This is a genomic window from Streptomyces spororaveus (genome assembly GCF_016755875.1).
GTDB lineage: Bacteria > Actinomycetota > Actinomycetes > Streptomycetales > Streptomycetaceae > Streptomyces > Streptomyces spororaveus.
On sequence record NZ_BNED01000005.1, the window covers coordinates 7415056 to 7529158 of the forward strand.

Consider the following 114103-nt stretch of genomic DNA (forward strand, 5'->3'; position numbering starts at 1 on the left):
GAGCGGGGCCTGCTCGCGCCCCAGTGGCCCGAGGAGTACGGCGGCCGGGGCATCAGCCAGGTCGCGGCCGCCGTGCTGGTCGAGGAACTGGCCATGCACGACGTCCCCGACCTGCTGCACACCCTCACCGTGCAGATCGTCGGATCCACCCTGCTCAATGTCGCGAGCCCGGCCATGAAGGCCCGCCACCTGCCGGGCTTCGCCGCCGGCACCGCCTTCGGCTGCGTGCTGTTCAGCGAGCCCCAGGCCGGCTCCGACCTCAACATCCTCTCCACCCGGGCCGTTTCCGACGGCAAGGGCGGCTACAAGCTGTACGGCACCAAGGTCCACTCGCTCTTCGCCCGGCTCGCCGACTACGGGCTGTGCCTGGCGCGCGGCGAGGACGACGCCTTCAGCCTGTTCCTCGTCCCCCTGGCCCAGCCGGGCGTCACCATCCGGCAGATCCCGGGCATGGGCGACGACGCCTTCCACGAGGTCACCCTCGACGGTGTGGCCGTGACCGCCGACGACGTGGTCGGCGAGACCGGCCAGGGCTGGGCGATCGTCGTCAAGACCCTCGCCTTCGAGCGCACCGGACTCGACTACTACGTCAAGGCGCTGCGCTGGTACCGGGCCGCGGTGGAGCGGCTGGAGGTCCACACCGACCGGCTGGAGGCCGGCCAGCACGACCAGATCGGCCTGGCCAAGCTCAACGCGCGGCTGCTCGCGGCCGGCACGCTGGTCCGCCGCGTCCTCACCCGCCTCGACCGGGGCGAACTCAACGAGGACGAGGCCGCCGCCGCCAAGTGGTACACCACCGAGCTCGCCGCCGAGGTGGCCTGGTGGGCCGCCGAGCTCGACGGCGACACCAGCATGACCCTCGACGACCCCGAGGTCGACGGGGTGGCACACCCACTCGATGCGGCGATGCGCGAAGCCCCGGGGATGCGGATATCGGGCGGCACCGCCGAAATGATGCTGGAGACGCTGGCCCGGCTGCGTCTCGACTCAGGGGCGGAGGTACGGCCGTGACGACACAGGCGGTCAACGGGAACGACACGGGCGGCCGGGGCCCGGCGGTGGCGGCCGAGCGCTGGCGGGAGCGGGAGGACGAGGACTCCCTCTTCCGGCAGCTCCGGCTCACCGTGCGCCAGGGCCTGGAGGTCGACGGGGACACCCCCGCCGGCGCCTGGGAGGCCCTGACCCAGGTCGGCGCCTGGGAGTTCGCCCTGCCCATCGGCCACGAGGGCCTCGACCTCGGCCAGGCGGTCAACGCCATGGTGTGCGAGGAGGCGGGCAACGCGATGCAGCCCGTCCCGCTGACCGACACCCTCCTCGCCCTCGACCTGATCTCCGGCCTCGGCCCGCTTGCCCCCGAAGCCGCCCACGGCCTCCTCGACCAGGTACGCACCGGCGAACTGGAACTCGCCGTACCGGGCCGGCTGCCCGATCCGCGCGGCACCGTGGCGCCGGGCATCACCTGGAAGCCGGACGCGGACACCGGAGCCGTCGTCCTCACCGGGACCGGCGGACCGTTCGCCGCCGGCGTCGGCCCGGGCGCCCTGCTGGTCCTGGCCGTAGGCCCCGACGGCCCGTGCGTGGCACTTGTGGGCCTGCCCACCGAGGGCGTGCGGATCCGGCCGCTGCGCGACCACGGCGGGGGAGCCGTCGCCGGTGCCGTCTTCGACGAGGTACGGCTGCCCGCCGAAGCGGTGCTGCTGCGCGGCCTCGCCGCCGAGCAGGCCCTCGCCCGCGTGGGGCTGCGCGCCGCCGTCCACCAGGCCTCGCTGCTGGCCGGGATCACGGCGGCCGCCCTGACCGCGGTCGTCTCCCGGATCCGCGGCCGGCAGCAGTTCGGCCAGGCCCTGGTCAAGCACCAAGGTCCCCGGCTGCGCGTGGCAGGCCTGCTGGCCCGACTCGACGCGGTGCGCTGGGCCGTCGGGGACGCGGCCCGGGACCTCGACGAGGACCGGCTCACCCCGGGGGAGGCCGCCGGACTGATCGCCCTCACGGCGGAGACCACCCTCGACGTGACACGGGACGCGGTCCACCTGCACGGTGCCTCGGGCCTGGTCCGGGACGCCCTGGTGGCGGGCTGCTACCGGCGCGCGGCCTGGGAGGCCATGCGCTGCGGGCGTCCCGCCCACCTCTGGGACATCGCGGCCCACTCGCCCTGACCGGCGCGCACGAGGGAAGGGGCCCCCGCACCGCGGGAGCCCCTTCCCCGTACCGCGACGACCGTCAGACCAGGTCGCGGCGCATCACCCAGCGGTGCCGCTTGTCGCTCTTGGCCTCGGTCCGGTGGACCCGGCGGAAGCCGGCCCGCTCGAACATGTCCATCGTCCCGACATAGGCGAGCGTCGGATTCACCCGGCCGCCCTCCGGGTCCACCGGATACCCCTCGACGGCGGGCGCGCCGTGGGCGCGCGCGTGCTCGACGGCCCCCTCCAGCAGACCCGAGGCGACCCCCTTGCCGCGGAAGTCCTTGCGTACGACGAAGCAGGTCACCGACCACACGGGCAGATCGTCCACCGGTGTGATCGTCTTCGAGGAGGTCAGCCGGTCGAGCTGCCGGCGCGGGGCCACGTTGCACCAGCCCGCCACCTCGCCGTCCAGGAACCCGAGGACCCCGGGCGGCGGATCGGCCTTCTCCATGAGGCCGCGCAGGTGCTCGCCCCGCTCGTCCGCCGTGAGCCGCCCGTAGTCGCCGGTGGACAGCCGCCACGCCATGCACCAGCACGTGTGCGCGCTCTTCTTCGGCTGGAGCACCTGGCGGATGTCGTCCCACAGATCCGCCGTGGCGGGCCGTACTTCTAAACTCATGCTGCTACTTCGCTCTCTTCCGCTTCTTCTTACGGGCGTCCCGAGGCCGCGGTGTCCCGCGCCCCGCCGACGACATCGGTCATCACGGCGGTCAGCACCCCGAGGGCCCGCCGACACGCCTGTCGTCCTGCGTCCAGATGAGTGACCAGCCGGACCGTCTCCGCGCCCGGCGCGGTCACCAGTACTCCTTCCTTGGCGGCCCGTGCGACGACCTCGTCGGCGCCGGGAACCTCGATGAGGACGATGTTGGTCTCCGGCGGGCGCACGGTGAACCCCGCGTCCCGCAGCCCCGCCGCCAGCAGCGCGGCGTTGGCGTGGTCCTCGGCGATCCGCTCCACGTGGTGGTCCAGGGCGTACAGTCCCGCCGCCGCCAGGATGCCCGACTGGCGCATCCCGCCGCCCAGACCGTGCCGCAACTTCCCGGCCCGCGGCAGACTTTCGGCCGGCAGCAGGAGCACCGACCCGACGGGCGCGCCGAGTCCCTTCGACAGGCACACGGACATCGAGTCGGCCGTCCGCCCGTACGCGCGCGCCGAAGTGCCGGTCGCGGCCATCGCGTTCCAGATCCTGGCCCCGTCCATGTGGACCGACAGACCCAGGCCGGACGTCAGTTCGCGTACGGCGCGCAGCGTGTCCAGCGGGTGGACCGTACCGCCGGCCCGGGTGTGGGTCTGCTCCACCTCCACCGCACGGGTGCCCAGCGTGTACGGGTTCCCCCGCCGGACCACCCCGGCCAGCAGGGCCGCGGTGACCACCCCCCGCTCCGCCGCCACCGTGCGCGTCTGGATCCCGCCGTAGCGGGCCGGGGAGGCCTCCTCGTGCGCCAGGATGTGCGCCTCCGCGTCGCACACCAGCTCCTCGCCGGGACCGACGAGGAGCTGGAGGGCGATCTGGTTGGCCATCACCCCGGACGGGGTGAACAGGGCCCCGGAGAAGCCGAAGAGCCCGGCGAGCCGGTCCTCCAGCGCGCGGACGGTCGGGTCCTCCCCGAACAGGTCGTCGCCGACCTCGGCCCCGGCCATCGCGGCCCGCATCCCGGGACCCGGCCGGGTCACCGTGTCGCTGCGCAGATCGACGGTCTCGAAACTCCCGATGCTCATGACGGTACGTCAACTCCTCGCTCGCGGGGCCGTGGGGTGAGTTCGCGGGCCGCCACCCAGTCCAGCAGCGGGCGCACCAGCCGCCAGGTCTCCCGTACCAGCTCTCCGGCGCGTGCCGTGTGCAGCCCGGCGTCCGGGCCGAAGCGGCGCCCTGCGTCGATCTTGCGGTGGCGCAGCAGCCCCAGCCGCGGATGGTCCGCCGGGACCCCCCGCGGCCGGGACCTGAGCCGGTCGCCGCCCAGGACGAACCCCTGGCCCTCCAGCCGGCCCGCGATCGCGGCCAGTTCCGCGCCGCCGTCCTCCTCCTCGACGGCGGCGCGGTACCGGGCGACCTCGGCCCCGGCACAGGGGTACCAGCGGCCGGAGGCGTACAGGCCGTGCCGGTCCAGGTGCACCCAGAAGCCCAGGCAGGGCAGCAGATCCAGGTAGGCGCCCTGGTAGGTCTTGTACGGGGACTTGTCGTGGGACATCCGGGTGTCCCGGACCGGGCCGAGCACCGTCACCGCGCCCGGTCCGGTCGACTCCCCGAAGGCCGACTCCTTGAACCACGCGCTCAGTTCAGCGGCCAGCTCGTCCATCGGCGCACGTACGTCACGCTCGTACCGCTCGCGGTGGCGCAGCCGCCACGCGTCCTTGCCGTTGTCGTCCGCGAGGTCCTCGTACAGGCGCAGTGCCGAGGGCGGGAAGCCGCTGAAGGTCACGGCAGATACCCCGGCAGAGGATGGGCGGCGCACAGCTCGGACACCCGGGTTCGCACCCGGTCGCGCAGCGCGTCCGGCAGAACACCGCCCCGCTCGCGCAGCGCCGTGAGGACGTCCGCGACCAGGTCGGCGCACTCGGCGGCCACCGCGTGGTCCATCCCGCGCGCGGCCAGCGTGTTGGTGCCGAGCCGCAGCCCGCCGGTCACCCGGACCGGGGTGGTGTCACCGGGGACCCGGTTGCGGTTGACGACGATCCCGCAGGACTCCAGGGCCTGCTCGGCGACGTCCCCCGTGACGCCGGTGCCCCGCAGGTCCAGCAGCACCATATGGGTGTCCGTACCCCCGGTGACCAGCCGGAACCCACGGTCCGAGAGGCGTCCGGCGATCGCCTGCGCTCCGTCGGCGAGCCGCTTGGCGAGCTCCGCGAAGTCGGGGCTCGCCACGAAGTCCAAGGCGCGCGCCTTGGCCGCCACCGACGCCAGGTCGGGCGTCCCCTGGGTGAAGGGGAAGACGGCGCGGCGCAGGGTGGCGGCCATGGTGCCGCGCTCCGGTCCGGCCTTGCGGGCCTCCCGGCCGAGCAGGATCAGCCCGCCGCGCGGGCCGTACAGCTGCTTGTAGGTGCTGGTGGTGGTCACATGGGCGTGGTCGACCGGGCTCTGGTGGAGGCCGGCCGCGACCAGTCCCGCGATGTGCGAGATGTCGGCCAGGAGATAGGCGTTGGCCTCGTCCGCGATCTCCCGGAAGCGGGCGAAGTCGATGCTGCGCGGGTACGCGCTCGCCCCGCAGACGATCAGCTTCGGCCGGTGCTCCAGGGCCAGTTCACGGATCTGCTCGTAGTCGAGCAGCCCGTCCGGGGTCACCCGGTAGCCGTGGGCGCGGTAGTGGCGGCCGGTCACCGAGGCGGGGGAGCCGTGGGTGAGGTGGCCGCCGCAGTCCAGGTCCAGCCCGAGCAGGGAGTCACCCGGGTTCAGCAGCGCCGTGATCACGGCGAGGTTGGCGGAGGAGCCGGAGTGCGGCTGCACGATCGCGTCCTCGGCCCCGAACGCCGCGCACGCCCGGTCGATCGCGAGCCGCTCGATCTCGTCGGCGACCCCGCAGCCGGCGTGGTAGCGGTTCCCGGGGAACCCCTCGGCGGTCAGGTTGCCGAGCGCGCTGCCCCCGCAGGCCAGGACGGAGGGGTCGGCGACGCTGGACGCCGCGACCATCATCAGGGTGTCGCGCTGGCGCGCCGACTCCCGGGCCAGCAGCGTGTACAGCTCGCCGTCGCGCTCTCTGAGCCGTGTCGCGGCGTGCCCGGCGAAATCGACCAGGTCGGGAGCGGGCCCGGGGCCGGGTGCCGCGGGCAGCTCCGGCCCGGTGACGGGCGCGGGCAGGGTGAGACTCATGACTGTCCCCTCTCGGAATGGTCCGTGATGACCGTGCTGGGCCGGCCTAGGCCGACGCGCCGGGCTCGTCCGCCTCCAGCTCGCCGAAGGCCTCCGCGGCGGCGACCGCCTCCGCCCCGTGCTGCCCGTCCGCGGCGATCTTCTCGGCGAGCTCGGAGACCACCGGGTTCTGGAACACGGTCTTCACCGGAACCGGCACTCCCAGCAGCTCCTTGAGGAGGCCGGCCAGCCGGGTACCGCTGAGCGAATCGCCGCCGAGGCTGAAGAAGTTGTCGCCGGGCGCCACCCCGTCCAGGCCGAGGATGTCGGCGACGGCCGCGCACAGCACGAGCTCCAGCGCGCTGCCCGGCCCGTCCCCGGCGTCCCGTACGGCCGCCTCGTCGGCGGACTGCTGCCGCCCGGCGGAGGAGGCCAGCAGCAGCCGGTCCACCTTGCCGTTGCGGGTCAGCGGCAGCTCCGGCAGCACGGTGAGCGCGGCCGGCACCATGGAGCCGGGGAGCTGTGCGGCGAGGCGTTCCAGCACCGGCCCGGCCGCGTCCTCGTCGGCCACGACGAAGGCGTGCAGCCGCCGCACCCCGTGGGCGCTGGCCGGGGCCACCACCACGGCCGCCTCGACCGCGGCGTCCTGGCGCAGCACGGCCTCGATCTCGCCGAGCTCGATCCGGTGGCCCTGGATCTTCACCTGGAAGTCGTCCCGGCCCAGGATCTCGATGCTGCCGTCCGGCAGGTACCGGCCCAGGTCCCCGGTGAGATAGGCGCGTTCGCCGCTCTCCGGCAGGTGCACGAAGCGGTTCGCGGTGCGCTCCGCGTCGTTCCAGTAGCCGAGCGCGAGCCCGACGTCGCTGGCCACGGCCATCTCGCCGACCACGCCGAGCGGACGCTCGTAGGCGGCCGCGTCGACGATGTAGTAGCGCTGGTTGGTGATCGGTTTGCCGTACGGGATGCTCGTCCAGGCCGGATCGACCTCGCCGATCGGCTGGAACAGCGACCAGCAGATCGTCTCGGTCGGACCGCCCGAACCCACCACCTGGATCCGGGGGCTCTGCGCCCGCAGCCGGTCCGGCAGCGTCAGCGGGATCCAGTCGCCCGAGAGCACGGACAGCCGCAGGGACTCCAGGGGTCGGCTGCCGCCGCGCCGCTCGCGGACCTCGGCCTCGCCGACGAGCAGTTCCATCAGGACGGGTACGGAGTTCCACAGGGTGACCCGCTCCGCCTGCACCAGATCGGCCCAGACATCGGGCTCGGCGTGCTCGAACGGCGGCGGCAGCACCACGGTCCCGCCCTGGGTCAGCACCCCGAACACGTCGTAGACCGAGGCGTCGAAGTGCAGCCCGGAGATGGCCAGCAGCCGGTCCCGCGCACCGACCTCGAAGCGCTCGGCGACATCACGGATCAGGTTGACCACACCGATGTGGTCGACCATCACGCCCTTGGGCTCACCCGTCGAGCCCGAGGTGAAGATCGTGTACGCGAGGTCCGCCGGGGTCTGCGCCGTGTCGGGACGGGTGTCCGTGCCCGACTCGAAGTCCTTGTCCACCCGGTAGCGGCGGGCCGTGGGGGGCCAGCTGATCCGGGATTCCAGCCAGGACTGGGTGAGGATCCGGTCGGCCTTGGCCTCGGCGAGCAGGCGGCGCAGCCGCTCCGGCGGCACGGACGGGTCCAGCGGCAGGTAGGCGGCGCCGGCGGCGAGGATCCCGTACACCGCGGCGTACTGCTCCCAGCCCTTCTCCATCACGACGGCGACCAGCTCGCCCGGGGCCACCCCGTGGTCCCGCAGCGTGTGCCCGATCCGCCAGGCGTACGAGGCCAGTTCGCCGTAGCTCAGCCGCCGTCCGGCGGCGTCCACCACGGCCTCGGCCTCGGGAGTGCGCTCCGCCTGCCGGGCGAACAGCTCGTGCAGGGTGGTGTACGGGATCTGCCCGGCGGTGTCGTTGACCCGGCGGCGCAGCGTCCGCTCGGCCGGCGGGATCAGGTCGAAGCGCGCGGTGTGCAGGCTGTCCGGGTCGTCGGTGAGCCGGGTCAAGAGGTCCACGTACACGCCGAAGGCGGCGTCGACGAAGCCGGGCGCGAACGCCCCGTCGACGAAGTCCCAGATGACCCGCAGCTCACCGGCCAGCTCGCGCAGCTGTACGTCGAGCGAGACCTGCGGGGTCTGCGAGATCGAGTACACCTCCCGGCCCAGGTCCGTGACGGGCCGGCGCACCGGATAGTCGAGCAGGCTGGTCACGACCACCGGCATGCCGGCCTGCGCGCCCACCCCGTGCAGCCGGGTCAGCTCGCGCAGCACCCGGACACCGTTGAAGGCACCGTGCTCCGCGTCGCGGGCGAGCTGGTCGCGCAGGGCGTGCGCCCGGTCCAGGAAGGTCGCGCCCGAACCGTCGGCGGCGAGCATCACGGCGTTGGTGAAGTCACCGAGCACGCCGGTGATGTCCGGGTGCACCGCCGGGCGCTGGAAGACCGGGTAGTTGATGGTGAAGTCGGACTCCTCCGCCCAGCACCGGACCACCTCGGCGAAGGCCGCGGTGAGCAGGACCGACGGCGTCAGACCCGCCTCGTGCGCGCGTGCCGAGAAGCGCTGCCAGTCCGCGGGGGAGAGGCGGTGCTCGCGCCGGTCGAAGCGCACCTCGCGCCCGGTGCCCGCGGAGCCGCCCGTGGGCAGCGAGGGGGCCGGCGGGAGGGTGGGCACCCGCTCCAGCCAGTAGTCGCGGGCGGTGCGGAAGGCCTCGGTGTGCGGCAGGGCGTCGGCGCGCCAGCGGGCGTACTCGGCGAAGCCGATACCGGGCTCCGGGAGTTCGGCGTCCGGGTCCTCGTACAGGTCGACCAGCTCGGGGAAGAGCACCTGGAAGGCGCTGGAGGCGTCCAGCACCTGCAGGTCGATCCCGAGGTGAACCCGGCTCAGGTTCCCCGGACCGCCCAGCCGGATGATCCGCAGGTCGAACAGCGGCCAGCTGCCCACCGGGAAGACCACGTGGCTCATCTCGTCGCGCAGCTCGGCGAGCCGTTCCCGGGAGGCCTCGGCGGACAGCTCGCTCAGGTCCACGACCGGTATGCCGAAGGGCAGCGGGTCGGCCGGCACCCACTGGGTGCCGTCCGTGCGGCCGATGGCGCGGAGCATGTCGTGACGGGCGACCACCTTGCGCCAGGCGGCGGCGAACCGCTCGGCGTCGAGGTCCGCGCGCTCCCATTCGAAGTATCCGTAGCAGCCGATTCCGCCGAGCTCGACTGCTTCACCTCGCCCGATCATCAGTGCCTGCTGCGTCTCTGTCATCGGGAAGGACGCGGCACTGTCCGCGCGAGCGGGCAGGAGCTCGGTCATGGTCCAACTCCATTCGGTGTCACGGGCCGTTGGCCGTGGGCTGGTGCGTGGCGGGGTCGTACGGGCCGGAGCGCCCTGCTGCGGGGCAGGCCGAGGCTAGGGGCGGTGAGTTAGCCGCCGGTTATGTTCCGTCCGGGCGGCGGGCTTGCGGTCGGGCGGGGCCGCCTCGCCCAGGGAGAGTGCGAAGAGCCGTACGAGCGGGTGGAACAGGTAGCAGGGCTGGCCCCACTCGTCCGCGCCACTGACCTCCAGCAGGGCCGCATCGGCGAGCGCCTCCAGCAGCCGCTCGGCCTCGGTCTCGGGCAGGCTCAGCGACATCGCCGCGTCCGCGGCCGGGAACGGCTGCGGCCCCAGAGCGGCCAGCGCCGGGAACACCGCCCGCACCTCGGGGTCCAGCGCCCGCCACGACGGCAGCAGCGAGCCGTGCACGTCCAGATCGCCCGAGTGCAGTTCCCGCAGCCGGGTCAGGGGATCCGCCAGCCTGCGGGCCAGCCGGTCCGGGGTGGAGTGCGGCCGGGCGGCGATCCGGGTCCCCGCGATCCGCAGGGCCAGCGGCAGACCGGCGCAGTGCTCGACGATCGCGGACGCCGCACCGGGTGCCGAGGCGACCCGGGCGGGGCCGGCCGCGGCCGAGAGCAGCTCCAGCGAGTCCCCGGGCGCGAGGGGAGCCAGGGCCACCGTGTGCGCCCCGGCCACGGTGGGCAGGGCCGTCCGCCCGGTGACCAGGACCGCGGGCTCCGGGGTGTTGGGCAGCAGCGGCCCCAGCTGGGCGGCCCCGGAGGCGTTGTCCAGCACGATCAGCAGCTGCCTGCCCCGGATCCGCTCCCGGTAGAGGCGGACCAGCTGGTCCTGGTCCTCGGTGGCCGGCACGTCGTCCATCGGGCCCAGCGCGCGCAGCAGCCCGCGCAGCACCCGGGTGGGGTGCCGGGGCGTACCGTCGGGCGCGCGCAGGTCGGCGTACAACTGCCCGTCGGGGAAGTGCCGCTGGCAGCGGTGGGCCGCGTGGACGGCCAGAGCGGTCTTGCCGAGCCCGGCCATACCGGTGACCAGGACCCGGCGGGGCCGCCCGGAGCCCTGCGCGTCGGGGGCCAGCGCCCGGCACAGCAGCTCCAGTTCGGGCTCCCGGCCGGTGAAGTCGACGGTGTCGGGGGGCAGCATGGCCGGGGCGCCGTCGGGCCGGCCGGCCGCGTCCCGCCGGGTGCCGCCGCCGAGGACGGCGGGAGCGGAGCGCGGCTGCCGGTCCAGCGTGCCCTCCAGCAGCGCCCGGTAGGTGGCCTGGAGCTCCTCGCCGGGATTCACGCCCAGCTCGTCGGCGAGCACCGCGCGGCCGTGATGGTAGAGGTGGATGGCGTCGGCCTGCCGGCCCGACCGACACAGGGCGGTCATCAGCTGGCACCGGATGCGTTCCCGCAGCGGGAACTCGGCGACCAGGCCGGTGAGCTCACCGGTGATCTGCTCGTGCCGGCCCAGCGCGAGGTCGGCCGCGATGCGGTGCTCCAGCGTGACCGCCCGGGCCTCGGTGAGCCGCGGCGCCTCGGCGTCGGCCAGGTACTCCGTGGCGTTGGCGAAGGGCATCCCGTTCCACTGGGCCAGGGCGCCGCGCAGCAGCTCACCGGCCTTGTCGAAGTCCTCGGCGATCAGCGCCTCGCGGCCCCCGAGTGCCAGCTTCTCGAATTCACTCAGGTCAAGAGTCGCATTACCGATGCTCATGGCATATCCGGGCGGCCGGCGATCGATCAGAACGTCCTCGCCGAGAATCTTGCGCAAGCGGGAAACATAGGTGTAAAGCTGTGCGCTGACGGTGGCCGGCGGAGCCCAGCCCCACAGCAGCCGGCACAGCCGTTCGTCGGAGATCACCTCTTCACGGGCCACGAGGAGCGCCGCGAGCACGGTGTGCAGCTTCGCCCCGGAGAACGCGACCCGGCGGCCGTCCCGCCGTACCTCGACTGGCCCGAGCACTCGGAATTCCATGTACCGCCCCATCCGTGATTCATGGAGAAGAATCTCTGAACGAAGCTAGTGGAGCGCGTTGTCTCCTCGATATCGTGGCGATTTCGAGGGCGGACCGGGTCACGAAATCGATGGAACACGGAAGGAAAAGGAGGCGTCCCTACTGTTCCATTCGTGCCGCAGCGAGCGGCAGTGATGCTCCACCGAGAGGGGATTCCCAGATGCGCAGCACGCGGACGGCGAAGACGGCGAACACCACGGCGGCGGCCTGCCTGGTCGTTCTCGCGGGGGTGTTCGCCGGCACGGGGGGAGCGGCGGCGGTCCTGGCGGACACGCGGACCACCACGCAGGCGGACGACGACATGCCCTGGGGCATCGTCAAGCCGCTGGACCCGCCGCGCGACGGCTCCGCCGGCAAGCACGGCGACATGCCCTGGGGCTGACCCGCCCCCGCCCGTTCCCGCCGGGTCACTCGCGGATGCCATGTCGACCAGGCCGTGCCGCAGTCCGCGGAAGATCTGGTTGCGCCGGTACGGCGGCGGGTCCTCGACGAGCGGGGGTCTCGGCCTGCTCCGGCACCCGCTACGCCTTATCGTCCTCCGGGTGCGTCAGCAGCAAGGTCAACTCCGCCGCGGTGAAGGAACGATGCGGCAGCTCACCGGCGCTCCCACCGCCCGCCGCACCCGACGCGTCCGCGGCACCCGACGCGTCCGCCGCACCCTGGACCGCCGCCAGCAGCCGGCCGGCCTGCGCCCGCCAGGGCTGCGCGCCGACCTCGCCGAAAGCGGCCCGCGCCCGCCGGAACCTCTCCGCCGCCGCCGCCGAGCGGCCGCCGATCGCCTCCACGCATCCGAGATCGGTCTCCACCCGGGCGTACAGGAAACGGTCCGCCAGCTCATCCGTGATCTCCAGGGCCTGCTGCAGCGTGCCCCCCGCCGCCGTCAGCAGGCCCTGGCTCCACTGCGTCTGCCCCAGCCCCCGCAGCGCGTGTGCCTCCCCGACCCGGTCGCCCTCGCCCCGGGTCAGCCGCAGGACCGCGCCGAAAGCCTCCGCGGCCTCGCCCAGATCTCCCGCGCGCAGCCGCACCTCGGCGAGCCGGTACACGCTCTGCGCCTCCGCCCGCACCGATCCGGTACGCCGGCTCAGCGCCACCGCCTCCTGGGCGAGGGGCAGCGCCCCGCCCACATTGCCCCGGTCCAGCTCGATCTGCGCCTGGAAGCCGAGCAGATGGGCCTCGTTCCCGATGTCACCCGAGGCGTGGAAACCGCCGAGGGCCGCCTCGCAGTACTCCAGGGCCCGCTCCCAGTCGCCCTGGAACCGCGCGCACATGGCCAGGTTCCGCTGGGCCAGCGCCGCCCCGCCCACGTCACCGGTGTGGCGCAGCAGCCGCAGCGCGGCCATGTTCCAGCCCTCGGCCTGCTCGTACCGCCGCTGGTAGATCGCCAGCGACCCCAGCAGCCGCAGCATCGTCGCCTCGCCGGGCTCGTCGCCGCCGCGCCGGGCCGAGGCCAGTGCCTGTTCGGCGCAGCGCTGCCAGTCCTCCAGATAGTTCTTCGTCTCGAAGTGCGGTACCGCGCTCTCGGTCAGCGTCCACGCGTACCGGGCCCGGCCCGTCTCCGCCGCGTGCGCCACCAGGTCCGTGACGGCCGTGCGCTCCGACTCGAACCAGTCCATAGGCGTGGCCAGCAGCTCGTCGGCCAGTTCCGGCAGGAAGCGGGGGGCCGCCTCCGGTGTCCGGCCCACCGGGAACTCCCGCCCGTCGATCCGCCGGTGTGCCTCCTCGGCCAGCCAGAGCCAGGCCGCGAAGGCCCGCTCCAGGGCGGCGTCCGTCTCCCCCTCCGGCTCGTCTGACTCCGCCCGCTCGCGGGCGAAGAGCCGCAGCAGGTCCTGGAACCGGTAGCGGGCCGCCCGCCCCGGCTCGGCGTCGGCCACCTCCAGCAGCTGCGCGTCGACCAGGTGGTCGATCAGCTCCTCCGCGTGCCACACGTCGGTGTCCAGTACGGCCGCCCCCGCCCAGGCCGCGAAGTCCGCCGTGCGCAGCAGCCCGAGCCTGCGGTACATCCGGGCGGCCTCGGGCGGCAGGTCCCGGTAGGTGAGCCGGAATCCGGCCCGCACCCCGCCCTCGCCCGGGCTCAGCACGTCGAGGCGCGAGCGGTGGTCGCGCAGCCGCGCCACCAGGCTCCGTACGCTCAGACCGGGTTTGGCCGCCAGCCGTGCGCCGGCGATCCGCAGCGCGAGCGGGAGGCAGTCGCACAGGGCGCCCAGCTGTTCCACCGCCACCGGGTCGCTGCCGAACCGGTCGGCCCCGGCCAGCTTGATCAGCAGCGCCGTCGCCTCGGTCGGCTCCAGCATCCGCAGGCGCAGGGTCAGCGCCGTGTAGTCCCCGGTGAGATCGCCCAGGCTCTCCCGGCTGGTGGCCAGCACCACGCTGCGTCCGCCACCCGGGAGCAGGGGTCTGAGCTGGTCGAAGGAGCGTACGTTGTCCAGGACGATCAGCGTCTTGCGGGTGCTGAGCAGGCTCCGGAACAGCGAGGCCCGCTCGTCGGGGTCGGCCGGTATCTGGGGCGCGCCGATCCCGAGGGCGCGCAGGAACCGGTCGAGCACGGCGGCGGGGGACACCGGCGCGTGCTCCTCGTCGTACCCGCGCAGGTCGGCGAAGAGCTGTCCGTCCGGGAACTGGTCGGCGACCTGGCTCGCCCAGTGCACCGCGAGCGCGGTCTTGCCCACCCCGCCCACGCCGACGATGGTCGCCAGCGCCGGGGTGTGAGGGTTGTACGGCTCCTTCAGGAGCCGGTCCAGGGAGGCCATCTCCCGCTGCCGGCCCGTGAACGCCATCACGTCCGCGGGCAGTTGCGCCGGGACGGTGCTCAAGGCCGCCGGCGCGGGCGCCGCATGGGCGGGGGGCCGGGTCAGTTCGGGGGAGTCGTGCAGGATCAGCTCGTGCAACTGGCGCAGTCCGGGACCCGGTTCGATCCCGAGCTGCTCGGTGAGTAACCGGCGGCCCTGCAGGAACACGTCGAGGGCCTCGGCCCGCTGCCCCGACCGGTACAGGGCCAGCATCAGGTGTTCGCGGCACTGCTCGCGCAGGGGGTGGCGGGCGACCAGCTCGGTGAGCTCACCGGTGAGCGCGCGGTGCCGGCCCAGCTGGAGCATCATCCCGGCGCGTTCCTCCATCAGCGCCAGCCGCATCTGCTCCAGCCTGGTGGTCTCCGCCTCCAGCCGGGAGCCGGACGGCTCGTCCGGCGCGGAGCCGCGCCAGATGCTGAGCGCCTCCTCGAACTGCGTGCACGCCTCCTCGGTCCGTCCGTGCCGGGCGGCGTCCCGCCCCTGCTCGGCCCGCTCCAGGAATTCCTGGACGTCGATCCGGTGCTCGCCCTTGGCCAGCAGGTAGCCCGGCGGAGAGGTGATCAGCAGATCGGTCACCCCGGCCTGTTTGAAGGTCTTGCGGAGGGTGGCCACGCAGATGGCGATCTGGTTGCGGGCCGTCGCCGGGGGAGATTCCGGCCAGACGGCGTCCACCAGGGTGTCCACCGACACGATCCGGTCGGCGTAGAGCACCAGCATGGACAGGACCGTGGCCTGGCGTCGGCCATGGATACGCAGCGGACCGTCATCGGTCTGGACGAGCAGCGGCCCCAGCACTCTGAAGACAAACCGATTCAAAAGGTCCCCCGGCCTTGAAACCCCGCGTCAGGCGCGAACGGTACCGCAAAGAGCGTTCCTCGGTGCAGTCAACTCTTTGGAAAAACACGGGCGGTTTCAGGCCAGCTTGTCCGTATAGCGGTGGACACGTGCGCGGGCTTCACGCAGAGTCGTCGGATCCGATCGACGACAACGCGCCGGACAGCCCCCGCAGCACCTCGGCCGTGCGGTGCACCTCTTCCTCGCCGCCGAGGCCCTCGCACAACTGCCGGGCGAGCTCCGCGAGACAGGAGTCGATCTCCCGCTTCGCGGCCGCGCCCTGCTCGGTGGCGGTGAGCAGCTTCGCCCGCCGGTGCGCCGGATTTTCCAGGTAGATCGCGAGCCCCTGCCGCACCAGCAGGTCCGCTATGCGCTGCACGCTCTGCCGGGTGGTCCCCACCCGGCGCGCCACGGCGGACACGGACAGTGATTCATCCGTCACCGTGCTGAGTATCTGCCAGCGCGCCGCACTGAGCCCCGAGGCGAGCGCGAGCCGGTCCAGGGCCGCGGTGAACCGTCCGTTCAGCCGGAACACCGCCACGGCGGCCCGGCTGAACGCCTCGGCCTCCCCGGACTCCGCCGTTCGCGTCAACGTCGGTCCCCTTCCGTACGTCCCGCGGGTCGCTGCACGATAACAGCGCGTGGTCACGGGGACGAGAGTCGGCCACGACGGCGCGACCCGGCCGGTGGGCGGCTCCCGTCGGGGGTGGTCCGATGGCAGTCCCATGGCCGACATGTCCGTGCCCCAGCTGTACCAATGGCCCAGTGCTGGAGGGCCGGGTTGAGCCAGTGGGCCCCCGGATGCTTATCTGTGGCGTATCCATGTACTTACGGCGCCGCGCAGCGCCGGACGGCAACGAGGCCGGTTCCGGAGCGCGGCGCCTTCGCCGTGCCCGTCCGCCGCCCACCACCCCCGGGCGGCGTCTGGCCGGCGCGCACCACTGCAAGGGGGGCGGCACACCGCCGTGAAGAGGATGTTCGTGGCTCCGGATCCGGGGCGTATGAGACTGCGGAACTCGGCCCGCGCGGTGATCGGCGTCGCCGCCGCCGTCGCGCTCGCCGAAGTGTGCGGTCTCTCCCAGACCGCCTCCATCACCGGGGGGCTGGCGGCCCTCCTCGCCCTCTTCACCGTTCTCGACGCGGACGTCCGCGCCCAGCGCCTCACCACCGCCCTGCTGCCCGTCGCCGGATTCCCCGTCCTGGCCCTCGCCACCGCCCTGCACGGGGTGCCGCTCGCCCGGGACGCCGCCTTCCTCGCCGTGGTGTTCGCCGGGGTGTACGCCCGCCGCTTCGGCCCGCGCGGACACGCCCTCGGGATCTTCGGCTTCATGATGTTCTTCGTCACCCAGTTCCTGCACGCCCGGCCCGGGCAGCTGCCCGAGCTCTTCGCCGCGGTCGGCCTGGCGCTCGTCGCCTCCGGAGCCGTGCGTTTCCTGCTGTGGCCCATCGAGCGGCGCACCCCGCCCCCCGCGGCCCCGCCCGGCCTGCCCGGAACGGGGCTCGCGCGGCCGACCACCCGGCAGGCCTTCCAGGCCACCGCCGCCTGCGCCTTCGCGCTCGGCATCGGCCAGGCGCTCTCCGACGACCGCTGGTACTGGGCCGTCGGCACCGCCTGGTGGATCTTCGTGAACACCGCCTCCCGGGGCGAGACCCTCGTACGGGGCTTCCGCCGCGTCCTCGGCACCGTCGTCGGCATCGCCGCCGGGCTGCTGATCGCCGTACCCCTGCACGGCGCGCCGGCGCCCACCGCCGCACTGGTCGCCGTATGCGTCTTCGGGATCTTCTACACGGCCGCGCCCTCGTACTCCTGGATGATGTTCTTCGTCACCGTCATGGCAGGTCTGCTCTACGGGCTCCTCGGCGTCCTGCACCCCGGACTGCTGCTCCTGCGCTTCCAGGAGACCGCGATCGGCGCACTCGGCGCCGCCCTTGCCGTCGTGATCATCCTCCCGGTCACCACCCACGCGGCCAACGACGCCTGGATCCAGCGCGCCCTGCACTGCGTACGCGCCTGCACCGCGGCCGCACTGGACCGCCTCGCGGGCGACCCGGACGCCGACCCCGCCCCGCACGCCGCCGAACTGGAGCTGCTCCTGGGCCGGGTACGGATGGCGCTCGCGCCCCTCGTGCACCCGCTGAGCCCGCTGCGCGCCCGTAAGGCCCGGGCCCGGCAGGTGCTCGCGCTGCTCGACGACTGCGCCCGGGACGTACGCGGGCTGGTCACGGTCGCCGCCGACCCCCAGGCCTCGCACGACGCCCGGCTGGCCGCCGCCTGCTGGCGCGTGGAGGCGGCCGTGGAGGCCCTGACCGCCCCCGGCGCCACCACGGAGCTCGCCACCGCACCGCACCCCCGGCCGGCCGCCGCGGAACCGGCCCTCGCCCACCTCCACGGCCTGGAGCACACCCTCGTGGCCCTCGCCACGCCGCTGCGCACCGACCCCCGGGCGCCGCTCGTCATCAGCGCCTGAGCAGACCCTCCGCGGACTCCGCCAGCCCCGCCGGCAGCCGGCCGGCGGTGTGCACCACCCCGAGGGCCTGGGTGGCCCGCGTCAGCGCCACGTACAGATCGCTCGGCCGGAACTCGGCCGGCTCCACCACGATCACCGTGTCGAACTCCAGCCCCTTGGCCTGGCGCGGGTCCAGCAGGACCACCTCCCGGGTCAGATCCGGCTCCGCGCCCTCCCGTACCCCCGGCAGTACGGCGGCCAGCGCCGCGTGCCGCGCCCGCGGCGCGATCACCGCGAGCCGCCCCTCGGCGGGCAGCTCCCGCGCCACGGCCTCCCGGGTCGCGGCCGCCAGGTCGCCGGTGGGGTGCGCCCACGGCAGCACGCCGGTGGCCCGGACCGAACGCGGCGGCTCGAAACCGGGATCGCGCGTCCGCAGCACGGCCGCCGCCACCTCCATGATCTCGGCCGGCGTGCGGTAGTTGACCCCCAGCCGGACCAGCTCCCAGCGCTCGCCCACGTACGGCGCGAGGATCCGCTCCCACGAGCCGCACCCCGCCTCGTCGGCCGTCTGCGCCGGATCGCCGACCAGCGTCATGGAGCGGGTCGGGCAGCGCCGCATCAGCAGCCGCCAGGCCATGGCGGACAGCTCCTGCGCCTCGTCCACGATGACGTGCCCGAAGGCCCACGTGCGGTCGGCCGCGGCCCGCTCGGCGGTGCTGCGGTGGTCGGCCTCCTCGTGGCGCTCGGCCATCCGCTCCGCGTCGATGATGTCGTGGGCCGCGAGGAACTCGTTCTCCTCGTCCTCGAACTCGTACGACTGCGAGCCCTCGGAGAGGTCCAGCACCCCCTGCGCGTAGGCGATGCGCCGCTGCCGGTCCCGCTCCTCGGCGGCCCGCCGGGCGCTGTCGTCCTCGCCGAGCAGCTCGGCCGCCTCGTCCAGGAGCGGCACGTCGGCCGGGGTCCACCGCGGCCGGGCCGAGGGCGCGCGCCGGATCAGCGCGGCCTCGTGCGCGGGCAGGTGCGTGGGCTCCGCGAGGAAGTCGGAGATCAGCCGCTGGGGGGTGAGGGAGGGCCACAGCGTGTCGATCGCCGCGTGCACGGCGGCGCTCGTCGCGATCTCCTTGCCGAGCTGGGCGACGTCGTCCGGGCCGAGCAGGTTCGGTCCGCCGTACGGATCGGCGCCCAGCCGGTCGGCGAGCTGCGCGGTGAGCGCGTCGATGATCGGGAAGGCGAAGGAGGGACGCGCCTGGTTGTGCGGCAGGCCGGTGGCCCGGGCGCGGTCCCGTGCCTCGTACGCCATGGTGCGGTCCAGCAGCAGGGTCCCGTACTCCTCGTGGTCGATCTCCAGCGCCGGCTCGGGGACGGTGTCGTACTCCTCGCCGGTGTCCGCCGGGAGGGTCTCCGGCAGACGCTGCCGGTCGGCCACCACCCGGGCCAGGACCTCCGCCATGGCGGCCCGCCCCTTGACCGCGGCGGCCCCGGGGCGGTCGGTCCCGGTGGCGTGCACACCGGGGAAGAGCTCACCCGGGGTGGCCAGCAGTACGCCCGTCTCGCCGAGGGCGGGGAGCACCCCGCCGATGTAGCCGAGGAAGGCCGGGCCCGGTCCGACGATCAGTACCCCGCGCTTGGCGAGCAGCTCCCGGTGCGCGTACAGCAGGTACGCGGCGCGGTGCAGCGCGACGGCGGTCTTGCCGGTGCCGGGACCGCCCTCGACGACCAGCACCCCGCGGTGCGTGGAGCGGATGATCCGGTCCTGCTCGGCCTGGATGGTGCGCACGATGTCGTGCATCCGGCCGGTCCGGGCGGCGTCGAGCGCGGCGAGCAGCACGGCGTCCGCGTCGGCGCCCTCGTGCCCGGTGCGCTCCGCGTCGGTCAGGTCGAGGATCTCGTCGTGCAGGGCGGTGACCACGCGCTCCCGGCTGCTGATGTGCCGGCGGCGGCGCAGACCCATCGGGGTGTGACCGGTGGCGAGGTAGAAGGGGCGGGCCACGTCCGCGCGCCAGTCCAGGACCAGCGGGGTGCGGTCGGTGTCGTCGGCCCGGATTCCGAGCCGGCCGATGTGGTGGTCCCGGCCGTCGGAGAACTCCAGACGGCCGAAACAGAGGCCGTTCTCGCCCGCATTCAGCGCGGAAAGCAGACCGGACTGCTCGGCGACCAGGACGTCCCGCTCCAGCCGGGCCTGAAACCCGGTGCCGACATCGCGCAGTGCCCCTTCGACCGCCCGTTCGGCCTGGTCACGCAATCCGTCGAGGCGTCGATAGAGGTCGGTGACGAATTGCTGCTCTTTCCGGAATTCCTCGGTTGACAATTGCACTCCTGCCGCGATACAGTGTCCTCGTAAGCTTCCTCACGGCTCCGTTCTAAGCGAAGTCGTGAACCATTGAATATACGCTCTTCCCTCCCTCGGCAGCCAATTCGGCCGGGGGATTTTTTGCGTACGGTGGATCCCATGACCACCGCACACGGCTCGGCCGACGGAATCGTCTACCGCCTCGCGCGCCCCGGGGACGCGGGTGCCATCGAGGCCCTGGACAGCTCCTTCACCACCGCCACGGTCTTCGAGGTGAGCGACCCGGGCTCCGGCGATGCCGCGGGCTTCGGCTTCCTGCTCCGCGAGGTCCCCGTGGACCCGCCCGTGCACAAGGTGTTCCCGCCGGAGGAGCACGACGAGCAGGTCTTCGGCGGCGGGAAGGACTCGGACGCCGACGCGCGGACCTTCGTGGCCCTCGACGGCGAGCTGCTGTGCGGGTTCGCCGCCGTCGGCTACACCGCCTGGAACCGGCGGCTGACCGTCGAGGACATCGAGGTCGCGCCCGGCCACCGGGGCCGCGGCATCGGCAGCGCACTGATGGACCGCGCGGATCGGTTCGCCCGCGAACGGGGCGCGGAGCACCTGTGGTTGGAGGTCAGCTCGGTCAACGCCCCGGCGGTGCACGCCTATCGGCGCATGGGGTTCACCTTCTGCGGCCTCGACACCGCGCTGTACGGCGGCACCCCCGCGGCCGGCGAGCAGGCGCTCTACATGAGCCGCCCCTGCCGCTGACCGGAATGCGGACAACTCCCGGAACGCGCCGGATCTTACGCCCCCGCGCGCCCTGCCGCAGCCCGATCCGTGAGGATCACCCCAAGGTGTGCTCCGTGGCTGACAACCACCCCACGCTGACCTGCGGCATGTACAACGGGTAATTGTTTACTGCACATTCATCCGACACGTACAGGGTGGATCTGGTCGGACAGGGGGTAACGGCCCGGAATGGAAATTCTTCAACAGCGCTCCACCACCGCTCAGGTGTGGGAAGCGGCCGAGGAGTTCATCCGACTCTTCCACCGGGAAACCGCGGACGCCGGCGATCCGCGCGCCCGCCTCGCCGCCGTGCGGGCCGAGCTCGCCGAGACCGGCACCTATGTGCACACCCCCGAGGAACTCGCCCACGGGGCCCGGGTGGCCTGGCGCAACAGCAACCGCTGCATAGGGCGGCTGTACTGGAACTCGCTGCGGGTCCGCGACCGCCGCGGGGTCACCGACGCCGACGACATCGCCGCCGAGTGCTTCGACCATCTGCGCGAGGCGACCAACCGGGGCCGGGTCAGGCCCACGATCACGGTCTTCGCGCCGGACACCCCGGACCGCCCCGGCCCGCTGATCTGGAGCGAGCAACTGGTCAGATACGCGGGTTACGGCGACCATCCTTCGATAACCGTCGGCGACGCCCGCAACGCCCCGCTCACCGAGGCCCTCCTCCGGCTCGGCTGGTCCGGCGGCCCCGGCACCCCCTTCGACCTCCTGCCGCTGGTGGTCCAGGGTGTGGACGACAAGCCCCGCTGGTTCGACACCCCCGCGGACGCCGTCCTGGAGGTGCCGATCGACCATCCCGACGGCGGCGGCTGGCCGGAATGGGGGCTGCGCTGGCACGCCGTACCCGCCATCTCCAACATGTGCCTGGAGGTCGGCGGCATCCACTACCCGGCCGCGCCGTTCAACGGCTGGTACATGGGTACCGAGATAGGCGCCCGCAACCTCGCCGACACCGACCGCTACAACCTCCTCCCGGCCGTCGCCCGCCGCCTCGGGCTCGACACCTCCAGCGACCGGTCCCTCTGGAAGGACCGCGCACTCGTCGAACTGAACCGGGCCGTCCTGCACTCCTTCGACCGCGCCGGGGTCACCATCGCCGACCACCACTCCGAGTCCCGGCGGTTCCTGTCCCACATGGAACGCGAGGAGCGCAAAGGGCGCGAGGTGGGTGCCGACTGGTCCTGGATCGTGCCGCCGATCTCCGGCTCCGCGACCCCGGTCTTCCATCGCACCTACGAGGACCGCAGCAGCAGTACCGCCTACGTCCACCACCCGGGCGCGCAGGAGCGGGCCCAAGGGCGGGATTTGGTCTAGACCTTCTGTTACCGTCGGCTCGGGACGGATCCGGCAGCGGTGAGAGGGGTCAGACGTGGGCGGTGCGGACATCAGGGACCGGAGCGGTGAACCCCGGGCCTACATCGGCTCGTTCACCTCGGCGGGCGGCCGCGGGATCACCACGGCGGCCGTGGATCCGAAGACCGGGGCGCTGACCCCGCTCGCCGTCACCGCCGCCGAGGACCCCTCATACCTCGCGCTCGCCCGGTCCACCGGTGTGCTCTACGCGGTGAACGAGACCGAGCCGGGCACGGTCACCGCCTTCCGGCGCACCGTGACGGGCCTCGCCCCCCTCGGCGCGGCCGTCCGCGTCGGAGGCTCCGGACCCACCCACCTCAGCGTGGCCGGGCGCAGGCTGCTCACCGCCAACTACACCTCCGGCAGCGTCGGCAGCCTCCCGCTCGCCCCCGACGGCCGCCCGGGCGGGCCCTCCCGTGTCCTGCCGCACCAGGGCTCCGGCCCCGACACCGGCCGTCAGGAAGGCCCGCACGCCCATCAGGTGCTGCCCGACCCGACCGGCCGCTGGGTGCTGAGCGTGGACCTCGGCACCGACTCGGTACGGGTCTGCGCGCTCGACCCGGCGACCGGGGCGCCGCGGGTGCACACCGAGACCCCGCTGCGCGCCGGGACCGGCCCCCGCCACCTCGTCTTCCACCCCGGGGGCGCGGTGGCGTACGTACTGCACGAGCTGGAGCCGCAGGTGACCGTCTGCCGCTGGAACGCGGCGTCCGGGCGACTGGAACCGGTCGGTGAGGTTCCAGTGGCCTCCAGGGGCACCTCAGGGGCCGTCAGGGCCTACCCCTCGGCGATCGTGGCATCGCCCGACGGCCGCTTCGTCTGGGCCGCCGTCCGCGGAGCCGACGTGATCGTCACCCTCTCCCTCGCCGACGGGCCCGCAAAGCCGCAGCTCACCGGCGCCGTGGACTGCGGGGGTGCCTGGCCGCGCGATCTCACCGTCGCCCCCTCGGGGAACCGGCTCTACGCCGCCAACGAGCGCTCGGGGGACGTCACCTGGTTCGACGTGGACCCGCTGGCCGGGCAGCCGCACCGGGCCGGCTCCCTGGCCGTGCCCGCGGCCACCTGCGTGGTCCTCGGCTGACGCGGCCGCGCGGGGCACGGGGAAGGGCCCCCGTCGGCCACGGGAGACCGTGGCCGGCGGGGGCCCTTCGCGTCGTGCCGGTGCGGACGGGTCAGTGTGCGGCGGCGTCCTGGGCGATCCCCAGCGCCGCGGCGTACTGCGCCACGGCCAGCTTGCCGAGCGCGCCGTAGGCGCCGAGCACCTCGGCGGTGGCGCAGTCGGCCTCCTTGCAGGCGGTGTCGAGCAGCCCGTCGGCGGCCTCCGGTCCGATCAGGTACGGGGCGAGCGCGAGCAGCGTGGAACCCTCGCGGCGCAGCTGCTCGGCGACCGACGCCACCGAGCCCTCCTGGTCGAGCGCGGCGGCCTTGACGGGCACGGCGAGCCGGGCGGCCAGCAGCATGCCGGTGATCCCGGCGGCCTGTACGGCCTCCTCGCCACCCGTGGTGGCCAGGACGATGCCGTCGGCGGCGGTGGTCACGGTGAAGAGCCGGGCGCGGTCGGCGCGGGCCAGGCCCGCCTCGGACAGCCGCACGTGCAGGCCCTCGGCCAGCAGCGGGTGCGGGCCGAGCACGTCGGCCAGTTCGGCGGCGGCCGAGGAGTCCATCAGCGCCTGGCGGATCCGGCGGAGCAGATCGCTGTCGGGGCCGGCCAGCAGCGGTACGACCACGGCGTCCGGGCCGGTCGGCGCGGGCACCTCGTGGCCGGCGGCGCGGGCGAACTCCGCGCGCGCGACGCGCTCGGTCGCGACGGCGGTCAGCACGCCGGACAGGGACGGGAACTCGGTGGCGTCGTCACCTTCGAGGAAGCCGATCCGGGCGTCGAGGCCCGGCAGCTCGGAGCGGCCGATGCTGATGATCTCTTCCGCGAGCCCTCGCGAGGCGGCCGAGGGGGCACCGGGCACGGCGAGCACCAGCGCGGGCGCGCCCTCGGGCGCCACCGCGGGCTCGGGCCGGCGGTGCCGTCCGGTCTGGCGGGGTCGCGGCATTCGTACGGGCAGGCCATTTGCGGGCCCAGTGGGGGAGCTCATGGCGCCGCATGCTACTGGCTTATCGGAACAAGGTGTTCGGGCAGGGCCTTCCCGCGAGGCATCTGTCCGTATTTATCCGGTGAATATCAGATACGTTCAACTGACGGACGGCAAGCGCCAGTCCACAGGCTGTGAACCCTGGCCCACCAGCAGTTCGTTCGTCCGGCTGAACGGCCGGGAGCCGAAGAACCCGTAGTCGGCGGACTTGGGGGAGGGGTGCGAGGACTCCACGACGGGCAGTTCGCCGAGCAGCGGCCGCAGGTTGCGGGCCGCCCGGCCCCACAGGATGGAGACCAGCGGTTTGCCGCGCGCGGCCAGGGCCCGGATGGCCTGGTCGGTGACGGCCTCCCAGCCCTTGCCCTGGTGCGCGTTGGAGCGCCGGGGCGCGGTCGTGAGCGACCTGTTGAGCAGCAGGACGCCCTGCCGGGTCCACGGGGTGAGGTCGCCGTTCGCCGGGCGGCCGGTGCCGATGTCCCGGTGCATCTCCAGGAAGATGTTGTCGAGGCTCGGCGGTACCGGCCGCACGTCGGGGGCGACCGAGAAGGACAGGCCCACCGCGTGCCCGGGTGTGGGATAGGGGTCCTGCCCGACGATCAGTACCTTGACCTCGTCGAAAGGCTGTTGGAAGGCGCGCAGCACATGGGCCCCGGCCGGTACGTAGGTCCGCCCCGCGGCGATCTCGGCGCGCAGGAAGTCGCCCATGGCGGCGATCTGCCCCGCCACCGGCTCCAGAGCACGGGCCCAGCCCGGCTCGACGATCTCGTTCAACGGTCGTGCTGCCACGGTGGATCACTCTACTGGCCGAACGTGGCCGCCCGCACACACAGGACGTCGGGCAGGTGCTCGGCGAGCAGGTGCCAGCTCTCGCCGTCGTCGTGGCTGGCGTACACCTCGCCGTTGCGGTTGCCGAAGTAGATGCCCGCCGGGTCCGCGTCGTCCGTGCACAGCGCGTCGCGGAGCACCGTGCCGTAGTGGTCCCCGGCCGGGAGCCCGCGGGTCAGCGGCTCCCAGGTGGCGCCCGCGTCCCGGGTGCGGAAGACCCGGCACCGGTGCTCGGCCGGGACCCGGTCGGAGTCGGCGTTGAGCGGGAAGACGTAGGCGGTGTCCGGCCGGTGGGGATGGGCCGCGACCGCGAAGCCGAAGTCGGAGGGCAGGCCGCCGCCGATGTCGGTCCACCGGCCGCCCGCGTCGTCGCTGCGGTAGACGCCCCAGTGGTTCTGGAGGTAGAGCCGGTCCGTGTCCCCGGCGTCCTGGGCGATCTTGTGCACGCACTGGCCGAACTCCGGGTTCGGATCCGGCAGGAACACCGCCGAGACCCCCTGGTTGGACGGCTCCCAGCTGGCCCCGCCGTCCCTGGTCCGGAACACTCCGGCGGTGGAGACGGCCACGGTCACCGCGTCCGGGTCGCGGGGGTCGGTGATCACCGTGTGCAGGCCCTCGCCGCCGCCGCCCGGCACCCACTTCCCGCGGCTCGGGTGCTCCCACAGCGGGCGGACCAGCTCGAAGGAGTCGCCCCGGTCGGTCGAGCGGAACAACGCGGCCGGTTCCGTCCCCGCGTACACCACGCCGGGGGCCTCGGGGCCGGCCGGCTGCAGCTGCCAGACCCGCTCCAGGGAGGCCCCGGTGTCCTGGGGGAACTTCACCGCGGGCGCGGCGGGTTCCCGCCAGGTCGCCCCGAGGTCGTCGGAGCTGAAGACGGACGGCCCCCAGTGCGCGCTGTCCCCGCCGGCCAGCAGCCGGGGCACCGGCCCCCGCCGGTCCACGGCGACCGCGTAGACGGCCTGCGCGTTGAAATGGGGTCCTTCGAAGACCCAGGGCTCCTCGCCCCGGCGTCGTCCGACGAAGAGTCCTTTGCGGGTCCCCACGAGCAGCACTGCGTCGGTCATGGCCGGTACCTCCGGGCCTCGTCGCCCTCGGCGGGCGTTCCTTGAGGAGTATGTTTTCGGCCAGTCTGCACCTGTCCGGTGACAGTGACCCGGTGGACGGCGCAGAGCTACGGATGAGCAGATCAATACCGATCATTTACCGGCCTGAAATGATTGCTGCTTGCATGTAGGTGTCCACAATGGATTGACTTCAGGTCACTGCCGCCGCACGCGAGAGGACGTATGTGGCCACCGAGCACCTGTCCCCGCTCGACCTCGCCTTCTGGCGGATCGAATCCGCCGACCACCCCATGCACCTCGGCGCCCTCGCCGTCTTCCGCGCCACCGGCCCCGGCGCCGCGGAGCGGGCCGCCCACCTGCTCACCGCGCGCTGCGCGGCCGTGCCCCGCCTGCGCCGCCGGATCCGCGACGTGCTGCTGCCCGTCGGTGCGGCCGCCTGGTCGCCGGACCCCGGCTTCGACCCGGCCCGGCACGTGTTCCTCGTCCGTACCGGCGAGGCCGTCCCGCACGCGGCCGCCGGACCGCTGATGGCCCGGCCGCTGGACCGGGCGCTGCCTCCGTGGGAGGCGCACGTACTGGCCGGACCCGATCCGGACTCCTTCGCGGTGCTCTTCAAGTTCCACCACGCCCTCGCCGACGGCCTGGGCGCGCTGGCCCTCGCGGCCACCCTGTTCGACGAAGGCACGGCCCCGCGGCCGCCCGTGCGCCCGGTCCCCGAGCAGCGGGGCGGCTCCGTGCTGCGCCGGCTCCCCGGGATCCTGGCGGCCCGGGTCCAGGACGTCGGCCAGGCCCTGGAGATCGGCGCCGCCGTGGCCCGGGCCGGACTGCCGCTCGGGGTGCCCACGGCCCTCACCGCGGACTCCACCGGCTCGGGCGCCCGGGCGGTCGCCGGCCTCGCGCTGGACCTGGACGAGGTCAACCTCGTCCGCAAGGGCGCCGGCGGCACCGTCAACGACGTGCTGATCGCCCTGGTCGCGGGCGCGCTGCGGCGCTGGCTGGCGGAGCGGGGCGATCCCGAGCCCTGGGGCGCGGGCCCGCGCGCGCTGGTCCCGGTCTCCCGCCGTCGCGGGGTCGCGGGCTCGGGAGGCGCCGGAAACCGGCTTTCCGGATATCTGCTCCGGCTGCCGCTCGCCGAAGCCGATCCGCTGCGCCGCCTGGACAGCGTGCGCGCCGCCATGGACCGCAACAAGGACGCCGGACCCGCCCGCGGTGCCGGGGCCGTGGCCCTGCTCGCCGACCACGTCCACCCGCTCGGCCACCGGCTCGGCGGCCCGCTCGTGGCCCAGGCCGCCCGGCTGCTCTTCGACATCCTCGTCACCAGCGTGCCGCTGCCGAGCTTCACCTTCACCCTCGGCGGCAGCCCGGTCCGCGAGGTCTATCCGCTCGCCCCGCTGGCCCGGGGGCAGTCGCTGGCCGTCGCGGTCTCCACGTACAAGGGGACGGTCCACTACGGGCTGGTCGCCGACGCGGCGGCCGTCCCGGATCTGGCGGCCCTGGCCGGGGCGCTGCGCGCGGAACTCGACGAGCTTGTACGAGAGGTCTCGTAGTACGAGGAAACTCGTAGTACGGTGTCTCTCGTACTTAGTCGATCCCCGGCATGCCCGGTCGTATCTGGAGAGCCTGATGAGTGCTGCACCCGCCGCCTTCGCCGCCCTGTTCGCGCCCTACACGCTCCGCTCCGTCACCATCCCGAACCGGGTGTGGATGGCCCCGATGTGCCAGTACAGCGCCGAGGCCTTCGGTCCGAACGCGGGCGTGGCCGGCGACTGGCACTTCGCGCACTACACCGCCCGCGCCACCGGCGGTACCGGACTGATCCTCCAGGAAGCCACCGCCGTCTCCCCGGAAGGCCGGATCTCCCCCTACGACCTCGGCATCTGGAACGACACCCAGGTCGAGGCACTGCGCCGGATCACCTCCTTCGTCAAGGCCCAGGGCGCCGTCCCCGGCATCCAGATCGCCCACGCGGGCCGCAAGGCCTCCACCGACCGCACCTGGAAGGGCGGGCGCCCGGTCGGGCCCGAGGCGCACGGCTGGCAGCCGGTCGCCCCGAGCCCCCTGCCGTTCTCCGAGGACCACCCGGTGCCGCACGAGCTGACGGTCGGGGAGATCCGGGAGATCACCCGCCAGTTCGCCGCCGCCGCCGAGCGCTCGCTCGCCGCGGGCTACGAGGTCGTGGAGATCCACGGAGCCCACGGCTACCTCATCGGCGAGTTCCTCTCCCCGCACAGCAACAGGCGCACCGACGAGTACGGCGGCTCCTTCGGGAACCGCGCCCGCTTCGCCCTCGAAGTCGTCGACGCCGTACGGGCGGTGTGGCCCGAGGAGCTCCCGCTGTTCTTCCGCATCTCCGCCACCGACTGGCTGGAGGAGGAGGGCTGGACCGGCGACGAGACGGTCCGCCTGGCCGGGCTGCTGCTGGAACACGGCGTGGACCTGCTCGACGTCTCGACCGGCGGCCTGGCCCCGCACGCGAAGATCCCCGTCGGCCCCGGCTTCCAGGTGCCCTTCGCGGCCCGGGTCAAGGCCGAGACCGCCCTGCCCGTGGCCGCCGTCGGCCTGATCACCGAACCGGAGCAGGCCGAGAAGATCCTCGCCAACGGGGAGGCCGACGCCGTCCTGCTGGGCCGGGAACTGCTGCGCGACCCGTACTGGGCCCGCCGCGCGGCCGCCGAGCTGGGCGCGGAGATCCGTACGCCCGAGCAGTACCACCGCTCCTGGTGACGCGGGTACGGCTCCGGGGTGCGGGCGCCGGAGCCGTACCACCGCTTTCCGGGACCCGCCCGCCTTCTTCGACGGCTCTCGTACGATGGGGCCCACAGCGTCCGGAGCGGACCGACCGAGTGAGTGGAGCAGGGACATGACGGAACGGGACGCCTCCCGCACCCTCACCCACCCCGAGGCGCGCGAGATCCGCCTGGAGGGCGTGCTGCACGCGCTCTCCGACCCGGTCCGGCTGTCCATCGTCCTGGACCTGGCCGCCTCGGCCGAGGACCTGGCCTGCTCGTACTTCGACCTGCCGGTCACCAAGTCCACGACCACCCACCACTTCCGCGTCCTGCGCGAGAGCGGCGTCGTGCGCCAGGCCTACCGCGGCACCACCAAGCTCAACGCCCTGCGCCGGGAAGAACTGGAGACCCTCTTCCCCGGCCTCCTCGACAGCGTCCTCGCGGCGGCCGCGGCCGAGGCGTCCCGGCTCGCGCCCTGAGCCGCGGCGCGTGAGAGGGTGCGGCATGCCCCATCTGCGGTTCTTCTTCGAAGCCGGCGTCCCGCACACCCCGCTGTGGCCGGGCCCCCGGACGCCCCGGACCTGGACAGTCCGTACGGCTCCCCCTGCGAGCTGGAGCGGCTGCCGATCAGTGCGCAGACCCGGACCGAACTGGCGGGACTGTGCGCGTGGTACCAGTCGTCGATCGACTGGGAGTACCCGCCGGACCCGTCACCGTGGCCGGCGGAAGAGTGGCGGCTGTTCCGCCGGCGGGCGGAGACCGCCTACACCGCCCTGTGCCGTGAGCTGGGCGACGGCTGGCAGGTCGAGATGACCCACAAGGTCTGGACCGGCTGAGGAGTCCGGAACGGGCGCGACACCTGCCATGGACATGGCCTGACGGCCGCCCCCGGGCCGGGGTCGTGAGGGGCGGGTCAGGCGACCTCACCGGCGGTCACGGGCGGCGTGGCCGTGTTCTCGGCGGTCACCGTCACGCCTTCGGCGATGTTCTCCTCCGTCAGTACCAGTGGGCCGAACACCGGGTTGATGGGCAGGTCGTAGCCGGGCGGGGCCTGGGTCTCCAGCCAGTAGTAGACGCCGGTCGGCAGGGTGCGGGTGCACGTGCCGTCGGCCGGGGTGGTGCAGGTGCCGCCGATGGAGGTGTCCGGGTCGCTGCCGGTGGTCTGGAGGCCCGGGATGCCGTTGGTCTCCTCCCAGAGCTGGAAGACGGCGCCGCCCAGGGGGTTTCCGGTCAGCCCGTCCTCCTTGATCACCGTGACGTCACCGAGGGGCACACCGGGGCCCTCGCAGTGGTCCGGGCACCGGTCGGCACTCCCGGCAGCCCGGATTGCGCCGCCCGGCTGGTTCCGGACGGCCGCGTCCGCCCCGGCCGCCGCCCCGGCGTACGAGGGGGTCGCAATCAGCGACGCCGTCGTCACCACCCCCAGGACCCAGGGCCGCCACCCGCTCCATGACCGGCGGAATCCGTTCGATGCCATGACACTCCATCCGCAAACTGCTCCGGGCCGTCGTTCCAGCGACATGATCGGCCCGCGTGCGCGGGGCCGGGACGGCGACACTCCCGCCCGAGGGCGTTCCGGCGGGAGGACCACCCGGAAGCACTTCCGCGGGAACCGGCCTACGCCCGGCCCGCGCGCGCCGCGCCCAGCAGGCCCTGCCAGTCCGGGATCTTGACGGAGCGTCGGCCCAGGGAGCGTCCCAGATCGGTTTCGGCCGCCTCGATGGCGAGCCACCCCGGCCACCGGACCGGGCGCAGACCCGCCGCCCGCAGGGCGTCCAGCGGGTCGCCCGGGAGGTCGCGCCGGGCCAGCGCCCCCGCGTCCTGGAGCAGGGAGGACACGGTCTCCTTCGCGCACGGCCGGTTCGTGCCGATCACCCCGGTCGGGCCGCGCTTGATCCAGCCCGCCACGTACTCGCCGACCGAGGCCCGGCCCGCGCGCAGCACCCGGCCCGCCGCGTGCGGGACCGTGCCCTTCGCGGGGTCGAAGGGCAGCCCGGTGAGCGGAACGCCCTTGTACCCCACCGAGCGCAGCACCAGCTGCGCCCCGATGTCCTCGTGCACGCCCGTCCCGGTCACCCCGCCCCGGCCGTCCGGGGCGGTGCGCTCGAAGCGCATCCCGGTGACCCGGCCGTCCGGCCCGCCCAGGATCTCCACCGGCCGCAGGTAGAACCGCAGGGCGATCCGGCGCGGCCCGGCGTCCGCGCCCGGTGCCGCTGCGGCCCAGCCGCGCAGCACCTCCAGGTTCCGCCGCGCCACCGCCGGCAGGGCGGCCGCCGCCGCGGGGTCCCCGTACACGGGGTCGAGTGCCAGTTCGGCGGGATCGGCCCAGGTGTCCACGCCCGGCAGCGTGCCCAGCTCGCGCAGTTCCTTGGTGGTGAACCGGCCCTGCGAGGGACCCCGCCGGGCCACCATCGACACCTGGCGCACCCCGCTCTCCGCGAGCGCGCCGAGGGCCGGCTGCGGCATGTCCGTCGGCTCCAGTTCGGCCGTGCCGCGGGCGAGGATCCGGGTCACGTCCACCGCGACGTTGCCGGCCCCGACCACCACCGCCGTGTCCACGCCGGGCAGGTCGAAGGCCTCGGCGGCGGCGTCCGGGTGCCCGCTGTACCAGGACACGAAGGCCGTGGCGGAGTGCACCCCGGTCAGCTCCTCGCCCGGGATCCCCAGCATCCGGTCCCGGGCGGCGCCCACGCAGTACACCACCGCGTGGTACAGCTCCAGCAGCCGGCCGGTGGGCAGTGCCTCGCCGCCGACCTCGACGTTGCCGAGGAAGCGGATCCGCTCGTCCTCCAGCACGGTGCGCAGGCTGCCCTGGAGCGACTTGATCTTCTCGTGGTCCGGGGCGACCCCGTACCGGACGAGTCCGTAGGGCGCGGGGAGCCGGTCCAGCACGTCCACCCGCACCCCGGGCACCTCGCGCTGCTGCACGAGCGCCTGGGCCGCGTAGACCCCGCTGGGGCCCGATCCGACGACGGCGACACGAAGCACGGCGGAGCTCCTCCCGCAGGTGGTCCCAGCATGACACCGGCCCCCCGCGGAGTCAGCCCATCGCGCGCATCCGGTGGATCTCGGCGCTCTGCGTGGCCACGACCTCGGTGGCCATCTCCTCGACCGCCACGTTGTTCCCGCCCGCCAGCGCCTCGCCGGCCATCGTCACGGCGCCCTCGTGATGGGCGGTCATCAGCTTCAGGAAGAGCCGGTCGAACGCGGCCCCCCGGGCCGCGGCCAGGTCCGCCAGCTGCTGTTCGGTCGCCATGCCCGGCATCGCGCCGTGGTCGTGGCCCTGCCCGTGCCCGCCGGAGCCCGCGGCTGGGGCCGGATGGAGGGCCAACCACTTCTCCATCGCGCCGATTTCGGGTTTCTGGGCCGCCGTGATCCGCTCCGCCAGCCGCTTGACCCCGTCCGCCGCGGCCCGCTCGGGGGCCAGTGCGCTCATCGTCAGCGCCTGCCGGTGGTGTTCGACCATGCGCGACACGTAGGCGTGGTCGGCGGCGTTCGGGCTGTCGTCCGGTTTCGCCTTCGCGGCCTCTTCGGGGGTGAGGTGACGGGCCTTCTCGCCCGGCCTGCCCGGCGCGACGACCGTGGTCCGTCCGTCGTCGGCCCGGTCCGGTCCGCCGTCCCCCTGGCAGCCGGAGAGCGTCAGCAGGAGGCCGGCGGCCGCCGCCAGCACGGCGGCGAACCGGACGGGCGGCGCCAGTAAGGCCCAGCGGATACCCCTGAGGTCTTTTGCCATGTCCATGAAGGGAAGATACTTCCGGGGTCCTGGTTCCGCTCCCTCGCGGGCGGAACCGATCGGGCTCTCAAGGGAGGGCACAGTGACCTCGCTACACACCAGGCGGGTGCGGAACAGGAAGCTCGGGGTGGCCGTCGCCGCGGCCGGGCTCCTCACCACGCTCCTGGCCGCCGGACCGGCGGCCGCCACCCCCGACCCGGGGGACTTATCACCCGGCAGTGCAAACCGGCAGGGCGCGAGCCCCGCCGAAGGCCGTGAACTCGCCCCGGGCGACATTCCCGGCCAGGACGAGATCGTGCACAGCGCCAACATCAAGCCGCTGGCCAACATCCCCAGCAGCGACCCCACGGGGATCAACACCGACCTGGCCTTCCAGGGCCGGTACGCCTACGCGGGCAGCTACAGCGGCTTCACCATCTACGACATCGCGAATCCGAAGGCACCGAAGACCGTCACCCAGGTGCTCTGCCCGGGCGGCCAGAACGACGTCTCCGTCCACGGCGACCTGCTCTTCCTCTCCACCGACTCCTCGCGCAGCGACGACTCCTGCAACAGCGTCTCGCAGCCCGCCACGGAGAAGTCCTCGTGGGAGGGCATCAAGATCTTCGACATCAAGGACAAGAAGAACCCCAAGTACATCAAGTCCGTGGAGACCGCCTGCGGTTCGCACACCCACACCCTGGTGCCGGGCGACCGCGACATCTACCTCTACGTCGCCTCGTACTCCCCGAACGAGGCCTTCCCCGACTGCAAGCCGCCGCACGACGGCATCTCGGTCGTGAAGGTCCCGAAGAAGGCGCCGACGAAGGCCGCGGTCGTCGCCTTCCCGGTCCTCTTCCCCGACGGCGGCAACCCGGGCGGGCCCACCAACCCCGGAGTCTCCAAGACCACCGGCTGCCACGACATCACCGTGCTGCCGTCCAAGAACCTGGCCGCCGGCGCCTGCATGGGTGACGGCATCCTCTTCGACATCAGCAGGCCCGAGCAGCCGCGGGTCATCGACCGCGTCCAGGACAACGTGAACTTCGCGTTCTGGCACTCGGCCACCTTCAACGAGCGTGCGAACAAGGTGGTGTTCACCGACGAACTCGGCGGCGGTGTCGGCGCCACCTGCAACGAGGCCACCGGTCCGAACCGGGGCGCCGACGGCATCTACGACATCACCGGCCGCGGCGACCAGCGCAAACTCGTCTTCCGCGGCTACTTCAAGATCCCCCGGCACCAGGCCGACACCGAGAACTGCGTGGCCCACAACGGCTCGCTGGTCCCGGTCGGCGGCGGTCGCGACATCATGGTGCAGGCCTGGTACCAGGGTGGCGTCTCCGTATGGGAGTTCACCGACTCCGCCCGGCCCAAGGAGATCGCGTACTTCGAGCGCGGACCGCTGACGACGGACCAGCTCGGACTCGGCGGGTCCTGGTCGGCGTACTACTACAACGGGCACATCTACTCGAACGACATCGCCAAGGGCCTCGACGTGCTGCGGCTCGACGACTGGCGCACCGAGAGCGCCAAGTGGGTGTGGATGGACCGGCTCAACGTGCAGAGCCAGCCCGAGTACCACTGACCTGTGCCCCTATGGCCGATGACCTGTGACCTGCTGAGCTCAGGGGTGCGAGGAGGGTGAGGGCGACGTTCCGCCGGGCGGCCCGCCGTCCGGCGGAACTCCGAGCTCCCAGTCCAGCCCGTAGCGCTGGAACAGCTCGGCCCGCAGCCGACGCGCCGGCATCGGGGCGCCGGGCAGCAGGATCGCCACGACCGCGCCCATCAACAGGGCCCGCAGCAGCGGGTAGTCCGCGTCCGGGTCCGCCGAGCCGTACCGGACGACGGTGTCCCGCAGCAGCTCCGCCAGCCGCTGCTGCTCGGGGCACTGCACGAAGCCCTCGGCCGTGAGGATGCCCGCCATGTGCGTGCGCATGAGCAGCGGTTCGTCCCGGGCGAGCCCCAGGACCGCGTCGACGGCACGCGCGAGCCGCTCGCGCCCGCACTCGCTGCGGGGCTCCCGCTCCAGCGCGGCGTACAGGGTGAGGTGCATCAGCCGGTGCACCGCGGACTGCAGCAACTGCCGTTTGCCCGGGAAGTAGTACGAGACCAGGCCGCGTGCCGCCCCCGCCCGGTCGGCGATGTCGCCGAGCGTCGTGGCCTCGTAGCCGTGTTCGGCCACGAGTTCGACCGTGGACTGCAGCAGCCGCTCCCGGGAACGTCTGCGCAATTCTTCATTGACCGATGCGCTGCGCGGGGACATGCTTACTCCTGCGTTGACTGGCTCCCGGCCAATATACTCAGCGCACGGGGTCGCCTGCTCTGGGTGACACGGGGGATCATCCAGGGCAGGCACGCCGTACCCTCACCGCTCCACCGGGTCGCAGCCGCGTTCGCGGACGGCCACGGACGTCGCGAGAGCCACCAGGGCCACGCCCAGGAGCCAGCCCGCCAGGACGTCCGACGGCCAGTGCACCCCGAGGTACACGCGGGTGAAGCCGACCCCGAGCACCGAGACCACCGCCACCACCCACGCGGCGACCGCCCAGGCGACCGGCCACCCGCCCGGGCCCGGCCGGGGGAGCAGCCACAGGAGCAGTCCGCACACCACCGTCGCCGTCATGGCGTGGCCGGACGGATAGGCCGCGTACTGCGCCGAGTCCACCGGGTCCGACCACACCGGACGCTCCCGCCCCACGAGCACTTTCAGCCCCTGCTGCAGCACCGACGCCGCCAGCGTCACCACCGCCACCCGCAGCGCGCGCCCCCGGTGGCCCCGCCACCACAGCAGCGCACAGGCGGCCACCGCCAGCGCCCGCATGGTCCAGGGGTCCCACACCCAGTCGCTGAGCACCCGCATCAGGTGCGTGACCCCGGGGTGGGTGACGGCGTGGGCGTGCAGATCCCCGCTGACCCGCTCGTCGTAGGCGATCAGGGGCCGCCATCGCGCGACCACCAGCGCCGTCAGGACCGCTCCGAGCAGGGCACAGCCGATGCCCGTCCACCGCAAGTGATCGTTCCGCATGCTGCGATCCTCGCACCACCCGCCGTCGGACAGCGGTGGGCAGCGCCGGGGGAGCGCACGCTACGCCAGGGCGCTCAGCCCCGGTACGAAGGCCACCACCAGCGGGATCGCCGGGACCAGCGTGGCCAGCGCCGTCAGCCGCAGCCGGCGGCCGGGGGAGAGCCGCGGCGCCGCCGACAGCAGCCTGCGCACGCGCTGCGGGACGTGCGCGTGCTCGGGCGAGGAGGTCCCGAACACCCCCCGGTCCTCGTTGAGTCCGACCAGCGCCAGCGCGATCGTCAGCCGCCCGTACCGCCGGGAGGCCGTGTCGTCGGCGGCCATCTCCACCAGCCGGTGCATCTCCGCCTCGAACGCCGCGAAGACCGGTACCTGCGGGAAGCCCCGGGCCAGCGCCCGCGAACAGTGCAGCAGCCAGTCGTGCCGGGCCGCCGCGTGCCCCTGCTCGTGCGCGAGCACGGCGTCCAGCTGGCTGCCCTTCAGCCGGCCCAGCGCCGCCGTCGTGACCACCAGCTGCGGCGCCGCTCCCGGCAGCCACCAGGCATCCGGCCGGGGACCCTCCAGTACGACCAGCCGCGCGCCCGTCGGGTCCTCCCCGGGCAGCAGCGGGGCCCGTACCAGCAGTTCGCTGCCCTGCGCGCGCCGCCGGGCGCGCGCCCGCAGCACCTCACCGGTCAGCATCGCCCCGGTCCACAGCCCGCCGCCCGCCAGCGCGAGCGCGGTGACGACGGCCCAGGGTCCGCCGGCCGCACCGAGGGCGTAGGCGTCGACCACCCCGTGCGGGGCGGAGGCGAACAGCCGGCCCCGGACCGCCAGCCAGGCGGCCGCCGCGCTCAGCAGCATCGACAGCCCGAAGCACAGGAGCACGGCGCCGACCACGCACTGCCACACCCACAGGGCGACGACCGGCTCACGCTCGGGCCATCGGGCCCGGGCCAGCAGACGGGGGGCGAGCACCGCGGTCAGGGCGCCGAGCAACAGGAGAACGGCGGGGACCATCATGGCCGCCAGCCTATGAGCGAGGGACTACCTGCGGGTACGCCCTCGGGCCATTGGTGACGCAGGACACGTCCGTCGGCGCCGTCACATCGTGAGCAGCATGGCCAACATCCCCATTCCCATGGCGAGTCGGCAGGCGCGGATGAGCTCGGCGGGTCCGTCGCGGCCGGCGGCCGGCCGCCGGGAGACGGTGCCGCCCGCGGTGATCAGCCGGGTTCCGCCGAGCATCACGTACCCCGCGTAGTAGAGGAGCAGGGCACCCGTCAGCAGGGGCGGCCCCGCCGCCGGGGAGTGCTCCTGCCCGTGCCCCGGCCCGGACCCGGCCATCAGGGCCATGTAGACCATCGTCAGCGAGCCCACCAGGTGGTGCGCATGGTGCGATCCGCCCCGCAGCAGCCACAGGGCGTGAAGGGCCGCGCCGCAGAAGACCACCCCCAGCACCGGCGCCCGCCACCCGTCGTCGCCCCCGCCGAGGGGCACGGCCATCAGCGCCATCCCGAAACCCATCACCGCCTCCCCGGCGGCGCCGCCCGAACCCCGCGCCCGCCGCAGGCAGTACGCGCCGCTCACCGCGCACAGCAGCACCAGCAGCCAGGAGGAGACGGGGGTGGCGAGCGAAGTGGCGGAACCGTGCACGGCGGAACCTCCCGGTTCGTCGGCGTCACGGTGAGAGATGCCCCTCTCACCGCACCCTCACGCGGCTCCGGGTTAGGCTCTGCGTGCCTTCCCGGCATGTCATATGCCGCCGCACTGAACGGAGCGCCCGATGACGACCGCCCAGCCCGAAGCCCTGAGTTTCCGAAGCGCCGTCGAGGCGGACGTGCCGGAACTGGTGGAGCTCGTCGAGTCCGCCTACCGCGGGGACGCGAGCAGGGCCGGCTGGACCACCGAGGCCGACTACCTGGACGGCCAGCGCACCGACCCGGACGGGGTCCGTGCCGTCATCGCCGCCCCCGACGGGGTCCTGCTCGTCGTCGAGCGCGCGGGTGAACTCGTCGCCTGCTGCCAGCTCGAACACCGCGACGACCACGTCTACTTCGGGATGTTCGCCGTCCGCCCCGGTCTCCAGGGCGCGGGCCTCGGCAAGGAGATCCTGGCCGAGGCCGAGCGCCGCGCCCGCGAGACCTGGGGCGCCAAGGAGATGCGGATGACGGTGGTGCACGTCCGGGAGGAGCTCATCGCCTACTACGAGCGCCGCGGCTACCGGCGCACCGGCGAGATGAGCCCGTTCCCCTACGGCGACGAGCGCTTCGGTGTCCCGCTCCGTGACGACCTGGCCTTCGAGCTGCTGGTCAAGTCGCTCTGAGCGATGGCGGGAGCGGTGGCCTGGGCACGGGCCGGGGCCGGGGGCGCTGCGGAGCCGCCGCCGCCCACGCCGTCAGGCGGTGAACCGGCCGGTGCTGCGGATCTCCGGGAAGTCCGTGGCCGCGCCGTCCAGTCCCAGCGCCCGCGCGAGCCGCAACAGGTCCAGGGTGTCGACCGCCCGGCCCGTCACGCGCAGGCCCGCCGCGTGCGCCGACTCCACCGTCTCCAGGCTGAGTCGCCGGATGTCCACGGCGATCGTCGCGGCGCCCGCGGCCAGCGCCCGGTCCACGACCGACCCGGCTTCGCCGCCGGGCGAGGCCGCGTACAGCACGGTCCGTACCCCCGGCACCAGGCGGGCCGTCTCGGCGAGCACCGCCTCGCGGGTGGAGGCCACCTCGACCCGGGAGGTCAGGTCGCGCCGCAGGATCAGCTCCGCGAGCACCGAGGCGGTGGCCGGGTCCCCGACGGACGCCTGGAGCGGCAACCGGACCGCGTCCAGCACCTCCTCCAGGACCGGCACGCGCTCGCCCTGACCGGCATCCAGCTCGCGCAGCTCGGCCAGGGTCAGATCGGCGACGGCCCCCGAGCCGTCGGTCGTCCGGTCCACCTCGGGGTCGTGCACGGCGACGAGCGCTCCGTCCTTGCTCAGACGCAGATCCAGAGCGATGACGTCCATGCCGCAACGTTCCGCTCGGAGGTACGACCGCAGGGTGTTCTCCGGTTCGACACCCATGACCCCGCGGTGACCGATGGTGAGGAAAGTCAAGGTTCTCTCGCTTCCGTCGACGGCGGCTCCCCGCGCGGCTCTGGTGTCCCGACCGGCCGCGCGTGATGAGGTCGCATGCTAGTGCGCCGCGAGTGCGAAGGGACCGGGCGTGCACGGCCCCGGAGGAGCGCCCCGGCCGCTTCCCGCCAGGGTTGTGCGCCCCTCCGGGTGCGCTGCCGCGCCTGCCGCGTCACCCGGGCGTGGGCGCGTCCCCGTCGGGTTGACGGCCCGGCTCCCGCCGGGCCCCGGCCAGCCCGTCCAGGTCGGTGAGCAGGGCCTCGGCGAGCTCCAGCTCCGCCAGGTGCTGCCGCTCGCTCCAGCGCAGCGCGAGGGCCGGGAAGGTCCAGTCCGGTACGCCGCTCGCGTGCTCCATGGCCTCCCGCACGGCGGCCAGCTCGCCCCGCGTGCGCTCCACGTGCTCACCGACCATCCCGCGCAGCTGCTCCGGCTCGGCCAGGTGGCCGAGCCAGATCCGCAGCAGCAGCCCGTGCTTGAGCACCGGGGGCCCGGCCTCGCCGGTGTCGGCGGCCCAGCCGGCCAGCGCCTCGCGCCCCGCGCCGGTGATGGCGTAACGCCGCTTGGCGCGCGCCTCCTCGGGGCCCGAGCGGACGGAGGCCGCGTAGCCCAGTTCCTCCAGACGGCGCAGCTCCGCGTAGATCTGGCTGATGGCGGGTGACCAGTAGAAGAAGCGCAGCGAGGAGTCCGCCCACTTCTTCAGCTCGTAGCCCGTCCGTTCGCCCGGGAAGGAGAGCAGGCCCAGAACGGCCCACGCGGTCGGCGGCAGCTCTTGCTTCTTCGACTCATGACTACTAGTCATATTTCGAATTGAAGTGAGACCGGGTACACGACGCAACCCTGGAGGCACAGTGAAATTCTCCGTGATCTTCGAAGCCCAACTTGCCGACCCGACCGTGGAGCGGGAGCACCAGGTGATCCGCGACTGCGTCGAGCAGGCCGTGCTGGCCGAACGGATGGGATTCGACCGGATCTGGGCGGTCGAGCACCACTCGCTCAAGTGGTACGCGCACATGTCCGCCCCGGAGGTCTTCCTGACCTGGGTCGCCGCCAAGACCAGCACCATACGCATCGGGCACGGCGTCGTGTGCATGCCCTTCAACTTCAACCACCCGGTACGGGTCGCCGAGCGGGCCGCCATGCTCGACCTGCTCTCCGGAGGGCGCCTCGACCTCGGGGCCGGGCGGGGCGGCACCGCGCAGGAGACCTCCCTGTGCGGGGTGGACCGGGACCGCACCACGGCCGAGGTGGAGGAGGCGCTGCGGATCATCGGCAGGGCCTGGCGGGAGGAGGAGCTGGAGTATCACGGCGAGCTGATCGACATCGACCCGCACCCGATCCTGCCGAGGCCGCGGCAGACCCCCCATCCGCCGCTGTTCCTGGCGTGCAGCCGGGGCGAGACCCTGGTGCGGGCGGCCGAGCTGGGGATCGGGGCGCTGGTGATGGGCTTCGCGGGCCCCGAGTCCATCGCCGGGATGCGCTCCGTCTACGACGCCGCGATCGCCGGCCGGGACGGCAGCGGGTTCGTGTCCACGGTGGTCAACGACCACTTCTCCGTGCTGTGCCCGACCATCGTGCTCGACGACCGCGAGGAGGCGCGCCGGATCGGCACCCGGGGGCAGCGCTTCTTCGCCCAGTCCATCGGCCACTGGTACGGCGGGGCCGGCATCCCGGACGAGGCCGTGGTGGCGGGCGCCGACGAGCCCGCCGAGATGCGCAGGGCCGCCGAGCAGGCGGTCGCCCGGCTGCACGAGCTGGACATCCCGGTCCGGCCGACCTCGACGGCCACCTTCAACGCCGACCACGCCTACGGGAGCGCCGACGACGCCATCGCGTACGTGGAACGGCTGCGGCGGGCGGGTGCCGACGAGGTCATGTGCCTGATCCAGATGGGCACGGTCGAGCAGGAGGCCTGCCTGGAGACCTTGCGGCAGTGGGGCGAAAAGGTCATTCCGCACTTCCGGGAGGTGTGATGTGCGCCTCTGCCGCCCGTCGGGCCCCACCGGCCCCTCCCCGGCCGACAGGGGGGCCGCCGGCCGGGGAGGCCTTGGCGCAATTGGGCGGAGTGCTCAATTCCGCAGTGATGGACGGGAAGACTTCCGGTGAAGTGGGGGGTGACGCAGGATAATTTCCCGAGTTCCCTCTTGAGGGGAAGAGCCTCGCACGCATACTCTGCCCATACGTGAGGTTCTCCTGTGGAGGAAGTGACATGACGGAAACTCTTGTGCCCGGTACCGGCGGCGCCGTGATAACCGCCGAAGCGCGGGTGGTCGACCACCCCGCGTGGCCCGAGCTCAAGGCCGCCGTGGAGGAGATCCGGCCCTGGCAGGCCAAGGACGGCTCCATCGACTTCGAGGTCGAGGGCGCGCACGGCCGTGCCACCGTCCTGGCCGCGGTGGACCGCGTGATCGCCGCCGTCGAGACGCTTTCGCCGCTGCTCCCGCACGGAGCCGCGTACCACCGGGCGCTCGTCGCCGACCTGCGCAAGTGGGCCGCCGACGACTTCAAGGTGCCGGACTTCCTCGACTCCCTGCTGGCCTTCCACCCGGCCGCCGAGCGCGCCGACGGGCTCCAGCACCTCGTCGTCTTCCCGATGTACACCCAGAACGGCAACCTGGACCGCAACCTGGAAGCCGTCGTGCTCAAGATGGTGTGGCCCGAGTGGCTCGCCGAGCTGGAGCGCACCCGGTACGACAACCCGCTCTTCCTCGGCATCACCTTCGAGGACTTCACGCCGGGCTACGACACCCACTCGGCCGTGCTCTTCCCGGAGACCATCGCCGTGCGCGAGGCCCCCGAGCGCTTCACGTGGGGCGGCATCTTCTGCGACCGTGAGGCCGCCCGCTACCGCAAGGTGACCGAGGCCGCCGTCGACATCCTGGGCATCGACCTGCCCGAGGACATCGCCCGCATGGTCGAGGACCAGGAGCGCTGCGAGAAGGCCTTCGTCCTGTGGGACATGGTGCACGACCGCACGCACAGCCACGGCGACCTGCCGTTCGACCCCTTCATGATCAAGCAGCGCCAGCCGTTCTGGATGTACGGCCTGGAGGAGCTGCGCTGCGACCTCACCGCCTTCAAGGAGGCCGTGAAGCTGGAGTCCGAGGGCAACGAGCACGGCCGCGACGTGCAGTACGCCGTACTCTTCGACCGGATGTTCCGCTTCCCGGTCTCCGGCGACCGCAACCGCAACTACGACGGCCTCGGTGGCCAGCTGCTCTTCGCCTACCTCCACAAGCACGACGTCGTGCGCTGGACGGACAACAAGCTGAAGATCGACTGGATGCGCGCCCCGCAGGTCACCAACCAGCTGTGCGCCGAGATCGAGGACCTGTACCGGGCCGGCATCGACCGCCCGAAGCTCGTGCACTGGTTCAAGGCGTACGAGCTGGTCTCGACCTACCTCGCCCCGCACCCGGGTTCCAAGTGGGCCAAGGGCCCCGACGCCCTGGACATGACGCAGCCGCCGCGCAAGCTCGTGGACGACGTGCTTCCGGACGAGTTTCCGCTCAGCATGTTCTTTGAGGCGCTCGCCAAGAAGCTCAAGGGCACGATCGCCGCGACCAAGGGCATCACGGCTCTGAACGCGGATCAGCCCGAGCGGGTCGCCGCGTGAGCTCTCGCCCACAGGAGGCTGCACAGATGAACGGCTCCGGGAACGGCAACGGAAAGCTGCACGGAGCGGTGGTGGCGGTGGCCGGGGCCGGCGGGCCCGCCGGCCGGGCCACCCTGCTCCGCCTCGCCGAGGCGGGTGCGGTGGTGATCGCGTCCGACGCCGATGCGGCGCGCCTCGCGGAGGCCGTGGACGCGGCACGCTACGCCCACGGTGGCGCCACCATCACCGGTGACACCGTGGACCTGCTCGACCTGGACGCCACCAAGGCCTGGGCCGAGCAGACCGAGAAGGAGTTCGGCCGGATCGACGGCCTGGTCCACCTCGTCGGCGGCTGGCGCGGCAGCAAGACCTTCACCGACGCGGACCTCGCGGACTGGACCTTCCTGGAGAAGCTCCTCATCCGCACGGTCCAGCACACCTCGCTGGCCTTCCACGACGGGCTGCTGCGCAGTGACCGCGGCCGCTACGTGCTGATCAGCCAGTCCGGGGCGCACAAGCCGGTCGCCAACAACGCCGCGTACAACGCGGGCAAGGCGGCGGCCGAGGCCTGGACCCTGGCCATGGCGGACTCCTTCCGCAAGGCGGGGGGTGACGAGGGCCCCGGCGCGGCAGCTGCGATCCTGGTCATCAAGGCACTGGTGCACGAGGCGATGCGCGCCGAGCGTCCCAATGCAAAGTTCGCGGGCTTCACCGACGTGACGGAGCTGGCCGAGGCCATCGCCGGCGTCTGGGAGCGGTCCGCCACCGAAGTGAACGGACAGCGTCTGTGGCTCACTCCGCAACCGTGAGAACCGAGGCAGGGAAGACCGACGCCCGGCGCCACCACGACCCGGCGGTGCGAGGTTTCGCGAGCGACAACTATGCGGGAGTGCATCCGGAGGTGCTGGCCGCCGTCGCGCTCGCCAACGGCGGCCACCAGGTCGCCTACGGCGAGGACGACTACACCGAACACCTGCAGAAGGTCATCCGCAGCCACTTCGGGCCGTACGCGGAAGCCTTCCCGGTCTTCAACGGCACCGGCGCGAACGTCACCGCCCTCCAGGCGATGACGGACCGCTGGGGCGCCGTGATCTGCGCCAAGAGCGCCCACATCAACGTGGACGAGGGCGGCGCGCCGGAGCGGATGGCCGGCCTCAAGCTGCTCGCCGTACCGACCCCGGACGGCAAGCTCACCCCCGAGCTGATCGACCAGGAGGCCTGGGGCTTCGAGGACGAGCACCGGGCGATGCCGCAGGTCGTGTCGATCACCCAGAACACCGAGCTGGGCACGGTCTACACCCCGGACGAGATCCGGGCGATCTGCGAGCACGCCCACGCGCTCGGCATGAAGGTCCACCTCGACGGTGCCCGGATAGCCAACGCCGCGGCCTCCCTCGACGTGCCGATGCGCGCCTTCACGAACGCGGTCGGCGTGGACGTGCTGTCGTACGGCGGCACCAAGAACGGCATGATGTTCGGCGAGGCCGTGGTGGTGCTCAACCCGGACGCGGTCCGGCAGATGAAGCACATCCGCAAGATGTCGATGCAGCTCGCGTCCAAGATGCGCTTCGTGTCGGTGCAGTTGGAGGCCCTGCTGGCCAAGGACCTGTGGCTGCGCAACGCCCGGCACGCCAACGCGATGGCGCAGCGGCTGGCCGCCGGTGTGCGTGAGACGGACGGCGTGGAGATCCTCTACCCGGTGCAGGCGAACGCGGTGTTCGCGCGGCTGCCGCACGAGGTCTCGCGGCGACTGCAGAAGCGTTACCGCTTCTACTTCTGGGACGAGGCCGCGGGCGACGTCCGCTGGATGTGCGGCTTCGACACCCAGGAAGAGGACGTGGACGGCTTCCTCCAGGCACTGAAGGAAGAGCTGGCGCGATAGCCCGGCCCGCACACCTCTAAATCTGCATAGCTATACCCTCGGCCGTAAATCTATTGATTCGCGGCCGGGGGTATACCTATGCTCCGGCCATGCAGCTCATTCAGCAGAGCCCCGACATTCACGCCTACTTGGCGTCCAGTGAGGCGATCGACCACTGGCATCCGGTGGTCCAGGCAACCGCCGACACCCTCTGGTCCGCCACCGGCACCGCATATTCATACGCCGAAGCCGCCTTCGAGTTCGTCCGCGACACCATCCCGCACTCGGGCGATTCCGGAGACCCGCGCGTCACCTGGCGCGCGTCCGACGTCCTCACCACGCGCAACGGCATCTGCTACGCCAAGTCCCACGCCCTGGTCGCCCTCCTGCGCGCCCAGGGCATCCCGGGGGCCCTGTGCTACCAGCGCCTGGCCGACGACGACGGCACGAACCCCGTCGTGCACGGCCTGATCGCCCTGCGGCTGCCCGGCAGCACGCGCTGGTCCCGCCTCGACCCGCGCGGAAACAAGCCCGGCGTGGACGCCCGGTTCGACCTCGACCGGGAACGGCTGGCCTTCCCGGTACGCCCGGAACTCGGAGAGATCGACTACCCCGAGCTCCACACCGCCCCGCACCCGGCCGCGCTCAAGGCCCTTCGGGAGTCCGCAGACCGGCCGCGGTTGTGGCGGAACCTGCCGACGGCTCTGTAGACCCGGAGCCGACGGGCCGTCCCGCCCGTCCGGGCCGTCCCGGACGTACGGGCTCCCGCGCCACCGTCAGGGCGTGCAGCAGCGCCGCCGCGAGCAGCAGTCCGGCGATCCCGGTCAGCAGCGCCGCCGCGGGAGCGTCGGCCGCGAACCCCACCAGGGCCGCCCCGGTCGACGCCGCCGTCACCTTCAGCCCCGCGCCCAGGGTGAACACCTGGGTCCGCACGCCGTCCGGCGCGTACCGCGCGCGGATCCGCAGCGTCGCCGTGAGCAGCGGCCCGTCGCACACCCCGGCGAGCGCGAACAGCACGGCCGTCACGGCCACCGACGGGGCGAACGCGGCCGCCGCGAGGGCCGCCCCGGTCCCCGCCAGCGCCCATCGCACCAGCCGGCCGGACTCCACCGACGTGATCCGGCCCAGCGTGAGGGAGCCGCCCAGCGCGCCCACCGCGAAGGCCGTCATCAGCACGCCCCCGCCGCCCGGGCTGCCGAGCTCCGTGGCCAGCAGCACGGAGACGGTGGTGAGCGAGCCGATGCCCACGAAGCCCAGGGTCGTGGCCGAGGTGACCGCCCGCAGCTCACGGACCCGCCACAGGGCCGTGAGCCCCGCGCCCAGCCCGGCCCGGGGCGAGCCCGGGGCCGGGCCCGCGCCCTGGTCCTCGTACGGGAGGGTGGACGCCAGCGCCGAGGCGAGGGCTCCGGACCCCGCCAGGACGGCCATGGCGGGCCCGGCCGAGCCCAGGGCCGCGACCAGGGCGACCGCCGCCGGTGCGGTGACCGCCGCCGCGTTGTAGGTCGCCGCGTCCCAGCCGTACGCCCGGTCCCGCCCGGGTCCGGCCGGGACCAGGCCGGTGATCAGGCTGGACAGTCCGCCGGTCACCATCGGCCCGCAGGAGCCGCCGAGCACCGCCACGGCCAGCACCAGCGGTACGGGGGCCCGGCCGAGCAGGACGGTCAGCGCGGCGACGGCCGTCGCGAACCCGGCCAGGGCGCCCGCGTGGAACAGGCGCGGCTGGCGGGTGCGGGCCGCCGCGGCGCCCGCGAGCGGCGCCGCCAGGACGTGTGGAGCCAGCCAGGCCGTCAGGACGAACGCCCCGTACGACGCGCTCCCGGTGCGCTCCAGGGCGAGCAGCACCACGGCCATGCCCATGCCCTCCGAGGCGATGCGCGCGGCCAGCGCCGCCGCCAGGTACCGCCCGAATCCGCCCATGGGGCCCTCCCCGGTATCCTGTAACGCGATAGACGCGCAAGACGTTACTTGATGCGCGTGTAGGGCGAAAGGACTTGGCGATGGGTGACGCGCGGGACGGCTTCCTGACGGCGCGGCGGCTGATCGACCTCGCCGAAGCGGTCCGCGCGACCCCTGAGATTCCGCGAGCCGAGCTCGCGGAGCTGCTGGCCGGGCACGGGGAGCGTCCGGACGACCTCACCGAGGAAACGTTCACCGAGACGAGTGCGGCCGAACTGCGCGCCGCGGCACGGCGGATGGCGGCGGTGCTCGGCGAGAGCGACGAGGGCCGCGCCGCCGAGGCCCTCAACGCGCTGTTCGCGGAGTACGGCAGCCGCCCCCGCCTCACCCGGCACGACGGCCACCCCTGGCACCTGCAGGTCGACCGGGGCGAAGAGGCGGGCTGGGGCGAGTGGTTCCTCGCCTCGGGAGCCCTCGCGCTCGCCCACCTGCTCACGGAGTACGGGCGGATCGCCTGGGGCGCCTGTGCCGCCACGGGCTGCGGACGGTTCTTCCTCACCACCGGGCCGGGGAGCACGCGCCGCTACTGCTCCGGCAGTTGTGCCACGCGGGCGCGGGTCGCGGCCCACCGCCGCCGCAGGCGGGAAGGGGAGGGGGTGGGGCGGGGCTGACACGGTCTCCCGAGCCGGCGGCAGCACGAGCCCTGCGGTCCGTCAAGCCACGAGATCGAGCGACGTGACGGGATGCGCGGGGCGAGGCGTACTGGAAGTGACCTTTCCGGCTTCCCTCACGAGGAGAACGGCCATGACCCAGCAGCTCCGAACCCGACGCCTCGCCCTGCTCGTCGCCTCGACCGCCATCGCCGCGGGAGGCGTGCTCGTGCCCACGACCGCCTTCGCCGCCGCCCCGACGGCGCCGCAGGGGCGGCAGTGCTTCCGGGCCCCGTGCGAACAGCCCGGCCAGGAGAGCGGTCGCCACGACAAATGGAACCAGCACGACAAGTGGAACCAGCACGACAAGTGGAACGGGCATGACAAGTGGAACCACCACGACAAGCGCGATCATCGCGACCGGTGGGAACGCCAGGACAACTGGAACCGCCACGACAAGTCGGAGTACCAGGACGACTGGAACCGCCACGACAAGTGGAACCAGCACGACAAGTGGAACGAGCACGACAGGCCGGGCGGTCACCGGCCGGGCGGCGAGCAGCAGTGGCAGTGCTTCGCCGCTCCGTGTGAACCCCCGAGCGGTGCCTGGAGCTGACGGCCCGGGCCATGACGCCGGCCTCCCGGACCCCGTCGGGGTCCGGGAGGCCGGCGTCATGGGAAGCGGAAGCAGCGGAGGGGGTCAGCCCGCCTCGCGGACCTCGGCGGCCGTCGGCGCGGTGCCGCCCAGGTGGGCCGGGAGCCACCACGAGTCGTCGGCACCCTTCGGCTTGTCCGGGTAGGCGCGCTGCGCGGCGTCCAGCAGCTCCTGCACGCGCTCGCGCAGCCGTCGGGTGATGGCGCCGGCGTACTGGTCGGCCGGGGCCTCCACGGGCTCGCCGACACGCATCGTCACCGGGATGTGGCTGCGCTTGAGGTTCTTCGGGCGGCCCTTGGTCCACAGCCGCTGGGTGCCCCACAACGCCACCGGGATCAGGGGCACACCGGCCTCCTGCGCCATGCGCGCGGCGCCCGACTTGAAGCTCTTGAGCGTGAAGGACTGGGAGATCGTCGCCTCGGGGAACACGCCGATGATCTCGCCGGCCCGCAGCGAGTCCAGGGCGTGCTGGTAGGCGGCCTCGCCCTGCGTGCGGTCGACCGGGATGTGCTTCATCGCGCGCATCAGCGGACCGGACACCTTGTGCCGGAAGACCGACTCCTTGGCCATGAAGCGGACCAGGCGCTTCTGCGGCCGCGCCGTCAGGCCGGCGAAGATGAAGTCGAGGTATCCGATGTGGTTCGACACCAGGACCGCACCGCCCTTGCGGGGGATGTTCTCGGTGCCCTTCATGTCGATACGGATGTCCAGCGCGCGGAAGAGTCCGTGCGCGGCACCGATCACGGGAGGGTAGACGAGCTCAGCCATGGTGGGGAGACCCCGCTTTCTGCCTGGGGAGGTGCTCCCGGCCGGAAGTTACGGAAGCGTAGGTACGCGACCATGGGGATCGTGCCCCATACGCGGCCCGCTGGCCAGTCCAGAGGCCCCGGCCCGGGGAGATTCTCATCACGCCGGGAATGTCGCGGGCCCCTGGGGTGCTCCGATCCACGGACGAGCGTACGAGGATCATGTACGTACACGAATTCGGCGACGGGAGCGCGGGTGCTCGGGCAGGACGACGCGGGGCCCCGGCTGGGCGCCGCCGAACTGGGTGCGGAGTTGGGGGAGCGGGCCACCCTGGTGCAGTTCTCCAGCGCCTTCTGCCAGCCCTGCCGCGCCACGCGGCGGATCCTCGCCGAGGTCGCGGCGATGGTGGACGGGGTGGCGCACATCGAGATCGACGCCGAGGAGCGGCTCGAACTGGTGCGGGCCCTCGGGATCGAGAAGACCCCGACCGTGCTGGTCCTGGACTCCGCGGGCACGATCGTGCGGCGGGCGGCCGGGATGCCGCGCAAGGTGGACGTGATCGCCGCCCTCGGGGCCGCCGTATGACACGTGTCCCGGCCACCGGTCGGCCCGGCGGGGCGGGGGCGGGGGCGCCGGTGCACGCGCCCGCACACAGCGTGACGCGCCTGACATCTGCCCGATCTCGCTTGACTGCGTCCACGGGAGATCGTCACGCTGGCGGTATGCGGTATGAACTCCTGCTCTACGGACGGGTCCATGTGGACCTCGTCCGCCACGCGAGCGCGCGCTGTCGGGGCCACTGAACGACCCGGCCCCCGATCCCCGACAGCGCCCGCGTGTCCCGCGGCAGAAGGCAGAACCCTGATGACTGCTCCGACAGTCCCGACGGTCCCCATGGCTCCGTCCCCCCGTTCCCACCGTTCCCACCGCCCCGGCACGGGAACGGGCGGGGCCACCGACACGATCACCGGCCCGGTCATCGACGCGACCCCGGCCACGGCCCGCCCCGGCTCGCCCGACCTGCTGCGTTCGGTCTTCCGGCAGCACGCCGCCGGGGTCGCCGTGATCACCGCCCAGGACGGCGGCCGCCCGGTGGGGTTCACCGCCACCTCGCTCAACTCCGTCTCGGCCGATCCGCCGCTGCTGTCCTTCACGATCGCCACCGGGGCCTCCAGCTGGCCCGCGGTGCGCGACAGCGAGTACCTCGGCGTCCACATACTGGGCGAGCACCAACGGGAGCTGGCGGGCCTGTTCGCCCGGAGCGGAGCCGACCGTTTCGGCCCGCCGACCGGCTGGGCCGAAGGCCCGCACGGGGTGCCGGTGCTCGACGGCGTACTGGCCTGGCTCGTCTGCCGGGTCGTGGCCCGTGTGCCCGCCGGCGAGCACCGTGTGATCATCGCCGAGGCGGTTGTCGGGGATCCGGCCGGGGAAGGCCGCCCGCTGCTGTACCACCAGGGGCGCTTCAACGCGTTGCGCGACTGAATCGTCCCTGCTCGGCCGGGTCGGACGGCGTTGGGCAGATCACAGCTCGCCAGCCTTGCGACTTGGTGGGACCCACGGTGTACTGACGAGTAACATTCCCTTCGGAGCGCGGGCCGCCCCGACCGGGATCCGCCCGACAAGGCGCCTATGCTGCCTGCATAAGGCGGTACCAGAAAAGACGATGCGGTAGGAGAGCCGGCGTGAGCCTGAGGATCGTTGTCTGTGTGAAGTACGTGCCCGACGCCACGGGCGACCGGCAGTTCACCGAGGACTTGACCGTCAACCGTGACGACGTCGACGGTCTGCTGTCGGAGCTCGACGAGTACGCCGTCGAGCAGGCGCTGCAGATCGCCGACGAGGCCGACGATGCCGAGATCACCGTCCTGACGGTGGGCCCCGAGGACGCCAAGGACGCGCTGCGCAAGGCGCTCTCGATGGGCGCCGACAAGGCGATCCACGTCGAGGACGACGACCTGCACGGCAGCGACGTCATGGGCACCTCGCTGGTGCTCGCCAAGGCGATCGAGAAGGCCGGCTACGACCTGGTCATCACCGGCATGGCGTCGACCGACGGCACCATGGGCGTGCTGCCGGCGATCCTGGCCGAGCGCCTGGGCGTCCCGCAGGTCACCCTGCTCTCCGAGGTCAAGGTCGAGGACGGCACCGTGACCGGCCGCCGTGACGGCGACACCGCGAGCGAGCAGCTGGAGGCCTCCCTCCCCGCGCTCGTCTCGGTGACGGACCAGTCGGGCGAGGCCCGCTACCCGTCCTTCAAGGGCATCATGGCCGCCAAGAAGAAGCCGGTCGAGTCCTGGGACCTGTCCGACCTGGACCTGGAGTCCGACGAGGTCGGCCTCGAAGGCTCCTGGACCGCGGTCGACTCCGCGGCGCAGCGCCCGGCCCGCACCGCCGGCACGATCGTCAAGGACGAGGGCGAGGGCGGCAAGCAGCTGGCCGAGTTCCTGGCCGGCCAGAAGTTCATCTAAGAACCTCGGCCACCCCTCTTAGCCCCCAGACACTTCGCAATCGCAGGAGAGCAGTCCCATGGCTGAAGTTCTCGTCTACGTCGACCACGTGGACGGCGCCGTCCGCAAGCCCACCCTTGAGCTGCTGACGCTGGCCCGCCGCATCGGCGAGCCTGTCGCCGTCGCCCTGGGCGCCGGTGCCGACGCCACCGCCGCGGTGCTCGCCGAGCACGGCGCGGTCAAGGTCCTCACCGCCGACGCCCCCGAGTTCACCGAGTACCTCGTCGTACCGAAGGTGGACGCGCTCCAGGCCGCGTACGAGGCCGTTTCCCCGGCCGCCGTGCTCGTCCCGTCCTCCGCCGAGGGCAAGGAGATCGCCGCGCGCCTGGCCGTCCGCATCGGCTCGGGCATCATCACCGACGCCATCGACCTGGAGGCGGGTGACGAGGGCCCGGTCGCGACGCAGTCCGCCTTCGCCGCGTCGTTCACCACCAAGTCCCGCGTCTCCAAGGGCACCCCGGTCATCACCGTGAAGCCGAACTCGGCCCCGGTCGAGGCCGCTCCGGCCGCCGGCGCCGTCGAGGCGCTCGCCGTCACCTTCGGCGCCCTGGCCACCGGTACCAAGGTCACCGGCCGCACCCCGCGCGAGTCGACCGGCCGCCCCGAGCTGACCGAGGCCGCGATCGTCGTCTCCGGCGGCCGTGGCGTCAACGGTGCCGAGAACTTCCACATCATCGAGGACCTCGCGGACTCCCTCGGTGCGGCCGTCGGCGCCTCGCGCGCCGCCGTGGACGCCGGCTGGTACCCGCACTCCAACCAGGTCGGCCAGACCGGCAAGTCGGTCTCCCCGCAGCTGTACATCGCCTCCGGTATCTCGGGCGCGATCCAGCACCGGGCCGGCATGCAGACCTCGAAGACCATCGTGGCCATCAACAAGGACGCCGAGGCCCCGATCTTCGACCTCGTCGACTACGGCGTCGTCGGCGACCTCTTCGCCGTCGTCCCGCAGCTGACCGACGAGATCAAGGCGCGCAAGGGCTGACAGCCCGCTCCCGGAACGCCGAGCACGACGCGGACCGGTTGCACGAACGAGTGAGGGCCTTCCGGGGCCGGTGCGGACGGCGACGTCCCCACCGGACCGGGGAGGCCCTCTTCGTCTTCGGACCGGGGGGACACCCCCTGGGGGGTGCGGCCCCCGAACCCCCCTCGTACGGCCGCGGGAGGGGCGTAGGCTGCGGTCAGCCCGGGGAAGGCCCGGGAACGGGGAGGGAGTTCTTCCGATGCGGGGCGCGTTATTGGAGGGGCGGTACCGGCTGGGGCGCAGGCTCGGGGCCGGTGGGATGGGAGAGGTCTGGCAGGCACGGGACCTGCGGCTCGACCGGGAGGTCGCGGTCAAGGTGATCTCCCGGGGCGTGGCCGGTGACCCCCTCCTGGAGGAGCGGTTCCGCAAAGAGGCCCGTACGGCCGCGGGCCTGGCCCATCCCCGGATCGTGACCGTCCACGACCACGGCGAGGCCGATGTCGACGGCAGCCCGGTGCTCTTCCTCGTGATGGAGTTGGTGCAGGGGCGGCCGCTGACCGCCGTGCTGCACGACCACCGCTCGGGCCTGGACCCCGGCACCGTGATCCGGTGGTCGGTCCAGATCTGCGAGGGCCTGGCCGCGGCGCACCGGGCCGGGGTGGTCCACCGGGACATCAAGCCCGCCAACATCATGGTGCACGGGCCCGCCGAGGCCGACGTCACCATCTGCGACTTCGGTATCGCCCGCCTCGCCGAGGAGACGGGGACCGGTCTGACCGCCACCGGCGCGGCCATCGGAACGCCGACCTACATGTCCCCGGAACAGGCGCGTGGCGACCGTCGCATCGACGGTCGCAGCGACCTCTACTCCCTCGGCTGCATGCTGTACGAGCTGCTGTCCGGCAGGCCCCCGTTCACCGGCTCCGGACTGTCGGTGCTCTCGCAGCACCTCAGCCGTGAGCCCGACCCGATCCGGGACCTGCGGCCCGCGGTGCCGGCGGAACTGGAACGGCTGGTGCTGGAGCTGCTGGCCAAGGAGCCGGCGGCGCGACCGGCCGACGCGGAGCAGGTGATCGACCGGCTGGGGAAGGGGGCGACCTCTGCCCGGCCCGAGCCGCGGCCCCAGTCCCGCCCGCGGCCCCGGCCCCGCCCACGGACCGAGGCCGGACCGGCGCCGGAGCGCGAGACCCGGACCGCGCTGGGGGCCGAAGCGCCGGCGGCGGCTCCCGCGGTTCCGGCCGGATCCCGCCACCCGATACCGGCCTCGTCCGTACCCGGCACCCGGCCGCGGCTCGTGTGGGGCTCGCTGCTCGGTGCCGCCGGGGTGTACACCCAACTCGTCGTGCTGGGGGAGTGGGGCTCGCTGGCCCTCGGGACGCTGGGGGCCGCACTGCTCGCCGCTCTGGTGGCGTTCCTCGTCTCCAGGAGTTCCGCCGACGTGGTCGAAGAGGAAAGCCGGGGGGTCGCGGCGGCGCTGACGGCCGGTGCCCTCATCGGGGTGCTGCTGCTGTTCTGGCCGCCGGCCCCGTGGTGGATCGGGGTACTGGTCCTGCTCCTGTCGGGGGTCGTGCTGCTGTTCCTGTCCTACTTCGTCCAAGGGCTGGTGGGCGCGGTGGCCCGGCGGGACCCCTGGGTGGCCTGGCTCGGCACCGAGGCGGGGCTGTTCAACGCGGTGGTGTTCGGCGGCATCCTGGCGGCCGACGGGAGGGCCGTCTACGCGGCGGTGGGCTGGGGGCTGGGAATGTGGCCGGCCGCGGCCCTCGTCGCCGCCGTCTGCGTTCCCCGTCTGCGGGCGGCGCCGGCCACGGCCTGATCCGGATCCGTAGCGGCTGACCTGCGTACTCTTCCGCACCGGGGTCGTGTGGTGTTTGTCACCGCGCGGCCCCGGGTCGTTTGTCCAGGACGACCGGGGGACCATTGACGGAGCGGAACCCCGTGACTAAATTCTGCTATGCGGATCTAAGCTTCCGTGAAGCGGAAAAGAGGAGAGTGCACGATGGGTCAGCAGGAGAAGGTGGCGACGAGCCTCGCAGGCGCGGTCAGCGAGGGCATCAGCGCCTCCCTCGCGCCGGTGGACGCGGAACTCGCGCGCCACTACCCGGGCGACCCCGGCACCCGGCAGCCCATCCACACGGTCTACGTACCCGGCGACGTCTTCGCCGCGGACACCATCCGCTCCTGGGGCGACCAGGCCCTCGCCGCCCTCGACGAGCACGCCCCGGACGCCGCCACCTTCGCCAAGGTCCTCGGCATCTCCGACGAACTGGCCGTCCCCGTCTACGACCGCGTCCTCGCCAAGCTCCGGAGCGAGCCGGTCGAGGACCTCCGCGTCGACTTCGAGGACGGCTTCGGCGTCCGCTCCGACGAGGAGGAGGACCAGGCCGCGGCCCGCGCCGCCCGCCTCGTCTCGGAGGCCTTCTCCAACGGCACCAACGCGCCGTACATGGGCATCCGCATGAAGTGCATGGAGTCCAACGTCCGCGACCGCGGCATCCGCACCACCGACATCTTCCTCTCCGGCCTGCTGGAGCACGGCGGCCTCCCCGACGGGCTGGTCCTCACCCTCCCCAAGGTCACGTACGCCGAGCAGGTCAGCGCCTTCGTCAAGCTGCTGGAGGCCTTCGAGGCCGCCCGCGGCCTGCGCCCGGGCCGGATCGGCTTCGAGATCCAGATCGAGACCAGCCAGTCGATCGTGGCCTCCGACGGCACCGCGACCGTCGCCCGCATGATCGAGGCGTCCAAGGGCCGTGCCACCGGCCTGCACTACGGCACCTTCGACTACAGCGCCTGCGTCGGCGTCTCCGCCGCGTACCAGTCGAGCGACCACCCGGCCGCCGACCACGCGAAGGCGATCATGCAGGTCGCGGCCGCCGGCACCGGCGTGCGCGTCTCCGACGGCTCCACCAACGTCAAGCCGGTCGGCAGCACCGAGCAGGTCCACGAGGCGTGGAAGCTGCACTACGGCCTGACCCGCCGCGCCCTGGCCCGTGCCTACTACCAGGGCTGGGACATGCACCCGGCGCACCTGCCGACGCGCTACGCGGCCGTCTTCACCTTCTACCGCGAGGGCCTGGAGGCCGCCGCCGCGCGCCTGAAGGCGTACGTCGCCAAGATCGAGGGCGACGTGATGGACGAGCCCGCCACCGCCAAGGCCCTGGCCGGCTACCTGGTCCGCGGCCTCGACTGCGGCGCCGTGGGCACCGACGAGGTCACCGCCCTCACCGGCCTGACCCGCGCGGAACTGGACGCCTTCGCCATCCCGCGCCGCTCCGCGACCCTGACGGCGACCAACTGACCCCGCCGACGGCCTGAGCGGCCCGCCCCCGCGTCACCGGGGCCGGGCCGCCGCCGTGTCGTACGGTCACAGGGAGGGCGGCAGCCACAGCCGGACGGTGCCGTCGGAACCCGAGGCGGCGAGCAGGCTGCCGTCGGGGGAGAAGGCCACCCCGCGCAGGGCGGCCGGGTGCCCGCGCAGCGGGGCGCCCAGGGAGGTGCCGGAATGGGGCGTCCACAGTTCGAGGCTGTGGTCGCCCGCGACGGCGAGCAGCCGGCCGTCGGGCGAGAACGCCAGGTCGTGGACCGTCCGGGGGTGGCCGGGCAGCGTCGCACAATGCGGTGCGCCCTCGTACTGGACGAGGTGTACGGCGCCGTCCGCGTGTCCGGACGCGAGGCGGCCGCCCGGGGCGAAGGAGAGCGCCGTCACCTCCGCCCGGTCGTCGGCCGGCCGGAGCATGCGCGCGCGACGGGAGGCGATGTCCCACACCTCGACCCGGTTCCCCCCGGCCAGGGCGAGCAGGTGTCCGTCGGGGGACAGGCAGACCAGTCGAACGGTGGAGATCCCGGTCCGCGGGGTCGCCTCGTACGTCCGGCTCACACGGTTCCACAGGAACGGCGTGCCGCCCCGGTCCACCGCGGCGCAGAGCACCCCGTCCGGGGCGACCGCCATCCACTTGTCCAGAGGGGTCAGGGCACGTGGCGCCGTCCCGTCGTCGATCAGGGGCCACGCCCGGGGGCGTCCGCCCGGGCCGGTGAAGGAGATCGCCTCCCCGCCGGACACGGCGTCGACGGTCTCCGCGGGCAGCCGCTCGCCCAGCACCGGATCCCACACGAGCAACCGGCGGTCCTCCGTGAGCGCGGCGACCCGGCATCCGTCGGGAGAGAAGGCGAGGCCGCCCAGGGTGACGCCGTTGTCCGTCTGCAGGACCGGCAGCGGTACGGCGTGCCCGACGGCGAGCGCACGGGCGAGTACGCGGGCCCCGACGGCGGCGGGGGGACGGGGGCCCGCGTGGAGTGACGGGCCGGCCCCCTCGACGGCCACACCCAGCCGGAAGCCGCCCGGGGAGACGGCGACGGCGCGCGGCGCCGTGCCGGGCCCGCTCCGCATCGACCCCAGCGGCTGTCCGGTCTCCGTCTCCCAGAGCCGCACCGTTCCCGTGTGACCGACCGCGGCCAGGATCCGGGCGTCGGGGGCGAAGGCGAGGCTCCGGACGGGGTCGCCGTCACAGTCCAGGAGCGGCCCTGCCGGGGCTCCGGCCAGCGTCTCCCAGAGCCGCACGGTCCCGTCCTCGCACCCGGTGGCGAGCAACCCTCCGTCCGGGGCGAAGACAGTCGCGCCGACGGTGCCGGGGCGCAGGTCCAGGTCGATCCAGTGGGGCGTCGGCATGTGCCACAGCCGGATCCGGTCCGCCCGGACGACCACGGCGAGCAGCCGGTCGTCGGCGCTGTGCACGACGGCGCTGATCCCCTTCACCGGCAGGTCCGAACCGACCGGCTCGTGGGACTCCGTGTGCCAGCGTCGTGGACCCCTGTGATCGGCCGTCAGCAGGGTCTGGCCGTCGGGTGCGAAGGACATGGAGTGGATGGGACCCACGTGCCCGAGCAGGGGCGGTTCCAGCGCCTTCGGAGTGGTGAGGTCCCACAACCGTGCGGTTCCGGCGTAGCTGCCGGTCGCGAGGGTCCGGCCGTCGGGGGACAGCGCCAGCGCGGTGACGGCCGTTCCGTGGACCTCCAGCTCGCCGATACGGCGGCCGTCCAGCGAGTCCCAGATCTCGATGCTCCGGTCGCTCGCGGTGACCATCAGCCGGCCGTCGGCCGAAAAGGCCAGGGCCGAGGTGGAGGGCGCGGCACCGGACAACCGCCGTACGAGGTGGAAGGCGCCCGGAGCGGCCGCCGGGTGAGGTGGCGGGAGGACGGCCCCCGTCGGGTCGGGCCCGGGGGCGGGCGGTGCGGGCGGCGCGGGGGCGGCAGGACGCAACGGTCGCGCCCCGGCCCGGGCGGGTGCCGCGGACCTGGCGGCGGCCAGGACGCGCCAGCGGGCTCGCCAGGCGGCCAGTTCGGGGAGATCGTGCCCGGGAACCGGTACCTCCTGGCCGAACTCGTCGTAGGCGTACAGGATCCGCAGCAGACCCATCAGCGTGTCGAGGCCCAGCAGCCGCTTGCCGCTGAAGGCGTCGCTCTGGGTGGCGACCGGCAGCCGGATCCCGCTGCCGGAGCGTCGTGCGCGGGCCTCCAGCTCGCGGTAGGAGCGGTTGCCCCGTTCGATCCGCAGCAGCCTCAACTCGGCGGCGAGCTCGTGGAGGTCCTGCTCGTAGGTGGTACCCGGCTCCATGCGGCCACATTAAGGGGACGGCGCACAACGGCGTGGAACATTGCCGAACACCCCGGAAAGGAGCTGCCGTTCAGGCATCGTTCCACGGTGTACGGGGTGGTTCACGGGTGATCGGCGTGGTTCCGGGGTGATCGAGAACCGACGGAATGCGTTCCGCCCCTGCCGTCCGGCGGCCCGGGCGGCGGTGGAATCGGGCCATGACATCTCCACGCGACGACGAACCGTTCCTGACCCTGCACACCACCGTCGTGCTCCTGGTCTGCCTCCTCGTCGGAGGTGCGGCGGGCGTACTCACCCACCTCGGCGGGATCCCGCCCGCGCTGTCCGTGCTCGCCGGGCTGACGGCGGCCGGCAGCGCCCTGCCCGTCGCGCGGGGGCTGATCCGGTGACCGGCCGGCCGGCCGTCCGGTCAGCCGGACGGGGGGAGTTCGCCCGAGCCGCGGGGGATCAGCCGGGTGGGGAGTTCGACGCGGCACGGTGTCAGGTCCGCGCCCGCGAGGCGCTGGAAGAGTCGGTCCGTGGCCACCCGGCCCAGGGCCGCCGGGTCCTGGGCGACCACCGTCACGCCCGGGCGGAGCAGATCGGCCAGCTCGAAGTCGTCGAAGCCGACCAGCGCGACGGGACGGCCGTGCGCCGCGAGGACCCGTACCACGGTCACCGTCACCCGGTTGTTGCCGGCGAAGACGGCGGTGACCGGGTCCGGGCCCGTGAGCATCGCTCCGGCCGCCGCCGCGACGCGTTGCGGGGCCGTCGACCCGAGCGAGACCCAGGAGCCGGCCACCGGCAGGCCCGCGGCGGCCATCGCCGCGCGGTAGCCGCGCAGGCGTTCCGCCACCGTGTGGATGCGGGGATGGTCGCCGATGAAACCGATCCGGCGGTGGCCGTGCGCGATCAGGTGGGCCACCCCGTCCCGCGCGCCGCCGAAACTGTCCGACAGCACCACGTCCGCCTCGATCCGCCCGGCCGGACGGTCCACGAACACCGTGGACACACCGGCCCGCATCTCCGGCTCCAGATAGCGGTGGTCGTCGCCCGCCGGGATCACGATCAGCCCGTCCACCCGGCGGGCGCACAGCGCGAGCGCCAACTCCCGTTCCCGCTCCGGGTCCTCGGCGCTGGAACCGTTGATGAGCAGCGCCCCGTGCGCGCGGGCCACCTCCTCCACCGCGCGGTTGAGCGGGCCGTAGAAGGGGTCGGCGAGGTCCTCCAGGACCAGGCCCACGGTGGCGGTACGGCCCTTGCGCAGCACGCGGGCACTGTCGTTGCGGCGGAAGCCGAGCGCCTCGATGGCCTCCTGGACCCGTCGCTCCGTCTCGGGAGTCACCCCCGGCTCACCGTTGACCACGCGCGACACCGTCTTCAGGCCGACGCCCGCCTGGGACGCCACGTCCTTCATGGTCGGCCGGTTGCCGTAGCGGGGCTCGGACGGGCGGAGGTTGTGGGGCACGGTGGCGAATCCTCCGGGGCTCACGTGCAGGGCTGTGACCTTGAGGATAAGCACTGGGCCGATCGTGAGGTTTTCGTGGCAGGCTGATGCGGGCAAGCCACTGGGGGCTCCGGACGAGCCATGGGGATAAGGGGTAGACGTGATTGTCTGGATCAACGGCACCTTCAGCGCCGGAAAGACCAGCACGGCCCGCGAACTGACCGGAATCCTGCCGGACAGCACCCTGTTCGACCCGGAGTTCATCGGCGACGCGCTGCGCGTACTCCTGCCGGCCAAACGACTGGCGGAGGTCACCGACTACCAGGACCTCCCGAGCTGGCGGCGGTTGGTGGTGGACACGGCCGCCGCGATGCTCGCCGAACTGGGCGGAGTGCTCGTCGTACCGATGACGCTGCTGCGCCAGGAGTACCGGGACGAGATCTTCGGCGGGCTGGCGGCGCGGCGGATCCCGGTGCGGCATGTGCTGCTGGCCCCTGCGGAAACGATCCTTCGCGAGCGGATCGCGACCCGGCGGGAACTCGGTGAGCCCGCGGAAGTGGACCTCCGGGTGCGCCGATGGGCCTACGACCACATCCCGGTCTACCAGCAGGCCCTCGGCTGGCTGACCGCGGACGCGCACGTCGTCGACAACGGGGCGCTGACCCCGCGGGAGACGGCGGAGCGCATCGCCGACGCCGTCCGCTCGGAGACGGCGAGGGTCTGCGACATCGTGCAGACCCCGGAGCCCACCCGGGAAACGGTGGCGGCCGGGGTGCTGCTCTTCGACGAGCAGGACCGGGTGCTGCTGGTGGATCCGACGTACAAAGCGGGCTGGGAGTTCCCGGGCGGGGTCGTCGAAGCGGGCGAGGCACCCGCGGGCGCGGGCGTACGGGAGGTCGCGGAGGAACTGGGGGTCGTACTGGAACACACGCCCGGGCTGCTGGTCGTCGACTGGGAGCCGCCCCAGCCGCCCGGCTACGGCGGGCTGCGCCTGCTCTTCGACGGCGGCCGCCTCTCGGACGAGGCGACGGCCCGGCTCCGGCTGCCCGGACCGGAACTGCGGGCCTGGCGCTTCGTCACGGAGGCCGAGGCCGCCGGTCTGCTCCCGCAGCACCGCTACGAACGCCTGCGCTGGGCCCTGCGCGCCCGCGAACGCGGCCGGCCGCTCTACCTGGAGGCCGGCGTCCCGACCGGCTGAACCGCCGGATCCGGCTGACCCACCGGACCCGCCGGACGCAGGGCGGCGGCGGCCCTTCCCGGAGTGCTCAGCCGGTGGCGGCCGCCTCGCGGGCCGCCTTCGCCAGCGACCGCGCCGCGTCCACCGTCAGCGGATCGCCGTGGCCGCGGCAGGCGACCGAGGGGGCCGGCGCGGCCAGGCGCTCGAAGGCGGTGACCGCCCGGGCGCGGTCGACGTTGAAGACGCCCAGCATCAGCGGCCCGACGGCGGCCTCGTGGTCGACCCGGGTGGGCGGGGCCTCGGGCACGGTCAGGCCGTGCGCGTACAACGGGATCTCCCAGTCCGGCAGCACCGGTTCGGGCACCGGCCGCTCGCCCCGGATCACCGGCGCGTCCAGGCGGTGCGCCGGCGTGAGGACGATCCGGTCCAGCCGTTCGGGCAGCAGCCCGAGGCGGCGGATCGCCCGCTCGCTCCCGTACGGGGTCAGGCGCGCTTGGACTCCGCGTAGTTGACGAGGAACAGGGCCTCCGCCACCGACAGGCGCTCCAGCTCCTGCGGCGACACGCTCTCGTTGACCGCGTGGATCTGCGCCTCCGGCTCGCTCAGCCCGATCAGCAGCATCTCCGCCTCCGGGTACAGGGACGTCAGCGTGTTGCACAGCGGGATCGACCCGCCCATGCCGCTGATCTGCATCTCCTGGCCGGGGTACGCGGCCTCCAGGGCCGAGCGCATCGACGCGTACGCCGGGCTGTCGGTGTCCGCCTGGAACGGCTGGCCCTGGCCGACGACCTCCAGTTCGATGCGCGCCTTCCACGGGGTGCGCGCCTCCAGGTGGGCCTGCAGCAGCTTGACGGCCACGGCGGTGTCCACGCCCGGCGGCACGCGCAGGCTGATCAGCGCACCCGCGCTCGCGTGCACCGACGGCGTCGCGCCGACCACCGGCGGGCAGTCGATGCCCAGCACCGTGACGGCCGGGCGCGCCCACAGCCGGTCCGCGATCGAGCCCTCGCCGATGAGCTCGACACCGTCCAGGACCTTCGCGTCGGCGCGGAAGTCCGCCTCCGGGTACTGCAGGCCGTCCCACACCTCGTCCGAAGCGAGCCCGTCCACGGTCGTCGAACCGTCCGCCGCGCGCAGCGAGTCGAGTACGCGGATCAGCGCGGCCAGCGCGTCGGGGGCGGCGCCGCCGAACATGCCCGAGTGCAGGTTGCCGCCCAGCGTGTCGATCTTCACCTTGACCAGGCACATGCCGCGCAGGGTGGCCGTCACCGTCGGCAGGCCGAGGCGGAAGTTGCCCGCGTCGCCGATGACGATGGTGTCGGCGGCCAGCAGCGCCGGGTGCGCCTCGGCGTACTGCTGGAGGCCGCCGGTGCCCTGCTCCTCCGAGCCCTCGACGATCACCTTGACGCTCACGGGCACACCGCCGTTGGCCTTCAGCGCGCGCAGCGCCAGCAGGTGCATGATGAACCCGCCCTTGCAGTCGGCCGAGCCGCGCCCGTACCAGCGGCCGTCGCGTTCGGTCAGCTCGAAGGCGGGGGAGGTCCACGCCGCGTCGTCGAGCGGCGGCTGGACGTCGTAGTGCGCGTAGAGCAGCACGGTCGGCGCGCCCTCGGGGCCGGGCAGGAAGCCGTAGACCGACTGCGTGCCGTCGGGGGTGTCGAGCAGTGCCACGTCCTGGAAGCCCTCGACACGCAGGGCGTCGGCCACCCAGTTCGCGGCGGCCTCGCTCTCGCTCTTGGGGAACTGCGCCCAGTCCGCCACCGACTGGAAGGCCACCAGCTCGGTCAGCTCCTGCTTGGCGCGGGGCATCAGCGAGGCGACGGTCTCGGCGATCGGATTCTGGGACATGGGCACGCTCCTTTTGGGTGCGACGTTGTTCTCCGTGTACGCCGCCCGCATCCGCGGGGTGTGCGTATGCCGGGTACGGCGAAAGACAGTCTTGATCCTCGCACAGCGGAGCGGGGCGCTGTCTCGCCGTAGGATTTCCCCGGCATCGGAGCAACCGGGTGATCAGGAGCAGCAACACATCGTGAGCAGCGACGACGACGTACGCGACGCAGACGCAGACGCGGGCGCAGGCATGGATGCCGGCGCGGGCACGGACGCGGGCATGGACGCAGGCGTGGGCACGGGCGTGGGCACGGGCCCGGGCGAGGGACCGGGGCAGGACGCCCTGGGGGCGGCCGACGAGGCGGCCGGGGAGACCGGCGAGGTGTGGGACGTGGTCGTGGTCGGGGCGGGACCCGCCGGGTCCTCCGCCGCGTACGCGGCGGCGACGGCCGGGCGGCGCGTCCTGCTGCTGGAGAAGGCCGAACTGCCCCGCTACAAGACCTGCGGCGGCGGCATCATCGGCCCCTCGCGCGACGCCCTGCCCCCGGGCTTCGTACTGCCCCTCAAGGACCGCATCCACGCGGTCACCTTCTCGATGGACGGGAAGCTGACCCGCACCCGGCGCTCGAAGCACATGCTGTTCGGGCTCATCAACCGTCCCGAATTCGACGCCGGGCTGGTCGCCGAGGCCGAGAAGGCCGGCGCCACCGTCCGTACGGGTACGGCCGTGGCCCGCGTCGAACAGCACGGGGCGGCCGTACCCGACCGGCGCACCGTCGCCGTGGTGCTCGCCGACGGGGAGACCGTGCTGGCGCGCGCGGTGGTCGGCGCGGACGGCAGCGCGAGCCGGATCGGCGCGCACGTCGGGGTGGAGATGGACCAGGTGGACCTGGGCCTGGAGGCGGAGATCCCCGTCCCCGCGACGGTCGCCGAGGACTGGAAGGGGCGGGTGCTCATCGACTGGGGCCCGCTGCCCGGCAGTTACGGCTGGGTCTTCCCCAAGGGCGACACCCTGACCGTCGGGGTCATCTCGGCCAAGGGCGAGGGCGCCGCGACCAAGCGCTACCTGGACGACTTCATCGCCCGGCTCGGACTCGCCGGCTTCGAACCGGCCGTCTCCTCCGGACACCTGACCCGCTGCCGCAAGCCCGAATCGCCCCTCTCGCGAGGCCGGGTACTGGTGGCGGGCGACGCGGCCGGACTGCTGGAGCCGTGGACCCGGGAGGGCATCTCCTTCGCGCTGCGCTCCGGGCGGCTGGCGGGGGAGTGGGCGGTGAAGATCTCCGAGGCGCAGGACGCGGTGGACGCGCGCCGCCAGGCCCTCAACTACGCCTTCGCGGTGAAGGCCGGGCTGGGCGTGGAGATGGGGGTCGGCACGCGGATGCTGCACCTCTTCGAGGCCAAGCCGCGGCTGCTGCACGCGGCGATCACCGGCTTCGGTCCGGCGTGGCGGGCGTTCGCCCGGATCACGCGGGGCTCGACGACGCTGGCCGAGCTGGTGCGTACGTACCCGCTGGCACGCAAGGCGCTGCACATGATGGACGCCCGGCAGGCGGCGGCCCGCGGCAGCCAGGGCCAGGGCTAGGCGCCGTCGTGGGCGGGGTCGGCGAAGCCCGGGCCGACGGAACGGGCCCGGCCGCGGGTGCGGCAGGCGGTCCTGACGGTCCGGACTGGCGGGGAGGCTCGGACCTCCTCGGGGTGGACCGGCCGGATGTCGTCCTCGCGGCCTTCGAGCGCGGCGAGCCGAAGGCCGGGGTGGCGGTGATCGGGCTCGCCCTCCATCACGCCGACCCCGCGGCCGTGCTCCCCGTGGTCGCGAGGGCGTTGGAGTCGGCGGACCGCGAGGTCCGAAGGCAGGGGGTCATCGCCCTGGCACACGTCGCGCGGCTCCACCGCACGGTGGACCGCCGCTGTCTGGAGCTGCTGCGCGGCTGCCCCCGCGGCAACGAGGCCGACGACGACCTGTGGTCCTTCGTGCCGCACCGGGAGCTGCCGCTCTGGCTGTGGCGGCACCACCTGTGGGAGCGGCTGGTGGAGCGGCTGCGCCGGCCGTTCGGCTGAGCGGGACCGGTGGGGGAGCGGGACCGGTGGGGGCGGGGGCGGTCGCCGTCCGGGCGGCCGCCTGTCACCGGGGCGCCGGGGCCGCCGGCCACGGCGTCAGCCGGAGACCGTGATCCGGAAGACCGGGTGGTCGCCGGCGGCCGCCCGGAGTTCGGCTTCGGAGGACTTGGCGGTGACCCCCTGGAAGAACCGGTTGACCTCCCATCCCCACTTCTCCAGGTAGGCGCGCAGGATCCGGGCCTTCTGCACCGGGTCGGTGATCTCGGTGACGGTGAACGCGCGCACCCTGCGCCCCACGCGCAGCTCGCCGCCGCCCGCCACCCGCATGTTGCGGACCCACTGGGAGTGGCCGCGGGCCGAGACCAGGTACTGGGCACCCTCGTAGGTGTGCGGGTTGACCGGGATCCGCTGCATCTCGCCGGACTTGCGGCCGCGTACCGACAGCTCGGCGCTGCCCGCCAGGCTGATGCCGAAGCGGGCCAGCTTGCCGAAGAGCGCGTTGAAGCGGGCCTCGAACGGGGTCGCCTGGGCGTAGTACGGGGTGGGCGCGTTCATCGTGACCTCCGGGGCCGCTTTCCGCATTGAGAGAGCACTGCTCTCGCTTGAGAGCAGTGTGCACGGATTGATGCACCAATGCAAGAGCAGCGCTCTCGAAACAGAGCGGCAATCCGTTTCCTGGGCAGTGCTCCGCCTGCATGGCAGACTGGCCCGCATGAACACCGTGCGAGGGGCCAGGGAACGGGCCCGTATCGAGGTCACCGCCGCCATCAAGGACGAGGCGCGCCGTATGCTCGCGGCCGAGGGCGCCGCCAAACTCTCCCTGCGCGCCGTCGCCCGCGAGCTGGGCATGGTCTCCTCCGCCCTTTACCGGTACTTCCCCAGCCGGGACGAACTGCTCACCGCCCTCATCATCGACGCGTACGACAGCGTCGGCGCGGCCGCCGAGGCGGTCGACGGCCACGCCCGCGCCGCCGGGGCCCCGCCCCGCGCCCGCTGGATCGCGGTCTGCGAGGCCGTCCGGACCTGGGCGCTGGAGCACCCGCACGAGTACGCCCTCATCTACGGTTCCCCGGTTCCCGGCTACAGCGCCCCCATGGACACCGTGGGCCCGGCCTCCCGCGTCGCCAACGTCTTCATCGGCATCCTGCGCACCGCGTACGAGGGCCCCGGCCTCGCCCTCCCGCCGCTGCCGCCCGCCCTGCGCCCCGAGGCGGACCGGATGACCGCCGACTTCGCCGAGGGGCTGCCCCCGGCCGTCACCGCCGCGCTGGTCGCCGCCTGGGCCCAGCTGGTCGGGCTGGTGTCCTTCGAGCTGTTCGGCCAGTTCAACCGCGTCGTCGAGGACCGTGCCGCCTTCTTCGCGCACGCCGCCGACCAGCTGGCGCACGGGGTCGGACTGCCGTCCGTATGACGGGAGGGCGGGGGCGCGGACCGTGGTGCGGATCCAGGAGATTCACATGATGAGGGGATGGCTCGCTCTTCTGTTCCTCATACGAATACGGGCGGTTCAGCCTTGAACGATGGGCCGCCCGTCTAGTGTTCCTCGGGTCGCCCCCCTGCCGCCGCCGGAGGAAACGTTCATGCCCCGCGCCGTGAAGGCCTTGTACGCCGCCCTGGTCACCGCCTTATTGGCCGTGTCGGCGCCCGCCATCATCGCCGCGGCCCGTGACACGCCCCCGCAGGCCGCCCCGGCGCCCGACCCGCCCCCCACCCCCCGGACGCCGGGCGTGCGGGGCCTGGAGATCGGCGTCCCCGCCTACGTCTGGGCGAACGACCCCATGCTGACCGACCTCACCGCCGCCGCCCCGGCCCCCTCCGTGGTCGTACTCAACCCGGGCAACGGCGACTCCCCGTTCGACGGCCCCTGGCGGGCCCGCGCCGACGCGCTGCGCGCCCGCACCACCTCCACCGGCGAGAAGACCCGGGTGCTCGGATACGTCCACACCGACCACGGCAACCGTGACATCGCCGAGGCCAAGGCCTCCGTCGACAACTACCTCAGGACCCCCGACGGCCGCCTCCACGTCGACGGCATCTTCTTCGACGTCGTCAGCCGCGACTGCGGCCCCGCCGACGCCACCCGCGACTACTACGCCGAGCTGCGCCGCTACGTCCAGGACGCCATGGACGCCGTCGACCCGGCCGCCCCCGACCTCGTCGTCAACAACCCCGGCACCGCCATAGCCGACTGCTACCTGGAGCCGGGCCACCGCACCGCGGACGTCTTCGTCACGTTCGAGGACACGTACGCCGCGTACACCGGCGCCGGCTGGCTCGGCGGCAACGTGTTCGACTCCCTCTCCGGCTACCGCACCGGCACCGAACTCGACCCGAGCGGCACGGCTTTCTGGCACCTGGTCCACGACGTCCCCGACCCCGCGGCGATGCGCGCCACTCTGCGTACGGCCTTCGACCGCGGCGCGGGCTACGCGTACGCGACCAGTACGGTCATGCCCAACCCCTGGAACGCGGGGCCCACATGGAAGTACCGTGCGCAGACCATGTACGCGGCCACCCTCGGCTGAGGCCCGCGCCACCCCCGGCCGGCGTCACGGCGTGCGCGGGGCCCGCTCACTCGACCAGGCGCAGCCAGGCCGCCGCGAGCGCGGCGTGACCCGCTGGCGTCGGACGGACGCCGTCCGCGGCCCAGTACTCCGCCCCGTGTGCCAGCCCGTGTCGTTGACCCCGGCAGGGATCGACACCACGTCCGGGTGCGCGTCGAGCACGTCCGTCTGCCAGCGGGCTTCCAGGTCCCCCACCTTGTGGCCCCCGGTCCCGGTGTTCAGCCAGGTCACGGGCCGGTCCGGGTGCCGGAGTCCCCACTCGCCGGCGATGCGCAGCCGGCAGCCGGTGATCGAATCACCGGCGAACAGCACGGTGGTTCCGGGCCGGAGGACGATCGTCATGCGGACCCTCCCCGGCCTGAAAGGCCGAACCACCGGCCGACCGCCCGCTCGCACGCCCCGCGTTCGAAGTCGGGCCCGCCCGCCCAGGCGACGATGCCGTCCGGCCGTACCAGAACGGCGCCCAGTCCGAGGTCGTTCCTCGCCGCCCCGGCCGCGTACCGCAGCCGCCCCTCCAGGCCGGTCGCCGCACCACGCAGGCGGCGGTCCGTGCTGAAATCCAGCAACACGCCGCGTCCGTCCTGCGTCAGATCGCCCAGGCGAGTGCCGTCTTCGAGCCGGAAGTCCGGGGCGTCGCGGCCGACCAGCGGCTGCTCGCCGCCCAGGTCGTGGCGGACCCACGATCCCGACAGCCTCTCGAACGCATAGGTCGTTCCGCCCCGCGTCCCGAGCAGGTCGCCGATCACGCCTTGGAGCGCCCGGGCGTGCGGGCCGGGCCTCATGACCGCCACCTGGGCACGCGACCAGTCGAGCACCTGGGCGGCGATCGGACTGCGTTCGCCGGTGTAGCTGTCGAGCAGTCCGTCCGGCGCGTACCCGTGCACGGTCGCCGCGAGCTTCCACCCCAGGTTCACGGCGTCCCCGATGCCCGTGTTGAGTCCCTGTCCGCCCAGCGGCGAGTGGATGTGGGCGGCGTCGCCGGCGAGCAGAACGCGTCCACGCCGGTAGAGCGTCGTCTGCATCGCGCGATCGGTGAAGGTCGAGACGAGACGCACGTCGTCCAGCGTCACGTCGGTGCCGGACACGCGGCGCAGAACGGCCTGGAGATGCTCGCGCGTCGGCTGCCGCGAGCGGTCGAACGCGCCGCCGTCGAAGTCCATCATGCCGATGTGACCTTCGGCGGCCATCCGAATGTACATGCCCGTCGGCGTCAGGTGGATCCCGGGCTTCAGCGCGCCGGGAGAGGCGAGCGTGGCGAGCATGACGTAACCGGTGAACAGCGGCTCGGTGCCGGTGAATTCGAAGCCCGCGAGCCCGCGGACCGTGCTGCGTCCGCCGTCGCAGCCGACGAGCCAGCGCGCCGCGTGGGCGTGCTCGCCGGCGTACGCGACCACGTGCTCGTCCTCCTGCGCGATGCCGGAGACCGTGACACCGCGCCTGATCTCCACACCGAGCTCGGCAGCCCGCTCGGACAGCACCGTCTCCACCGCCGCGAGGTTCGTCATCATGCCGTCCGCCGCCGGGCCGGGCAGCCGGAACGGCAGGGCGGCGAGGTCGACCTCGGCCGGATCGAGCGCCAGGCCGGCGAAATGGCCCACGCTGCGAGGAGGTGACGGTTCGTCCGCCTCGGCTCCCGGGCCGGGATCCTCGGGGACCCCCGACGCCGTCAGCAGCGGGCGAAGCATCCCGCGGCGGTAGAACGCCCCGACCGAGGCGGCGGACAGGCCCCGCATCCCGAGCGGGTCCGCCCGCCACGGGGAGCCGGGCTCCGCCTCCCGCTCAAGGACCAGGACAGAGCAGCCCGCGAGGCCGAGCTCGCAGGCAAGGAACAGACCGACCGGGCCTGCGCCGACGATCACTACGTCATGCACGAGAGTTCCCCTTTCCGGCGCCACGGCCGGATGGGCACCGGCCGGACCCCTCGAAAGGTGCCGGACCCGACCGACATCGGGCCGACAGCCCCCGACACGGCATCGACTCCCGGCCGACAGCCCGCCGACACGCCACCGCCGACACGCCGCCGCATCCCGGGCGGTACGGCTCAGTCCTCCCGCTCCGCCGTCCCCCGGTCCAGGACCGCCGAGACGGCCGCCACGAGCCTGTCGCCCGCGCGGTCGACGCTGCCGTTCTGCGCGCTGATCTGGGCGCCCTCCAGGAGGAAGGTGATCTCCGCCGAGACGTCATCGGGTAGGTGCGCACCCGCCCGCTCGCACATGGCCGTGAGGCGACGCCGCTGATCGGCCTTGTGGTTCTCGATCAGCCGGCGGGCCGGATGGCCGGGGTCCGGCAGGCCGGCGAAGGAGTTGACGAAGGGGCAGCCCCGGCGGGCGATGTCCGGCAGTCCGTCGGCGATGAACTGTGCCACACCGAGCACCTGGGCCCGGCCGTCGTCCGCGTGCTCGGCCTCCACCTGGTCGAAGGCCGTCGCGTACCCCACCGCGACGATCCGCAGCCACTCCTCGATCAGCGCGTCCTTGGTGGCGAAATGACGGTAGAGGGCCATCTTCGTGGTCTTCGCCTGCTCGGCGATGGCCTGGACCCCGACGGCCCTGACGCCCTCACGGAGGAAGAGCTCCTCGGCCGCGTCGAGGATGCGCTCGCGCGGGGGGAGGCGGGCGACTCTCGAATCCCGGCCCGGCCTCGGGGGGCTGCTCGTCATGGTGCGTCTCGCTTCGGTCGCGTCGGCCGGCATCTCTCCGCCCATGTTACGTTACCGATCATCCTCAAGCGATACCGATCGGTATCGCACGGGACCGATCGGAATCGCAGGGGGAACGCCGTGGAACTGCACGAATACACCCAGTACGACGCCGTGGGACTGGCCGACCTCGTGGCCCGGGGAGAAGTGACCGCGGCCGAACTCGCCGGTGCGGCCCAGGACGCGATGGCGGCCGTGAATCCGCGGATCAACGCCGTCGTGGAGAGCTGGCCGGCCGAGGACGCCCCGGCCCCGGGCAGCACCCCCCTCGCGGGCGTGCCCTTCCTCATCAAGGACCTGGCCGTGTCCATGCGGGGCAAGCACGTCGAGCTGGGCAGCCGGCTCGCCGCCGGCAACCTGGCACGCGAGGACTCGTTCCTGATGCGGCGGTTCCGCAGGGCCGGGCTGGTGACGCTGGGCCGCACGGCGACACCCGAATTCGCCTACAGCACCACCACGGAACCGGTCCTGTACGGCGCCACCCGCAACCCCTGGGACCTCACCCGGACACCGGGCGGCTCCAGCGGCGGGTCGGCCGCGGCCGTCGCCGCCGGCATAACCCCCCTCGCGCACGCCACCGATGCGGCCGGATCGATCCGGGTGCCGGCCGCCGGCACCGGACTGTTCGGGCTCAAGCCCACCCGGGGCCGGGTGTCGCTGGGCCCGGACGCCGACGAGGTCTTCAACGGCCTCGCGGTGCACGGCGGGCTCAGCCGGACCGTCCGGGACAGCGCCGCCCTGCTCGACCTGATCCAGGGCCCGGAAACCGGCGACCCCTACTTCGCGGAGCGTCCCCGCCGCCCGTACACCGAAGAGATCACCGAGGAACCGGGCCTCCTGAGCGTCGGCCTGGTCACCACCCCCTGGAACGGACGCGCCGTGGAACCGGCCGTGCTCAAGTCCACCCTGGCGGCCGCCCGGCTGCTGGAATCACTCGGCCACCGGGTCGACGTCACCGCCGTCGACCTCGGCGTGAGCTGGGAGGAGTTCGTCCTCGCCAACGCCCGGCTGTGGTCCGCGAACCTCGTGACGTGGATCGACGGCTTCGCCGAGGCGTTCGGCCGCCCCGTCGACGAGAGCACCGTCGAGCCCGCGATGCTCGTGAGCTACGCGTGGGGACGCAAGGTGAGCGGCGCGGAGTTCGTGCAGGCCCTCGACGTACGCAACCGGGTCGCCCGCTCGATCGGCGCCCACTTCGAGGCCCAGGACGTGGTGCTGACGCCCACCCTCCCCGAGGTGCCGGTACCGCTGGGCACCTACGGCCGGGGCGCCGAGAACGCCGACGGACGCGGCTGGCTGGAGCACCTGTTCCACCGCTCGCCGTTCACCGCCGCCTTCAACGTCGCCGGCACGCCCGCGATGTCGGTGCCGCTCGGGTTCGACCACGCCACCGGCATGCCGATCGGCGTCCAGTTCGCCGCCGGCCACGGACGCGAGGACGTGCTGTTCCGGCTCGCCGCGCAACTGGAGAAGGCCGCGCCCTGGTCGGAGCGCAGGCCCGCCGTGTGGGCGGGCGCAGCCGCCCGCTCCGCCTGATCCAAGCGGCCGCACCCGCGGTCAGTCCCCGTCGTTCTCCGGCCGGCGGGCGAATCCGAGCAGCACGTGGGTGACCCGGAGCAGGAACACCGCAGCCGCCAGGATCCCGCCCGCCACGGCCAGGATCCGGCGCGTCGAAGGGGAGAGGGAGAACGCGAGCGCGGGACCGAACACCGCACCGAAGGCGAGGGCGGCCGCGAAGCAGGCACTGACGACGGCGTAGCCGATCTCGATGGTGATCGCGTCCCGGTCCGCCTGACTACGTCGCTCCATGCGTGGAGTGTCACAGTGCGCACGGCCCGTCACAAGCGCCCGACGGGTCAGATTCCGGCCGTATCCGTCCACAGCCGGGCCAGCGCCAGGTCGCCCGTCACCCCCGGACCCGCCAGCGGGAGCCGGTTCCACAGGGCCGCGTACAGCCAGGCCGCCTCGCCGGTCAGTTCGCAGTCGGCCGCCTCGCCCGTGTCACCCCCTACCGTACGGGCGGGCGCCGCCGACAGGTGTACGGTCCACACCGCGCCCGTGTCGGCCGCCCGCACCCGCACCACCTTGGGCACGGCGCTCCGCACCCGGCTGCGCGGCCGCGCGTGGAAGCCGGTCAGCAGCTCGTCCACCCCGTCCTCGGCGAACTCCGGCTCCACCGCCGAGAACACCGCACCGAGCGCCGACTCCGCGTCCATCCGGTGCACCGCGGTCTCGTGCGCCTGCCGCCGCGCCCAGAACGCCACCGGCGAGGGCGGGGCCGTCGGCAGGAAGGTCCAGCACTGCACATCGGCCGGGGCCTCGTCCAGGGTCCGGACCAGGTCCGTGTGGCCCTCCCGGAACCAGGCCAGCAGCTCGCCGCCCACCAGCTCGGGCGCGTCCGGGAAGCCCACCGGCTCCAGCCGGCGCTCCGCGACGTACGCGGTGGCCCAGCGGTGCACCGAGCCGGTGTGCCGCAGCAGGTCGGTGACGCGCCACCCCGGACAGGTGGGGACCGCGGCGTCCGTACCGGCGCGTTCGGCCGCCTCGGCGAGCAGCTCGCCCTCGCGTGCGAGCGCCTTCACATGTTCGGTGATCTCCATACCGTGAGTCTTATCAGCCCGCCCGCGACAATGGAGAGCATGGACGGGGAACTCTTCCCGCGCGAGCGGACGGTGATCGCCCCCGGCGCCGTGCACGTACCGGACTGGCTCGGGGCTCAGCGCCAGGGCGAGTTGCTGGCGGCATGCCGCGCGTGGGCGCGGCCGCCCGCCGGCCTGCGCACCGTACGCACCCCGGGCGGTGGGGTGATGACCGCCCGCCAGGTGTGCCTCGGCCTGCACTGGTATCCGTACGGGTACGCACGCACCGCCGTCGACGGCGACGGGGAACCGGTCAAGCCGATGCCGCCGTGGCTCGCCGCACTGGGGCGGGAGGCGGTCACCGCCGCGTACGGGGACGCGCCGGGGGCCGGGGCCGGCTCCGGGGCGGCGTACGACATCGCGCTGATCAACTTCTACGCGGGCGACTCCCGCATGGGCATGCACCGCGACGCCGAGGAGCGGTCCACCGCGCCGGTGGTCTCGCTCAGCCTCGGCGACACCTGCGTCTTCCGGTTCGGGAACACCGCCTCGCGCGGACGCCCGTACCAGGACGTCGAGCTGCGCAGCGGTGATCTCTTCGTCTTCGGGGAGGCGAGCCGGCTGGCCTACCACGGGGTGCCGAAGGTCCTGCCGGGTACGGGCCCGCGGGAGCTCGGACTGACCGGCCGGCTGAACATCACACTCCGGGTCGGCGGCCTGGGCTGATCGGAGGCACCCGGCACCCTCCGATCATGCGAGGATCGATGCCATGAACGGGAACGGGGCCCCGCCGCGGGTGGGGGATGCGACCACGCCATCCGCGTCCGGTACGGCCGCGCGGACCAGGCTGGAGCGGGGGCGCGGCGCGCTCGGGCCGGCGCTGGAGCTCGTCCACACCGGCCGTGCCCCGACCCGCGCCGTGCTGACGGCCGAACTCGGGGTCACCCGCGCCACCGCCGGAGCGGTCGCCGCCGAACTGGAGGCGCTCGGGCTGATCCGGGTCGATTCCCGCCCGGGCGGAGCCGGAGGAACCGGCGGCGCCCAGGGCCGGCCCTCGCACCGGCTCTCCGTGGCCGAGGACGGCCCCGTGGCGCTGGCCGCCCAGGTGCACTCGGACGGTTTCCGTGCCGCCCTGGTCGGCCTCGGCGGCCGCATCGTGGCCACCGCCCCCGGCAAGGTCACCGTCTCCGCCGATCCGGCGCAGGTGCTCGGCGCGGTCGTGGAGGCGGGCGCGGAGCTGCTCGCGGAGAGCGGCCGCCGCTGCGTCGGCGCGGGTCTCGCGGTCCCCTCGGCGGTCGCGGAGCCGGACGGCACGGCGCTGAACCCGCTGCACCTGGCCTGGCCGGCCGGCTCTCCCGTACGGGCCATCTTCGCGGAGTGCGTGAAGGCGGCCGGGATCGACGGCCCGGCCCTGACGGGCAACGACGTCAACCTCGCGGCCCTGGCCGAGCACCGGCACGGCGCGGGGCGCAGCGCCCAGCACCTGCTGTGCGTGGCCACCGGGCACCGCGGGGTCGGCGGGGCGCTGGTCCTGGACGGCCGCCTGCACAGCGGGAGTTCGGGCCTGGCCCTGGAGGTCGGCCACCTCACCGTGAACCCCGAAGGACGGGCCTGCCACTGCGGCAGCCGCGGCTGTCTGGATGTGGAGGCGGACCCGCTGGCCTTCCTCACCGCGGCGGGCCGCAGCGCCGGCCCCGAGGTGTCGCTGCTCCAGCAGGCCCGCGACCTGCTGCGGGACGAGCCCGCGGAACCGGCGGTCCGGGCGGCCACGGAGGAGCTGATCGACCGGCTCGGGCTCGGCCTCGCGGGCCTCGTGAACATCCTCAACCCGGACCGGATCATCCTGGGCGGGCTGCACCGGGAGCTGCTGTACGCCGACCCGGACCGGCTGCGCGCGGTGGTCGCGGACCGCAGTCTCTGGGGGCGCAGCGGCGGGGTGCCGATCCTGCCGTGCACCCTCGACCACAACAGCCTGGTCGGGGCGGCGGAGCTGGCGTGGCAGCCGGTGCTCGACGACCCGCTGGGAGCCCTGGCCTAAGCCGTCTCTCCGAAACAGACGGCCGGGGCCTGGCGGGGCGTGTCCGGGCCGGGGCGTCCGGGCCGGGGTCCGTCACCCGGGCCGGGCGCCGACCGGCGACGCCGCCGGCAGGCCCGTCGCGACGGCCGCCGGATCGACGGCCAGGAGCACCGCACGCGCGGGTTCCCGTACGGGCGTGGCCCTGATCGGGACCGGCCGTACCGGTTCCGCCGGGGCCGGGGCCGCCGTGAGCGAGAACCACACCGCCTTGCCGGGGCCGTCCGGCCGCTCGCGCGCCCCCCAGGCCTCGCTGAGCGCCTCCACCAGGGCGAGCCCGCGTCCGCACGTCTCCAGCGCCTCCGCCCGCGTCTCGTGGACGGCCGGCAGCCGCGGATCGCTGTCGATGACCGAGACCGTGAGCCGTCCGAGCCGGAGTTCGATCTCCACGGTGCAGGTCTTGTCCGGCTGCGCGTGGCGATGGACGTTGCTGAGCAGTTCCGTCACCCCGAGCGCAGCCCGGTCTATGAGCGGGTCGAGCTCCCAGTGGCGCAGTTGTGCAGAAACGATTCTGCGGATTTGGCCGATCCGCGACGGCAAGGCCTGCAGTTCGACGACGCAGTGCCTGCGGGAATGACTGATCACGGCTGCGACTCCCCGACATGAGTGTTACGGGTGCTGCACCCTCGGTAATGCTCCACCAGGGTCACCCACGGTGCCGCACAGTGCAACCGAACGCGATCGAAAGGGATCCGCATGGAAACCCAAAGTGAACGTTTGTGCAGGTGGGAGGCGTACATTGCAAAGAAGGGGGGCGAGGTTCACCCACGAAGGAGCGCGGCACATGAGCACCACCGGCACCACCAGAACATCCGGTAACACCGGCACGACTGCCACGACCGTCGACGTCGACCGCAGCGACGCGGACTACCGGGCCTGGCTGAAGGAGGCCGTCCGCAAGGTCCAGGCCGATGCCAACCGCTCCGCCGACACCCACCTGCTGCGCTTCCCGCTCCCCGAGGCGTGGGGCATCGACCTCTACCTCAAGGACGAGTCCACGCACCCGACGGGCTCCCTCAAGCACCGCCTCGCACGCTCGCTCTTCCTGTACGCACTCTGCAACGGCTGGGTCCGCCCCGGCCGCCCGGTGATCGAGGCCTCGTCCGGCTCCACCGCCGTGTCCGAGGCGTACTTCGCCAAGCTGATCGGCGTCCCCTTCATCGCCGTCATGCCCCGCACGACCAGCCCGGAGAAGTGCCGCCTCATCGAATTCCACGGCGGCGCATGCCACTTCGTGGACGACCCGATGAAGATGTACGAGGAGTCCGCCGAGCTCGCCGCCCGCACGGGCGGGCACTACATGGACCAGTTCACGTACGCGGAGCGGGCCACCGACTGGCGCGGCAACAACAACATCGCCGAATCGATGTACCAGCAGCTGCGCCTGGAGCGGTACCCCGAGCCCGCCTGGATCGTGGCGACCGCCGGCACCGGCGGCACCTCGGCGACGATCGCGCGCTACGTGCACTACATGCAGCACGACACCCGCATCTGCGTCCCGGACCCGGAGAACTCCTGTTTCTTCGACGGCTGGACCCACAACGACCCGGACGCGAGCAGCGATTGCGGCTCCCGCATCGAGGGCATCGGCCGGCCGCGGATGGAGCCGAGCTTCGTGCCCGGGGCCATAGACCGGATGATGAAGGTCCCGGACGCGGCGAGCGTCGCCGCCTGCCGGGCGCTGGAGACGGCCATAGGGCGCAAGGCGGGCGGCTCGACCGGCACCGGCCTGTGGAGCGCCCTGAAGATCATCTCGGAGATGGTGGCGGAGGGCCGCACGGGCAGTGTCGTGACCCTGCTGTGCGACCCGGGCGACCGGTACCTGGACAAGTACTACTCCGACGAGTGGCTGGCGGCGCAGCGGCTCGACATCGCCCCCTACGCGAAGACCATCGACACCCTGCTGACGACCGGGGTCTGGCGGGAACCGACCGCCTGACACCCCGTCGGGCGGCGGCCACCGGGCGCGCCGCCGCCGTAGACGGCGGCGCGGACCGCGTGCGGCGTGCTGCCGGTCATGACCGGGTGAGCGGCACGGCGGGGTCCCCGGCTACTGATCCGCCGCGCGCCGGGCGGTGAGCCGCCGGTCCAGCGCACGGACCGCCGTACGGAAGGAGCGGCCCAGGCCGGGACGGGCGGCGGCCAGGCCGAGGCGGAAGGGGGCCGGGCCGTCCGCGGCGAAGGTCCAGCGGACGTGCGTGCCGGAACCCGCCGGGGTCAGCCGCCACTCCTCCAACAGCGCCCGCACTCCGGGTGCGTTGGTGGTGTCGACCCGGTACGCGTAACGCCGCTCGGGTTCGGCCGCCATGATGGTCTCCTGGAAGCGCACCCCGCCCGTCAGCCTGATCTCGCGGCCCGCGCCCCCGTGCGTGGGGCGGGCCAGGGTCACGGCCCCGAACCAGTCGGCCCAGCCCTCCACTTCCTCCGCGAGTGCCTGGTACACGGCCTCGGGCGGCGCCACGGTGTCGCCGGCGAAGACCAGCCGTACCGGTGCGTCGTCGATGAAGTCGAGCCCCACCGGTCGGAGTCGGCGAGCCATGGGCGGTACCCCCTGGGGTGAGGTTCTGGGCGGGCGTGCGCGCCACCATAGCCCCGCCCCGCCGAGAAGTCCGTAGTGCTCGCGGCAGGCCGGTGGGAAGTGGCGGAACACTCCAAGACCGGCTCATGATCATTGTGCCTGGCGGGGACACTGACCGTGTTCGTGCTGTCACAGACTGGGAGGACGCGGCGGCCCGGTCGGGCGCCGTGCTTCCGTGCCTGCCGACCCAAGGACTGCCTCCGTGACCGAGCGCGTGCTCAGCCCCCGCAACCGCGGCTTCCTCTTCCTCGACTCCCACCCCGCCGGGTGCGCGCGGTCGGTGGCCGACATGTGGCGGGCGTGCCCCGCGCCCGCCCGCGCACCGGAGGGCGACGGGCCGGTCGCGCTGGTCATCGGTTCCTCCGCCGGGTACGGTCTCGCGGCCACGCTCGCCGGACTCAAGCGCGCCGGCATCCGCGGTATCGGTGTGTCCTTCGAGAAGGGCCCCACCGCGCGCCGCACCGCGACCGCCGGCTGGTACCGCACCGCCGCCACCGCCGACATCGCCCGCGCCGCCGGCCGGGACCTGGTCCTCCTCAACGGCGACGCGTTCTCCGACACGATGAAGGACCAGGTCGCCGACCTCGTCGAGCGGCGTTTCGGCGGCCGGCTCGACCACCTGATCTACTCGGTGGCCGCGCCCCGGCGCACCGACCCCGACACCGGCACCACGTACGCCTCGGTCCTCAGGCCGATCGGCCGCGCCGACCGCACCAAGACCCTGGTCTTCGACGACGAGGGCGTTCCCGAGGTCCGTGAGGTCGAGACCGCACCGGCCGAGGGCGACGACGTGGAGCAGACCGTGGCCGTGATGGGCGGCGCGGACTGGGAACGCTGGATCGACCACCTCGCCGGGCGGGGACTGCTCGCCGACGGGTTCACCACCGCCGCACTGTCCTACATCGGTTCGCCGCTGACGGAGGCGATCTACCGGCAGGGCACCATCGGTGCGGCCAAGGCCCACCTGGAGGCCACCGCCCGCACCCTGGACGAGCGGCTCGGCAAGCTGCTGGGCGGGCGGGCCGTGACCTCCGTCAACGGCGCGGCCGTCACCCAGTCCTCCACCGCGATCCCCGGCATCGCCCTGTACACCGGCCTGCTGCGCGGCGTCCTCGGAGACGGCCTCGTCCCGCCGATCGACCAGCTCGCCGCCCTGTGGGACCAGCTCACCGGTGCCGCCCCGCTCGCCCTGGACGACGAGGGCCGCATCCGCCTGGACACCTTCGAACTGTCCGACGGCGTCCAGGCGGCCGTCGCCGAACGCTGGGAGAGCGCCGACACGGCGACCATTGCCGAACTGGCCGACCTCGACTGGTTCCGCGCCGAGGTCCGCCGCCTCTACGGATTCTCCGTGCCCGGCATCGACTACGCGGCCCCGGTCGCCACCGACGTCCCCTGGCCCGACCACACCCCCTGACACTTGTCCGGCCGTGCCGCCCGCTCGTCCCGAGCGGGCGGCACGCAGCCCGGGGCGTCCGGGCAACTCGCGGGTGGCCGCGTCCTGGTGACACGTTCTCACCGGCCCGTCGTCCTGGGCAGCGGCTCCGTCGCGCGGGATGCTGGAACCGTGCCGATCCTGCCCCCGCGAGCGGAGGCCGCTGTGCCCGAACGTCCCCGGTCCGACACCTCCCCGTCCGACGCCTCCCGGTCCGACACCCCCCGGTCCGACGCCTCCCCGTCCGACACCCCCCGGTCCGACACCCCCCTCGCCCTCGAACTCCTGGTCCACGGAGTCGCCGGCGCAGCCCCCGGCGAGTTGCTCGGTGACCCGCGCACCGTCCGGGTCACCGGCGACTCCACCGCCGCCGTCTTCCGCCGCACCGAGGACGCCGACGCCGAGGCCCACCCCGAGCGGTACGCCGGGCGACCCGTCCCCGAGGCCTACTGCTGGTCCCGGCTCACCTCCGGGAACGGTGCCCGCGCCCTGTGGCTGCTGCTCCTGCCCTTCATGGTCGCCAACCTCGCCCACTGGGCCCGGCCGGCCACACCCGCCGCCGACCCCTCGCCGCGCGCCGTGCGCACGTACGGGGTCCTCGTCCGGGTCCTCGCCCTCAGCCTGACCGTGCTGCTCATCGCCGCCGCCTGCGAGGTCGCCCTCGACCTCCTCGCCTGGCAGTGCGCGGGGTCCGGGACCTGCGCCGGCTCCCACTCGTGGCTCGGCTTCCTCGCGCCCGGAGGCGGCTGGTGGGCCCAGCCAGGGCGGCGCCTGGCCCTCGGGGCCCTGGTTCCCGCCGGGTTGACCGGGCTGCTCTGGTACCTGTCGAACCGCACCTGGAGCGCCTACGAGTCCCAGCCCCCGCCCGCCGGCGCCGCTGACCCGGACACCGCCTCGGACCCCGTGCCCGCGCTCGGGCGCCCCGGCTTCTGGTACGGCCGCCGGCTCGTGGCCCGGTTGCGCGCCGCCCACACCGCCGCAGGGCTGCTCACCGTGGCGGTGGCCGTCTCCGTACCGACCGCCCGCCACGACCGCCGGGCCGGGGCGCCCGTCCTCGAAGCCCTCGGCACGCTCACCCAGGTCCTGCTCGCCGCCGGGGCCGTCGCCGTGGCCTCGGTCGTCTGCCGGCGCGGCCGCACCGAGGCCCGGCCCGACCACCGGCTCGACCGGGCCGCCGTCACCCTGCTGCCCGCCACCGCCCTCGTCCTGCTCACCGCCGTCCTCGTGCACGCCTGCTGGTCGCGCCCCGACTGGACCGCCACCGGACGGCTCCCCGGGGACCTGACCTTCGGCGTGCTGATGCTGGGTCAGGGGCTCTGCGTGCTCGCCCTGGCCGCCGTCGCCCGGTACCTGCACCGCAGGGCCCCCGACCCGGCGGCCGCCCTGCGCGGCCTGGGCGGGCCCGCCGTCGCCATGCTCGGCTGCGCGCTCGGCGGGGTGATGTCCGGCGGGGTCGCCCAGCGCGTCGCCGACTGGCTGGACGGGGGAGCCACGCCCGGAATGCGCGGCGCCGCACTGCCCGGGCCGCCCGTGCTGCTGTCCTGGCAGGCCGCCGTGCTGCCCCCGCTGCTCCTCGTACTGGCCCTGCTCGCCCTCCGGTTCGCGGTGCGCGGAGCCCGGGCGCGGGGCCGGCTCGCCGCCGCCGTGGCCGCCGAGTACCCGGGGGAGATCCCCGACCTGGACCGCAGCCGCCGGATCGCCGGGGCGCGGACCGCGGCCGCGCTCACCGACTCCGCGCCCTGGTTCGTGGCGGCCGTCTCCGGGATCACCCTGCTCCTGGGGGCGGGCGCGCTGGCCGGAGCCTGGTTCAGCGGAAAGGTGCCGGGCGAGGCGGCCCGCGGGACCGTGCCGCTGCTCGAAGCCGCCGCCCGCGCCGCCCAGGACACCGGGTCCTGGCTGATCGGCCTGGGCATCGCCGCCTTCATCGCCTGGGGCCGCCGTGCCTACCGGGACCCCGCCGCCCGCCGGACCATAGGGATCCTGTGGGACGTCGGCACCTTCTGGCCGCGCGCCGCGCACCCCTTCGCGCCGCCCTGCTACGCCGAGCGGGCCGTCCCCGACCTGACCTGGCGGATGGCCGCCTGGACCGGCCGCACCGGCGGCCGCCTGGTCATCTCCGGCCACTCCCAGGGCAGCGTGCTCGCCGCGGCGGCCGTCTGGCAACTGCCGCCCCCCGCCCGTCGCCGGGTCGCCCTGCTCACCTACGGATCCCCGCTCGGCCGCCTCTACGGCCGCTGGTTCCCGGCCTACTTCGGCCCCGGGCCGCTCACCGCCCTGCACCGCGAGGTCGATTGCTGGCGCAACCTGTGGCGGGCCACCGACCCCATCGGCGGCCCGGCGCTGCCCGGCGCGGAGCCCGGTGTGGACCGCGGCCCGCTCGCCGACCCGATCGCCTACGGACGCAGCGCCCGCCATCCGCTGCCCGCCCCGATCCTGGGCCACGGCGACTACCAGGCCGCCCCGGCCTTCGCCGCCGAACGCGACGCCCTGCTCGCGCGGTTGGACGCCGCAGCACGGGCCGAGGTACCGGGTCAGCGGCTCCCGGTCAGCAAGGAGCGGGCAGGGCCGGCAGCGACGGCAGCGTCGGCAGATCCGCCGGGAACAGCAGGGTGAGATCGTCCTTGCTGGGCTCGGCGAGCTGGGCCACCCGGCCCGCGTGCCGCTCCACCATCGACTCGAAGGTCTGGCGGGCCGTGCGGCCGTTGCCGAAGGCCGGGCCCTTGGGAAGCTCGGCGAAGTACGTCAGCAGTGCCTTGGACGTGCCCTCCCCGAGCTGGTACTCGTGCTCCTCCGCCTGCTGCTCCACGATCCGCAGCAGCTCCTCGGGCCCGTAGTCGCCGAAGGTGATGGTCCGGGAGAACCGCGAGGCCACTCCCGGATTCACCGTCAGGAAGCGCTCCATCTCCGCCGTGTACCCGGCGACGATCACGACCACCGCGTCGCGGTGGTCCTCCATCAGCTTCACCAGCGTGTCGATCGCCTCGCGCCCGAAGTCCCGGCCCGAGTCCTCCGGTGCCAGCGCGTACGCCTCGTCGATGAACAGGACCCCGCCGCGCGCCCGGTCGAAGGCCTCCTGGGTACGGATCGCCGTGGAGCCGATGTGCTCGCCGACCAGGTCCACCCGGGACACCTCGACCAGGTGCCCGCGCTCCAGCACCCCGAGCGAGGCCAGGATCTCCCCGTACAGCCGGGCGACCGTGGTCTTGCCGGTGCCGGGGGAGCCGGTGAAGACCAGGTGCCGGCGCACCGAGGCGGCCTTCAGGCCCGCCTGCTGCCGGCGCCGGCCCACTTCGATCATGTCGGTGAGCGCCCGCACCTCGCGTTTGACGCTGTCCAGGCCCACCAGCGCGTCGAGCCGGCCCAGCATCTCGCCGGAGCTCCGCGCGAGGGCTTCCGCACCGCCCTCCACCACGTCCGCGGGCCGCGGTACGGAAGGCGCGGCCACCTGCTCCGGCCGCGCCACGGAGCCCTGCGCCGCCACGGGGCCCTGCGCCCCGGTGGCCGTGCGGATCCCCGCCCGCGCCCCGGCGGGCGCGCCGCCCGGGGCGGACCGGTCCGCGAGCCGCGTGCCGGACTCGTCGCCCGTGCACTCCCCGACGGTCGGCCCGTCCTCCGCGAACTCGTAGCCCCCGCGGGCGCAGCGCTCGGTGTGGCAGCGCGTCAGCGTGGTGCGGCAGCCGTCCATGACGTGGAAGCCGAAGCCGGAGCTGCCCGTCACCCGGCAGGCCGTGAAGGTGCCCCGGCCGCCCGCCGACACGTAGAAACCGGCCTCGGCGGGGGAGGTGACCGTGCACCGCTCCAGGGCGGGGTCGGCGCCCTTGGTGACGATCACACCGGTCTGCACGGCGTCGATGGTGCAGCCGGCGAGCGTGCCGCCGCTGCCGTGGTCGCGGAACCAGGCTCCGGTCGCCGCCTCGCGGATCCGGCAGTCGTCGAGCTGAGCGGTGGCCCCGTCGCTCACGGAGACGGCGGTGTTGCGCACCTGGGACAGATCGCTGTCGACCACGTCGACGCGGGAGCCGCGGTCCAGCACGAACAGCGCGTCCGGCACGTCGTGCACCCGGCATGAGTCGAGGGAGACCGTGGCCCCGTCGCTGATCCACACCGCCGGATAGTCACCCGTGCTGTCGTGGATCTCGCAGGACTCGGCGTCCACCCGGGTACCCGGATCCCACACGGACAGGCCGTTGCGGCCGAACCGGCGCACGGTGGTGCGGCTGAGGGTGAGCACCGAACGGGACCGCAGATCGACCGCGTTCTCCGGAATGTCGTGGATGTCGCAGCCGGCCAGGGTGAGCACCGCGTCGGTGTCGAGCGTGACCCCGTCGGCCGAGGTGCGGTGCACCGAGCAGTCGGTGAGCCGCGCCGTGGCGCGCGCGGCGATCTGCACCCCGGCGCCCTTGACCTCGTACACCTCGCAGCCCAGCGCCTCCAGCCCCGAGCCGTCGCCGGTGACCCCGATCCCCGCGCCCGTGGCGTGGTGGATCCGGCAGCGCTCCAGGCGGGGCCGGCCGCCGCCGCGCACCGAGACGCCGTTCTGCCCGGCGGCCACGACCTCGCACTCCTCGAACACCCCGCCGCCGCCGTCCAGTACGGAGATGCCGACACCGGCCGGATTCTCCACCGTGCACCGCCGCACCAGGGGCCGGGCCCCGGAGCCGCGTACCTCGATGCCGGCGGCGGAACGGGTGCTCACCCGCAGATCGGTGAGCTCGGGGCAGCCGTCCTCCACCAGCAGCGCGGGCGCCGCCCGGTCCTGACCCTCCAGGTACAGGTCCTGGATCACGGCCGAGGCGCGCACGGTCAGCGCGACCCCGTCGAGCGGGGCGATCCGCACCGACCCGGCCCCGCCCTCGGGCCCGCGCAGGGTGACGGCATGCTCCAGCACCAGGTTCTCGCGGTAGGTACCGGGGGCGATGGACAACACGTCCCCGTCGCCCGCGACGGCGAGCGCGGCGGTCAGCGTCGGATACTCACCGGAGCGGCGCCGCCACCGCGAAGTCCCGCCGTGCGTCACCTGGACCGTGCCCTGAACCATGGTGCTGTCGTGCCCCCACCCTCGTACTCGCGCTGCCGATACGACCGAAGCCACTGACGTCTGAAGTCACCGCGGCCACCGAAGTCACTGGAGCGACCGATCCGGCCGCTCCACCGTAGCGCGCGCGGAGCCGATGAGCCGCCAGGTCAACTGCCCGCACCCGCTCGGCCCCAGTCCGGTCCGGCGGCCGCCCAGGCCCGGTCCAGACGTATGTACCGCCGATGCGTGAGCCGCCGTACGACCAGCCGCCGGACCGTCTCCACCAGCGTGGCCACGCAGATCGCGGCGGCCATGCCCGCCATCCCCGCGTGGAACATCGCCGCGGACGGGTCGAGCGGCTGCCCCACCAGCCGGCCGCGCACGTCGGTCCAGACCCGGAACCGCTCGCCGGGACGCGGCGGTTCCTCCGCGGCCGGCACCGTGCCCTCGTGGCTGCTGCCGTCCGGCGCGGTCCACGAGGCCACGATCCGCGTACGATGCGGGGCCGTCCGCTGCGCCGACGTGTCGGCGGAGGCGCTCGCGGAGGCGCCCACGGCCGCCGCCGACTCCGGGGCGGGCCGCAGGACCACCGCCGGGACGAGATGACGCTCCTGCCGCTGCTCGTGCGCGGCCTGCTGAAGGGTACCGTCCACCTGCAGGCCCGCGACCCAGCCGACGGCCGGAGCCACCACCAGGACACACACCAGCGCGGCGAACGCCACCCACGCCTCGAAGAGATCGGTCGGCCGGCGCAGCGGATTGCGCCGCCAACGCCACACACCCATTGCTGTCCGCACGGTCCGGCTCCCCCAACCTGTGCCAGTCTCCGTCTGTCTGCGCCTCTGTCCTGACTGATCCAACGGCTTGGTCGTGCCAGTTGGTTCCAGTCCGGGCGCCGTGCCCCTCGAAGGTGTCAATCCGGTCGGCCGGTCGCCGGTCCGCGACCACCCTCCCGCCCCTCCTGCCCTCTCTCGTCCCACCTGTCCCAGTTGCGCCGGGGTGCGGAGCCGGACACGTCATGCGAGGACACGGACCTCGTCGCCGACGCGTACCGTACCCAGCCGCACCGGCACCAGCTGCCGCCCGAACGCGAGCGAACGGCCGATCCGCCGGTGTTTGGCCAGGGTCTTCAGAGGCTCCTTGCCGCGCTCTGCCGTCCCCTGGTCGGTGGTGGTCACGACGCACCGGCCGCACTCGCGCACCCCGCGGAAGACGGCGTCGCCGATCCCGATGCGGAGCCAGCCGTCCTCCGCCCACGGCTCGCCCCCCGAAACCACCACATTGGGGCGGAACCGGTTCATCGGCAGCGGACCCTCCTCGGGATGGTCCCCCCGCGCGATCAGCGAGTTGAGCGCGTCGAGCGAGGCGAGCGTGGTGATCAGCAGCGGATAGGCGTCGGCCAGGCTCACCGTCTCGCCCGGCAGGGCGTAGTCCGGATCCACGGGACGGCGTACCGCCGGATCGTCCATGTGCACCAGCCGTACCGGCTCCCCGAGGTACGCGCTGAACCAGTCGGCCGCGGTGGTCGCCGCGGCCACGGTCTCGACCTTCTTCCCGAACAGGATCGCCGGCTCCAGCGGACCCGGCTCGGGCACCTCCACGAACAGCTCCGCCATGCCCGGCGCCGTCACGGCGATCCGGCCGCCGTCGACGGGACGGGCCGCGGCCAGGGCCAGGCGCGGATGGCGCCGCTGGGTGATGACCGTGCCCTCCGGATCGATCAGCGCCCAGCGCCGGTCCCCGGACAGACCCCAGGGCTCCACGGCCACCTCGTCGGGAGCGGTCCCCGCTACCGATTTGACGGGATGGATGTGGAGCGCCTGCACGTGCAAGTTCGACATGAGGGCATCCTGCCAGCCCCCGCGCTGCCCGCGGCTCAGCGCCCCGTCAGTAGCCGCGCCCCTGGTAGGGGCGGCCGTACGGGTCCTCGTACGAGGCGGCCGGCACCGGTGCGGGCACCTGCATCGGACGCGGCGCGGCCGGGCGCATCGCCTCGTACCCGGTGGCCATGGCGACCGGGCGAGGCTGCTGCGGCTGGGGCTGCGGCATGTATCCGCCGCGGGCCGCCATCGGCTGCTGCTGCGGGATGTACGGGGCCGGGGCGTTCTGCAGCGGCATCGGCTGCGGGGCCGACTGCTGCTGGTACGGGTATCCGTACCCCGAGGTCTGTTGCTGCTGGGGCTGGGCCGGCGGCAGCGCGGGCATCGACGACGCGAGAGCCGGCAGGTATCCGCCGCTCGAGTATCCGGCGCTCGGGGACTCGTAGGCGGCCGGGACGCGGATCGGGGCGATCTGCGGAGTGCCGCGTTCGGCGACGAGGGAGTCGTAGATGGGGGTGTCCGGGAAGGAGGGCGCGGAGTAGTAACCGCCGCCATAAGTGGAGCGGGGGGAGGTCATGGGACCTAAGTTAAGCCCACGACTTCACCGGGTCCATAGCGAGGTGTCGTCAACCCCGCCCTGACCTGCATATTCGCAGGTCAGGGCCTCACCTTTCACTTGACGTTCACGTGCACGATTCGCCACTTCCGCCCCATCTTGTTCGTACTCGTACTCACCGGTTGGGTGTTGCACCGACTTCTTGCTGACGTAGTGTCACAAGTCGGTGACCTCGGATGACTCTGTTTCGTGGGGCAGTTCACCGTTTCAGGCGTCGCTGGGGCGGGGATAGGTACGGCCCTTCCAGGATGCCCCGCGGCCCCGGTAGTGCTGCACGGCCGAGTCGAGGGTCATCAGGAGGTACAGCAGCGCGGTGAACGGAAGCAGCGGCGCGAGCGCGGCGGGCTGGCGGTAGTACCGGAGCATCGGCAGGTAGGTGCCGGCCATCAGCAGCCACGCCAGACCCCCCGCCCAGGCGATGGCCGGATGCCCGGTCGCGAGGCCGGCCAGCAGGGCGGCCGGGGGCACGAGGTAGACGAGCACCAGTCCGGCCACCGTCCCGGCCAGCAGCAGGGGCTGGTGGCGCAGTTGCGCGTAGGCGCTGCGCGAGACCATCCGCCACAGGTCCGCGAGCACGGGGTACGGGCGCACGCTGTCCACCCGCTCCGCGAGTCCCAGCCAGATCCGGCCGCCGGAGCGGGCGACGGCCCGGGCCAGGGAGACGTCGTCGATGACGGCCTGGCGGATGGAGTCGGGGACCCCGGCGCGCACGGCGGCCGCGGTGCGCAACAGGACGCAGCCGCCGGCGGCGGCCGCCGTCCGGGCGGAGGGCCGGTTGATCCGGCGGAAGGGGTAGAGCTGGGCGAAGAAGTACACGAAGGCCGGTACGACGAGCCGCTCCCAGAGCCCGACCACCCGCAGGCGGGCCATCTGGGAGACGAGGTCGAGGTCCGCGGAGGTGGCGGCGGCGACCAATTCGCGCAGACTGTCGGGTTCGTGTGCGATGTCGGCGTCGGTGAGGAGGAGGAAGTCGGGCTCGGTGGCGTGCGCGGTGCGGGCGGTCGCGATGCCGTGCCGGAGCGCCCAGAGCTTGCCGGTCCAGCCGGGGGCGGGGTCGCCGGGGGAGACGACGGTGAGGGGGAGCCCGGGGTGCTCCCGGGCGAGGCGGCGCGCGAGTTCGCCCGTGCCGTCGGTGCTGCCGTCGTCGACGAGGATCACCTCGGCCTCGCCGGGATAGTCCTGGGCGATCAGCGAGGGCAGGCTCCGCGGCAGCACCTCGGCCTCGTCCCGGGCCGGTACGACGATCGCGACGGACGGCCAGCGGGCGGGGGCCGTACGCGGCGGGAGGCGGACGTCGGTCCGCCAGAACATGCCCTGGGCGAGGGTGAGCCAGAGCCAGGCGGCGAGGGACGCGTAGGCCGCGCAGGCGGCGGTGAGGAGGCCCATGGCGGCAGTGTGCCGGGCCCGGCCGACGGTGTCGCGCACCCCGCCGCCCCGGGTGCGGCGCCCTCCCGGGGAGCCTCCCGCGGCGTGGCCCCCCGGCGGGGGCGCGGTGGCCTCCGGCGGGAGGGCTCCGGCCTGGGGTGCGGCGGCTTCCGGCCGGGGTCTGACGGCTGTGCTGCCGTGGTGTGGCGGGCCCGGCGCCGTGCGTGGTGCGTCGCGGCGTCACGGTCGCGGTGGCCTCGCGGTTGCGGTGCGGCTGCCTCACGGCTCGGCCGCCCGGCTTTTCGTCCGGGGCGCGATGCCCCGGCCCCTTCGGTTCGGGTGTGACCCAGTCGCCGCCGGGCGGCGTCGGTGCGGTGGCGTTCAGGGCGGGGGCCCCGGTCTTCCGGCAGCTCGTGCCAGGTATGGCGGGTGTATTCGGTTCAGGCGGCCGGGGTGCGGTGGGCTCGTGGGGAGGGCCTCCGGGGTGGGCCGGGTGGGTCCCGGTGTTGTGGAGGGAGGGTCTCGTCGGGGCCGGTGTCGACTAAGGTGGCCGGGTGAAGATCGCGCTCATGGACTCCGGAATCGGCCTGCTCGCGGCAGCCGCGGCGGTGCGGCGGCTGCGGCCGGACGCGGATCTGGTCGTGTCCTCCGACCCCGACGGGATGCCCTGGGGCCCGCGGACGCCCGCCGACCTCACCGAGCGGGCCCTCGCCGTCGCCCGGGCCGCAGCCGCGTACCGGCCGGCCGCGCTGATCGTCGCCTGCAACACCGCGACCGTGCACGCCCTCGACGCCGTGCGGGCGGAGCTGGAGCCCGCCATCCCGGTCATCGGGACCGTGCCGGCGATCAAGCCCGCCGCGGCCGCCGGCGGCCGGCTGGCGATCTGGGCCACCCCCGCCACCACCGGCAGCACCTACCAGCGCGGGCTGATCCGCGACTTCGCCACCGGGGCCCGCGTCACCGAAGTGCCCTGCCCCGGGCTCGCCGACGCGGTGGAGGCGGCCGACGACGCCGCCGTGGCGGCCGCCGTCGCCGCGGCCGCCGCCCTGACCCCGGGCGATGTCACGGACGTGGTGCTCGGCTGCACGCACTACGAACTGGTCGAGGGCCCCATCCGGGCCGCCCTCGCCGCCCGGACCCAGGGTGCGGAGCTCGTCTACCACGGCTCCGCCGAGCCCGTCGCGGTCCAGGCGCTGCGCCGCGTGGGCCTGCGGCCCGAGCCCGGACTGCCGCGCACCGGCGGACTGACCGTGCTGCGCAGCGGGCGCGAGGGCACCCTGCCCGCCGCCGCGTTCGCGTACGCCGAAGGCCGGCTGCTCGCGGGCCAGGGCGCGCCCGTCGGCTGACCCGGCCCGGCCCGGCCCGGCCACCCGACCGCCGCCCATCCCTCCTCCCCCTCCGCGAGACGAATCGTCTTGCTGGTGATCCGGACCTGATCTACGGTGGTCATCTCGCGAGACGGAACGGTTCGTCTCCTATCTCTCGAAGGGGGTCGCCCTTGCGTGCTCCGCTCGCCACCACCCAGATCGTCCTGTCCGAGGTCACCAAGAGCTACGACACCCACGTCGTCCTGGACCGCGTCAGCTGTACGGTCCGGCCCGGCGAACGGGTCGGCGTCGTCGGCGACAACGGCTCCGGCAAGTCCACCCTGCTCCGGCTCCTCGCCGGACGGGAGCGCCCCGACCGCGGAGAGGTCGCCGTCACCGTCCCCGGAGGCTTCGGGCACCTCGCCCAGACCCTCGACCTCCCGCCCACCGCGCGCGTCGGCGAGGCCGTCGGCCTCGCCCTCGCCGACCTGCGCGCACTGGAGCGCCGGATCCGCGCCGCCGAATCCCTGCTCCACCGGGCCGGCCCGGAGGAACTCGCCGCGTACGGCGACCTCCTGGCCGCCTACGACGCGCGCGGCGGCCGCGATGCCGAACGGCGCGTCGCGGCCACCCTGCGCCGCCTCGGTGAACGCGCCGGGCTCGACCCGAACCGCCCGCTCGGCACCCTGTCCGGCGGTCAGCGCTCCCGGCTACCCTCGCCGCCGAGCCGGAACTGCTGCTGCTCGACGAACCCACCAACGACCTCGACGACGAGGCGGTCGCCTGGCTGGAGGCCCGCCTGCTCGCCCACCGCGGCACCGTCGTCGCCGTCACCCACGACCGGCTCTTCCTCGACCGCGTCACGACCGCCGTCCTCGAAGTGGACCAGGACCGCCGGACGGTACGCCGCTACGGCAACGGCAACGGCTACGCGGGCTACCGCACGGCCCGCGCCGCCGAACGGGCCCGCCGGGAGCGGGAGTACGAGCAGTGGCGCCAGGAGGTCCGGGACGCCGAGCGGCTCGCCGACACCAACATCGGGCGGTTCGCCGCGATCCCGCGGAAGCTGCCCCGCGGTTTCAGCGGGGCCGGCGCCTTCCGTGCCCGGTCGCGGACCCACGGCGCCGCGAGCCGCATCCGCGCCGCCCGCGAACGGCTGCACCGGCTGACCGGGGATCCGGTCGAGCCGCCCCCGCGGCCGCTCTCCTTCACCGGCCGCTTCCCCCAGGGCCCACCGCCGGGAGCGGGGCCGGTGGAGCTCGACGGCGCGGCCCTGCCGGGACGGCTCGGGCCCGTCTCGCTCACGCTGACGCCGGGGGAGCGGCTCCTGGTGACCGGCCCCAACGGCAGCGGAAAGTCCACCCTGTTGCACCTCCTGGCGGGTGAACTGCAGCCCGCGCGGGGCAGCGTACGGACGCCACCGCGGGTCGGACTGCTCCGGCAGGACGACCCGTGGGCGCGCGAACCGCGCTCCGTCGTCGAGGTGTTCGGCCAGGAGGACGCCGACCGGGTGGCGGGCCACGGACTGCTCGCCCCGCAGGACCTCGCCCGGCCCGTGCGCGACCTCTCGGCCGGCCAGCGCCGCAAGGTGGAACTGGCCCGGTTGGTGGCGCGGCCGCTCGACCTGCTCCTGCTGGACGAGCCGACGAACCACCTGGCCCCGGCGGTCGTGGAGGAACTGGAGGCGGCCCTGGCCGACTTCGGCGGCACCCTGGTCCTGGTCACGCACGACCGGAGGCTGCGCGCGGCCTTCCGGGGGCGGCGCCTGCGGCTTCAGGGGGAGCCGGCCGCCGCGAGCCGCTGAGCCAGTGTCCGCAGGTCGTCCGCGTCCAGGACCCGGCCCCCGAATCCGGGCAGCGGCACGTGCAGCGGCGCCGTCCAGTGCTCCGGGATCGCCGCCCGGCCGTATCGGGCCCCGGCCAGGATCCCCGTCACCGCGGCCACGGTGTCGGTGTCCCCGCCCAGGTCCACGGCGGCCCGTACCGCCCCGGCGAAGGTGGTGGTGGTCCGCAGCGCCCACACGGCCGAGCCCAGGCAGGGCCACACCGCCCCGTTGAACTCGGTGGCCAGCCCCGGATGCCAGTCGGCGGCGAGTACGCGGCCGTACCGCTCCCGGTGGTCCGGGTGGACGGCCGCGAGCGTCACGGGGAGGGCCGCGAGCGGGTCGGACCCTTCCAGGGCGACGCGGACGAGCTCGTGCAGGATCGCGGTCCCCTCCCAGGCGGCCCGGTCGCCGTGGGTCAGGGCCGCGATCCGCCGGGCGGCGTCCATGGTCCCCTCCTGCCCGGCGGGGGCGAAGTAGACCGCGGAGGTGGCGGCCCGCATCAGGGAACCGTTGCCCGCGGCCCGCGCGTTGATCTGGAAGTGCAGGGCCGCGGCGAGCTCCCAGGACGCGCCGTTGGTCAGCACGTCCTCGGTCTGCAGTCCGATGTCCTTGGGCTGCCCCGCCGCCCAGCGCTGGAACCGGCGGAAGACGTCGGGGAGTTCGAGACCGCCGCACTCCAGCAGGGACTCCGCGACCAGGACGGCCATCTGCGTGTCGTCCGTGGCCTCCCCGGGGTCCCAGCCCCCGCCCCCGGCCATCTCCGCACCGCGCGCGCTCAGTTCCCCGGCGGCCCCGAACTCGTAGGGAGCCCCCAGGGCGTCGCCCGCCGCCGAGCCGAGGACGGCTCCCACGGCCCGGTCCACTCGGGTGATCATCCGGTCTCCTCCTCGCACACGGCCGCCAGCAGTTCGCGCGTGAAGCGGTCCAGGTCGTCCAGGCCGGCCGCCGCCAGGGTGGCCGGTGTGCCGGTCAGCAGGTGGGGGACGGCGCCGTGCAGGGCGAGGGTCAGCGCACGGGCCCGCTCCGGTCCGGCCGGCAGTCCGGCCGCGCGCAGCAGGTACGCGTGCGCCGCGAAATCCGCCGCCGCGACCGGGTCCAGCAGGGTGGCCAGCCAGGGCCGGCGCGCCGCCTCGGCCCGGAGCTCCAGATACGCCAGCACGCGCGTGCGTCCGGGCCCCGCCGCGTTGCGCAGCAGCCCCGCGAGCAGGGCCGCGAGCTGCGCCGCGTCGAACGGCCCCGGTCCGGCCTCCGGTCCGGTCTGCGCCACGGTCGCGGCCGGCACGCGGTACTGCTCCGCGCAGCGTTCGGCCGCGGCCCGCAGCAGGGCGTCGCGGGTCGGGAAGTAGTTCTTGGCGGTGCCCGTCGGCACGACGGCCTCCGCGTCGACGGCCCGGTGCGTCAGCCCGCGCCCGCCCTCCCGCGCCAGTACGGCGATGGCCGCGTCCCGCAGCCGGTCCCTCCGGTCCTGATTCACGAGGCCACCTTAACCACAGCCGTGGTACCACAGGTGTGGTGTCGCGGTTCGCGGTGCGGGTGCCGCGCTGCACCGGCCGGGCGGGGGACGGTGGCGGGCAAGCGGAACGTGAGTACGCTGCTACTCATGACGGGTCACCCTCCGGGTCCGCTCTGGGCGGGCCGCGCCTCCAACCGTGTGCAGTGGCTGCTCGCCGCCGTCGGCGCGGCCTGTCTGGCACTCGGAGTCGAACTCGCCGTCGACTACGCCTGGACCGCCGGCATCGTCCCGCTGCTCATGTCCGTGATCGGCTGCCTCGCCGTCGGGCTGCTCATCCTCTACGGCACCCTGGCCTTCGTGCACGTCGCCGTCACCGTCGACGCCGAGGCCCTGGAAGTGCGCTGCGGCCACATAGGGGTGCCCCGCCGCAGGATCCGGCTCACGGAGGTCACCTCCGCCGAGTTCGTCCCCAGCATCACCCCGCAGCAATGGGGAGGCTGGGGCCACCGCTGGCGTCCCGAGAAGGGCACCGCGATCATCGTCCGGCGCGGCGAGGGCGTGGCCCTCCTCCTCGACGACGGCAAGCGGTTCACGGTCACCGTCGACGACGCCGAGAACGCCGTCCGGGTCATCCGCACCCACCTGCGCACCCTGGCCCGGTAGAGGGGTGTCCCGCGGAGCGCGGCCGGGCGCTTACCGGTCCGCGAGGCGTGGGGACGTACACTCCGCCAGATGAGCAGCAGTGTCACCCGCGCGACCGGGAACGAGCCCTCGCAGTCCGCCGACGGGCCCCCGGCCGAGGCGGCCGCGTCCCCCGCGGCCACCCGGTCCGCCGCGAACCGGAGGGGGCTGTGGCTGCTGCGTGCCGTGCTCGCGACCCTCTCCGGCGTGCTGCTCTACCTCAGCTTCCCGCCCCGCCCGCTGTGGTGGCTGGCCCCCATCGCCCTCGCCCTGCTCGCCGGCTGCCTCCACGGCCGCCGCGCCCGGGCCGGCTTCGGCCTCGGGCTCCTGGCCGGACTCGGCTACCTGCTGCCGCTCCTGGTCTGGACCGGTGAGGAGGTCGGCCCGGTGCCCTGGCTGGCGCTGAGCACCCTCGAAGCCCTCTTCATCGGCCTCACCGGCCTCGGTGTCGCCCTGGTCAGCCGGCTCCGGGCCTGGCCGCTGTTCGCCGCCGCCGTCTGGGTCGCGGGCGAGGCCCTGCGGGCCCGGGCCCCCTTCGGCGGCTTCCCCTGGGGCAAGCTCGCCTTCGGGCAGGCCGACGGCGTCTTCACCCCGCTCGCCGCCCTCGGCGGCACGCCGCTGCTCTCCTTCGGCGTCGCCCTCTGCGGATTCGGCCTCTACGAGGCCCTGCGCATCGCCCGCTCCCACCCCGGCCGCACCACCGCGGCGCTGACCGCGCTCGCCGTCGCCGCCCCGATCGGCGTGGGCCTGGCCGCCCGCCCGCTGGTCTCCGACGCGGCCGAGGACGGCACCGCCGTCGTCGCCGTCATCCAGGGCAACGTCCCCCGCCTCGGTCTCGACTTCAACTCCCAGCGCCGGGCCGTCCTCGACAACCACGTCAAGCGCACGGTCCAGCTCGCCGAGGACGTCAAGGCCGGGCGTGCCCCGAAGCCCGACTTCGTCGTCTGGCCGGAGAACTCCTCCGACCTCGACCCGTACGCCGAGCCCGACGCCCACGACGTCATCGACCAAGCCGTCAAGGCCATCGGCGTGCCCGTCGCCATCGGCGCCGTGGTGGCCCCGGAGACGGGCCCGCTGCGCAACACGATGATCCTGTGGGACCCGGTCAAGGGCCCCACCGTGACCTACGACAAGCGCAAGATCCAGCCCTTCGGCGAGCGCATCCCGATGCGCTCCGTCGTCCGCCTCTTCAGCTCCGACGTGGACCGGGTGCGCCGCGACTTCGGTCCGGGCAAGGACCCCGGCGTCTTCGACATGGCCGGCAGCGGCGTCGGCATGGTCACCTGTTTCGAGGCCGCCTTCGACGACGCCGTCCGCTCCACCGTCCAGGCCGGGGCCCAGGTGATCGCCGTACCGAGCAACAACGCCACCTTCGGCCGGACCCAGATGACCTACCAGCAGCTCGCCATGGACCGGATCCGCGCCGTCGAGCACAGCCGGACCGTCCTCGTCCCCGTCACCAGCGGGGTCAGCGCCGTCATCCGCCCCGACGGGAAGATCGTCGCGCAGACGAAGATGTTCACCGCGGACGCGCTGGTCGCCGAGATCCCGCTGCGCTCCGGCCGCACCCCGGCCACGGTCGTCGGCCCGCTCCCGGAGTACGCCCTGCTCCTGCTGGCCGCGGGCGGCCTCGGGTGGATCCTGAACCGCCGGATCCGTGCGCGCCGCGCCGCCTGAGGCCGGATCGGGATACGGGCCGGCGGCCTCGTAGGGTCGGGGCATGACCACACCCGATTTCATCCGCCGGATCCGCGCCACCGCCGGGCACCAGCTGCTCCTGCTGCCCGGAGTGACGGCCATCGTCTTCGACGACCTCGGCCGGGTGCTGCTCGGCCGGCGCTCCGACACCGGGCAGTGGGCGGTGGTCGGCGGAATCGCCGAGCCGGGGGAGCAGCCCGCCGAGACGGCCGTGCGCGAGGTGTACGAGGAGACGGCGGTGCGCTGCGTCGTCGAGCGCGTGGTCCTCGTCCAGATGACGGAGCCGGTGACCTACCCCAACGGTGACGTGTGCCAGTTCCAGGACATCACCTTCCGCTGCCGTGCGACGGGCGGCGAGGCACGGGCCAACGACCATGAGTCCCTCGAAGTGGCCTGGTTCGAGATGGACGCGCTGCCGCCGCTGGACCCCTTCGGCCTGGACCGGATCCACCGGGCCCTGCGCGACGAGCCGACCTGGTTCGAGGCCCCCGCCGTCCTTCCCTGAACCGGGTCTCAGGAGCGCGCCTGCCGGTACAGCTCCAGCGCGCCCGCGCCCAGTACCGCGCTGTACGAGATCTCCGGGACGCTCCCACCGCCCTCGTAGCCGCCGAGCACCCCGGCCAGCGCTCCGTTCACCAGCCAGGGGCTGCCGCTGGTGCCACCGGTGAGGTCCGGGCAGCCGATCCGGCGCTGGGTGGGGGAGAGCAGGTCGGTGGTGTTCGCGCACCGCACCGGGGTCTCCAGGGTCCGCGGGTAGCCGATGACCGTCACCGTGGCGTCGTCCGGTTGCTCGGCGGCGACCGCGAAACCGCCCACGAGGTCCTCCACGGCCCCGGCCCGCCCGCCGTCCACCGGAGCCACCGTCGCGAAGGCCATGTCGTCGTCGGGGTCCTGGCCGTCCGTCCAGCCCGGAGCGAGGTACGCGCCGGTGAGCTTCCAGAAGCCGTACGGGGCCTTGCCGTCGCGGTAGCCCGGCGCGAACACCGTGGTGGAGGGGTTCTCCAGGCAGTGCGCGGCGGTGGCGATCACATCACCCTCGTCGCTGTGCACCACGGCGGCGGTGCAGAAGTGCCCGCCCTCCGGTCCGCCCGCGAAGAGCGCGCCCACCCGGTCGGGGGTGGCGCCGGGCGGGGCCTGCGCGGTCACACCGAGCGGTGCTCCGGCGTCGGGCCGGCCCACGCCGAGCAGCGCGACCATCGCACAGAGCGCGAGCGGGATCCGGGACGCCCGCCACGCACGGGTGCGCCGGGCCGTTCGGGGGAGCGTGGAGTGGATCATTTTTCCACCCTGCCCGCCGAACCTATGTCCGGAGGATGGTGTTCCGTATGAATCCCCTGTGAATTTCGTGAAGGTGCTGTGAAGGCCGGGGCATGCCCGGACAGGCCCCCTTTTGTCGGATCTCGGCAGCCGATCGGCGGCTATCCGCGACGCTCGTAGACCATGACCCGGCGCCCGCGCACCTGCCGGTCCGCCACCACCGCGAAGTGCTCCCGCAGGACCGCCGCCTTGGCCTTGTCCCGCTCCGCCGACGGCGGCCTCGCCACCTTCTCCGCGTCCGTCACCAGCAGTATCCGCCGCTGCGCGAGCAGCGCCTCACGGATGCGCGCGGGGTCCGCCTCCTCGCCCTTCAACGTGGCCGAGGCGGCCGGGGACGCGGCCAGCGCCACGTCGGCCAGGCCCCCGAAGGCGCTGGGCGAGACCAGCGCCGTGTCCCGCCGCGCGGCGGGGACGAAGAGCACCGCGTCCCCCTCCCGCTTCAGCCCGGCCACCTCGCCGGCCACCGCGAGCACGTCGTCGACCCGGCTGGCCGGGTCCCGCTTGTCCAGCTCCACCGGCAGCAGGGCCAGCACCGACACCCCGACCACGCCGGGCACCAGCAGGCCCGCCACCCTCGGCAGGCGGGGCGCGCAGGCCCGTACGGCGGCCGCCTGGGCGGCGCCGATCAGCAGCGCCAGCCCCACCATGCTGAACAGCACGTACCGGTCCTGGAACAGCGGCTGCACCAGCGACAGCCCGATCAGCCCGAGCTGCGGCACCGCCAGCAGCGGCAGGCCGACCGCGGCCGCCGACAGCGCCCTGCCGTCCCGCCGGTCCGTCCACGCACCCAGGCCGCCGATCGCCAGGAGGATCCCCGGCCCGATCAGCATGTGCCAGCTCAGCGGCGGTATCCAGGACACCTGGTCGGACTGGCCGCGGCTGAACAGGATCAGCGGCAGCGCCCCCGCCACCGCGAGCGAACCGTACGCCGCGAAGCGCAGCCACACCGCCCGCCCGGCCCGTATCCACCCCAGGGTCACCGCGTGGGCGGGCAGGAGCAGCAGGGACAGCCAGTTCAGCAGGGCGCACACCAGCACGGTGATCCCGTACGCCGCCCAGCGCGGCCAGGCCCGCCGCCCGGGCCCGCGCTGCAGGAGCGACACCAGCAACAGCGTGGAGAACGCGGCCCCCGCCGCGACCAGCGCGTACGGGCGGCCCTCCTGGAGGTAGAACTGGACCGCCGGCAGCAGCCCGAGGAACAGTCCGCCGCCGAGCCCCGCCCAGAACCCCGCCAGGCGCCGTCCGAGCAGCGCCACGCACGCCGCCGCGGCCGAGACGGCCAGCACCGACGGCAGCCGCAGGGTCGTCGTGCTCGCCCCGAAGACCTCGAAGACGCCGTGCATCAGCAGGTAGTAGAGCCCGTGCACGGCATCCACGTTCGCGAGCATCGCCCATATCTCGCCCGCCGACCGCCCGGCCACCTGCCAGGTCGCCGCCTCGTCCCGCCACACGCTGTCCTGCCGGGAGAGCCCCCACAGACCGAACCCCAGGGTCCACAGCAGCGGGATCAGCCACACCAGAACGCGCCGGCCACGGGATTCGGATGTCGCAGGTATGTCGGAAGGCATGAAGGGACGCGGGTCCTCGGTGCGGGATGTCGGCGGAAAGCACCAGTCTATGGACGCCACGGACGGTTTCCGGACCGGGTGTTGTGCACCGCGGAGCGAGAGCGCCGGGGCCGCCCGCCCCTAGCCTCGCCGCAAGGAGCACGAACGAGGGGCGGTACCCGGTGAACTGGCTCATCCACGACTACCGCGAGAGCGATCTCGCAGCGGTGGTCCACCTGATCGACACCACGGCCGAACTCGGCCAGGAGTCCGTCTTCTCACTCGCCGAGTGCATCAGCGCGCTGACCGACCGCCAGCCCTGTGTGGTCGCCGTCCACCAGGGCGTCCCCATCGGCGCGGCGCTCGCCTGCGTCACCGGCGAACGGGCCTGGGTCATGCGCATCGCGATCGCCGCCGGCTGGCGCGGCCGCGGCCTGGCCAGCGCCCTGCTCGTCGAACTGGAACGTCGGCTCATCGCCGCACGCGTCGGCCGCATCGCCTACGTCCTGCCCGAGGAGGACATGCTCGGCGAGGGCCTGCTCAACGCCGGGTACACCCGGCAGCCCGCCGTCGCCTACTTCGAGAAGACCGAGCCGCTGCACGGACCGGCCGCGGGCCTCCTCGACGACCTCGGCGGCCGCTTCCTCCCCAACGACCTGTGGGCCGGGGTCGCCGGCATGGAGAAGGAGAAGGACCTCATTGAGCGGCGCGTGGTGCTGCCCCTCGCCGAGCCCGAACGGGCCGCCTCGCACGGGGTGCGGCCGCCGCGGGCCATCACCCTCTTCGGCCCGCCCGGCACCGGCAAGACCACCTTCGCCCGGGCCATCGCCTCCCGGCTCGGCTGGCCCTTCGTGGAACTGCTGCCCTCGCGCCTCGCCGACGAGGGCAACCTGGCGGCCGCGCTGCGCGACGCCTTCGCCCGGATCGCCGAGCTGGAGCGCGTACTCGTCTTCATCGACGAGGTCGAGGAGATCGCACCGGTGCGCACCGAGCCCGCGCAGCCCGGCGGGATCCACGGGGTGACGAACGAGCTGCTGAAGCTGATACCGGGCTTCCGCGAGGGCGACGAGCGGCTGCTGGTGTGCGCCACCAACTCCATCCGCTCCCTCGACCCGGCCTTCCTGCGGCCCGGCCGCTTCGACTACCTCATCCCGATCGGGACCCCGGACGCCGGGGCGCGCGCCGCGATCTGGTCCCGCTACACGGCGGGCCGCTCGGTCGACGTGAAGGCCCTGGTGGCGGCCACCGAGCTGTTCACACCGGCCGACATCGAGCACGCGGCGCGGATCGCGGCGCAGGTCTCCTTCGAGCGGGACCTGGAGGCGGTGGGCGCGCGGGGCGCGGCGGCCGCACAGCTCGGCGCGACCACGGAGGACTACCTGGCGGCGGCCCGGCAGTGCCGGCCGACGGTGACCCCGGCGATGACGGGCGAGTTCGAGGCGGACATCACCGCGCACGCCCGGTTCTGACCCCGGTCGGAGCCCCTGACCTCCGTCCCCCGGTTGCGGCGGGGGGCGGAACAGCCCGCGGCCACTCGCGCGCCGCCGCGCACCCGGGTCGGCCTCGACGGCGGACTCGCCGTCATCCGCCCGCCCGGAAAGCCCTAAGGGACGCAGCGGTACGTGAAGTCCACCGCGGCCGTGCGCTGCCCGGGCGACACCAGCTGCAGTTCCGCCTTGGCCGGGAAGCTGCCCGTGCCCCGGAAGGTCCACAGCAGGTGCAGCCGGGCCTCCCGCTGTCCGCGCGGCACCCGCTCGGTCAGCTGCTCGGACCGGGTGCCGTCGCTGCGCACCCACCGGTAGGTGAGGACGCCCGGGCGTCCGTTGGTCGCCACGACGGCCACCACATCGGCCGCCGAGTCGCAGGCCGGGCCCTTGGGATCGGTACTGACGGCCACGTCCCGGACCTCGATGCCGGGCCCGAGCCGCTGCCACCCGAGGTACGCGAGGACCGCGGCCAGGACGAGCGCGGCGAGCGCGTACCGCCGCAGACCGGCCAGGCGCCGCCGCCGGTTCGGTGCGGCGGCCATGACGGCGTCGAGGGGGAACGGCGCGGGCATGGCCGCGGTGACCCCCGGCCCGAACCGGAGCACGGACCCCTCGACGCGGTCGGGAGCCACCGGCTGGACCGCGGTCACGGACTCGGCCGGGGTTGACGGCTGAATCGCCGTCACGGCCTCCTCCGGGGGCGTCGGCTGGACCGCCGTCACGGCCTCCGCCCCGGCCGGGGGACCGCTGAACCAGTGGCTGCCGAGGACGGTGGCGCTGTAGTCGTCGCCCTCGGGGGCGCCGGAACCGCTCATCGGGGAACCTCCTGGCAGCGTGGCAGGTACTGCGATGCCGACGCGGACCTGTTCCCGGCGGTGGGCTTGGTGGTGACCCGGACCCCGCCGTAGCAGCCGCGGTTGCGCGCGAAGTTGTGCGACCTGACCTGGGTGGCCGTCGAGCCGGCCGGGACCACGAACGACTCCGCCTCGCCGTCGCGGACGGAGTAGGCGCCTTGCGTGCCGTCCAGGAACCACTCCACCGTCACGGTGATCGAGCCGGTGCCCTGGGAGGTGACCGAAATCGTCGCGTCGCCCCGGTAGACGCCGGGCTTCAGCGACACGGCGACGTCCGTGACCTTCAGCGTCGGTGTCGGCGTGGGCGTGGGTGTCGGGGTGGGCGGCCAGCTCACCGTCGGCTTCGGGGTGGGGCTCGCCGACCACGACGGAGAGGCCGACGGGGACGTGGACGTGGACGCGGACGGCGAGGGGCTCGGGGACGCCGAAGGGCTGGGGGACGGGGAAGGGGAGGCGGAGTCCGTCGGGCTCGGGCCCGCGCTCGGCGGGGCCGACCCGGGCGGGGCCGCGCTCGTCGTGGCGAAGGCGCTCACCGCCGAAGCCGCGCCCGGGGCCGCCCCGATCGCGTCCGTCGTCAGGACGAGTACCGTCCCCAGCACCAGCGCCACGCCCGCCGCGAGCCAGCCGCGGCGCCCCGGTGCCCAGCCGGAACCGCTGGGCACCTTGGTCGTGGCGACCGCCGTGGTACCCGCCGCGGGGCCACCCGCGGACGGGAACAGCAGGGGCAGCAGGGCGGCCAGCGCCGCCAGCTTGCGCTGCCCGCGCTCCTCCCACTCGGGCCCGTACGCCGCCAGCGCCACACCCTCCAGCTCGGCCACGAACGCCTCGGCGTTCTCCGGCCGCTGTTCGGGCGCCTTCGCGAGCCCGCGCCGGATCAGCGGACGCACGGGCTCGGGCGCCTCCGTCTCCGGTACGGGCGCCTCGATGTGCTGGACCGCGAGCTCGGCGAAGTTCTCCCCGTCGTACGGCTTGCGGCCGGTGAGGCACTCGAAGAAGGTCGCCGTCGCCGCGTACACGTCGGCCGCGGGCGAGGCCGGCCGGCCCTGCCACTGCTCGGGAGCCATGTAGGCGGGGGTGCCGGCCACACCGGGCGTGCTGCCCCGGTTCGCCGCGATCCCGAAGTCCACCAGCTTCGACGAGCCGTCCGGCGCGACCAGCACGTTCTCCGGCTTGTAGTCCCGGTGGACGACGCCCGCCCGGTGCGCGGCCGCGAGCCCGAGGAGGGAGCCCTTGAGGACCACCAGAGCGGCCTCGGCATCGGCCCGCCCGGACCGCTTCAGCAGGGCGCGCAGGGAGATGCCGTCCACCAGCTCCATGACGATGGCCGCGCCGCCGGACGCCTCCACGTACTCGTACAGCCTGACCACGTACGGGGTCTCCAGCCCGCCCAGGAGGCGGGCCTCGGCCCGGAACTCCCCGACGAACGCCGGATCCCGGCGCAGCCGGTCGCTGAGGTACTTCACCGCGACCGGGGTGCCCGTGCCGTCGTGGACGGCGAGCACCACGCGGCCGCTGCCGCCCGAACCGAGCTCACGGACCTCGGTGTAACCGGGGACCGACCAGGCCGCCTGCGTGTCGTTCATCGTTCCTGCCCCCTGCCTGCCGTGTGGCGCCGCATGCCTCGGACGACCGGTCCCGACCGGAGTCCACCGACCCTCCCCGGACCGGACGCCCCATGGGACGTGGTTTCCGCCGTGGCCGGTTCCCAACCACGGCGGACGGCTCAGGCCGCGGCCGACACCGCGCCGATCATGGCGTGCAGCCGCTCGGCGGCCGCCCGCCCGAAGGCCGGATCGTTGATGTGCGTGTCGTAGTCGTAGAGCCTGGTGGTGCTGCCCCGCAGGCCCTCGCGCAGCGCCGAGAACAGCGCCCGGTCCGCGCGGGCGTCATGGTACGGGCCACCCGGCGCGCCGAGCGTGGACAGTCCACGGAGCGGGACGCAGACCGCCGTGGGGCCGTTCGCCGCGCGCAGTTTGGCGGCGACCCGGCGGCCGAGTTCCGTGCACTCGGCCGCGGTCGTACGGGTCACCGTGATGGACGGATTGTGGACGTGGACGCCCCGGTCGAGGACCTGCCGGGGCAGGTTCTCCAGCGGCCCGAACTTCACCATGTCCAGCGCCCCCAGGCTCACGACCTGCGGGATTCCCGCCCGCCCGGCCGCGCTGAGCCGGTCGGGGCCCGCGGTGAGGATGCCCCCGCACAGGTCGTCGGCGAGCTCGCTGAGGGTGAGGTCGAGGACGCCCGCGAAAACCCCCTGCCCGGCCAGGGTCTCCAGGGTGCGGCCGCCGGTGCCGCTGACGTGGAAGACCAGTACCTCGTAGCCCAGTTCCGTCAGCCGCTCGCGCGCCGCGTCCACCCCCGCCGTGGTCACGCCCGCCATGCTCGCCGCGATCAGCGGGCGGCCGCCCGAGCCCAGCCGGGGCGGGCGGCTCTCCGGGGAGGTGCGGGAGTAGGCCCGGGCCATCCCGGTGATCGCCGCCACGGCGTTCTCCAGGACCGGCGCGGAGATGCTGTTGATCCCCGCGATGTCCACCACGCTGTACATCATGGTGATGTCCGAGGAGCCCACATAGGGGCGGACATCGCCGGACGCCATGGACGAGACCATCAGTTTGGGTACGCCCAGCGGCAGGGCGCGCATGGCCCGGGTGGCGATGGAGGTACCGCCGCTCCCGCCGATGGCGAGCACCCCGTGCAGCGCGCCCTCGGCGTGCAGGCGTAAGAGGGTCGCCTCCGCGCCCCTCGCCATCGTCGACACGGCCGCACCCCGGTCGGCGGCCGTGCGCAGTTCCGACAGTTCCGTTCCCGCCGCCCGGGCCACCGCGTCACGCGGTACGTCGGCGGGCACCCGGGGTTCGCCCATGATTCCTGTGTCGACCAGTACCACTTCGACGCCGGCGCGCAGCAGCCTCTCGCGCAGCCAGCCGTACTCCACACCCTTGGTGTCCAAGGTTCCCACCAGCACGACGTTCGTCATGTGTGCAATGTCCATGCAGGTAAGGGTGTTGGCAAGTGCAAGTGTGGGTCAAACCTTCAGAAGTGCCAACAGCCTCTCCAGGAAGGGAAGTTGACCGGGAATGAGCAGGCTTTCCGCCAGCGGTGGAGCAAACCAGGCCACCCGGTCCAGCTCCGGGAACTCCTGTACGGTCCCGGAATGCGGCGGCCACTCCATGGTGAAGGTCCCCGGCACCATCAGCGCGGGGTCGAGGTCCGCCTCCACCGCCCAGATGGTCACCAGCTTTCCGCTGGTCAGCCGCACCTCGCCGAGCGGCAGGTACGCGCCCTCCGGCGGGGGCAGCCCGATCTCCTCGGTGAACTCCCGGCGGGCCGCGTCCCGCGGGGTCTCGTCCGGTCCGTATTCACCCTTGGGGATGGCCCATCCCCCGGTCTCCCGGCCCGCCCAGAGCGGGCCGCCCATATGTCCGAGGAGTACCTCGACACCGGGCTCCGGCTCCGGTCCGGTCCGCCGGAACAGGAGCAGTCCGGCACTGCGTTTGTGCGTCATGACTCCATCCATGCCCCGAACGCACCCGCGCCAGTGATCCGCCGCGCAGGGCATGCGGTCACGTCCTGCGGTCAGTGGTCGTGCGGGCCCTGCCGGTGGACCGGCCCGTGCGCGTCCGCGCAGTGCGCGTCGGGCGGGCCACCGCCCGCGCGGCCGACCGTGAGCAGGGAGTCCTGCGCGTGGTCCACCTGGAGGGTGGTGTGCGTGATCCCGTACTCCTTGTCGAGCAGTCGCTCCAGGTCCCGGCGTACGGCGTGGCAGTCGCCCGCCGGCTCCACCAGCACGTGCGCGGAGAGCGCCGCCTGACCCGAGGTGATCGTCCAGATGTGCAGGTCGTGCACCTCGGTGACGGGCGGGTGCCCCACGAGCCGGTCGCCCACCGCGTCCGGGTCCACATGGGCCGGGGCGGCCTCCAGCAGGATCCGGCCGGACTCGCGCACCAGCCCGTAGCCCGCCTTGACCATCAGCACGACCACGACCAGCGTGGCGATCGCGTCCGCCTGCCGGAATCCGGTGGTCAGCACGATCAGGCCGGCGATCGCGGTCCCGATGAAGGCGAAGAGGTCGTTCAGGATGTGCTGGTAGGCGCCCTCGACGACGAGCGCGGCGCGGTTCGCCCGGGAGATGCACCAGGCCGCGGCCACATTGACGACGATGCCCGCGAGCGCCGTCACGACGACCAGGCCGCCCTCCACCGGCGGCGGGTCCATCAGCCGCCGCACCGCCTCGTACGCCAGCCAGACCGCCAGCAGGATCAGCGTCAGCCCGTTCGCCTGGGCGGAGAGTATCTCCGCCCGCTTGAGGCCGTACGTGAAGCCGCCGCGGGCGGGCCGCGCGGCCAGCCGCATGGCGATCAGCGCCAGGACGATCGAGACGGCGTCGGTCAGCATGTGGGCCGCGTCGGAGATCAGGGCCAGGGAGTTGGCCATGACGCCGACGACCACCTCGACGGCCATGAAGCCGCCGATCAGGGCGAGCGCGATCGCCAGCCAGCGCCGGTCGGCGTCGGCCGACACTCCGTGGCTGTGCCCTCCGGGTCCGTGGCCGTGGCCTCCGGGTCCGTGGCCGTGGCCCGCGGATCCGTTCCCGTTCCCGTTCCCGTGGCCGTCGTGCGCGTGGTCGTGCCCACTCATGGCGTCCCCCGTCGAATCGCGGCACCCGTGTGTTCGGTTCCGTCGCGTGAAGTGAAGCGCACCCCGGCGGGATCGGCAAAGGCTGCAACGGGGACCGTTGTCATTACCCATAAGAGGGCTCTGACCTGCGGTGATGCCTGACCGGTGCCGGACCTTCGGGATCGTGGGAAAATCTGGTCATGGTCCAGCGCCCCGGTGTGCCGACCGCGCCCCAGCTCGTCCTGGTGACCGACTGGGGCGCCACCGAGATGGATCCCGACCGGATCTACCACGTCGGTCGGGACCCCCTCTGCGAGATCTGTCTCGACGACGCCCGCGTCTCCTGGCACCACGCGATCCTGCGCCCCGACGGGGACCACTGGACGCTGGAGGACGAGGGCAGCACCAACGGCACCTTCGCCGACGGCCACCGCATCCACGAGTGGAGCGTCGGCGTCGGCACCGAACTGCGCTTCGGCAGTGCCGACGACGGGCCGCGCGCCGCCGTCCTCGGTCCCGCGCCGCCCCCACCGCCCCCCGTACCCGGCACCGGCCGCCCCTCGCAGGTCGCGAACCCGGCCATGACCGGCACCTTCCGGCAGCCGACGACCGTTCGTCCGCTGCCCGTCCGCACCGCCGTCCGCATCGGCCGCGCCGCCGACAGCGACCTCGTCGTGGACGACCTCACGGTGTCCCGCCGGCACGCCGAGCTGCACGCCCTCGCCGACGGAAGCTACGAGATCGTCGACCTCGGCAGCCACAACGGCACCTACCTCAACGGCGCAGCCGTGACCCGGGCGACCCCCGTCACCGAGGGCGACATCGTCGGCATCGGCCACTCGGTCTTCTGCCTCGTCGGCGACCAGCTCCAGGAGTACGTGGACACCGGCGAAGTCTCCCTCGACGTCCAGGGCCTCACCGTCGCCGTCGACAAGGGCCGCAAGACCCTCCTCGACCAGGTCTCCTTCCCGGTCGGCGCCAAATGCCTGCTCGCCGTGGTGGGCCCCAGCGGAGCCGGCAAATCCACGCTGCTCGGCGCCCTCACCGGCCTGCGCCCAGCCGACCAGGGCACCGTCCTGTACGACGGGCGCGACCTCTACCGCGACTACGCGGAACTGCGCAGCCGCATCGGCCTCGTCCCGCAGGACGACATCCTGCACTCCCAGCTCACCGTCCGGCGCGCCCTCACCTACGCCGCCGAACTGCGCTTCCCGCAGGACACCGCCAAGGCCGAACGCCAGGCCCGCGTCGACGAGGTCATCGGCGAACTCGGCCTCGAACAACGCGCCGACCAGCCCATCCACAGCCTCTCCGGCGGCCAGCGCAAACGCGTCTCCGTCGCCCTGGAGCTGCTCACCAAGCCCTCCCTGCTCTTCCTGGACGAGCCGACCTCCGGCCTCGACCCCGGCATGGACCGCTCGGTGATGAACATGCTGCGCCACCTGGCGGACGACGGCCGCACGGTCATCGTCGTCACCCACAGCGTGCTCAACCTCGAAGGCTGCGACCGCCTCCTGGTCCTGGCACCCGGCGGGCGCATCGCGTACTACGGCGCCCCCGGGGAGGCCCTCGCATTCTTCGGCTTCCCGCAGTGGCCCGAGGCCTTCGAGGCCTTCGAGAACGAGCGCGACCGCGACTGGGCCGGGGAGTACCGGGCCTCACCGCTGTACCACCGCAACGTCGACGCCGGCCGGTCCCCGCTCACCGCGCAGGACGAGTGGGCCGCCGGGGTCCCGCCGCAGCCGCCGCCCAAGGCCCAGAGCTGGGGCTCCCAGCTCTCGACCCTGATCCGCCGGTACGCCGCCGTGCTCAGGTCCGACCGCACCTTCCTGGTCATCATGGTCGCGCTGCCGTTCGTCATGGGCGCCATGACCCGCGCGCTGGCCGGTAACTCCCTCACGGCCGAAACGGCGCTGAACGCCCTGTTCATCCTGTGCGTGGGAGGAGTACTGATCGGCGCCGCCAACGCGGTGCGCGAACTCGTCAAGGAGCGCGTCATCTACCAGCGTGAGCGCTCCGTGGGCCTGTCCCGGTCGGCCTACCTGATGTCCAAGGTGGTGGTCCTCGGCGCGATCACCGTCGCCCAGGCCGTGGTCCTCACCCTCGTCGGCCTCGCCGGAGTCGAGATCAACGCCCCCGGCGGCCGGGGCCTCTTCATGCCACCACTGATGGAGATCACCCTCGCCGTCGCGCTGCTGTCCGTCACCGCGATGCTCCTCGGCCTGCTGATCTCCGCCCTGGTGACCAAGGAGGAGGTCACCATGCCGCTGCTGGTCCTCCTCACGATCGTCCAGGTGGTCTTCTGCGGATCCCTGCTCAAACTCACCGGCGTCGCCGTCATCGAACAGCTGGCCTGGTTCGTACCGGCCCGGTGGGCCATGGGGGCGATGGCCGGCACCATCGACCTCGGCGCCATCGTGCCCGGCAAGATCACCCAGGACCCGCTGTTCGACCACGAGGCCCACCTGTGGCTCCTCGAAATGGGCATGCTCGTCGTCCTGTCCGTCCTGTTCGGCGTGCTGGTCGCCCGGCTGCTGCGCCGCCACGAGCCGACCGTGATGCGGAAGTAGGCCCCATGAGCAGCCCGCGGGGATACCCCGGAGGCGAGGTGGACGACTTCCGGCCCACCCATGTCGTGCCGCAGGAGGGACTGCCCGCCTGGGAGGGGCCCGACGTCACCCGGCCGACCGTGCCCCTGGACCCGTTCCTGCCCGTGCAGCTGCTGTCCCGGCGCGGCGAGTGGGGGGAGGTCCTGTGCGCCAACGGCTGGTCCGCCTGGGTGGACGGGCGGCTGCTGGTCGCCGTACCGCGCCCGCCGCCGACCACCGGGGGAGGGAACCCGGTCCGGTCCGAGGACCCGCGCCCCCTGCTCACCCGCGGCTCCGAGGCCCTGGAACGCTACCGGCGGGCCGTGGACGAGCTCGCCTCGGGACGGATCGACACCGACGCCTTCCGCCGCTCCGTACGCGGGCTGCGCGCCGGGGTGGTCATCGACGGTGAGTCGGTGTGGCTCTACGACGAGAGGTCGGGCCGCTGGCTGTACGACGACGGCGACCGTATGACGACCTACGCGGTCGTCGCCGGCCCGGGCGGCCCGGCCCCACCCGAACGCGCACCCGAACCCGCGCCCGAGCCGCCGCCCACGGACGCGGATCCGGGCGGCGTGGCCGCCGTACGGAGGGAACGGACACCGACCGACGCGGTCGCGGTCCCGCGCGAAGGGCCCGGGGAGCGGCCCGACGGGGCGGCGGCCCATGACCCGACGCGGATCGTGGAGACCCGCGATCCCGGAGGCGACTGACGGTGGACGCGGAACGGGCGGAGCCCGCAGGCGGGTCCCCCACCGACCTGCGGGGCCGGCAGATCGCCGGGTACCTGGTGGAGAGCGAGATCGGGCGCGGCGGCATGGCCGTCGTCTACGAGGCGCGGGACCTGCGGCTCGACCGGCGGGTGGCACTGAAGCTGCTGGCTCCCGAACTGGCCCGGAACGACACCTTCAGGCAGCGGTTCGCCCACGAGTCGAAGGTGGCCGCGACCATCGAGCATCCGCACATCGTGCCCGTGTTCGAGGCGGGGGAGGCGGACGGACTGCTCTACATCGCCATGCGCCTCGTCGAAGGGCCGGATCTGCGGGTGATGCTGGACCGGACGGGCCCGCTGCCGGTGGAGACGGCCGCACGGATCGCAGGCCAGGTGGCCTCCGCGCTGGACGCGGCGCACGCCCACGACCTGGTCCACCGGGACGTCAAACCGGGCAACATCCTGATCGCCGCGGGCACCGACCGCGACCACCCCGAACACGCCTACCTCACGGACTTCGGGCTGACGAAGAAAACGCTGTCGCTGACCGGGTTCACGACCGACGGCCAGTTCGTCGGGACCGTGACCTACGTGGCGCCGGAACAGATCTCCGGCAAGCCGGTGGACGGCCGGTGCGACGTCTACAGCCTGGGGTGCGTCGTCTACGAGACCCTCGCCGGGGAACCGCCCTTCCAGCGCGACGACGACATCGCCCTGCTGTGGGCCCACCAGTACGACGCCCCGCCCCCGCTGAGCTCGCGGCGGCCCGGGCTGCCGGAGGAGGTGGACGCGGTACTGGCGAAGGCGCTGGCCAAGTCGCCGGACGACCGGTGGGGCAGCTGTCTGGAGTTCACCGGGGCCCTGCGGCGCGCGGGGACGGGTGAGCGACCGCCGACGACCGGGCGGGCCGCGGGGGCCGAAGGCGGGGCGGCGCGGGCCGCGCGGCCCGACCTGCCCGCCCCTCCGCCCGTTCCGGCGTGGGCGCTGCCGGTGTTCGTCCCGCCGGCGTCCGGAGGGACGGCCTGAGCCGCTTCCGGCCTACTCGGGTGTCGCCCGGGTCGCGGTGGCCGGTTCGTCGACCCGGCCGCCGCGGTGCAGCGGACGGGCCAGCAGGCCGCCCGCGAAACCCGCCACCGCGCCCCACAGGAGCCCGAGACCGACGTTGCGCCACAGGACGGGCCGCAGCTGGACCTGGCCGCTGAGGCCGTCCACCTCGCCGATGCCCAGCAGGGAGAGGCCGAACTGCGCCTGGATCCGGCCCAGCAGGCAGACCGCCAGGGTCGCGAGGGCCAGGGCCACGCCCAGATGGAGCGCGTGCTGCCAGGGGCGGACGTGGGCGGGGGAGCGTACGGCCGCCAGTACGCCCGTGCCGAGCAGCAGGACAGCGGCCACCGCCACCAGCCACCACGCCCGGGAGTCCTGCTCCGCGAGCGTGGCCACGTCGATCCGGGACGGGTCGGAGCCGCGCAGGACCTGGTCCAGCAGCTGAGGCATCGGCAGCCCGAACGGTCCCTCGACGTTTCCTTCCCAGGCGCCGCCGAAGCCCAGGGTGAGCGCGAGCCAGACCAGGTTCGGCAGCCCGAGCAGGATCACGGCCAGGGTCCGGTCGGCATGGCCCTGGGTGGCGGCCACGACCACGCCCACCGCGACGCCTGCGACGACGTAGGCGAGGAGCAGCAGCATCGTGGCGAAGGCGGCCGGGCGCAGCGCCGTGTGGAAGCGGACCAGCCCGGCCGGCAGCGGGGCGCGGCGCGAGACCAGCAGGGCGATCAGCAACAGGCCGAGGATCCACAGCAGTCCGTACAGGAGGGTGGCGGGCAGGTCCGCCTCGAAGCCCACCGTGGGCGCGGCGTCGAGGAGTTCGGTGATGGTCCCGATGGGGGAGTCGCCGGTGGAGATGCCGAACGTCTCGCGGGCCAGGAAGGCGGCACCGGTCAGGGCGAGGAGCCACAGCACGACCAACGGCACCGCGCGGCCGATGAGTTCGAGGGGCCGGGCCACGGCCCGGTTGTGCAGGGGGCGCAGGAAGAGGTACCCGGTCACGAGGGCGCCGGCCAGGCTCACCGAGAGCGGGACCACCGAGAGGCTCACGTCCGCACCCGCCAGTGAACCGGCGCCGCCCGACACCTCCAGCGAACCGCCCGCCGCCATCACCACGACGGCGGCGACCACGTGCGGGAACGCGCCGCCCGGAAGGTCGCCCGCGCCCGCGCACATCAGCCCGGCGGCGGCGACCACGGCCATCACCACGAAGCCCGCGACGACGGCGACGAGGGCGTCCCGCCATGCCCTCGCGGAGCCCCCCGACGATGACGATCTCGGCGTCCGACTCACCCTGCCACCGTGACACCCTCGGCTTGCGGGCACCACCCGGACGGCGCACACAATGGTCCCCGGGGACCTCACTCCTCCTGGGAAGAAGAGCCCGTGACCACACAACCGTCCGGCCGACCGCCGTCTTCAGAACGCCCCACCGGGCCGCCCTCCGGCCCGCTCTCGGGCGGGCAGCAGGGGCCTCCCCCACCGCCGCCGCCGTCGGCGCCACCGGGCGGGCCGGGCGGGCCGGGAGGTCCGGGAGTTCCGGGACGGGGACCGGACAAGGGTCCCTGGTGGCGCTCGGTGCCACGGCTCGCCACCGCGCTGGTCGCGGTGGCGGCGGTCGTGGCCCTGGCCGTGGTCCTGACCCGTCCCAGCGGGACGTCCGACAACGCCGGCGGAGAGGTGTTCCTCCAGCCGGTGGCCGCCTCCGGCCCCGACCCCTTCACGGAGTCCACGGTCGTGAAGGACGCGCCGCCCCCGCCGGACAGCCCGCCGCCCTCTCCCCAGGGCACGGTCAGCCCGAGCGCGAGTCCGACCGGGCCGGTGGGTACCCGGAGCGTCAGCGGCTCCGCGCCGGGCGTGTACGGCGGCACCAGGAACGTCGCCAGCTGTGACGTCGAGAAGCTGATCGGATCGCTGAATGCGGACCCCGCGAAGAACGCGGCGTTCGCCTCGGCGCTCGGCCTCCAGCCGGCCGGGGTGCCCGGCTACCTCCGCTCGCTCACCTCGGTACAGCTGCGGATGGACACCCGGGTGACGAACCACAGCTACCGGGACGGCAAGCTCGTCCCCTACCAGGCCGTGCTCCAGGCCGGGACGGCCGTGCTGGTGGACGACCGGGGCGTGCCGCGCGTGCGGTGCGCGTGCGGGAACCCGCTGGGTCCGCCGGTGGCCCTCAAGGCCGCCCCGAAGCGCTTCGGGCAGACGTGGCCGTCCTACCAGCCGGCCAAGGTGGTGGCCATCGCCCCGGCGCCGACCGTCATCAACAAGATCGTGATCTACGACCACCGTGACAACCAGTGGTACGAGCGCCCCAAGGGCGGTCACCAGGGCGGCAAGCCGAGGCCCGACCGGCCGATCCCGGCGCCGCCGATCCCGACGCCGCCGCTCACGCCGCCCCCGTCGGTGACGCACCCGACCCCGTCCGGGACCCACCCGACCCCGTCCGGGACCTCGCCGAAGCCGACCCCGTCCGGGACCTCGCCGAAGCCGACGCCCTCCGGTACGTCCCCGAAGCCGTCCGGGACCTCCCCGAGCCCGTCCGTCACGTCGCCGAAGCCGACCCCGTCGAAGTCGACCTCGGAATCGCCCTCGAAGTCGCCGTCGACGTCTCCCTCCGAGTCGCCGAAGAAGTCCCCGTCGGAGTCGCCTTCCGAGTCACCGGAGAAGTCCCCCTCCGCATCCCCGTCCGAGTCGGGGAAGAAGACCCCGCCCGGGTCACCCTCGGAGCCGCCCTCGCCGACGCCGTCGAAGCCGGCCGTCGAGTCACCGACCCCGAAGGCAACGCCCGCGACTTCCGCGGCTCCCACGGTTCAGCAGTCACCCACAGCTCCGGTGACCCCGGGGTCCCCGGCGCCGCGCCCGCAGACCTCGGCCGCGCCCCAGGTCCCGACGGCCGCGCCGTCGGTGGCTCCGCGGACGTCGGCCCCGCCGTCGGCGGCCCGGCCGCCCTCGGTCGCCCCGCAGCAGACGGAAGCCCCGCCGCAGGAGCAGCAGCAGGATCAGCAGCAGCAGGAGCAGGAGCAGCAGCAGGAGGCTCCTCAGCCCGAGCCCGAGGGCCCGGCCCAGCAGAACTGACCGCCCCCGTCCACGACCGTGCTTCCTCCCCGTGCCGGGGAGGAAGCACGGTCGTGCGGGGCGCCCGCAGCGGCGGACCGAGGATCAGGCGCGGTCCCGGCGGGTCAGCGACTCACCCGCCGCCCCCACCGCGAGGCCCAGGGCGATCATGACGATGTAGCTGTAGACCTCGTAGCCGTCGAGGGCGAGGAAGCGGACGAAGCCCACGAACCGGATCCAGCCGAGCCACTCGTGCAGCAGGCCGCTCGCGCCGCCGACGACGAGGACGAAGCAGAGCACACCCGTGACGGCGGCCAGCGGGGACTTGGGGGAAGGTGAGGTCATGCCCCGACGTTAGGAGCCGGAGGACGGCCGGGACATCGGCCCAAGGGCTGCCCGCGCTCGTACTTAAGTATCCGGTCCGGGGCGAGGACGCCCGCTCCCGCGCCTGTCCCCGTAGATTTCCCCGACATGCGCCGCATCCACCGCACCCGCCGGGACTGGGCCGCCGACCTGGCCCTGTTCCTCTTCGCCGCCTGTTTCGCCGCCGTCAGTTCCCGGTCCATCCCGGTCGCGGAGGGTCTCGGCGCGGGCTGGCGCGCCGCCGACCAGGTGGCCGGCGGGCTGGGGTGCGCGGCGGTCCTGCTGCGGCGGCGCCTGCCGGTCGAACTGGCCGTGGTGCTGCTCCTGGCGGGCAGCGTGGCGCACTACCTGACCGGGCCGGCGATGGTCGCGGTGTTCACGGTGGCCGCGACCCGGCCGTGGAAGGCCACCGCATGGGTGGCGGCGCTGGTCTTCGGACCACTGCCCCTCTTCCTGTGGCGGCTGCCGGACATGCCCGAGGACCGGGCCGGTTCGGCCGTGACCTACTTCGCCCTGATCGCGGGAGCCATCGGCTGGGGCCTGTTCCGGCGGTCCCGGCAGCAGCTCATCGCCTCGCTGCGCGAGCGCGCCGAGCTGGCCGAGGCGGACGCGCAGTCGCGGGCCGAGCGGGCCCGGATGGAGGCCAGGGAGGAGATCGCCCGCGAGATGCACGACGTACTCGGCCACCGGCTGTCGCTGCTCAGCGTGCACGCGGGCGCCCTGGAGTTCAATCCGGGCGCCCCGCGGGCCGAGATCGAGCGCGCCGCCGGCGTGCTGCGCGAGAGCGCCCACCTGGCACTGCACGACCTGCGCGAGGTGATCGGCGTACTCCGGGCGGGGCAGGGGACCGGGCCCGGGGAGGGCGGCGAGCGCCCGCAGCCGGAACTGGCCGACCTGCCCCGGCTGGTGGCGGAGGCGAGGGCCGCGGGCGGCCGGATCGAGCTGGCCGGGCCGCCCGACGGGGCCGCGGCTCCGCCCCTGGCCGGACGTACGGCGTACCGGATCGTGCAGGAGGCGCTGACCAACGTACGCAAGCACGCGCCCGGCGCGTCCGTCGACGTACGGGTGACCGGGAGCCCGGGCGACGGCCTGACCGTGGAGGTCCGTAACACCCGGCCCCCCGGACCGGACCCCGCGCACGGCCCGTTGCCCGCGGCGGCCGTCGGCGGGGGCCAGGGGCTCATCGGGCTGGCCGAACGCGCCCGGCTGGCCGGCGGGGAACTGACGGCCCTGCCCGTCGGCGGCGGGTTCCGGGTGCGGGCCTGGCTACCCTGGCAGGTCCGACCGGGGGACGAGGGGGAGGGACTCGGGTGATCCGTGTACTGCTGGTCGACGACGACGCGATCGTCCGGGCCGGGCTGCGCCTGATGCTGGGCGGCGCCCCGGACATCGAGCTGGTCGCCGAGGCCGCGGACGGGGCGGAGGTGCCCGGCATGGTCGCCGCGCATGGCCCCGACGTCGTGCTGATGGACATCCGGATGCCCGGCGTGGACGGCCTGGCCGCGACCGAGCGCCTGCGGGCGCGGCCCGGCGCGCCGGACGTGCTGGTCCTGACCACCTTCCACACCGACGCGCACGTCCTGCGGGCGCTGCGGGCCGGGGCGGCCGGATTCCTCCTCAAGGACACCCCGCCGCAGGAGATCGTGACGGCCATCCGGACGGTGGCCGCCGGGGACCCGGTGCTGTCCCCGGCCGTCACCCGCAGGCTGATCGACCAGGTGGCGGGCGACGCGGGCCAGGGCGCCCGGACGACCGCCGCCCGCACCCGGCTGGCGTCGCTGGCCGAACGCGAGTACGAGGTGGCCCTCGCCGTGGGGCGTGGTCTGTCCAACGCCGAGATCGCGCGCGAACTGCACCTGGCACTGCCCACGGTGAAGACCCACGTGTCCCGGATCCTGACCCGGCTCGACCTCAACAACCGCGTCCAGATCGCCCTGTTGGTGCACGACGCGAGCCCGCCGGACCAGGACGCCGGGCCGGCGGGCCGGGTCCCCTGACGTGTCCGCGTGATCGAACACGGGAATCCGGGCAGCAGATGCCCCGCCCCGCCGTCCGTGGCCTGACCACGGCCGGAGCAGTGGCGGGCGCTCCCGCAGGGACACCGGCGGGCGGGAGTGAGACCCTGGCTGCATGGCCCGTAGGGCAGAGAACCCCGATGTCGGCTGGCCCGCGCGGCCGGACACGAGCCTCGCGCTCAACCGCATGGGCACATTCGACTGGGACCTCGACAGCGGGCGGATGTATCTCGATCCCACCGCCCTCGAGGTGCTCGACCTGCGCCCGGACGAATACGACGGGACCCCCGACGGGCTCCGGAGCCGCTTCGCACCCGGTGAGGAGGCCCGGCTCGACACCCGGGTCGCCCAGGCGATCAAGGACGGGCGGAGTCACTACGGGGCCTACGTCCGCAGCCGCCGGCGCGACGGATCGCCGTCCTGGACCCATATCCAGGGGCACATCCTGCGGGACCCGTCCGGCCGCTCGTACCGCGTCATCGGCATCCTCCGCGACGCCGCCCACGACCCCGACGAGCCGGGCGCCGCCGGGGAGGAGATCGAGGGGCGGCGCAGGATGACCGGCGTCGTCGAGCGGACCACCGCCATCCTCGCCCACGCCCGCACCGTCAACGACGTGACCGACATCCTCAAGGACCCGCAGGCCCTCGGGCACCTCGGTGCGGTCAGCGTGATGCTGGGCGTCGTCGACGGCGGCCGCATCCACCTGGTCGCGGAGGGACAGCTCGGCTCGTACGTGCCCGAGATCGAGTACACGCGGATCGACGCGCAGCTTCCGATGAGCGAGGCCGTACGCACCATGCAGTCGGTCTACCTCGTCTCCCGGGAGGAGTTCCAGCAGCGCTATCCGGACCTGTGGCCGTACATCGAGCCGCTGTCCGTCCGCAGCGGGGTCTATCTGCCGCTGATCGCCCAGGGGCGGCCGATCGGGACGCTCGGGCTGCTCTACACCCGGGACGGCGCATTCACCGCCGAGGAGCGGAACCTGCTGATGGCGCTCGGCAGCGGGGTCGCGCAGAGCCTGCAGCGGGCCATCCTCTTCGAGCAGGAGCACGACCTGGCCGAGGGGCTCCAGCGGGCCATGCTGCCCCGCCGGATCCCGGACGTGCCGGGCGCGCGGATCGCCGTACGGTACCGGTCCGCGCGGATGGGGCGGGACATCGGCGGCGACTGGTACGACGTGATCCCGCTCGGCGAGGGCCGGGTCGGGGTGATGATCGGCGACGTCGAGGGGCACGACACGGACGCGGCCGCCGTCATGGGCCAGTTGCGCATCGTGATGCGCGCGTACATCGTCGAGGGGCACACGCCCGGTACGGCCATGGCACGGGCCTCGGCCTTCCTGCGCGATCTGGAGACGGAACGGTTCGCCACCTGCACCTACGCCGAGCTGGACCTCACCACGGGAATGCTCCGGATGGTCCGCGCCGGGCACCTCGACCCGGTCGTACGGCGCGGGGACGGCAGCGTCCACCGGATCCAGGTGGCG

At 73.7% G+C, this 114103-nt stretch carries 100 protein-coding genes and 2 pseudogenes (2 of these 102 running past the window's edge); 51 read left to right on the forward strand and 51 right to left on the reverse strand.

What is annotated here, in order from left to right; genetic code table 11:
• Positions 1-1011, forward strand: partial view of an acyl-CoA dehydrogenase family protein gene (locus Sspor_RS35870; protein ID WP_202202822.1) — the 3' portion only. Its footprint begins 180 nt before the window's first position; the window shows 1011 of its 1191 coding nt (coding positions 181-1191); the start codon falls outside the window, past its left edge; the stop codon is at positions 1009-1011.
• On the forward strand, positions 1008-2156 hold the full coding sequence (locus Sspor_RS35875; RefSeq protein ID WP_202202823.1) for an acyl-CoA dehydrogenase family protein: 1149 nt from the start codon (positions 1008-1010) through the stop codon (positions 2154-2156). Before Sspor_RS35870 ends, Sspor_RS35875 begins: the two co-directional genes overlap by 4 nt.
• A gap of 64 nt (positions 2157-2220) precedes the next feature.
• Here Sspor_RS35875 and Sspor_RS35880 read toward each other — a convergent pair whose 3' ends face one another.
• The 6 genes from Sspor_RS35880 to Sspor_RS35905 all read right to left on the reverse strand — a co-directional run bounded on the left by Sspor_RS35880 (position 2221) and on the right by Sspor_RS35905 (position 11275).
• Positions 2221-2802 (reverse strand): GNAT family N-acetyltransferase, encoded by a 582-nt coding sequence (locus Sspor_RS35880; protein ID WP_030713495.1) that lies wholly within the window; start codon positions 2800-2802, stop codon positions 2221-2223.
• 29 nt (positions 2803-2831) lie between these two features.
• Positions 2832-3902 (reverse strand): threonine aldolase family protein, encoded by a 1071-nt coding sequence (locus tag Sspor_RS35885; RefSeq protein WP_202202824.1) that lies wholly within the window; start codon positions 3900-3902, stop codon positions 2832-2834.
• Positions 3899-4603 (reverse strand): DUF2461 domain-containing protein, encoded by a 705-nt coding sequence (locus tag Sspor_RS35890; protein ID WP_202202825.1) that lies wholly within the window; start codon positions 4601-4603, stop codon positions 3899-3901. Before Sspor_RS35890 ends, Sspor_RS35885 begins: the two co-directional genes overlap by 4 nt.
• Positions 4600-5988 (reverse strand): serine hydroxymethyltransferase, encoded by a 1389-nt coding sequence (glyA, locus tag Sspor_RS35895; RefSeq protein ID WP_202202826.1) that lies wholly within the window; start codon positions 5986-5988, stop codon positions 4600-4602. Before glyA ends, Sspor_RS35890 begins: the two co-directional genes overlap by 4 nt.
• A 46-nt stretch (positions 5989-6034) precedes the next feature.
• Positions 6035-9304 carry a non-ribosomal peptide synthetase gene (locus Sspor_RS35900; protein WP_202202827.1) on the reverse strand — a complete coding sequence of 1090 codons (3270 nt, stop codon included), beginning with the start codon at positions 9302-9304 and terminating at the stop codon, positions 6035-6037.
• A gap of 96 nt (positions 9305-9400) precedes the next feature.
• Positions 9401-11275 (reverse strand): AfsR/SARP family transcriptional regulator, encoded by a 1875-nt coding sequence (locus Sspor_RS35905; protein WP_202202828.1) that lies wholly within the window; start codon positions 11273-11275, stop codon positions 9401-9403.
• 200 nt (positions 11276-11475) lie between these two features.
• Between Sspor_RS35905 and Sspor_RS35910 the strand changes: the two genes are divergently transcribed.
• Complete coding sequence (locus tag Sspor_RS35910) at positions 11476-11697, forward strand: hypothetical protein (protein WP_202202829.1); 222 nt, start codon at positions 11476-11478, stop codon at positions 11695-11697.
• A 139-nt stretch (positions 11698-11836) separates the two neighbouring features.
• Here Sspor_RS35910 and Sspor_RS35915 read toward each other — a convergent pair whose 3' ends face one another.
• Together Sspor_RS35915 and Sspor_RS35920 are read right to left on the reverse strand one after the other, a co-directional pair.
• Positions 11837-14896, reverse strand: a complete 3060-nt coding sequence (locus Sspor_RS35915) for an AfsR/SARP family transcriptional regulator (RefSeq protein WP_272934857.1) — start codon at positions 14894-14896, stop codon at positions 11837-11839.
• A 160-nt stretch (positions 14897-15056) separates the two neighbouring features.
• The gene (locus Sspor_RS35920; RefSeq protein ID WP_237404177.1) at positions 15057-15527 is read right to left on the reverse strand and encodes a MarR family winged helix-turn-helix transcriptional regulator; all 471 of its coding nucleotides are present in this window, start codon (positions 15525-15527) and stop codon (positions 15057-15059) included.
• Between the two features lie 382 nt (positions 15528-15909).
• Here Sspor_RS35920 and Sspor_RS35925 point away from each other — a divergent pair, with 382 nt between their 5' ends.
• Complete coding sequence (locus Sspor_RS35925) at positions 15910-17403, forward strand: FUSC family protein (protein ID WP_202204062.1); 1494 nt, start codon at positions 15910-15912, stop codon at positions 17401-17403.
• Here the strand turns inward: Sspor_RS35925 and Sspor_RS35930 are convergent.
• Positions 17393-19690: a HelD family protein gene (locus Sspor_RS35930; RefSeq protein WP_202202832.1), complete on the reverse strand. Its 2298-nt coding sequence runs from the start codon at positions 19688-19690 to the stop codon at positions 17393-17395. The two genes, Sspor_RS35925 and Sspor_RS35930, sit on opposite strands and share 11 nt — an antisense overlap.
• A 141-nt stretch (positions 19691-19831) precedes the next feature.
• Between Sspor_RS35930 and Sspor_RS35935 the strand changes: the two genes are divergently transcribed.
• The 3 genes from Sspor_RS35935 to Sspor_RS35945 all read left to right on the forward strand — a co-directional run bounded on the left by Sspor_RS35935 (position 19832) and on the right by Sspor_RS35945 (position 22892).
• Entirely contained in the window at positions 19832-20425 is a 594-nt protein-coding gene (locus Sspor_RS35935) for a GNAT family N-acetyltransferase (protein WP_202202833.1), read from the forward strand.
• 210 nt (positions 20426-20635) lie between these two features.
• Positions 20636-21772: a nitric oxide synthase oxygenase gene (locus Sspor_RS35940; RefSeq protein WP_202202834.1), complete on the forward strand. Its 1137-nt coding sequence runs from the start codon at positions 20636-20638 to the stop codon at positions 21770-21772.
• A gap of 55 nt (positions 21773-21827) precedes the next feature.
• Entirely contained in the window at positions 21828-22892 is a 1065-nt protein-coding gene (locus Sspor_RS35945; protein WP_237404178.1) for a lactonase family protein, read from the forward strand.
• 91 nt (positions 22893-22983) lie between these two features.
• Here the strand turns inward: Sspor_RS35945 and Sspor_RS35950 are convergent, their stop codons facing one another.
• From Sspor_RS35950 to Sspor_RS35960, 3 genes are all read right to left on the reverse strand, one after another.
• Positions 22984-23898 (reverse strand): sirohydrochlorin chelatase, encoded by a 915-nt coding sequence (locus Sspor_RS35950; protein WP_202202835.1) that lies wholly within the window; start codon positions 23896-23898, stop codon positions 22984-22986.
• A gap of 96 nt (positions 23899-23994) precedes the next feature.
• Complete coding sequence (locus Sspor_RS35955; protein ID WP_202202836.1) at positions 23995-24681, reverse strand: uracil-DNA glycosylase; 687 nt, start codon at positions 24679-24681, stop codon at positions 23995-23997.
• An 11-nt stretch (positions 24682-24692) separates the two neighbouring features.
• Positions 24693-25784, reverse strand: coding sequence for a WD40/YVTN/BNR-like repeat-containing protein (locus tag Sspor_RS35960; protein WP_202202837.1), 1092 nt, complete (start codon positions 25782-25784; stop codon positions 24693-24695).
• 224 nt (positions 25785-26008) lie between these two features.
• Here Sspor_RS35960 and Sspor_RS35965 point away from each other — a divergent pair, with 224 nt between their 5' ends.
• The 4 genes from Sspor_RS35965 to Sspor_RS35980 all read left to right on the forward strand — a co-directional run bounded on the left by Sspor_RS35965 (position 26009) and on the right by Sspor_RS35980 (position 29349).
• The gene (locus Sspor_RS35965; protein ID WP_202202838.1) at positions 26009-27331 is read left to right on the forward strand and encodes a wax ester/triacylglycerol synthase family O-acyltransferase; all 1323 of its coding nucleotides are present in this window, start codon (positions 26009-26011) and stop codon (positions 27329-27331) included.
• Between the two features lie 76 nt (positions 27332-27407).
• The gene (locus Sspor_RS35970) at positions 27408-28508 is read left to right on the forward strand and encodes an NADH:flavin oxidoreductase/NADH oxidase (RefSeq protein ID WP_202202839.1); all 1101 of its coding nucleotides are present in this window, start codon (positions 27408-27410) and stop codon (positions 28506-28508) included.
• A 136-nt stretch (positions 28509-28644) separates the two neighbouring features.
• A complete protein-coding gene (locus Sspor_RS35975) occupies positions 28645-28992 on the forward strand; it encodes an ArsR/SmtB family transcription factor (protein ID WP_202202840.1) in 348 nt (115 codons plus the stop codon).
• A gap of 75 nt (positions 28993-29067) precedes the next feature.
• A complete protein-coding gene (locus Sspor_RS35980; protein ID WP_237404179.1) occupies positions 29068-29349 on the forward strand; it encodes an immunity protein CdiI family protein in 282 nt (93 codons plus the stop codon).
• Positions 29350-29426: 77 nt separating this feature from the next.
• Here the strand turns inward: Sspor_RS35980 and Sspor_RS35985 are convergent, their stop codons facing one another.
• From Sspor_RS35985 to Sspor_RS35995, 3 genes are all read right to left on the reverse strand, one after another.
• Positions 29427-29990 carry a prealbumin-like fold domain-containing protein gene (locus Sspor_RS35985; RefSeq protein ID WP_202202841.1) on the reverse strand — a complete coding sequence of 188 codons (564 nt, stop codon included), beginning with the start codon at positions 29988-29990 and terminating at the stop codon, positions 29427-29429.
• Between the two features lie 140 nt (positions 29991-30130).
• Positions 30131-31501 carry an FAD-dependent oxidoreductase gene (locus tag Sspor_RS35990; protein WP_202202842.1) on the reverse strand — a complete coding sequence of 457 codons (1371 nt, stop codon included), beginning with the start codon at positions 31499-31501 and terminating at the stop codon, positions 30131-30133.
• A gap of 52 nt (positions 31502-31553) precedes the next feature.
• On the reverse strand, positions 31554-32252 hold the full coding sequence (locus Sspor_RS35995; protein WP_373318880.1) for a DUF305 domain-containing protein: 699 nt from the start codon (positions 32250-32252) through the stop codon (positions 31554-31556).
• Positions 32253-32328: 76 nt separating this feature from the next.
• On the opposite strand from Sspor_RS35995, the gene Sspor_RS36000 reads away from it, so the two are divergent.
• Positions 32329-33813, forward strand: a complete 1485-nt coding sequence (locus Sspor_RS36000) for an LVIVD repeat-containing protein (RefSeq protein WP_202202843.1) — start codon at positions 32329-32331, stop codon at positions 33811-33813.
• A gap of 39 nt (positions 33814-33852) precedes the next feature.
• Here Sspor_RS36000 and Sspor_RS36005 read toward each other — a convergent pair whose 3' ends face one another.
• From Sspor_RS36005 to Sspor_RS36020, 4 genes are all read right to left on the reverse strand, one after another.
• Positions 33853-34491 (reverse strand): TetR/AcrR family transcriptional regulator, encoded by a 639-nt coding sequence (locus tag Sspor_RS36005; protein WP_202202844.1) that lies wholly within the window; start codon positions 34489-34491, stop codon positions 33853-33855.
• 102 nt (positions 34492-34593) lie between these two features.
• Complete coding sequence (locus tag Sspor_RS36010) at positions 34594-35253, reverse strand: phosphatase PAP2 family protein (RefSeq protein ID WP_202202845.1); 660 nt, start codon at positions 35251-35253, stop codon at positions 34594-34596.
• A 60-nt stretch (positions 35254-35313) separates the two neighbouring features.
• Positions 35314-36252: a M56 family metallopeptidase gene (locus Sspor_RS36015; protein ID WP_202202846.1), complete on the reverse strand. Its 939-nt coding sequence runs from the start codon at positions 36250-36252 to the stop codon at positions 35314-35316.
• 81 nt (positions 36253-36333) lie between these two features.
• Positions 36334-36885, reverse strand: coding sequence for a DUF5134 domain-containing protein (locus Sspor_RS36020; protein ID WP_202202847.1), 552 nt, complete (start codon positions 36883-36885; stop codon positions 36334-36336).
• Positions 36886-37015: 130 nt separating this feature from the next.
• On the opposite strand from Sspor_RS36020, the gene Sspor_RS36025 reads away from it, so the two are divergent.
• Positions 37016-37555 (forward strand): GNAT family N-acetyltransferase, encoded by a 540-nt coding sequence (locus tag Sspor_RS36025; protein ID WP_202202848.1) that lies wholly within the window; start codon positions 37016-37018, stop codon positions 37553-37555.
• Between the two features lie 72 nt (positions 37556-37627).
• Here Sspor_RS36025 and Sspor_RS36030 read toward each other — a convergent pair whose 3' ends face one another.
• Together Sspor_RS36030 and Sspor_RS36035 are read right to left on the reverse strand one after the other, a co-directional pair.
• A complete protein-coding gene (locus Sspor_RS36030) occupies positions 37628-38320 on the reverse strand; it encodes a glycerophosphodiester phosphodiesterase (protein ID WP_202202849.1) in 693 nt (230 codons plus the stop codon).
• A gap of 190 nt (positions 38321-38510) precedes the next feature.
• Complete coding sequence (locus Sspor_RS36035) at positions 38511-39137, reverse strand: PadR family transcriptional regulator (protein WP_202202850.1); 627 nt, start codon at positions 39135-39137, stop codon at positions 38511-38513.
• Between the two features lie 49 nt (positions 39138-39186).
• Here Sspor_RS36035 and Sspor_RS36040 point away from each other — a divergent pair, with 49 nt between their 5' ends.
• The 5 genes from Sspor_RS36040 to Sspor_RS36060 all read left to right on the forward strand — a co-directional run bounded on the left by Sspor_RS36040 (position 39187) and on the right by Sspor_RS36060 (position 44501).
• Positions 39187-40308 (forward strand): LLM class flavin-dependent oxidoreductase, encoded by a 1122-nt coding sequence (locus tag Sspor_RS36040; protein WP_202202851.1) that lies wholly within the window; start codon positions 39187-39189, stop codon positions 40306-40308.
• 236 nt (positions 40309-40544) lie between these two features.
• Entirely contained in the window at positions 40545-41951 is a 1407-nt protein-coding gene (locus tag Sspor_RS36045; RefSeq protein ID WP_202202852.1) for a DUF6421 family protein, read from the forward strand.
• A gap of 26 nt (positions 41952-41977) precedes the next feature.
• Positions 41978-42739 carry an SDR family NAD(P)-dependent oxidoreductase gene (locus Sspor_RS36050; RefSeq protein ID WP_202202853.1) on the forward strand — a complete coding sequence of 254 codons (762 nt, stop codon included), beginning with the start codon at positions 41978-41980 and terminating at the stop codon, positions 42737-42739.
• Positions 42718-43812, forward strand: a complete 1095-nt coding sequence (locus Sspor_RS36055; RefSeq protein ID WP_372499577.1) for a threonine aldolase family protein — start codon at positions 42718-42720, stop codon at positions 43810-43812. Before Sspor_RS36050 ends, Sspor_RS36055 begins: the two co-directional genes overlap by 22 nt.
• A gap of 89 nt (positions 43813-43901) precedes the next feature.
• The gene (locus Sspor_RS36060; RefSeq protein WP_202202855.1) at positions 43902-44501 is read left to right on the forward strand and encodes a transglutaminase-like domain-containing protein; all 600 of its coding nucleotides are present in this window, start codon (positions 43902-43904) and stop codon (positions 44499-44501) included.
• Here Sspor_RS36060 and Sspor_RS36065 read toward each other — a convergent pair.
• Positions 44437-45708: an MFS transporter gene (locus Sspor_RS36065; RefSeq protein ID WP_202202856.1), complete on the reverse strand. Its 1272-nt coding sequence runs from the start codon at positions 45706-45708 to the stop codon at positions 44437-44439. The genes Sspor_RS36060 and Sspor_RS36065 overlap by 65 nt on opposite strands.
• Before the next feature lie 80 nt (positions 45709-45788).
• On the opposite strand from Sspor_RS36065, the gene Sspor_RS36070 reads away from it, so the two are divergent.
• Both Sspor_RS36070 and Sspor_RS36075 read left to right on the forward strand, forming a co-directional pair.
• Positions 45789-46358 (forward strand): CGNR zinc finger domain-containing protein, encoded by a 570-nt coding sequence (locus tag Sspor_RS36070; RefSeq protein WP_202202857.1) that lies wholly within the window; start codon positions 45789-45791, stop codon positions 46356-46358.
• A 133-nt stretch (positions 46359-46491) separates the two neighbouring features.
• Entirely contained in the window at positions 46492-46953 is a 462-nt protein-coding gene (locus tag Sspor_RS36075) for a hypothetical protein (protein WP_202202858.1), read from the forward strand.
• Between the two features lie 84 nt (positions 46954-47037).
• Here the strand turns inward: Sspor_RS36075 and Sspor_RS36080 are convergent, their stop codons facing one another.
• Complete coding sequence (locus Sspor_RS36080; protein WP_202202859.1) at positions 47038-47760, reverse strand: lysophospholipid acyltransferase family protein; 723 nt, start codon at positions 47758-47760, stop codon at positions 47038-47040.
• A gap of 234 nt (positions 47761-47994) precedes the next feature.
• Here Sspor_RS36080 and Sspor_RS36085 point away from each other — a divergent pair, with 234 nt between their 5' ends.
• The 6 genes from Sspor_RS36085 to Sspor_RS36110 all read left to right on the forward strand — a co-directional run bounded on the left by Sspor_RS36085 (position 47995) and on the right by Sspor_RS36110 (position 54502).
• The gene (locus Sspor_RS36085) at positions 47995-48324 is read left to right on the forward strand and encodes a TlpA family protein disulfide reductase (protein ID WP_237404180.1); all 330 of its coding nucleotides are present in this window, start codon (positions 47995-47997) and stop codon (positions 48322-48324) included.
• A gap of 393 nt (positions 48325-48717) precedes the next feature.
• Positions 48718-49221: a flavin reductase family protein gene (locus Sspor_RS36090; protein WP_237404435.1), complete on the forward strand. Its 504-nt coding sequence runs from the start codon at positions 48718-48720 to the stop codon at positions 49219-49221.
• A gap of 200 nt (positions 49222-49421) precedes the next feature.
• A complete protein-coding gene (locus Sspor_RS36095) occupies positions 49422-50207 on the forward strand; it encodes an electron transfer flavoprotein subunit beta/FixA family protein (RefSeq protein WP_030012969.1) in 786 nt (261 codons plus the stop codon).
• Positions 50208-50265: 58 nt separating this feature from the next.
• The gene (locus Sspor_RS36100; RefSeq protein WP_202202861.1) at positions 50266-51228 is read left to right on the forward strand and encodes an electron transfer flavoprotein subunit alpha/FixB family protein; all 963 of its coding nucleotides are present in this window, start codon (positions 50266-50268) and stop codon (positions 51226-51228) included.
• Positions 51229-51466: 238 nt separating this feature from the next.
• A complete protein-coding gene (locus Sspor_RS36105; RefSeq protein ID WP_202202862.1) occupies positions 51467-53020 on the forward strand; it encodes a serine/threonine-protein kinase in 1554 nt (517 codons plus the stop codon).
• A 183-nt stretch (positions 53021-53203) separates the two neighbouring features.
• Positions 53204-54502, forward strand: a complete 1299-nt coding sequence (locus Sspor_RS36110) for a DUF6986 family protein (protein ID WP_202202863.1) — start codon at positions 53204-53206, stop codon at positions 54500-54502.
• A gap of 66 nt (positions 54503-54568) precedes the next feature.
• Here Sspor_RS36110 and Sspor_RS36115 read toward each other — a convergent pair whose 3' ends face one another.
• Positions 54569-56815: a WD40 repeat domain-containing protein gene (locus tag Sspor_RS36115; RefSeq protein ID WP_202202864.1), complete on the reverse strand. Its 2247-nt coding sequence runs from the start codon at positions 56813-56815 to the stop codon at positions 54569-54571.
• 197 nt (positions 56816-57012) lie between these two features.
• Between Sspor_RS36115 and Sspor_RS36120 the strand changes: the two genes are divergently transcribed.
• Positions 57013-57204 (forward strand): hypothetical protein, encoded by a 192-nt coding sequence (locus Sspor_RS36120; RefSeq protein ID WP_202202865.1) that lies wholly within the window; start codon positions 57013-57015, stop codon positions 57202-57204.
• Positions 57205-57224: 20 nt separating this feature from the next.
• Here the strand turns inward: Sspor_RS36120 and Sspor_RS36125 are convergent, their stop codons facing one another.
• Positions 57225-58211 (reverse strand): LacI family DNA-binding transcriptional regulator, encoded by a 987-nt coding sequence (locus tag Sspor_RS36125; protein WP_237404436.1) that lies wholly within the window; start codon positions 58209-58211, stop codon positions 57225-57227.
• A 190-nt stretch (positions 58212-58401) separates the two neighbouring features.
• Between Sspor_RS36125 and Sspor_RS36130 the strand changes: the two genes are divergently transcribed.
• Entirely contained in the window at positions 58402-59439 is a 1038-nt protein-coding gene (locus tag Sspor_RS36130) for an NUDIX hydrolase (RefSeq protein ID WP_202202867.1), read from the forward strand.
• A 67-nt stretch (positions 59440-59506) separates the two neighbouring features.
• Here the strand turns inward: Sspor_RS36130 and Sspor_RS36135 are convergent.
• Together Sspor_RS36135 and Sspor_RS36140 are read right to left on the reverse strand one after the other, a co-directional pair.
• A pseudogene (locus tag Sspor_RS36135) lies at positions 59507-59887 on the reverse strand (MBL fold metallo-hydrolase); the annotation flags it as partial.
• Positions 59888-59901: 14 nt separating this feature from the next.
• Positions 59902-61266: a dipeptidase gene (locus tag Sspor_RS36140; protein ID WP_202202868.1), complete on the reverse strand. Its 1365-nt coding sequence runs from the start codon at positions 61264-61266 to the stop codon at positions 59902-59904.
• A 364-nt stretch (positions 61267-61630) separates the two neighbouring features.
• Between Sspor_RS36140 and Sspor_RS36145 the strand changes: the two genes are divergently transcribed.
• Both Sspor_RS36145 and Sspor_RS36150 read left to right on the forward strand, forming a co-directional pair.
• Entirely contained in the window at positions 61631-62833 is a 1203-nt protein-coding gene (locus tag Sspor_RS36145) for a geranylgeranyl reductase family protein (RefSeq protein WP_202204066.1), read from the forward strand.
• Between the two features lie 8 nt (positions 62834-62841).
• Complete coding sequence (locus tag Sspor_RS36150; RefSeq protein ID WP_202202869.1) at positions 62842-63309, forward strand: hypothetical protein; 468 nt, start codon at positions 62842-62844, stop codon at positions 63307-63309.
• A 96-nt stretch (positions 63310-63405) separates the two neighbouring features.
• Here the strand turns inward: Sspor_RS36150 and Sspor_RS36155 are convergent, their stop codons facing one another.
• On the reverse strand, positions 63406-63864 hold the full coding sequence (locus Sspor_RS36155) for a nitroreductase/quinone reductase family protein (protein WP_202202870.1): 459 nt from the start codon (positions 63862-63864) through the stop codon (positions 63406-63408).
• A 157-nt stretch (positions 63865-64021) separates the two neighbouring features.
• On the opposite strand from Sspor_RS36155, the gene Sspor_RS36160 reads away from it, so the two are divergent.
• A complete protein-coding gene (locus tag Sspor_RS36160; protein ID WP_202202871.1) occupies positions 64022-64720 on the forward strand; it encodes a TetR/AcrR family transcriptional regulator in 699 nt (232 codons plus the stop codon).
• A gap of 169 nt (positions 64721-64889) precedes the next feature.
• Positions 64890-65834, forward strand: a complete 945-nt coding sequence (locus Sspor_RS36165; protein ID WP_202202872.1) for a spherulation-specific family 4 protein — start codon at positions 64890-64892, stop codon at positions 65832-65834.
• A gap of 24 nt (positions 65835-65858) precedes the next feature.
• Here the strand turns inward: Sspor_RS36165 and Sspor_RS36170 are convergent, their stop codons facing one another.
• The 3 genes from Sspor_RS36170 to Sspor_RS36180 all read right to left on the reverse strand — a co-directional run bounded on the left by Sspor_RS36170 (position 65859) and on the right by Sspor_RS36180 (position 68532).
• Positions 65859-66215 carry an SGNH/GDSL hydrolase family protein gene (locus Sspor_RS36170; protein WP_237404181.1) on the reverse strand — a complete coding sequence of 119 codons (357 nt, stop codon included), beginning with the start codon at positions 66213-66215 and terminating at the stop codon, positions 65859-65861.
• The gene (locus tag Sspor_RS36175; protein ID WP_202202873.1) at positions 66212-67744 is read right to left on the reverse strand and encodes an FAD-dependent monooxygenase; all 1533 of its coding nucleotides are present in this window, start codon (positions 67742-67744) and stop codon (positions 66212-66214) included. The genes Sspor_RS36170 and Sspor_RS36175 overlap by 4 nt, the downstream gene beginning before the upstream one ends.
• A 170-nt stretch (positions 67745-67914) precedes the next feature.
• Positions 67915-68532 carry a TetR/AcrR family transcriptional regulator gene (locus Sspor_RS36180; RefSeq protein WP_202202874.1) on the reverse strand — a complete coding sequence of 206 codons (618 nt, stop codon included), beginning with the start codon at positions 68530-68532 and terminating at the stop codon, positions 67915-67917.
• A gap of 120 nt (positions 68533-68652) precedes the next feature.
• Here Sspor_RS36180 and Sspor_RS36185 point away from each other — a divergent pair, with 120 nt between their 5' ends.
• Entirely contained in the window at positions 68653-70107 is a 1455-nt protein-coding gene (locus Sspor_RS36185; protein WP_202202875.1) for an amidase, read from the forward strand.
• A gap of 21 nt (positions 70108-70128) precedes the next feature.
• Here Sspor_RS36185 and Sspor_RS36190 read toward each other — a convergent pair whose 3' ends face one another.
• Together Sspor_RS36190 and Sspor_RS36195 are read right to left on the reverse strand one after the other, a co-directional pair.
• Positions 70129-70380 (reverse strand): DUF6332 family protein, encoded by a 252-nt coding sequence (locus Sspor_RS36190; protein WP_202202876.1) that lies wholly within the window; start codon positions 70378-70380, stop codon positions 70129-70131.
• A gap of 47 nt (positions 70381-70427) precedes the next feature.
• Positions 70428-71171 (reverse strand): maleylpyruvate isomerase family mycothiol-dependent enzyme, encoded by a 744-nt coding sequence (locus tag Sspor_RS36195; RefSeq protein WP_202202877.1) that lies wholly within the window; start codon positions 71169-71171, stop codon positions 70428-70430.
• Between the two features lie 39 nt (positions 71172-71210).
• Between Sspor_RS36195 and Sspor_RS36200 the strand changes: the two genes are divergently transcribed.
• Positions 71211-71876, forward strand: coding sequence for an alpha-ketoglutarate-dependent dioxygenase AlkB family protein (locus Sspor_RS36200; RefSeq protein ID WP_202202878.1), 666 nt, complete (start codon positions 71211-71213; stop codon positions 71874-71876).
• A 43-nt stretch (positions 71877-71919) separates the two neighbouring features.
• Positions 71920-73188: an ROK family protein gene (locus tag Sspor_RS36205; protein ID WP_202202879.1), complete on the forward strand. Its 1269-nt coding sequence runs from the start codon at positions 71920-71922 to the stop codon at positions 73186-73188.
• A 72-nt stretch (positions 73189-73260) separates the two neighbouring features.
• Here the strand turns inward: Sspor_RS36205 and Sspor_RS36210 are convergent, their stop codons facing one another.
• Positions 73261-73809, reverse strand: coding sequence for an ATP-binding protein (locus tag Sspor_RS36210; protein ID WP_202202880.1), 549 nt, complete (start codon positions 73807-73809; stop codon positions 73261-73263).
• Between the two features lie 199 nt (positions 73810-74008).
• Between Sspor_RS36210 and Sspor_RS36215 the strand changes: the two genes are divergently transcribed.
• Entirely contained in the window at positions 74009-75163 is a 1155-nt protein-coding gene (locus Sspor_RS36215; protein WP_202202881.1) for a PLP-dependent cysteine synthase family protein, read from the forward strand.
• Positions 75164-75274: 111 nt separating this feature from the next.
• Here Sspor_RS36215 and Sspor_RS36220 read toward each other — a convergent pair whose 3' ends face one another.
• On the reverse strand, positions 75275-75763 hold the full coding sequence (locus Sspor_RS36220) for an SRPBCC family protein (protein WP_202202882.1): 489 nt from the start codon (positions 75761-75763) through the stop codon (positions 75275-75277).
• A 241-nt stretch (positions 75764-76004) separates the two neighbouring features.
• Here Sspor_RS36220 and fabV point away from each other — a divergent pair, with 241 nt between their 5' ends.
• Both fabV and Sspor_RS36230 read left to right on the forward strand, forming a co-directional pair.
• The gene (fabV, locus tag Sspor_RS36225) at positions 76005-77219 is read left to right on the forward strand and encodes an enoyl-[acyl-carrier-protein] reductase FabV (protein ID WP_202202883.1); all 1215 of its coding nucleotides are present in this window, start codon (positions 76005-76007) and stop codon (positions 77217-77219) included.
• 303 nt (positions 77220-77522) lie between these two features.
• Entirely contained in the window at positions 77523-79850 is a 2328-nt protein-coding gene (locus Sspor_RS36230; RefSeq protein ID WP_237404437.1) for a hypothetical protein, read from the forward strand.
• Here the strand turns inward: Sspor_RS36230 and Sspor_RS36235 are convergent.
• The 5 genes from Sspor_RS36235 to Sspor_RS36255 form a co-directional block, all read right to left on the reverse strand.
• Positions 79783-82275, reverse strand: coding sequence for a right-handed parallel beta-helix repeat-containing protein (locus Sspor_RS36235; RefSeq protein ID WP_202202884.1), 2493 nt, complete (start codon positions 82273-82275; stop codon positions 79783-79785). The two genes, Sspor_RS36230 and Sspor_RS36235, sit on opposite strands and share 68 nt — an antisense overlap.
• 146 nt (positions 82276-82421) lie before the next feature.
• Positions 82422-83051: an Rv1733c family protein gene (locus Sspor_RS36240; protein WP_202202885.1), complete on the reverse strand. Its 630-nt coding sequence runs from the start codon at positions 83049-83051 to the stop codon at positions 82422-82424.
• Positions 83052-83270: 219 nt separating this feature from the next.
• Positions 83271-84095, reverse strand: a complete 825-nt coding sequence (locus tag Sspor_RS36245) for an MOSC domain-containing protein (protein WP_202202886.1) — start codon at positions 84093-84095, stop codon at positions 83271-83273.
• A gap of 46 nt (positions 84096-84141) precedes the next feature.
• Positions 84142-84651, reverse strand: a complete 510-nt coding sequence (locus Sspor_RS36250; RefSeq protein WP_202202887.1) for a DUF6643 family protein — start codon at positions 84649-84651, stop codon at positions 84142-84144.
• Positions 84652-84897: 246 nt separating this feature from the next.
• Positions 84898-86076, reverse strand: a complete 1179-nt coding sequence (locus Sspor_RS36255) for a glycosyltransferase (RefSeq protein ID WP_202202888.1) — start codon at positions 86074-86076, stop codon at positions 84898-84900.
• Positions 86077-86609: 533 nt separating this feature from the next.
• Here Sspor_RS36255 and Sspor_RS36260 point away from each other — a divergent pair.
• On the forward strand, positions 86610-87401 hold the full coding sequence (locus tag Sspor_RS36260) for a glutamate racemase (protein WP_237404182.1): 792 nt from the start codon (positions 86610-86612) through the stop codon (positions 87399-87401).
• 152 nt (positions 87402-87553) lie between these two features.
• A pseudogene (locus Sspor_RS36265) lies at positions 87554-89166 on the forward strand (ABC-F family ATP-binding cassette domain-containing protein).
• Here Sspor_RS36265 and Sspor_RS36270 read toward each other — a convergent pair.
• A complete protein-coding gene (locus Sspor_RS36270) occupies positions 89136-90062 on the reverse strand; it encodes an ADP-ribosylglycohydrolase family protein (protein WP_373318881.1) in 927 nt (308 codons plus the stop codon). The pseudogene Sspor_RS36265 and the gene Sspor_RS36270 sit on opposite strands and share 31 nt — an antisense overlap.
• Entirely contained in the window at positions 90059-90661 is a 603-nt protein-coding gene (locus Sspor_RS36275; RefSeq protein ID WP_202202889.1) for a TetR/AcrR family transcriptional regulator, read from the reverse strand. The genes Sspor_RS36270 and Sspor_RS36275 overlap by 4 nt, the downstream gene beginning before the upstream one ends.
• Before the next feature lie 126 nt (positions 90662-90787).
• On the opposite strand from Sspor_RS36275, the gene Sspor_RS36280 reads away from it, so the two are divergent.
• From Sspor_RS36280 to Sspor_RS36290, 3 genes are all read left to right on the forward strand, one after another.
• Positions 90788-91303 (forward strand): hypothetical protein, encoded by a 516-nt coding sequence (locus Sspor_RS36280; protein WP_202202890.1) that lies wholly within the window; start codon positions 90788-90790, stop codon positions 91301-91303.
• 69 nt (positions 91304-91372) lie between these two features.
• Positions 91373-92998 carry an apolipoprotein N-acyltransferase gene (gene lnt / locus Sspor_RS36285; RefSeq protein WP_202202891.1) on the forward strand — a complete coding sequence of 542 codons (1626 nt, stop codon included), beginning with the start codon at positions 91373-91375 and terminating at the stop codon, positions 92996-92998.
• 43 nt (positions 92999-93041) lie between these two features.
• Positions 93042-93524 (forward strand): NUDIX hydrolase, encoded by a 483-nt coding sequence (locus Sspor_RS36290; RefSeq protein ID WP_202202892.1) that lies wholly within the window; start codon positions 93042-93044, stop codon positions 93522-93524.
• A gap of 8 nt (positions 93525-93532) precedes the next feature.
• On the opposite strand, the gene Sspor_RS36295 is transcribed toward Sspor_RS36290, so the two are convergent.
• Both Sspor_RS36295 and Sspor_RS36300 read right to left on the reverse strand, forming a co-directional pair.
• Positions 93533-94297, reverse strand: coding sequence for a trypsin-like serine peptidase (locus tag Sspor_RS36295; protein WP_202202893.1), 765 nt, complete (start codon positions 94295-94297; stop codon positions 93533-93535).
• 140 nt (positions 94298-94437) lie between these two features.
• Complete coding sequence (locus tag Sspor_RS36300; RefSeq protein WP_202202894.1) at positions 94438-95904, reverse strand: glycosyltransferase family 39 protein; 1467 nt, start codon at positions 95902-95904, stop codon at positions 94438-94440.
• Positions 95905-96065: 161 nt separating this feature from the next.
• On the opposite strand from Sspor_RS36300, the gene Sspor_RS36305 reads away from it, so the two are divergent.
• Entirely contained in the window at positions 96066-97352 is a 1287-nt protein-coding gene (locus tag Sspor_RS36305; RefSeq protein ID WP_202202895.1) for an ATP-binding protein, read from the forward strand.
• A 134-nt stretch (positions 97353-97486) separates the two neighbouring features.
• Here Sspor_RS36305 and Sspor_RS36310 read toward each other — a convergent pair whose 3' ends face one another.
• The 5 genes from Sspor_RS36310 to Sspor_RS36330 all read right to left on the reverse strand — a co-directional run bounded on the left by Sspor_RS36310 (position 97487) and on the right by Sspor_RS36330 (position 102862).
• Complete coding sequence (locus Sspor_RS36310; RefSeq protein ID WP_202202896.1) at positions 97487-98185, reverse strand: hypothetical protein; 699 nt, start codon at positions 98183-98185, stop codon at positions 97487-97489.
• Positions 98182-99807, reverse strand: coding sequence for a serine/threonine-protein kinase (locus Sspor_RS36315; RefSeq protein WP_202202897.1), 1626 nt, complete (start codon positions 99805-99807; stop codon positions 98182-98184). The genes Sspor_RS36310 and Sspor_RS36315 overlap by 4 nt, the downstream gene beginning before the upstream one ends.
• A 140-nt stretch (positions 99808-99947) precedes the next feature.
• Positions 99948-101201 (reverse strand): Tm-1-like ATP-binding domain-containing protein, encoded by a 1254-nt coding sequence (locus Sspor_RS36320; protein WP_202204069.1) that lies wholly within the window; start codon positions 101199-101201, stop codon positions 99948-99950.
• 48 nt (positions 101202-101249) lie between these two features.
• A complete protein-coding gene (locus Sspor_RS36325; protein ID WP_202202898.1) occupies positions 101250-101729 on the reverse strand; it encodes an NUDIX hydrolase in 480 nt (159 codons plus the stop codon).
• A gap of 71 nt (positions 101730-101800) precedes the next feature.
• Complete coding sequence (locus Sspor_RS36330) at positions 101801-102862, reverse strand: cation diffusion facilitator family transporter (protein WP_202202899.1); 1062 nt, start codon at positions 102860-102862, stop codon at positions 101801-101803.
• 179 nt (positions 102863-103041) lie between these two features.
• Between Sspor_RS36330 and Sspor_RS36335 the strand changes: the two genes are divergently transcribed.
• The 3 genes from Sspor_RS36335 to Sspor_RS36345 are packed head-to-tail and all read left to right on the forward strand — an operon-like array spanning position 103042 to position 107167.
• Complete coding sequence (locus tag Sspor_RS36335; protein ID WP_202202900.1) at positions 103042-105411, forward strand: ABC transporter ATP-binding protein/permease; 2370 nt, start codon at positions 103042-103044, stop codon at positions 105409-105411.
• 5 nt (positions 105412-105416) lie between these two features.
• Complete coding sequence (locus tag Sspor_RS36340) at positions 105417-106142, forward strand: hypothetical protein (protein WP_202202901.1); 726 nt, start codon at positions 105417-105419, stop codon at positions 106140-106142.
• Between the two features lie 2 nt (positions 106143-106144).
• On the forward strand, positions 106145-107167 hold the full coding sequence (locus tag Sspor_RS36345) for a serine/threonine-protein kinase (RefSeq protein ID WP_237404183.1): 1023 nt from the start codon (positions 106145-106147) through the stop codon (positions 107165-107167).
• 12 nt (positions 107168-107179) lie between these two features.
• Here Sspor_RS36345 and Sspor_RS36350 read toward each other — a convergent pair whose 3' ends face one another.
• Entirely contained in the window at positions 107180-108475 is a 1296-nt protein-coding gene (locus tag Sspor_RS36350) for a streptophobe family protein (protein ID WP_202202902.1), read from the reverse strand.
• 285 nt (positions 108476-108760) lie between these two features.
• Here Sspor_RS36350 and Sspor_RS36355 point away from each other — a divergent pair, with 285 nt between their 5' ends.
• On the forward strand, positions 108761-110257 hold the full coding sequence (locus Sspor_RS36355) for a DUF6777 domain-containing protein (RefSeq protein WP_202202903.1): 1497 nt from the start codon (positions 108761-108763) through the stop codon (positions 110255-110257).
• A gap of 84 nt (positions 110258-110341) precedes the next feature.
• Here Sspor_RS36355 and Sspor_RS36360 read toward each other — a convergent pair whose 3' ends face one another.
• Positions 110342-110581 (reverse strand): hypothetical protein, encoded by a 240-nt coding sequence (locus tag Sspor_RS36360; protein WP_202202904.1) that lies wholly within the window; start codon positions 110579-110581, stop codon positions 110342-110344.
• 126 nt (positions 110582-110707) lie between these two features.
• On the opposite strand from Sspor_RS36360, the gene Sspor_RS36365 reads away from it, so the two are divergent.
• The 3 genes from Sspor_RS36365 to Sspor_RS36375 form a co-directional block, all read left to right on the forward strand.
• Positions 110708-111913, forward strand: a complete 1206-nt coding sequence (locus Sspor_RS36365; RefSeq protein ID WP_202202905.1) for a sensor histidine kinase — start codon at positions 110708-110710, stop codon at positions 111911-111913.
• Positions 111910-112596 (forward strand): response regulator transcription factor, encoded by a 687-nt coding sequence (locus Sspor_RS36370; protein WP_202202906.1) that lies wholly within the window; start codon positions 111910-111912, stop codon positions 112594-112596. Before Sspor_RS36365 ends, Sspor_RS36370 begins: the two co-directional genes overlap by 4 nt.
• 133 nt (positions 112597-112729) lie before the next feature.
• A protein-coding gene (locus Sspor_RS36375) for a SpoIIE family protein phosphatase (protein WP_202202907.1) crosses the window boundary here: on the forward strand, positions 112730-114103 show its 5' portion. 699 nt of this gene lie beyond the right edge of the window; the window shows 1374 of its 2073 coding nt (coding positions 1-1374); the start codon lies at positions 112730-112732; the stop codon falls past the right edge of the window.

Bases quoted from the DNA above. Each gene is read 5' to 3' on its own strand.
- Sspor_RS35880 (WP_030713495.1), bottom strand. From the start codon at position 2,802: ATGAGTTTAGAAGTACGGCCCGCCACGGCGGATCTGTGGGACGACATC.
- Sspor_RS35885 (WP_202202824.1), bottom strand. From the start codon at position 3,902: ATGAGCATCGGGAGTTTCGAGACCGTCGATCTGCGCAGCGACACGGTG.
- glyA (WP_202202826.1), bottom strand. From the start codon at position 5,988: ATGAGTCTCACCCTGCCCGCGCCCGTCACCGGGCCGGAGCTGCCCGCG.
- Sspor_RS35900 (WP_202202827.1), bottom strand. From the start codon at position 9,304: ATGACCGAGCTCCTGCCCGCTCGCGCGGACAGTGCCGCGTCCTTCCCG.
- Sspor_RS35905 (WP_202202828.1), bottom strand. From the start codon at position 11,275: ATGGAATTCCGAGTGCTCGGGCCAGTCGAGGTACGGCGGGACGGCCGC.
- Sspor_RS35910 (WP_202202829.1), top strand. From the start codon at position 11,476: ATGCGCAGCACGCGGACGGCGAAGACGGCGAACACCACGGCGGCGGCC.
- Sspor_RS35925 (WP_202204062.1), top strand. From the start codon at position 15,910: ATGTTCGTGGCTCCGGATCCGGGGCGTATGAGACTGCGGAACTCGGCC.
- Sspor_RS35935 (WP_202202833.1), top strand. From the start codon at position 19,832: ATGACCACCGCACACGGCTCGGCCGACGGAATCGTCTACCGCCTCGCG.
- Sspor_RS35940 (WP_202202834.1), top strand. From the start codon at position 20,636: ATGGAAATTCTTCAACAGCGCTCCACCACCGCTCAGGTGTGGGAAGCG.
- Sspor_RS35950 (WP_202202835.1), bottom strand. From the start codon at position 23,898: ATGAGCTCCCCCACTGGGCCCGCAAATGGCCTGCCCGTACGAATGCCG.
- Sspor_RS35960 (WP_202202837.1), bottom strand. From the start codon at position 25,784: ATGACCGACGCAGTGCTGCTCGTGGGGACCCGCAAAGGACTCTTCGTC.
- Sspor_RS35970 (WP_202202839.1), top strand. From the start codon at position 27,408: ATGAGTGCTGCACCCGCCGCCTTCGCCGCCCTGTTCGCGCCCTACACG.
- Sspor_RS35975 (WP_202202840.1), top strand. From the start codon at position 28,645: ATGACGGAACGGGACGCCTCCCGCACCCTCACCCACCCCGAGGCGCGC.
- Sspor_RS35985 (WP_202202841.1), bottom strand. From the start codon at position 29,990: ATGGCATCGAACGGATTCCGCCGGTCATGGAGCGGGTGGCGGCCCTGG.
- Sspor_RS35995 (WP_373318880.1), bottom strand. From the start codon at position 32,252: ATGGACATGGCAAAAGACCTCAGGGGTATCCGCTGGGCCTTACTGGCG.
- Sspor_RS36005 (WP_202202844.1), bottom strand. From the start codon at position 34,491: ATGTCCCCGCGCAGCGCATCGGTCAATGAAGAATTGCGCAGACGTTCC.
- Sspor_RS36010 (WP_202202845.1), bottom strand. From the start codon at position 35,253: ATGCGGAACGATCACTTGCGGTGGACGGGCATCGGCTGTGCCCTGCTC.
- Sspor_RS36015 (WP_202202846.1), bottom strand. From the start codon at position 36,252: ATGATGGTCCCCGCCGTTCTCCTGTTGCTCGGCGCCCTGACCGCGGTG.
- Sspor_RS36025 (WP_202202848.1), top strand. From the start codon at position 37,016: ATGACGACCGCCCAGCCCGAAGCCCTGAGTTTCCGAAGCGCCGTCGAG.
- Sspor_RS36035 (WP_202202850.1), bottom strand. From the start codon at position 39,137: ATGACTAGTAGTCATGAGTCGAAGAAGCAAGAGCTGCCGCCGACCGCG.
- Sspor_RS36045 (WP_202202852.1), top strand. From the start codon at position 40,545: ATGACGGAAACTCTTGTGCCCGGTACCGGCGGCGCCGTGATAACCGCC.
- Sspor_RS36050 (WP_202202853.1), top strand. From the start codon at position 41,978: ATGAACGGCTCCGGGAACGGCAACGGAAAGCTGCACGGAGCGGTGGTG.
- Sspor_RS36060 (WP_202202855.1), top strand. From the start codon at position 43,902: ATGCAGCTCATTCAGCAGAGCCCCGACATTCACGCCTACTTGGCGTCC.
- Sspor_RS36065 (WP_202202856.1), bottom strand. From the start codon at position 45,708: ATGGGCGGATTCGGGCGGTACCTGGCGGCGGCGCTGGCCGCGCGCATC.
- Sspor_RS36070 (WP_202202857.1), top strand. From the start codon at position 45,789: ATGGGTGACGCGCGGGACGGCTTCCTGACGGCGCGGCGGCTGATCGAC.
- Sspor_RS36075 (WP_202202858.1), top strand. From the start codon at position 46,492: ATGACCCAGCAGCTCCGAACCCGACGCCTCGCCCTGCTCGTCGCCTCG.
- Sspor_RS36080 (WP_202202859.1), bottom strand. From the start codon at position 47,760: ATGGCTGAGCTCGTCTACCCTCCCGTGATCGGTGCCGCGCACGGACTC.
- Sspor_RS36100 (WP_202202861.1), top strand. From the start codon at position 50,266: ATGGCTGAAGTTCTCGTCTACGTCGACCACGTGGACGGCGCCGTCCGC.
- Sspor_RS36105 (WP_202202862.1), top strand. From the start codon at position 51,467: ATGCGGGGCGCGTTATTGGAGGGGCGGTACCGGCTGGGGCGCAGGCTC.
- Sspor_RS36110 (WP_202202863.1), top strand. From the start codon at position 53,204: ATGGGTCAGCAGGAGAAGGTGGCGACGAGCCTCGCAGGCGCGGTCAGC.
- Sspor_RS36115 (WP_202202864.1), bottom strand. From the start codon at position 56,815: ATGGAGCCGGGTACCACCTACGAGCAGGACCTCCACGAGCTCGCCGCC.
- Sspor_RS36120 (WP_202202865.1), top strand. From the start codon at position 57,013: ATGACATCTCCACGCGACGACGAACCGTTCCTGACCCTGCACACCACC.
- Sspor_RS36125 (WP_237404436.1), bottom strand. From the start codon at position 58,211: ATGAAGGACGTGGCGTCCCAGGCGGGCGTCGGCCTGAAGACGGTGTCG.
- Sspor_RS36140 (WP_202202868.1), bottom strand. From the start codon at position 61,266: ATGTCCCAGAATCCGATCGCCGAGACCGTCGCCTCGCTGATGCCCCGC.
- Sspor_RS36155 (WP_202202870.1), bottom strand. From the start codon at position 63,864: ATGAACGCGCCCACCCCGTACTACGCCCAGGCGACCCCGTTCGAGGCC.
- Sspor_RS36160 (WP_202202871.1), top strand. From the start codon at position 64,022: ATGAACACCGTGCGAGGGGCCAGGGAACGGGCCCGTATCGAGGTCACC.
- Sspor_RS36165 (WP_202202872.1), top strand. From the start codon at position 64,890: ATGCCCCGCGCCGTGAAGGCCTTGTACGCCGCCCTGGTCACCGCCTTA.
- Sspor_RS36170 (WP_237404181.1), bottom strand. From the start codon at position 66,215: ATGACGATCGTCCTCCGGCCCGGAACCACCGTGCTGTTCGCCGGTGAT.
- Sspor_RS36180 (WP_202202874.1), bottom strand. From the start codon at position 68,532: ATGACGAGCAGCCCCCCGAGGCCGGGCCGGGATTCGAGAGTCGCCCGC.
- Sspor_RS36190 (WP_202202876.1), bottom strand. From the start codon at position 70,380: ATGGAGCGACGTAGTCAGGCGGACCGGGACGCGATCACCATCGAGATC.
- Sspor_RS36195 (WP_202202877.1), bottom strand. From the start codon at position 71,171: ATGGAGATCACCGAACATGTGAAGGCGCTCGCACGCGAGGGCGAGCTG.
- Sspor_RS36200 (WP_202202878.1), top strand. From the start codon at position 71,211: ATGGACGGGGAACTCTTCCCGCGCGAGCGGACGGTGATCGCCCCCGGC.
- Sspor_RS36205 (WP_202202879.1), top strand. From the start codon at position 71,920: ATGAACGGGAACGGGGCCCCGCCGCGGGTGGGGGATGCGACCACGCCA.
- Sspor_RS36215 (WP_202202881.1), top strand. From the start codon at position 74,009: ATGAGCACCACCGGCACCACCAGAACATCCGGTAACACCGGCACGACT.
- Sspor_RS36220 (WP_202202882.1), bottom strand. From the start codon at position 75,763: ATGGCTCGCCGACTCCGACCGGTGGGGCTCGACTTCATCGACGACGCA.
- Sspor_RS36235 (WP_202202884.1), bottom strand. From the start codon at position 82,275: ATGGTTCAGGGCACGGTCCAGGTGACGCACGGCGGGACTTCGCGGTGG.
- Sspor_RS36245 (WP_202202886.1), bottom strand. From the start codon at position 84,095: ATGTCGAACTTGCACGTGCAGGCGCTCCACATCCATCCCGTCAAATCG.
- Sspor_RS36250 (WP_202202887.1), bottom strand. From the start codon at position 84,651: ATGACCTCCCCCCGCTCCACTTATGGCGGCGGTTACTACTCCGCGCCC.
- Sspor_RS36255 (WP_202202888.1), bottom strand. From the start codon at position 86,076: ATGGGCCTCCTCACCGCCGCCTGCGCGGCCTACGCGTCCCTCGCCGCC.
- Sspor_RS36270 (WP_373318881.1), bottom strand. From the start codon at position 90,062: ATGATCACCCGAGTGGACCGGGCCGTGGGAGCCGTCCTCGGCTCGGCG.
- Sspor_RS36280 (WP_202202890.1), top strand. From the start codon at position 90,788: ATGACGGGTCACCCTCCGGGTCCGCTCTGGGCGGGCCGCGCCTCCAAC.
- lnt (WP_202202891.1), top strand. From the start codon at position 91,373: ATGAGCAGCAGTGTCACCCGCGCGACCGGGAACGAGCCCTCGCAGTCC.
- Sspor_RS36290 (WP_202202892.1), top strand. From the start codon at position 93,042: ATGACCACACCCGATTTCATCCGCCGGATCCGCGCCACCGCCGGGCAC.
- Sspor_RS36295 (WP_202202893.1), bottom strand. From the start codon at position 94,297: ATGATCCACTCCACGCTCCCCCGAACGGCCCGGCGCACCCGTGCGTGG.
- Sspor_RS36300 (WP_202202894.1), bottom strand. From the start codon at position 95,904: ATGCCTTCCGACATACCTGCGACATCCGAATCCCGTGGCCGGCGCGTT.
- Sspor_RS36310 (WP_202202896.1), bottom strand. From the start codon at position 98,185: ATGAGCGGTTCCGGCGCCCCCGAGGGCGACGACTACAGCGCCACCGTC.
- Sspor_RS36315 (WP_202202897.1), bottom strand. From the start codon at position 99,807: ATGAACGACACGCAGGCGGCCTGGTCGGTCCCCGGTTACACCGAGGTC.
- Sspor_RS36320 (WP_202204069.1), bottom strand. From the start codon at position 101,201: ATGACGAACGTCGTGCTGGTGGGAACCTTGGACACCAAGGGTGTGGAG.
- Sspor_RS36325 (WP_202202898.1), bottom strand. From the start codon at position 101,729: ATGACGCACAAACGCAGTGCCGGACTGCTCCTGTTCCGGCGGACCGGA.
- Sspor_RS36330 (WP_202202899.1), bottom strand. From the start codon at position 102,862: ATGAGTGGGCACGACCACGCGCACGACGGCCACGGGAACGGGAACGGG.
- Sspor_RS36335 (WP_202202900.1), top strand. From the start codon at position 103,042: ATGGTCCAGCGCCCCGGTGTGCCGACCGCGCCCCAGCTCGTCCTGGTG.
- Sspor_RS36340 (WP_202202901.1), top strand. From the start codon at position 105,417: ATGAGCAGCCCGCGGGGATACCCCGGAGGCGAGGTGGACGACTTCCGG.
- Sspor_RS36360 (WP_202202904.1), bottom strand. From the start codon at position 110,581: ATGACCTCACCTTCCCCCAAGTCCCCGCTGGCCGCCGTCACGGGTGTG.
- Sspor_RS36365 (WP_202202905.1), top strand. From the start codon at position 110,708: ATGCGCCGCATCCACCGCACCCGCCGGGACTGGGCCGCCGACCTGGCC.